Raw genomic sequence first — 111,340 nt, 5'->3', positions numbered from 1 at the left:
GGTGCACCGGCCGTACAGCGGCACGGTGGCCCGGCCTGGTCCGGGTGTGGTGGTGCGTCCGAACAACGGCGTGGTGGTCCGACCGTAGGAGGTGGCCCGTGCTCGAGGTGGCGCTCGCCCGGGGGCGGGCGATGGCCGAGCGGCTCATGGTCGACGCCTGCACCATCCAGCGCGTGACCGGTGAGGGCAGCGACGACGATGGCAACGTGGTCAAGACGTACGAGCAGCTCTACGCCGGGCGGTGCCGGGTGCAGCAGCGCAGTGGTCAGGCCGCGCAGGAGGACGTCGGGCAGGACTTTCAGCTGATGCTGCGCTTGGAGGTGCACCTGCCGATGTCGGTGGTGGGGCTGGAGGCCGGCGACGAGATGACGGTCATCGCGTCGGCGCACGATCCGGATCTGGCGGGACGGACATTCCTGGTGAGGGACCTGGCGCACAAGAGCCATGCGACCGCGCGGCGGGTCGGTGTGACGGAGCGGACGAGCTGATGGCCGAGATCGAGACCCATGAGCTGCACCTCCTGGCGGTCGACCTGACCGAGGCGGCAGCGGCAGCCCCGGCCGAGGTGCGGAAGGTTGTGCAGAAGGGCGCACTGAACATCAAGACCGATTGGCGGCGACGCTGGTCCGGGCATGCGCACGCACCCCGGCTGCCGTACGCGGTCACCTACGACACCCGGGAGACGTCGGCCGGCTCCACGGCGGAGATCGGCCCGGACAAGGACAAGCCGCAGGGCGCGCTGGGCAACCTGTTCGAGTACGGCTCGGTCAACAACGCGCCGATCCCCGGGGGCGTTCCGGCGGCGGAGGCGGAGAAGCCTCGCTTTGAGAAGGCGCTGGAAGACCTGGCCGTGCGGCTGGTGGAGGAGGGCCGGTGACGATCCGGGCTCACGCCGACGCGGTCCTCGGTCTGCTTCAGGCTGCCCCGGGGTCGATGAAGGTGCTGGATGGTGCGGCGCCCAGCGGAACTGTGCCGCCGTACGTGCTGGTGTACTTCGCCGACGCCGACCCTGAGCTGCCCGACTCCCGGCCCCTGGACGGCGTCTCGCAGCGGCACATCCTGTGGGCGTACGTGCACAGCGTCGGCGGCAACGCGGCAGCAGCGCGGGCGCTCGGCGAGCGGGTGCGTGCGGCACTGCTGGATGTGGTGCCGTCCGTTACGGGCCGGGAGTGTTTCCCGATCCGCCGTGAGGACGGGCAGCCGCCGCAGCGCGACGAGTCCACCGGTGTTCTGGTGATGGATCGCGTTGACGTGTACCGACTGGAGAGCGTGCCGGCCTAACGACGGCGGGACCGGTGCAGCAGCGTCACCAGCGCGTACGTACCACCGCCGACGACGAGCAGGATCACGAGTTGGACCGGCACGGGCAGGTCGGTGCCGCCACACAGGCACGCGATCAGGGCCCCGGCGATGACGGCCAGGAGTACCCGGTTGCCGGTGTGGGTGAGGCTCCACCGCGATTCGTTCTGCTGGCTCATGCCGGACACCGTACCGGCGGCATTCAAGAGTTCACTTCCGCCAGCCGGGCGGACCTATCCACTCAGGAGGTGCGGCGCATGGCGCTGCAAGCAGCACAGTCCGTGGTCACCACGGGCACGACGCCGGCGCCCATCACGCCGTCGGCGTCCGACACGATCGCAGCATCCAGCTTCGGCGTGAACGGCGTCTTCCTGCGGGTCATCACGACCGGGACCGCCACGAACGTCGCCGTGCAGGATCCCGGCGTCACCCCGTCGGCGAACCCGGGCACCGTCACGCCGGTAGCAGCGCCGGCCACAGGTGTGCGGATGATCCTTATTCCCCGCTCGGCGATCAATTCGGCGACCGGCGTCGCGACCCTCACCTTCTCCGGCGCGCTGACCGGCGTCACCTACGAGCTGTACCGCGCATAGGAGGCCCACGCGATGACGAAGAAGACGTACTGGATGACCAACGGCTACGGCTCGAAGGCCCTGATCGAGGGCGCCGACGAGCGGGACCGGTGGAAGCCGCTCGGCTGGTCGGTGGTTGACGGCGAGCCGGCCGCCGGCATGGTGTGGATGCGTCACGAGGTCCACGGCGGGCGGGCGGAGTTCCCGATCGAGGTGGCGAGCCTGTGGCAGCAGAAGGGCTGGCAGCCCAGTGACCCGCCGCCTCCGGCAGACCCGTTCAATGCCGCCAACCCCGCCGACGTCGCCACGCCGGTCCCGGCCACGCCCAGCGCGGCCGCCCTACCGACCGCACCGGCGCCCGCCGGGAAGCCCACCACCAGCATGAAGGAGACGCAGGCCGATGGCTGACATTCCCGGCGACGGCAAGGTGCGAGTCGACTGGCTGCCCGCCGTCGCGAACATGAACGCGGTGACCCAGGCGGAGATCGCCGCCGGCATCCGGGTCAGCCAGTGGATGACCGCGGACGGTCTGGTCGGGTTCCGGCCGGAGACCGCCGACGTGCCGACCAGTGGCATCGAGTCGACGTTCGACACGAGCGTCAACGGCCGTCGCAGCTTCAGTGGCACGCTGCTGCGGTTCAAGAAGCAGTCCGGGTCGGACATCGTCTACGGCACGCTGCTGCCGGACGTGGTCGGCTTCGTGGTGGTGCGTCGGTCCCTGGACGCGGTGACCGCTCACGTGGCCGCGCAGCCGATCCAGGTCTACCACGTGATGTGCGGCGAGACCGCGTGGATGGACCCCGAGCCCAACACCGTCGAGCGGTTCGAGATCCCGATGAAGATGCAGTCGGCGCCGGCGCTGCGCGCGGTCGTCGCCTGACCCTCCCTGATCGCGGGGGCGGACCACCTGGCCCGGTCCGTCCCCGCTCCACGTCTGGGCCAGGATGAAGGGGCCAGGACATGACCACCGACTTCAAGGCGTTGCTCGCCGCTGCCCGGTTGCCTGAGCGGGCCGTTCCGGTCTGCCTGCGCGGTGACCTCACCGCTGAGTTCGAGGACCTGGAGCGGCAGCTCGACGACGCGCTACGTACGCTCACCACGTCCATCGAGGGCGACGGGTCCGCCGCCATCGCCGAGTGCATGGAGGCGCTGCGGGAGCAGATGGCTGCGCACACCTACCAGTTCCGGCTACGGGCGATGACCCGGCCGCGCTGGCACCAGTTCATCGGTGAGCACCCGCCCCGCAAGGACGGCAACGAGATCGACGCCCGGGACCGGGTCCGGGGGGTGAACATCGAAACGTTCTTCCCGGCTCTCGTGCGGGAGTCCGTCATCGATCCCGTGCTCGACGAGCAGGAGTGGACGCTGCTGCTCGACGAGGCGCTCACTGACCGGCAGTTCGACGAGCTGGCCTCGGCGGCGTGGGACCTGAACCGGGGTGGGGTGGACATCCCTTTCTCGCCCGTCGCCTCCAGGATGACGCGGGGTTCCGGCAGCGAGTAGAGGCGGCCGACCGGCTCGGCATCCCGCCCAGCCGGTTCGACGGTCGGGAGCCGGCCGAGACGACCCGGCACTACTACAACCGGCGGGGCCGGCTGGTGCGGTCGGTGACGACCCGGGAGCCGGAGTGGACCGAGCAGGACCGGGCGGAGATGCTCGCGCTCGTCCTGTACCGGTCGCGGCTGTGCCCGCTGCACGGCGGCCCGATCGAGGACTGTACCTCGCCGGAGGAGACCGGGCCCTCGTTCCAGGTAGATCGGTCGACGTGCCGGGCGCAGCTGGCACTGATCGAGACGATGCGGGCCGCTGACGACGGCAAGAAGCCCAGTCCGTACGCGTCCGCGCGGTTGTGGCAGGTGCGCCGAAGGGGGTGACGGGATGGGGAAGCGACCGGTTCGGGTGGTGCTGACGACGAAGCAGATCGCCGAGGTGGTGGCCGAAGAACTCTGGCGGCCCATCGTGCTGCACATCGATGTGGGCCCCTACCTCAAGAAGCTCTGGCCTGCTGACCCGCCGAAGACGGAGGGCTGATCTGTGGCGTTGCGTACGGTCGGCGTGAAGCTGACCGCCGAGGTTTCCGGCTACATGGCTGGCCTGCGGCAGGCTGGGGCCGCCACGAAAAGTTTCGTCGGCGACATGGACAAGGCAGCCCGGGCCGGCCGGCTCGATCAGGTCGCCGACCAGGCGGCGCTCATGGGCGTCGGCATGCTCGGCGCGGCGGGCATGGCTGCGAAGTTCGCCATGGACTTCGAGAAGCAGATGAGCGCCGTACAGGCGGCGACGAAGGCATCCGCCGGCGACATGGAGCGGCTGCGTGAGGCTGCTCTCCAGGCCGGCAAGGACACCTCCTACTCGGCCACTGAGGCGGCGCAGGGCATCGAGGAGCTGGCCAAGGCCGGCGTCAGCACGTCGGCGATCCTGACCGGTGGCCTGCGCGGTGCCCTGGACCTGGCCGCCGCCGGGGGGCTGGACGTGGCCGAGGCGGCGGAGACGGCCGCCAGCGCCATGACCCAGTTCGGGCTTAAGGGCGCTGACGTGCCGCACATCGCGGACCTGCTCGCCGCCGCCGCAGGCAAAGCTCAGGGCAGCGTGCACGACATGGGGTACGCGCTGTCGCAGGCCGGTCTGGTGGCGCACCAGATGGGCCTCAGCGTCGAGGACACCACCGGCACGCTGGCGGCGTTCGCGTCGGCTGGCCTGCTCGGCTCCGACTCAGGCACGTCCCTGAAGACGGCGCTGCTGATGCTGGCCAAGCCGTCCGGGGATGCTGCTGACCTGATGGCTGAACTGGGCATTCAGACGTACGACGCTCAGGGCCAGTTCGTCGGCATCACCAAGCTGGCAGGTCAGCTCAAGACGCAACTCGGTGGGCTCACGCAGGAGCAGCGCAACGCCGCCCTGGCGACCATCTTCGGTCAGGATGCCATCCGGGCTGCGTCGGTGCTGTACGAGCAGGGTGCTGAGGGCATCCAAACGTGGATCGACAAGACGAACGACGCCGGCTACGCCGCTGAGACGGCGGCGATGCGCACCGACAACCTCGCCGGTGACCTTGAGCGGCTGCGAGGCAGCCTGGAAACCCTGGCCATCGAGTCGGCGTCGGGCCCCAACTCGGGGCTGAGGGTGCTCGTGCAGACCCTCGACAGCGTCGTCAACGAGCTGTCGGACCTGCCGCCGGCGGTGGGTAGCACGCTGACGGTGATGGCGGCGCTGGGCGGGGCGACGACCCTGCTCGGTGCCGGCTGGGTGAAGGCGCGTCGGGCAAACGCGGAGTTCCGGGCGGAGCTGGAGGCGACCGGTCCGGCCGGTGCCCGGGCGGCCCGGGGCCTGGAGGCGACCACGAAGTGGGCGGGCCGGGCGGCGGTTGCGTTCGCTGCGCTCCAGGTGACTGGGGCGATCGTCAACAAGGCGGTCGGGGACCTGAACCCGCAGGTTGAGGCCATGTCGAAGGGGTTGGAGTCGTGGGGTAAGTCGGGGCAGGTCGCTGGTGAGGCCGCTCGGGTGCTCGGTGCCGATATGAAGGACCTGAACGTGGGTCTGAAGTTTCTGGCGGACACCGACAACAGCCGGCGCAGGTTTGTCCGCTGGGGTCAGGACGCCTTGGAGTCCATTCCGGGTATGGAGTCGATGAACACCAGCCTGGCCCGCACCCGGGAGCGGGTGTCGGCGATGGACCAGGCGTTCGCGCAGCTCGTGTCGGGCGGCAAGACCGAGGAGGCGCAGGCCGCCTTCAACCGGCTGGCGGCCGAGGCAGGCAAGACCGGTGTGTCGGTCGACGAGCTGAAGAAGCTGTTCCCGCAGTACGCGGCGGCCCTGGAGACCACTGCGGCGGCAGCGGCGCAGACGGTGTCTCCGACCAGCTCGCTGACGGGCGTGACGAAGGAGTACAAGACCGCTGCCGACGCGGCTGCGGCTGCCGCCCGAGGTCAGCGCGACGCCCTGGTCGACCTGGCGTCGAAGATGAAGGCCGAAACGGATCCGGTGTTCGGGCTGCTCGACGCCCAGCAGAAGCTGACGGAGGCTCAAAAGGCCGCGGCGGCGGCGGTCAAGGAGCACGGCCGTAATAGCAGCGAGGCGCAGGAGGCGACCCGAAAGCTGGCGCTCGCGGCCATCGAGTTGCAGAGCAAGGCGGGCGAGCTGAGCGGCACCTTCGACGGCCAGATGACGCCGGCGCTGCGGGCGACTCTGCTCGCTGCGGGATTGACGGAGCGGCAGGTCTCCGACGTGGCCACCCAGTTCCGTACCGCGAAGGCCAACGCGGAGGAGTACGCGGGCGACTACCGCGCAAACGCGTCAGCACCGGGTGCTACTGCGGCGGATGAGCAGCTCAAGGGGGCGAAGGCCAAAGCGGACGCGTTTGACGGCTCCTACAGCGCTCTCATCTCGGTGGTCGGCTACCCGGTGACTCTTGACCGGCTGAAGCGGCTGTCGGTCTACCAGCAGGCACTCAAGAAGGGCGCGATCCCGGCGAATTTCCAGGGGCCGGTGCAGGGCCGGGACTACGCCACAGGCGGGTGGACCGGACCGGGTGACATGTACGAACCGGCGGGCATCGTGCACGCCGACGAGTTCGTGATCCGCAAGGCGTCGCGGCGGAAGCTGGAGCAGCAGGCGCCGGGGCTGCTGGACCACATGAACCGGCACGGCACGGTGCCCGAGGATGTGGTGGACACGACGCCGGGGTATGCAGGCGGCGGCCAGGTGTGGCCGTATCGGACGACTGCGGCGAAGACGCGGATTCCCTCCCGGCGTGAGGTGCTGTCGGTGGTGGCGCCGGGGATCCCGACGGGTGGGGCGACCGCGCCGGCGATCGTCGCGGCGGTGAAAGCCGCGTTTCCGCACCTGCGGGCGATCTCCACGTACCGGCCAGGTGCGACGACGCTGACGGGGAACCGCAGCTATCACGCGGACAACCGGGCGGTGGACTTCCCGCCATCGCGGGAGCTGGCCGTGTGGTGGAACCAGCACTACATGTCCCGGACCAAGGAGCTCATCAGCCCGTGGCAGGAATTCAACATCCACAACGGGCGCAGGCACACCTACACCGGCGCGGTCTGGCAGCAGCACAATTTCGCCGGTGGGAACGCGCACGACCACATCGCCATGGACCGGGGCGGGGTGATCGGCGAGCCGGTGTGGGGTGTCGGGGTCACCTCCGGCAAGACGTACAGCTTCGCCGAGCGGGGCCCGGAGTGGGTGACCACCCAACCCCCGGCGTCCGGTGGCAGCCAGCAGGCGGCCGGCGGTGTGGTCGCGGATCCGGCGGTGCTCGCCGCCGCGATTCGGGGAGCACTGCACGGGGTGTCCGTACAAATGGATGGCCACACCGTCGGCTACATCATGGGCCGCCAGGCCGACGTGTACGCCAGGTGAGGGGGGTTTGTGGCGCGGTATGACGTGCAGTTCGTCGACTCCATCGCGGCGTCGCCCACCGTCCGGCTCGACCTGCAAGGGCCGGGCTGGACGGTCCGCGACGGCACCACGTTCGGTATGCCGGAGTTGAAGCGGGCGGTTGCCGGCACGACCCTGCTGGGCGACGGGGAGAGCTACCCGGCCGTGGCGTACGGCAACCGGACGATCACGTTGGTGTTGCGCATAGACGGTGTGTCCGATGATGCGCGGGCCGGCATGCTTCAGCAGCTCATGCGGGAGTTGGACCGGCCGGCGAACATCCTGCGCTACCGGCCCGGCACGAGCAGCCCGGTGTTCTTCCGCACCTTCCGGGCAGGCCCTGACAACGTGAACTGGGACCCGTTCACCAAGGAGCCCAGGGTCACCATCCCCGCCGAGCCATTCGCCTACGGCTTGAAGGAAACCCTGTCACCGGTGACGGTATCGAACAATCCGGCCAGCACGGGCGGCTGCTACCTGGACATCACCGGGGTCAAGGGCGACGTGGAAACACCCCTTTACCTGCGGCTGGGTGCCGATTTCATGGCTGTGGCGGCTGCAACCCGGTATCCGGTGCTCGGGTTGCGGAGGCGGGGCACCCCGGGCGCGGCGCCGCTGGTATTGCAGGCCGAGTCGATGGTGACGGCCACGGCGACTGCGCTGGCGGCATCGAACGACACGGCCATGTCCGGTTCGGGGCAGAACTATGTGCGGATCACCCCGCTGAACACGGACATGGATCAGCGGATCTACGCCGACCCGTTCCCCGCAGCGGCCAGCGTGGACGTGCGCGGCCGGTACCGGGTGTTGGCCCGTGTGCGGCAGTCACAGGTGCTGGACACCTGGAACGTGCAGTTCGTGTACGGGCCGCTGGGCACGTTGCAGGTGTCCAACGACGCGGTGCCCGTCACCCAGGCACCCGGCCCCCGGTACGTGGACCTGGGCACGATTCAGTACCCGTACGGGGCAGATCCGGTCACCGATGGGGTGAGCGGGGTGGAGGTGCCCGTGCAGGGCATCCGGGTGTCGGTGTTTGCCCAGCGGGTCAGCGGTACGGGCACCCTCGACATTGACCTGCTCATGTTCGTACCGGCGGATGACGCATACGCGGCCGTGCGGGTGTCCTCCGACAGTGGTGCTGCGGCCGGGGCTATCGATGCCGCCCGGACGATGGTGTACGCGGTGGGCGCGTCGGGTGAGATTCGACCGCCGCAGGCCCCATCGCAGGTGGCGGGCCGGTTTCCGATGCTGTCACCCGGGGTGACAAACCGTGTGGTGTGGCTGGCTGACGGTGCCGCGCTGGCAGATGCGGCACTCACCTCCACCTCGACGCTCACCCCGTACTACTGGCCCCGGTACGGGTATGTGCGTCCGCCGTCGAGCTGAGGAGACCGCCGTGAGTGCTGACGAATCTGTCGAGCAGATCGCGTATCCCGAGGGTGTCACTTCCGCCGAAGTGCTGGCCGAACTGCTTACCGTCCGGTGGCGGGACAGTGACGGCACCGTGGTGTGGGAGGGGAAGCTCGAAGACCCGGAGGGCGGCTCGTGAGCCTACCGATCCCCCTGACGATCGAGTTGCGAACCTCCCGCGGTATCCGACACGTGACCGCCGAGGCGCGGGACCTGGTGTACGGGTGGGAGGACCCGGGCGGGTTCAAGTCCTGCCAGGTGCCGCTTGACCGTCCGCTGAACATCCAACCCGACGAGATCACCATGTACGGGCAGCTCACCGTGTACGACGGACGGGACCGCACGATCCTGTTCGACGGTCGGCTGGAAGACCCGTCACGGTCTGCCGGCCCAGACGGTCAGGTGTGGAATCTGACCGCGATGGGCGGGCACGCACACACCCGGGACCGCACCCTGCCGCTGATCTACATCGACAATCCGCTGGCCGGGGGGTTGGACAGGATTGGCATCAACGCCGCCGGGGGCACAGACACCCGCGGTGATGACCCGGGCGGGAGCGGCAAGGACGCCGTGATCTTGCAGTTCCCACAGGGACAGACGCTCGCGACGGGTGCCCGAGTGGCGATGCGGTACCGAGCGATCTGGGACGCCGGCCAGAAGTTGGCCCGCATCGACTACAGCTGGGACGCCGGCGTGACCGACGCCGGGTACACGATCGAGGGCTTGGCTGGCACGGGCACCGGCACCGCGCAGATCCCCCGGGCACAGACCCTGACGACCACCGGCGGCGCCAGTAGCCCTCGGGTGGTGGTGGCGGACTTCGACAACGGCCGCAACGTGTTCTACGTGCGTCTGGTCCGGGGCGGGGCTGGGGTGACCGTCGGCAACGACAACGTGTGGGTGGCGGTGACGGACATGTCGGCGGTGGCGATGCGCTATCTGGCCAACGGCAACGAGAAGACAACCGGCTACGGGCCGACCGTGCTTGCATCCGAAGTCGTCGCCGACCTGCTGGGCCGCGTGCTCACCAAGTACGACCCGGCAACCTCGACGATCGCGGCCACCAGCTACGCCATCGACCAGCTCGCCTACCCGGACGGGGTAAGCGCCGACAAGGTGCTCGACGACCTGATGGCCCTGGAGGCTGGCTACACGTGGCGGGTGTGGGAGCTGGGTCCGGGCGGCTACCGCTTCGAATGGGTGCCCCGCCCGACGACCGTCCGCTACGAGGCGGACGTGACCGACGGGTATGACTCGCAGGGCTCCGGTGGCGAGCTGTACAACCAGGTGACGGTGCGGTGGCGGGATTCAGCGGGCCGGGTGCAGGCAACGGTCCGCACGTCCAGCGTCCGGGAGTTGACTGCCGCCGCCCTGGTGCGGCAGGGCTCCATCGACCTCGGTTCCGACGTCGGCAGCCTGGCGGCGGCCCAGCGTGCCGGTGACCAGTGGCTCGCCCAACACCAGTTTGCCCCCAACGCGGGCAGGCTCAGGATCGCCCGCCCGATCCTGGACATCCAGACGGGCCGGATGGTCATGCCGTGGGAGATCAGGCCGGGCCTGATCCGGGTCCGCGGCATCCTCCCACGGGTGGACGCACTCAACGCGACCGATCGCGACGGGGTGACCGTGTTTCGCATCGTCAGCTCGGAGTACCGGACCAGCGAGGGTGCCGCCTCGCTGGCGCTCGACTCGTACGAGCGGACCACCCCGCGGATGATCGCCGGCCTGATCAAGCAGATGCCGTCGTCGCGCCGCCGCTGACCTGGAGGAACCGCGTGTTCTCGGCCCTGCAACTGCCCGACCCGCCGCCGAGCGGGATCGTCACCGACCGGGCTGGCATCGAGTGGCGTGCCAGCAGCACTGGCTGTTGGGACCCCGGGGAGTGCCCCACCTGCTCCACCCGCCTCACCGGCGGACTGTCCTGGCCGCAGTTGCTGGAGCAGCGCGGCCCCCTGACTCCTGTGACCGGAGGTTCATCGTGACCACCAGCCCGCCGACCCTGATCGCGGTCCGGCAGCTCCTGCTCGCCCATCTGGATGTCAACAAGGGCGTGAACCGCTCGGCGGACCTGGACCCGGCGGAGGTCGGGATTGTCGGAGACCCTGCCCACATCGGCGGCTACCACTGCGGCACGGACCGGGTCCGCCGGGTGTCCGGGCAGATCCGCGACTACTCCGTGACCGAGTCCCCCCGGGATCAGGCGGGGCTGACCTCCGACGCCTGTGCCCTGGACGTCGGCGACTGGTCCGTCCGCGTCGCCGGCAAGGCCCATGACCTGCGGTCGTTCTCGGCGTGGCTAGTCGCCCAGTGCAAGGCCAGCGCCCCCGACACCCGGGACATCCGCGAGGTCATCTACAGCCCGGACGGGAAGACCGTCCGCCGGTGGGACCGGCTCGGCAAGCGCACGACCGGCGACTCGTCGCACCGCTGGCACACGCACATCAGCTACTTCCGGGACGCCATCAAGGCGGGACGGGACCAGACGGCGGTGTACCGCCGGTACCTCACCACCATCGGCCTGATCAAGGCCCCCACCAGCAAGGAGAGCACCATGACCGCTGCCGAGTTCCTGGCCATCCTGAAGGACCCGAAGGTCGCCGCCGAGATGTCCCGCCTGCCCTGGGCGTTCGTTCCGGCCGGCTTCGACGGGCGGACCGCCCACGGGATCGTGCTGGTCGACCAGACGGCCGCGCTGGTCACGGCCAACAACCTGGCCACCAACGCCGACGGCCGCACGCTCCAGATCCTGGAGTTGCTCACCGGGTCGGGCGACCAGACGGCCGCCGAGGTCGCCGCCGCGCTGGTGGCCGCAGGCCAGGACCCGGCGGCGCTCGCCGCCGCGCTGACCGCGCTGGCCGGCCCGGGCCAGGCACGTGAGTGAGGCTGGAGCGACTCACCCGGGCGCTACGCGACCTCGGCTGCGTCACGGTTGGCCTGGGGGTGATAGTCCACCAGACCGTGCTGGTCCCGGCCGGCCGGGCTTCGGAGGCGCTGCTGGTCGCCGCAGTCACGCTGCTGACCGGGCCGGCGGTGGGCGGGGTGCTGGGGCTGCGACGCGAGGCGGCGACGTCGGACGGATCTGGCTCTCCGTCACCGCCATCGTCGTCGCCGCCGTCCTTATCGTCGCCGGCCCCATCATCCGGGGCGGGTGATCCGCGGTGACGGTCCGAGGCTGGCACGTCCTGGTCGTGGTGCTGCTGACGGCGGTGTTGGCGGCCGGGCTGGCGCTGGTGTCGTCAACCCGTTCGGCGGCCCTGTCCGCTGAGGCGCGGCGAGAGTCGGAGCGCCGCTGGTGCGGGGTGGTGGTGGCCCTGGATGACGCGTACCGGGAGTCCCCACCGCAGACCCCGGCCGGCCTGCGGATCGCCGCGAGCATCGCCCAGCTCCGTACCGAGTTCGGCTGTCCGGGCTAGGGTCGCCCGCGCCTTACTGCCGGCACTGGTGCCGGTCCTGCGTCACCCGGTCGCATCCGGGCCGCCGGCACCGCCACTGCCTCCCCATCACCCCGCAGCCCGGCACCGGGCACCCACCCCATCCCGGGGTGGTCTCCGGGCGCCCACGCGCGTCCCGGTGTCCGGCCGGGCACGGCTCTGGGATCTCCGCCCAGCCGGCGGGGACCCGCCTGTACCGCACCATCTCACGACCGTACCCAGGAGGTACTGATGACCCAGATCCCCTCGCCCGACTCTGCGGCCACGGAGCCGCTGGTGACTGTCGGCGTGCTCACTGCGGCGGTGACCGCCGTGCTGGCGCTGCTGGTGGCGTTCGGCCTGCCGCTGTCCGACGCGCAGCAGACGGCGATCCTCGGCCTGGTCGCCGTGCTCGCGCCGCTGGTGGTCGCCGCGATCGCCCGGGGCCGCGTGTACTCACCGGCCACCGTGCGGGCGATGCTCGCCGGCCGCCGGTAGGATGATCGGCGCGGTGCTGCCGGTGACGTCCCGGTCGGCGCCGACCAAACCTCAGCGGCCCCGCTCTCCCCTGGTGGGAGGGCGGGGCCGTTCTGTGTCCGGGGTCAGTCCTGAGGTGCGGCGAGCGCGGCGAACAGGCGCCGGCCGGCGCGGATCAGGTCCTCGTGCTCCTGCAACTTGGCGTCCCGTGCCTGACACTCGTCGCCGTGCTCGTTCAGCCGGTCGACCAGCGCCTCCAACGTGTCGGCCAGGCTGTCCACGGTCATCTCCTCTGGGGATCGGGCGCCCCGGACTCCAGCCCCGAACGGCATCCGGCCGAGGATGCGGAACAAGCGGAGGCGGTCCCGAGGGGTCAGGGCGCTGGTCGGGGTGGCGGTGGCGGGCTGGCTCATGGGATTCCTCCAGGTCGGTACGGGGTGGGGCCGACCTGGTGGTCGGCCCCGGGGGCGGTCAGCGGTCCTGGGCGGGGAGCCCGGCCCGCCAGGTGGCGGCGGCGAGGGCGGCCTCGGCGTTGAGCAGGATGCCGGTGGCGGCGGCCAGGGTGGGGGCGGTGCCGGCTTGGACCATCTGGCGGGCGGCGGTGCGGATCTCGGTGGCGGTCATCGCTGTCTCCCTCGGTACGTTGTCCTGCTGACATGGACAACGTTACGGGGGCGGCATCCGCCTTGTCAAGCCCACATGGACAACGTAAGTTGAGCAGCGTGACCGACTACCTCGACAGCGCCGCCCTCGCCGCCCGCCTCGGCATCAAGCCCGCCAGCATCCACCGCATGCGCAGCCGCGGCGACCTGCCCGAGCCCGACCGCGTGATCGGACGCTCGCCCGCATGGCTGCCCGCCACGATCGACCGGTGGCAGGCCAGCCGGCCCGGCCACGGCTGGCGCAAGGCCGACACCGGCGAGGTCCCGGCGCCCACCCCGGCCAAGCCCGTCGACGAGCTGCTCCCGCTGCCGCCGGGGGACATCCGCTTCGACGGGACCACGATCAGCGCGGGAGGGATGCCGCTCGCCCCGGGCCGGTACGCCTTCGGCAACGCTGGCGGCGTGCTGACTGTGGAGCCCCACGAGGACGACGAGCCCACGGAGTAGCCCTCCCCCGCACACGCAGCGCCCCCGCACGGCTTCCGGCCGGCGGGGGCGCTCTCGTGCGTGCAGGGGTCAGCTCGCCGCGGCGATCCGCTCCGCGCGGACTTCCCGGATCCTGCGCTTCGCCGTCGCCTCGGACACCTCGAACTCCTCCATCACGTGGCGCACGATCTCGGCGTACTGGTGGCCGCGGTCCAGCATCTTGCCGATCACGGCTTCGATCGTCTCCGGCTCGTCCTCCTCCTCCTCGTCGTCCTGGTCGAGATCCACGTCAGCCTCGCGGCCCGCCGTAGGCGCGGGCCCGTAGACCCGGATGCGGCGCCCGCCAACCTCGGCGATCCCTCCCCACCAGTCGGTGTCACGGTCGGTGTCATCGGTGTCAGACACCGTGCTGACCTGTGGTTTGACACTGACACCGGTGTCACCCTCCCCGGTGGGGGAGGGGTCCTGACGGGACCGTACGTGGTGGTGGATGGTGGCCCCGGCGATGTAGACGGCGGCGACGATGGCCAGGGCGATGGGCCCGCCCCAGCCACGGGACGGCTCCTCGGCGGCGGCCAGCAGCGTGGTGGTGGTCAGCATCAGGCAGCTCCGAACAGGAGGGCGGGCAGCGGGGCGACGACGCCGGTCACGATGTCGACCAGCGAGCGGGTGAGGTCCCCGACGACGCCGCCGGGCAGGTCGGACATCATGCCGAGGATGATCGCGACGATCCAGAGCTTCCCATTGAGCCGGTAGAGCGGGCTCTGCGGGAAGCTCAGCGTCGCGAACCGGCCGAGCTTCTTGCCGAGCTTGACGGGCAGCAGGCAGCCGATGGTGTAGATCCAGAGCAGGCCGATGATCGCGCCAAGGATCGCGTTGACGCTGGCTCCGGCGATGTATGCGCCGCCGGTGGAGTCGAGCAGGCTCTGGATCACGCCGCCGGCTGCGGCGACGGTCTTCTGGTCGGCGGGCGACCCGTTGAAGCCCTCGCGGATGGCGGGCAGGGCCATGAAGAACGCGGCCCGGTCTCGCAACGAGTTCGGCCCGATGCTCATGTAGTCGACGACGATCGCGAGCAGCAGCAGGATCGCCACCGCCGTCGGGGACATGGTGTGTTCCACGTCAGCCCCCCAGCCAGTCGAGGACCGTCGTGCCGGTCCGGGTGTCGCGGATCTCCAGCCGCGGGGAGTCCATCGGTTCGTTCTCCGCCCGCGCCGCCCGGGTGAGGGCCTGGAGCAGGCGGTCGAGCATCCCATCGACGCCGGGGCCCTCCAGGTCGAGCTGGTAGGTGATGACGCGCTTGTGCAGCACCTCGTACTGGCCGTCGAAGACGTGCACGCGGTAGATGGTCACCGGTCCATCTCCAGGTGGGCGAGCGCGGGGAACAGCAGGAGGCCGTTCACGACCATGGCGCCGGCGGCGATCCCGGCGAGCAGCTCGTGGCCCTCCAGGATCGCGATGAGCGCGGCGGCCAGGGCGCCGAGGACCGCACCGGCCAGGCCAAGGGCGATGGGCGTCCAAGGCATGGGCCGGGTCAGCCAGACGACCGGCACGGCACCGGCCTGGCATAGCTCGGCCGCCCGCCGGTTGGCGTCGTCCTGCGTGCGGGCGGGGAAGGTGATGGTGTGGCCGGCGAGGGCCCGCAGCGGCGAGTCGGCCGGCACGGTGCCGGCGACCCGGTAGGGAGCGGTCATCATGGGTGGTGCCTCTCTGTAGGTGCGGGGCCCGGCCGGGCTGTCCAGGCGTAGGCCGGGCCCCGCGTGGGTGGGTCAGCGGGCGCCGCGCCGCCACGCGTTGTACGCGGCGTCGATCTCCGCCGGGGTGGACGCCCTCGCCACCGCGTCCCGGACCGCCCGGGCGCGCCCGAACTGCGGGCTGTCGATGTCCCGGGCGGCGGCGGTGTCCTCGTCGTCGGTCGCCTTGATGAGCCGGGCGACCTGGTCCTGCCGCACGGGCGGCTCGGGCCGCTTCCTGCCGAACATGGGTCAGCCCTCCCGGTCCGGGTCGGTGTTGGCGATGCGGTCCAGCTCGGCCGCGAGGTGCGGCAGGCCGGCGGCGCGGATGTCCTGGCGGAGCTGGGTGTGCCGCTGCGGGTCGCCCTTCGCGGCGATCAGGTCCCGCTCCAGGTCGGCGATGGTCTTCTTCGGCACGGTCAGCTCTCCTTCTGGGCCTTGGCCCGGTTGCTCTTCCAGCGGTTGGCGGTGGCCTTGCTGACGCCCGTCGCCTCGGCCAGTTCCGCGCCTGACGGCTCACGGTCGAGCCGCTTGGTGAGTCGGGCGTGAGCCGTCCGGAGCTTGCGGTCGTCGGCGCGAGATGAGTCGGCCGTGAGCCGCTCGGTGAGTCGGCGCTGAGTCGGCGCGTGAGCCGCTACGGCGGTGCGCGGTGAGTCGGTGATCGACTCACGGTGCGGCTCACCCGGGGCGGCCTTGGCCGGCTCGCAGTGGGGCTCGCGCTGAGCCGCTGTCGGCGCAGCCACCGGCTCACGGCGCGGCGCAGCAGGCAGCTCGCGGTGAGCCGACGAGGCAGCCAGGTTGGTCCGCTGCGGGCGGCCGGGGATGGTCTGGTGCCGGGCGATCCAGTCGGCGGGGATCTGGTCCGGGATCTGGTCCGCGATGGCGGCCGGCATCCGGATGCCGTCGATGGTCCGAACCTGGTCCACCTGGGCACGGAGGGAAGCGGTCGCTTGCCGCATCGACAGCCGGGCCTCGTCCATGATTTCCCGCTCGCGGAGTGTCGGCTGGGTGTCGTCCCGGAACAGCTCGGTTTCGATCGACAGCACCCGGCGCAGTTGCTCCCGGGCCGCCTGGACCGTGTCGGCGTCGGCGGCCTTGGTGAGCTGCTGGAGCCGGCGCAGTGCCTCCGCGAGCGGGTCGCGCGTCCGACGACGCCACCGCCGCGCCGGCTCGGCCGGGCGCCCGCCGCCCAGCTTCGCGGCCTGCTGCTGGACGTACAGCTCCATGCCGGCGTCGACCAGGGCGACGATGCGCCGCTGAGCGAACACCTCGGTCAGGTCGTCCACGGTGCCCGGCTTGAGCAGGCCGAGGCGCACGCCGATGCGCTGCGGCGTCCAGATCCACCGGGACGGCTGCCGCTCGGCGGGCTCGACGTCGGCGTACAGGCTCATGTACCAGATGCCGGCTGCCAGCGGCGGGGTGACGAGCCGGAGCACCACCTCGGTGACGGAGTTGGAGGCGGTGGAGGCGATGACACCGGAGGCGACCGCGACGAGCCACACGAACCGCATGTGCCTGGTGATGTCCGGGGCTTGACCCTCGGCGGCGGCGGCGAGCTTGTGGGCGGCCAGGCTGCCCTGGTGCAGCATCACCACCTCGAACGTGGCGCAGAACATCAGCGACCCGGCGGTGTTGAGGCCGAGGGGCCCGTGGGCGACCTCGAACATGCCCTCCATCGCGAAGAGGGTGGCCAGGCTGACCGCGACCACGCCGAGCTTCTCGTGCACCTCACCGGTGCGCAGGAACCGCCAGATCAGGGCGAGGGCGAGCAGCGCAGCCACCACTCCGGCGCCGAAGAGCATCGGCTGGCCGTAGCCGACCAGCCAGGCGAGGACGGCGTCGATCGTGGGTCGGATCGACTCGGGGATCTGCATGCCGGCCAGCATGACACACGTTGGAAAGGTTGGAAAGCTTGGTAGGGTGTGTTGCATGCCGAGCCCACTACTTGCTCCCATGCCGGGTCTGGCCGTGCGACCATTGGCCATCTTGATAGACCTGGAAGACCTGGGAGACGACGTGGCTGAGAGCGGTTACCTGACCGTCAACCAGGTCCGCGACCGCTTGATCGCAGCCGGATTCGGCGACAGCGGCCAGACGATCCGGCGCCTGGTGGACTCCGGACACTTCGGCGCGGAGGGCGTCGACTGGTACCTCACCGAGCGGGGCCGCTACCGAAAGATCGCCATTGAAGCAGTCGACCGCCTCATCGCCCGCCGGCGACAGGCCGACCCCAGGAAGGGAGACCACGTGCCCGACGCCGCAACGAAACCCGAGCCCAGCCCGGTAGTGGCCAGCATCGTCACCAGCGAGCGCGGGGTCCTGGTCGGCCGCCGTCACGACGGCAGGCCGCTCTGGACCTTCATCGCCGGCGAGATCGAGCCGGGCGAGTCACCGGCCGACGCGGCCGTGCGCGAAGTCAAGGAGGAAACCGGGCTCCTGGTCCGCGCGGCGCAGCGTGAGATCGGGCGGCGCGTTCACCCCAAGACCGGGCGAACCATGATCTACCTCGCCTGCTACCCGCTCGGCAGGCTGGACGTGTTTGTGGGCGATGAGGACGAGCTGGCCGAGGTCCGCTGGATCACTCTGGACGAGGTCGGGGAGCTGCTGCCCGGCGTCTACGAGCCCGTCCTGCTCCACCTCCAGCGCGAGCTGCCCGACAGCGCGTAGCCCCGACGCTAAGCCGCCCCTGACCGTGCTGGTCGGGGGCGGTCGCGTACCCGGGTCAGGCCAGCCGGATCACGGCGGCCGTCGCGTTGTCGGCGGTCTCGTCCGGGTCGGCGCGCGGCTCGGTCACGGCCACGTCGACCAGCGCATCGGCGAGCGCCTGAACATTCTCGACGTGCGTCTCGGCCAGCTCGGCGATCCGGGCGGCCGGCAACGCCTTGTGCACGCCGTCGCTGGTCAGCAGGACCAGGTCGGCGACGCCGGCCGGCCCCCGCAGCGGCGTCCACGAGATCGTGCTGATGGTCGCGAAGACTAGGCCGTTGAGCACGTAGTCGGCCAGCGCGCCAACGACCTGGTCGCCGTGCTCGGCCAGCGCGGCCCGGTCCAGCTCAGTCAGGCCCGGGTTGCCAAGCATGTGGGTGACGTGCTGGCCGGCGGTCTGGTCTACGGTCCATCGGGTCAGACCGCCGGTTTTGGACCAGGTCCACACCGCGCAGTCGCCCACGTGCGCGATCTCGATGCGCCCGCCCGGCTCGACCGAGACGACCGCGCCGACCGCATTGGGGGCGCCAGGGTAGTCCGGGTAGGTGTCGGCCGCCGCCATGATCCCGGCCTGGGCGCCCCGGTGCGCGGCAACAACCGCTGCGGTGCAGGCGGCCAGTTGGGCGGCGGCCACCACGGCTGGGCTGGAGCCGATGCCGTCGATCACCGCCGCGCCGACACCGAGGGGCGTGCCGACGACCGCTGCGGCGTCGGCGTTCGCATCGCGGCCGCCGACGCGGGTCGCGCTGGCCAGCGTGACCGTACGGGTGCCGCACTGGTGGATGGTGGTCAAGGTGGTTCCTCTCGTCGGGGCGGTGTTCACAGGTCCGCTGGCGGCCCGAGGTGCCACAGTCCGGCGACGATCAGCGCGGTCCGGGCGTAGGCGCGGTCTCCGCAGCGGCGCACCCGGCACACCGGGCACCGGCCGTCGACGGGCCTGTGACGCACCATCAGCCGCCACCACACCCGGCCGGCGGTCACCGCAGCCCCAGGACGCCGGCGACGAGCAGGACCAGGACGACGGCGGCGCAGAGCCAGCCGGCCAGGTACTGGCGGCGGGTCAGCGGCGGAGCGGCCGGGGCCGGCGGTTGGGGGATCGTCTGCCCGTCGGCGACCGGGGGTCGGCCGTGCGCCACGGGGTGCGCGTGTGGGAGCGGGCCGGTGTGCTCGCGCTCGTCCATGGGGCCTCCGTCGCGGGGGAGGTGGGGGGGCCGGGCGGGACGGTACGGGCGTACCGCCCCCGCCCGGACCAGGGCAGCCCCGCCCGGCGCCAACCAGAGACGAAGTACCCGGGCCCACGCTAGGTCACAGACTGACCACAGGTCAATCACTGCTTGAGGCGGCGTGGCGGCCGTGATCTCATCGGCGAGCCAACCAGGGACGGGACACCGGAGATCTGCATGCCCATGCCAATGTCGTCGCGCCAGATCGCGGACGACCTGACCGCCCGCATCCGCGCTCGGGAGTACGCGCCCGGCAGCAAGCTGCCTACGCTCCGGGAGCTGGCCGACCTGTACTCGGTGAGCGTGAGCACGATCCAGCGCGCCTTGGAGCTGACTCGGGACCGCGGGCTCACCGTGGGCCGAGCAGGCACCGGGGTGTACGTCGTCGAATAGCGCTGTAGCAGAGAGCAGAGTATCCGCCGGGACTCGTTCCTCTGCGACCTGCGTTTACGCAGGTCGCCACAGCGCTAAGGGCGGGAGTTCTTCTAATCCCAAGGCCGCAGGTTCGAATCCTGCCGGGCGCACAGCTACTTTCCTCAGTCGACCGGACCCGTTGAGCCGTCGGTCGACCTGGATCACCAGCGCAGAATCGAGCCGAGCAGGCCGACACCCACGAGCAGCATCGCGACGGCGGCGAGCTTGAACCATCGAGCCTTGCGGCGCGACCGCCGCGCTGCGGCGGTCGCGACACCGAAGCGGAGATACCCGGCGGCGACGAACACGAAGTAGGCGAGTACGGCGCGGGAGGTGGGCTCCACGGTCCTGATCGTACCCTCGTGGCCACTCCTGACCCGACCAGCGGATCCCTGGTGCGGCCGGGCAGCCTTCCGGTCGCACCGGCGGTCGTGGTACGGCGCAGGGCGGTCACCGGAGCCGGATGTCGTCGAGGGTGGGGAAGTCGTACCAGGTCAGCTCAAAGGACGACCCGGTTTCCGGAACCACCGGGTAGACACCCCAGGTGGTCGCCTGGGTGTTCGGCGCGATGCTGAAGGACTCACCGGGGCGCGTCGTGGCGCACCAGGTGTTCTCGGGGTACACGATCCGACCGTCCGCCAGGGTGATCCATGAGGAGATCAGGTCGACGGCGGCGGTCGGGCAGCTCACCGGCCACGGGACCAGCGAGCCGTTACGGTACCTGAGGTTCAGCCGCAGCTTGCCGCCGTTGACCTCGGCGCTGACCAGGGTGACGCTCATCGACGCCTGCTCGTACATGAGCCGGTCGATCTGGTACGTCCGCCTCGTGGGCTGCTCCCTCGCCGGCGACTCGGGCGGGCTGGGGTCGGCGTTCCCGGAACCGGTCGACGTGCGGTCGGGACTCTCGGTGGCGACCGGCGTGACACGGGCGGCGTGCGTGGCACTGGCGGTGGCGGCGACGACGGGGTCCGCCGACCGGGAGGTGGTGAGGTCGGCCAGGTACCCGCCGCCGAGGGCGCCGACGACGGCGAGGCACGCCGTCGCCACCATGACGGCCAGCAGACCGACATACCTCTTCTGCACGGTTGGCTCCTGCCTGGCGAGGGCGGCGATGGCGTGAAGGTAACACCGCCGTCAAAGCCGGCGGGGCGTCCACCACACCGGTGCCCGCGCCGGCCGGCGAACTCGACGGGCCGCGCCCCGACGCGACCCCGCCGGGGCTTCCCGGTGGGCGGACCGACCACGTTCCCGGCCGGGTGGGCTCAGCCGCCGTGCGGGCCGGACGGTCCGGGCCCGGGGATCGCCGCGAGCGCCTCCCGGCCCGCCCCCGCCAGCGCCTGGGAGACGGCGGCGCAGTCCCGGGGCGCGCACCGCCCGGCAATGCGGCGGGCCAGCTCGTCGAGGTACGGGGCGAGCGCCCCGGCCGTCGAGTCACGCCCGATCTCCGAGGCCGGTACGACGACGTTGACGGTGAGCCGCCGCCGGACGGCCGAGTACCGGAGATTGTGCACCCCGCCGTCGCCCTCGGCGCTCGTGATCGATCCGCCCAGGGTGAGGAAGATGTCGACCTCGTCGAGGCCGTCGATCACGATCCGCCCGAACGACTCCTTCAGCGCCCGCCGCAGCGCGGCCGGCTCCGCCAGTGCCCGTTCGGGACCGCCGAGGCGGACTCTGACCGCGACTCTCATGGCATGATCATCCGTCATCCGGTACCGGGCCGGCCACACCGCCGCCCGGTCGGCGGGACAACGGGGCGAGGAGCCGGCCCGGGAGACCGGGCCCGGGTGCAGCTGCGGGCGATCCGGCCGGCAACCGGCTCGGCGCCGGCCGATTGTCAGGTGACGGCAAGGAACGCGGCCAGGTCCAGTTCGCCGACAGTCTGGCCGCCGCTGCGCTCTCCGTTCAAGCGGAACCCGAGCCGCAGGTAGAACTCCTCCGGCCCGTCGTCGCCCGGCTCCCACGTCGTGTGGATCCGGGTCTCCCCGCGCCGCCGCGCCTCCTCGGCCAGGGACCGGACGGCGAAGCGCCCGTACCCGCGCCCCTGCTTCTCGGCGGCGATGTTCAGCCGCCACAGCCCGGACCGCAGGTCGGTCGGGGTGTCCTCCCGCCACGGAATGCGGAAGAAGCCCATCAGGAAGCCGACCAGCTCGTCGCCGTCGTAGACGAGCCGGGGCCAGGCGACGTCCGGCCAGACGTACGCCTCGGCCAACGACCGGGCGACCGACTCGACCAGGTGTTCCTGGTCCGGCCGTACCCTCAGGTCGCATGCGGCATCGACGTTGGCCGGGGTGACCTTATCAAGGCGCAGGGACGGCATCCCGGCACCCTACCGAGCGCCCCGCCGGCCTCTTGACGCACTAATCCGGGTTCCACCACCGTCAGGGCGTCCGGGGGCCGATGCCGTCCTTCGGGGTGGGCGAGACCAGCAGTCCGACCTGGTGGCCGATGAACCGGTACCCGACCTGGGTGGCCGCCCAGAGCAGGTAGCCGCGTTCGGTCCCGGCGACGGCCCGCCCGTCGGCGTGCCCGACGCCGGTGAACAGCACCCAGTTCCCGGACACGGACACCACATCGATGGCCTCGCCGGTGATCCCGGCCTGCCCGGTGCCGTCGGGCAGCGACCCCCGGCGCTCGCGCGCCGCCGACCGGCTGGGGAAGAGGACCGCCGCGAGCCGCACCACAGCGTCGCTGTCGTCGGTGGTCCAGCTTCCCCTGACGGTACGCAGACAGCCGTCCAGCGGACCGTCGTCCTCCAGCACCCCGGCGCAGCCCCGCTGGTCAGCGGCCGACGTGCGGGTCAGGGTGTCCCCCTCGACGGTGAAGGTGCGCTCCGGGAACGCCAGGTCGGCCGTGACCGGGACCGGGTCGACCCGGGCCAGCGCCACGCCGAGCATCGCCAGGCACGCCCCGGCGGCGACGAGCGGCGTCCAGGCGGTCGGCAGGGACACCTTCCGGTTCTTCGCCAGCACCGGGACGACGAGGAGGGCGAGCACGAACAGCCCGACGCCGGCCCCGGCCCAGGTGATGCCGGTGGCCGTCGCGTACTGCCCGGGGCCGTCGACGAGTTCGTCCAGGTCGATGCGCCGGCCGGGCACGAAGAGGAGGCCGGACATGACCAGGGGCGCCCCGACCAGGATCACGACCGGCCGGGCCCGGCCGGGCAGCCGGGACCAGCATGCCCCGACGGTAGCCACGTACAGGAGGGGCAGCGCGATCAGCAGCCAGCCCGCCGTCGCCATGCCGGGACCGGTGCAGCCGGTGACCGCGCAGGCGTTCTCCTGGAGCCAGGCCCGGACCTCGTCGCCGAAGACCCCCTGCACGACGAAGAAGCCGACGATGCCGAGCACGATCAGCCCGAACAGCAGGCCGCTGCGTTCCGACGGGCGGGCCGGGGCGGCCGGGTGCGTGGCCTCGTCGGCGTGGCGGCGCCCGGCCTCGGCGCGAGCCTGCGCGACCAGGTCCACCGACCGACGTCGTCCATCCCTGACGTTCCACATGGTCGCGAGGTTAGAACAGCGCCGCACGCCGGGAGACGGCGCACGGGCGTGGCGCTACGGTGTCCGGGTGACGATTCAGCCGCCGGCCGACCCGATCGAGGCGCTGGAACGGTTCCTCGCCCGGATCGCTCCCTACGACGATCCCGCCGCCGAGCCCGTCGCGACGGTCGACCTGCGGGTGGGCCGGCTACGCGGCTCCTTCCGGCTGACCGACCGGTCGGCCCGGGCGCTGAGCGAGGCGCTGGGCCGGTGGACCGACCCGGACGACGTGGGTCGTTGCGGGGGCTGCGGCGGGCCGGTGGACCGGGACCTGGTGTGCCGCTCGTGCGGCCGGCTGGACGGCATCTTCGGCGCGACGGTGGCGCACCACGCGGAGCGGGTCGCCGGCCACCCCGACTGACCGGCGACAAGGGCTGGGCAACGGGCGCTGACCGGCGGCAGGGGCTGGACGCGCGGCAGGGGCTGGACGCCAGTGAGGGTTGGACGTGCGGCGGAGACCGCCCGGCGGGAGGCCGGGGCGGCACGGTCACCCCCGACTCGGTGCCGCCTGACTCTCGTCCGGCCGGCCGCGGGCGCGGAGCCGGCGCAGCATCCGGGCGTCGCCGAAGCCGACCGCGTGGGCGGCGGCCTCGACGGTGGCGCCGTGGCCGATCAGGTGTTCGGCGCGTTCCACCCGCAGCAACTGCTGGTAGCCGAGCGGGGTCAGCCCGGTGGCCTGCCGGAACAGCCGGGTCAGGGTGCGCTCGGCGACACCTCCGGCGGCGGCCAGGTCGGCCAGCGGCAGCTTGTCCGGGTACCGGGCGTCGATCAGGTCCTGCGCCCGGTGCACCGCGTCGGACAGGTGCGACCGGTGCCGCATCATCGCGCTGGCCTGCTGCTCGTCGCCGTTGCGCCGGGCGTACACCACCAGGGAGCGGGCGATCCGGGCGGCGGCGGACGGCCCGTGCCGGGTCGCCACCATGTGCAGCGCCACGTCGATGCCGCTGGCGATGCCGGCGGAGGTGACCACCCGGTCGTCCACCACGTACAGCACGTCGCGGACCACCCGGGCCGCCGGGAACCGGCGGGCCAGGTCGTCCTGCACCTCGTGGTGGGTGGTGCAGCGCCGGTCGTCGAGCAGGCCGGCCCGGCCGAGCGCGTACGCGCCGGCGCAGACGCTGGCGACGGTGCCGCCGGCCGCGTGGTGGCCGGCCAGCCAGCGCAGCCCCGCCGGATCGACCGGCCCCGGCGGGCCGTGGGCGCGCACCCGCCACCCGGGTACGACCAGCAGATCCTCCCGGTCCAGCTCCGGCCACCCGACGTCGGCCCGCAGCGATACGCCCTGCACGGTCGGCACCTCGGGCCGCTCGGCGACGTAGTGCAGCCGGTAGTCGAACCCGAGGTCGGCGGCGGTGGAGAAGACCTGGGCCGGGCCGGCCAGGTCCAGCAGGTGCAACTGCGGCACGAGCAGGAAGACGACCCGGGCCACCGGCGTCAGCCCCGGGCGTCGGCCAGGACGGCCCCGGACTGCTGCCCCGCCTCGTCACCGGTCAGCTCGGCGACGGTGCCGATCGTGGCGAAGCGGCCGGCGAGGGCGTACTCGGTCCGGGCGACCATCTCCTCGACCGGAAGGGTGCGCGGGTCGGCGAGGATCTCCGCCAGGGTGGCGGTCGCCGGCAGGTCCCGGTGCGGGGTGGGGAAGGTGACGGTCGCGTCGGTCACGAACGTCATCCGGTAGCCGAGGTCGCAGCCGAGCCGGGCGGTCGTCTCCACGCACTGCTCGGTGCGGATGCCGCAGACCGCCAGATCGACGATCCCGGCGAGGGTGAGCAACTGCTGGAGGTTGGTGGTGGTGAAGGCGTTGTGGGCGGTCTTGACCAGCGTCGGCTCCCCGTCCGCCGGGCAGAGGCCGTCGATCAGCCGGACGTGGCCGGACGCCGGGTCGAAGACGGTGCCGGTGCCGGGCTCGGCGTGCAGCACCCAGACGACCAGATCGCGCCGGGACCGGGCGGCGTCGACCAGCCGGGTGACCTGGCCGACGATGTCGGGCCGCGAGGCGTACGCCCAGATCGGGCGCTGCCGGAAGGACTCCTGGACGTCGATGATGAGCAGTGCGGATCTCGTCATGCGGGCAATCCTCGCCGGGCGGGCGGCGCGATGGCAGGCACCATCGCGCCCCGCCCCGGAACGATCCGGCCAGCCCGGCGCCGCGTCAGGCTGCCGGGGTACGCCGGGCGGGCCGGTCCAGCGCGGCGGCCTCCTCCGGGGTCGGCGCGGTGCCGCCGAGGTGCGCCGGCTGCCACCAGGCGTCGTCGGGGCCGGCCGGCGAGTCCGGGTACTCCCGCTGGGCCCGGTCGACGAGGGCGGTCAGCCGGGTCTTCAGCTCGGCGCTCATCGCGTTCGCGTCGGGGTGGGCGGCCGGGTCGATCGGCTCGCCGACGAGGATGGTGATCGGGGTGTGCCGGCGGGTGAGGGTGCGTGGACGGCCCTTCGTCCAGAGCCGCTGGGTGCCCCAGAGCGCGATCGGCAGCAGCGGCACGCCGGCGTCCTGCGCCATCCGGGCCGCCCCGTTCTTGAGATCCTTGACGGTGAACGACCGGCTGATGGTGGCCTCCGGGAAGACGCCCACCACCTCGCCGCCGCGCAGCGCGTCCACCGCCGCGTTGTACGAGGCGGCGCCGGCCCGCCGGTTCACCGGGATGTGCTTCATGCCGCGCATCAGCGGGCCGGAGATCTTGTGCGCGAACACCTCGTGCTTGGCCATGAACCGGACCAGCCGGCGGGACGGGTGCGCGCCGAACCCGCAGAAGATGAAGTCCAGGTAGCTCACGTGGTTGCTGGCCATGACCGCGCCGCCGGTGCGCGGCACGTGGTGGCTGCCCTCCACCTTCAGGCGCAGGTCGAGAACCCGGAACATCGTCTTGGCGGCGGTGATCACGGGCGGGTACACGAGTTCCGGCATTCGGCGACTTTACCCTGCTGACGGCGGGGCACGAAGGGCCGCGCGCCGCGCCGCGGCGCGGACGCCGGGCCGGCGAGGGACCGCTGCGCGGGCCTGTCCTCGGTGGGCGACGGCGAGCAGCGGGGCGACCAGCTCCCGGGCAGACGGCGTGGAGGTCGGGGCGGGGCGACCATGGCGCGGCGCAACGCGTCGTCGAGCACTCGACACCGGATGTCACGTGGTCGGTCGGCCCCCGGCCCGCGGGGAGCGGATCGGGGGCCGGCCGGTCAGGTGGCGAGCTTGTGCAGGTCCAGCCGGCCGCGGGCGAAGGCGTCGACCCGGCCCCAGCGGCCCGGGATGTCCAGCACCTCGATCCGCCCCATGCCGACCGGCAGTCGCGGCTCGACCGAAAGGTGCCCCTCGTGCGGCTCGATACCCAGCATGGTGCGCAGCAACAGCATCGGGGCACCGGTCGACCAGGCCTGCGGGCTGCACGCCGTCGGGTACTCCACCGGGAACTTGGTCAGCTCGCGCTGGTACCCGCCGAACGCCTCGGGCAGCCGCCCGTCGAAGTAGGAGGCGGCGGCGAGGATGCCGTCGGCGATGGTCGCGGCCTCCTCCGCGAAGCCGTACCGACGCAGCCCCCAGGCGATGAACGAGTTGTCGAACGGCCAGATCGTGCCGTTGTGGTAGCCGATCGGGTTGTACCTGACCTCGCCCTCGGCCAGCGTCCGCACCCCCCAGCCGGAGAACAGTCGCGGCCCGATCAGGTGCCCGGCGATCTTCTCGGCCCGGTCCTGGTCGACGATGCCGCTCCACAGCAGGTGACCGATGTTCGAGCTGAGCACGTCCACCTGCCGGCCGTCCGAGTCCAGGGCGAGGGCGAAGTACTGCCCGTCGTCCACCCACCAGTCGCGGTTGAACCGCTCCTTGAGCTGCGCCGCCTCCCGGTCCAACCGCTCGGCGAACGCCGGGTCTCCCCAGAACTCGCGCGCCATCCGGGCGGCCCGGACCTTCGCGTCGTACGCGTACCCCTGCACCTCGCAGGTGGCCCGGGGGAACCCCGGCAACCGCCCGTCCCGGTACGAGATGGAGTCCCAGGAGTCCTTCCAGCACTGGTTCTCCAGGCCGGTGTCGGTGTTGCGCCGCTCGTACCAGATGTAGCCGTTGCCGACCAGGTCGGCGTAGTCGTCGATCCACCTCAGCGCGGCCCGGCACTCCTGCTCCAGCTCCCGGACCAGCGCCACGTCTCCGCTCCACCGCTCGTACTCGTCGAGCAGCACCAGGAACAGCGGCGTCGCGTCCACCGAGCCGTAGTACGGCGAGTGCGGCTGCTCCTCGAACGCGGCCGTCTCGCCGTAGCGCATCTCGTGCAGGATCCGCCCCGGGTCCTCGTCCCGGAAGTCGTCGAACCGGGTGCCCTGCAACGAGGCCAGGATGCGCAGCGTGGTCCGGGACATCTCCGGGGCGAACGGCATGACCTGTAGGCAGGTCAGGATGCTGTCCCGGCCGAACATGGTCATGAACCAGGGCAGTCCGGCCGCGGGCAGCGTCTGCCCGCCGAGCGACAGCGGCGAGAAGCGCAGCGCGGCCAGGTCGACCAGGCTCCGCCGGTACGTGCGGGACAGGTGCTCGCACTCGGAGTTCACCCTCGGCGCGGCGGCGATCCACTCCTCCAGGTCGTGCTGGAGGGCCAGCCGCTCGCCGCTGTGCGCCAGCAGCCCCATCCGCAGGTCCCGGCCGCCCGGCCCGAGCGCGAACGTCTGCACCTCGATGTCCGCGTTCCACTGCTCGTTCGGCTCCAGGTGGACGCTGTACGCGAAGCCGTTGCGGTCGTACCGGGCGGTCTGCGACGAGGAGATCACCGTTTCCCGCCGGAAGTTGCCCCGCCGGTAGCCCAGCCGCAGCCGGTCCGGCTCGGCCTCGGCGTAGGTCTCGCCCTTCTTGTTCAGGATCTCGTCCTTGACCTGGAACAGGTCGGCGAAGTCGGCGCCGGCGTCCATCCTGATCTCCAGGTCGACGGCCTTCTCGTCGTGGTTCAGGATGGTCAGCTGCTCGTGGAAGCTGCCGCCGACCGTCCGCTCGCGGATGATCGACAGCTTGGCGTCGATGTAGTGCGTCGCCATCCCCGGCACCAGGAAGAACCGCGCCTCGTAGTACTGGAGGTCGTCGTAGGAGAGCGAGTTCAGCCGCTCGCCGTTGACCGTCAGCACCCAGCGGGACAGGAACCGGGTGTCGATGGAGAACAGCCCGGTCGGCTCGGTGGGCGTCGCCTCGATGTCGCCGGTGTCCTCCGACACCACGAAGGTGTTGCCGTCGAGGATCCGGACCGTGTTGGCCTGCGCCATCAGCGCACCTCCTGGTGGAAGAGCCGACGCGGCCCCCGGCTGTCCGACGGGCCGGGGAAGATCCGCTCCACCTGCACCACCAGCCGGGCGTCACCGGTCACCGTCATGTCACCACGCAGCAGCGCCGCCAGGCCGTGCTCCCGGCCGGCGGCGAGGTCCTCGAACAGCGCGGGGCTGGTCCCGATCACCGTGTCGGCCTCCCGGTCCTCCTGGCTCACCCGGAGCCGTCCCCGGTCGATCACCAGCAGCCAGTGTCTGGTCTGCGGACCCTCGTGCAGGTCGAAGCGCAGGGTTCCGGAGACCTTGGTCAGCAGTGGCTCGTAACCCCGCCGGTCCAGGTTCTCGAAGAACGTGGTGGTCGCGTCCAGCATCGGGCCCTCTCCTCCCGTCGATCCGCGTTCGACGTCGCAGGAGGGTCCCCGTCCGGTGCGCGGTCAACCTCGCCCGGATCGGGTGAGGCGGGTGGGCGGCCCGGGACGACGCGACGCCGGCCCCCGGGTGGCGGGGGCCGGCACGCCGCGGCGGACGGTCAGTTGTTGGGCTCGTCGGCGCTGATGTCCGCCAGCACCGACTGCGGCTCGCGCTCGACCGCGAGGTCACCAATCGAGATCAAACCGACCAGCCGCCCGTCGTCGATCACCGGCAGCCGGCGTACGGCGTACGTGCGCATCAGGTCGGCGGCGGCCACCGCGTCGTCGTACTGGCTCACCGTGACCACGTCCCGGCTGGTGATCTGGTTGAGCCGGGTCGAACTCGGGTCCATCTGCTCGGCGACACCCCGGACCGTGATGTCCCGGTCCGTGACGATGCCGACCACGTCGGCGCCGTTGGTCACCACCACGTCGCCGATGGCGCTGTCGCGCATCTCCCGCGCCGCGGTGGTGAGCGTCTCGTTGCCGTCCATCGTCACCAACCGGGTCGTCATGAACTCTCCGACCGTTGTCATGGTGCTCCCCTCTCGGTGTCGGCACCCGCGGTCTACCCGCCCGCCCCGAGGGGTAACGCGGACCGGCCGGCCGGTGCGTCGGGCGGGAGCCGGTGCGTCTCGGCGGACCCGCCGCGCGGCGAGGGGCGAGGGGCGGGGGCTCAGCCGCGCGGTGGCATGCCGTAGACCCGCTCGACGTGCAGGCGCAGCACCAGCCGCCCCTCGGCGACCATCGCGGCCCGGAAGTCGTCCCAGTCGGGATGCTCGCCCTGCACGGCCCGGTAGAGCCCGATCAGCTCCTCCACCGTCGCGTCGTCCGCCCGCCGCGCCACCGGGGTCAGCTCGGCCCGCGCCTCGGCCACCGCGTACGCCCAGCCGTCGTCGCTGCTGACGTGGAAGCTGGCGCGGGGGTCCCGGCGCAGGTTGGCGGTCTTGGCCCGCCCGTCGGTGACCGAGACCCGGATCAGCCCGGCCCCCCGGTCGAAGGAGTAGACCACGTTCGACAACTGCGGGCGCCCGTCCCGCTTGATGGTCGCCAGCACGCCCAGCCACCGGCCCGCGATGAGCTCGGTGAGGGCGCGCCGGGTCGTCTCGTCCGCCACGGCAGCCTCCAGGTCGTCGTACCTGGGTCCATCCAACCCGACGCGCGGCCCGCCGGCCGGCCGATGCGACGACCCGGCCGGCGGGAGCGGGGTCAGCGGCCCTCGGCGGCGACCAGTTCGGCGAGCTGCACCGCGTTCAGCGCGGCGCCCTTGCGCAGGTTGTCGTTGGAGCAGAACAGGGCCAACCCGTGCTCCACCGTCTCGTCGGCGCGGATCCGACCCACGTACGTCGGGTCCTGGCCGGCGGCGAGCAGCGGGGTCGGCACGTCGGACAGGGCCACCCCGGGCGCGCCGTCGAGCAGCTCGCGGGCCCGCTGCGGGGTGATCGGCCGGGCGAACCGGGCGTTGATCTGGAGCGAGTGGCCGGTGAAGACCGGGACCCGGACGCAGGTGCCGGAGACCTTCAACCCGGGGATCTCCAGGATCTTGCGGCTCTCGTTGCGCAGCTTCTGCTCCTCGTCGGTCTCCTCGGAGCCGTCGTCGACGATCGAGCCGGCGAGCGGGAGCACGTTGAACGCGATGGGCCGGGCGAAGGCCCGGGGCGCCGGGAACTCCACGGCCCCGCCGTCGAAGGCCAGCCCCGCGGCCTGCTCGGCCACCTTGCGGACCTGTTCCTCCAGCTCGGCCACGCCGGCCAGGCCGGCGCCGGAGACCGCCTGGTACGTCGAGACGACCAGAGCGACCAGCTCCGCCTCGGCGTGCAGCGGGCGCAGCACCGGCATCGCGGCCATCGTGGTGCAGTTCGGGTTGGCGATGATGCCCTTCGGGCGGTTCGCCGCGGCGTGCGGGTTGACCTCGGCGACCACCAGCGGCACGTCCGGGTCCGTCCGGAACGCCGACGAGTTGTCGATCACGACCGCGCCGGTCTCGGCGACCCGGGGGGCCAACTCCTTCGCGGTGCCCTTTCCGGCGGAGAAGAGCACGACGTCCAGCCCGGAGTAGTCGGCGCTGGCCGCGTCCTCGACGGTCACCTCGCCGCCCCGCCACGGCAGGGCGCGCCCCGCCGACCGGGCGGAGGCGAACAGCCGCACCTGCTCCGCCGGGAACTCGCGCTCCGCCAGCACCTGCCGCATCACGCCACCGACCTGGCCGGTGGCCCCCACAATGCCGATCCTCATGCCCGCGAGGCTACCCAGGTCGACGCCCCGGCCGGGAACGCTTTCCCACCGCCCGGCCCCGTCCCGGCCGTGATCCGACCCACCCCGACCACCCCGGCAGCCGCAACGACGACCCCGGCGTGGGGCGTCGCCCGGAAGATCGCAGGCGACCCGGCCGCCGGGCCGCAACATCCGCCGCACCCCCGGCGCCGCCGGCCCGGCAGCCACCACGGCCCGCGCGACGGGAATCACATCTCCCTTCGCCGCGCGGGCCGGTCGGCGGGCCGCCGTGGGTGGGGTCAGCGGGGCGGGTCGACGATCTCGCCGAGGTCGGTGGCGGCGAGGTCGTCGCGGATCAGCGCGGCGTCGCCCTCCACCACCAGGGTGAGCGACTCCGGGTGCAGGTGGGTCGCGGCGGCGGCCGAGACCTGGTCGACGTCGGCGGCGAGCAGCGACTCGCGCAGCCGGGCGTGGTAGTCGTCCGGCAGGTCGTGCACGACCAGGGTGGTCAGCGCCGACGCGATCGCCCGGGGGCTCTGCAACTCGACCGAGAGCTGGCCGGCCCGCCAGGACCGGGCCACGGCCAGCTCGTCGGAGGTCACCCCACCGGCCTGGGTACGGCTGATCTCGCCGACCGCCTCCACCAGCGCCGGCGCGGTCACCGCCGTCTGCACGCCCGAGCTGACCGCGAACCGGCCGAACCGGCGGGACGAGGCGAACTCGCCCCGGATGCCGTACGTGTAGCCGCGCACCTCGCGGATCAGGTGGTTGAGCCGGGAGGTGAACGCCCCGCCGAGCACCGTGCCGGCCAGCAGCGACGGCACGTGGTCGGGGTGCGCCCGGTGCGGCGACGGATGGCCCAGCCGCAGCGTGGACTGCACCGACCCGGGCCGGTCGACCAGGATGATCCGCCGCCCGGCGCGCAGCGACACGTCGATCGGGCCGCCCGGGGTGACCGGGCCGCCGCCGGTGCCGGCGAACGCCGCCGCGCCGAGCGCGTCCAGGTCGAGGCGCTCCAGGTCGCCGGCGACGATCAGGGTGCCGGGGCGGAGGAACCACTCGGAGTGGAAGACGGTGACGTCCTCGACGTCCAGGCCGGCCACCGAGTCCGGGTCGCCGTACATCGGCCGGCCCCACCGGTTCTCCGCGCCGAACAGGTCGGCCCGCAGCGCCGCCTCGGCCCGGGGGCCCGGGTTCGCCCAGTCCATCCGCAGCGCCGTCGCCTCGTCGTCGCGGACCCGCCGCACGTCGTCCGGGTCCAGTCGGGGCGTCCGGACGGCCTCGGCGAGCAGCTCCACGGCGGCGGGCAGCCGGTCCACCGGCACCTGGACGCTGACCTGGAACGAGTCCCAGTCCAGCCCGGTCACCAGCTCGGTGCCGAGCCCCTCCACGGCCAGCGCGTACGTGGTGGCGTCCCGCTGCGTGGTGCCCTCCTCCAGGGCCTTGGCCAGCACCGCGCCGAGCCCCTCCCGGCCGACCGGCTCCCGGCCGGCGCCGGCGTCGAGCAGCAGCAGCGCCACCGCCAGGTTCTGCCCGGGCAGGTGCGCGGCGACGACCTGGCCGCCGGCCACCTCACGGCGCACCACCTGCGGGAACCGGTACGGCCGGGCCAGCCCCGGCCCGGGACGGTCGGCGATCAGGCTCATCGGGACTTCCTTCCGTTCACGACTGCGGGGCCGGCGGGCAGCGGATCGTGGCGGACCACCGGGCGGCGCCGCTCGCTCGTCGCGCTCACGCGCTCTCCTCGGGCAGGTATGCCAGGGTCACCCGGTCCTCGGCGCGCAGCACCTCGGCGGCGAGCGCGGCGATCTGGTCGGCGGTCACCGCGAGCCAGGCGGGCAGCCGCTCGGCGGCGACGGCCGGGTCGCCGAACTGGGTGGCGTACCGCCCGAGGACGTCCGCGCGTCCGTCGACCGTGGACATCTGCCGCCACCATCCGGTGCTCAGCAGCGCCTTGGCCCGGTCCAGCTCGGCGGCGGTGACCGGCACGGTGGCCAGCTCGTCGACCACCTCGGCCACCCCGGCGGCCAGCCGCTCGCCGCCCACCCCGGGCCGGGCGGTGGCGGTCGCGATCAGCGGGGCGGGGGCGTGCGCCAGGTCCACCCCGTACGCGCCGACCAGGTCGGGCTGGGCGATCCGCTCGCCGTCGGCGAGGCGCTGGTAGAGCCGGCTGCCCCGGCCGCTGCCCAGCACGGTGGCGAGGACGGTGAGCACGTCGTACCCGGGGGTGCCGAAGGCGTGGGTGCGGTGCGCGACGAAGACTCGGGGCGCGGGCACGGCGCCCCGGACGGTCTCCGTCACCGGCCCGCCACCGGCCGGCACGTGCCGGCCGTCCGGCGCGGCCGGGATCGACTCCCGGGCCGGGAGGGCGCCGAAGTACTTGTCGGCCAGCGCGAACACCTCGGCCGCGGTGGCGTCCCCGACCACGGTCAGCACCGCGTTGTTCGGCGCGTAGTAGGTGCGGTGGAAGTCCTGGAAGGTGGCCAGGTCGGCGGCGTTCAGGTCGGCCATCGACCCGATCGTCGCGTGGTGGTACGGGTGCCCCGGCGGGTAGAGCAGCGGCAGCAGCCGCAGCCACGCGTCGCCGTACGGCACGTTCTCGTAGCGCTGGCGGCGCTCGTTCTTGACCACGTCCCGCTGGTTGTCCAGCGTCTCCCGGGTCAGCGCCGGCACCAGGCCGCCCATCCGGTCGGCCTCCAGCCAGAGCGCCAGCTCCAGGTGCTCGGCCGGAACCGTCTCGAAGTAGTTCGTCCGGTCCGGGTTGGTGGTGGCGTTCAAGGAGCCGCCGGCGCCCTGGACGAGCTTCATGTGCTCGGTCTTCGCCACGTTCACCGAGCCCTCGAACATCAGGTGCTCGAAGAGGTGGGCGAACCCGGTCTGCCCGTCCGGCTCGTGCCGGGAGCCCACGTCGTACCAGAGGTTGACGGCGACCGCGGGGGCGGTGCGGTCCTCGCTCACCACCACGCGCAGGCCGTTGTCCAGTCGGGTCGTTTCGATCGGCCAGGGGTAACCGCTGTCGGGCATGGCCCGACGCTATCCGATCGCGGGGACGGAGAGGTGACCCGCGCGTGGTCGGCGCGGCGACGCGTCGTCGCCCCGGCCGGGTGCGGCGGGAGCGCGGACGGGCCGCCGCGCCGGGTCGGCTCAGTCGGGGGGTTCGATCGGGGTCACGGTCTCCTCCGAGGTGCGTTGCTCCGGCACCGTGTCGGGGGCGGCGCTCTGGTCCTGCTCCCGCAGGTCCGACTCGGTGAGGATGGCGGCGGCCTGGGCCCGTGGGTCGTCGCTGCCGGCGGCGGCCTCCTCGGGCAGCAGGTGGGCCCGGGACTCGATCCGGGCCTGGTCGCTGTGGGCATTCGTCATGCCGGCCTCTGTACCCCGTGCACGGCTCAGCGGAACGGGCCACGCACCTCGTAGGTGATCCCGCCAGAGGACGAGCCGGAGGTGCCGCGCTGGGAGGAGAAGTAGAGCCGGGTGCCGTCCGGGGAGAACGCCGGCCCGGTGATCTCCGAGGACCCCTGGCCGGTGATCCGCAGGAACGGGGTGACGATCCCGTCCGGCGTGATCATGTTGATCTCCATGTTGCCGCCGTCCTCGGCCACGTACAGGTCGCCCGAGCGGGTGCCGGTGATGTTGTCCACCCCGGTCAGCGGGGCGGTGCCGCCGGTCACCAGCGAGTCGTCGTACGCCAGGTCGATCCGCTGGCCGACCGCGTCGTACGCCCAGACCCGGTTGTCGCCCTTGGTGGTGAACCAGCAGGTCCCGTCGGCGTACCAGCAGCCTTCGCCGCCGTCGAACCTCTTCGCCCCGGACACCTGCTGCCGGGTGGTCGTCGGCGAGCCGTCCGGGTCGGGCACCGGCGCCCAGCTCACCGGGCCGCTGGTGGCGGTCCCGGCGACCAGCACCTCCAGGGTGCCGGCGGACAGGTCGCCCCAGACGGTCGGCCGGAACCGGTAGAAGCAGCCGGTCGTCTCGTCCTCGGTCAGGTAGATCACCCGGCGGACCGGGTCGGCCGCCGCCGCCTCGTGCTTGAACCGGCCCAGCGCCGCTCGCCGCACCGCCGCCGTCCCGCCCTGCGGGTACGTCTCGTAGACGAACCCGCGGCTGACCTCCTCGCAGGACAGCCAGGTCCCCCACGGGGTGGCGCCCCCGGCGCAGTTCTGGTTGGTCCCGGACAGGATCCGGTACGCCGAGGCGATGGTCCCGTCGGCGTCGAACCGCACCGCAGACGCACCGCCGCCGGGGGTGATCTCGGAGTTCGAGACGTAGGTCCACCCGGTTCCGGCCGGGAAACAGGCCCCGCCGTCGGGCGCGTCGTGCCAGGTGTACGACGTGCCGGCGACCGCCTGCCGGGACCGGGCGACCACCCGGCCGGTGAACCCGGCGGGGAGTTGGAGGCCGTTGGCGTCGGCGGCGCCCAGCGGCCCGTACGGACCTACCCCGGGCTGGGCCGGGGCGGCCAGCGCGGCGGAGGACCACAGGCTGCCGGCGAAGGCGGCGGCCCCGTTCACGACGGTGGCGCGCAGCAGCGTACGACGGTCCATTCGAACCTCCCCGGAGATGGCGTGGTGCCGTCGAGGCTACCGACCAATCCATCGATGAAGGTGAACGCCAGGCGAGGCTTTGCCGACGGTCGGATGAGTCTCTCCCGCCGCGTCGGGTACGCTGGTCGCCGTGACGCGGTGGTATCGATGGTTTAGGCAGCCGGCTGGAGGAGCCGGTGACTTCACCATGATCTGACGTCACTCCTCTTCGAGCCGGCCGGGCAGGGACACGGGTTCCTGCCCTTTTGCGTACGAGCAGCCGGCTCGACCTCGGGCGCCGGCCCCGGGGCACGGTCGGCGGAAGGAACCCCACCGTGACCACCCCGGACAGCCATCGCGTCATCGACCAGCGGATCGATCGCGTCGTGCCGTTGACCACCCCGGCCCTGCTGCACCACCACCTGCCGCTGGACGCCCCGCTCACCGAGGCCGTGCTCGACGGCCGGCGCGCGGTCGGCCGGGTGCTCGACCGGGCCGACGACCGGCTGCTGGTGGTGGTCGGCCCGTGCTCGGTGCACGACCCGGCCGCCGCCCTGGACTACGCGGCCAGGCTGCGGGAGACTGCGGACCGGCTCGCCGACGACCTGCTGATCGTGATGCGGGTGTACTTCGAGAAGCCGCGCTCCACGGTCGGCTGGAAGGGCCTGATCAACGACCCCGGGCTGGACGGCTCGGGCGACGTGAACACCGGCCTGCGCACCGCCCGCGCGCTGCTGCTGGACGTGCTGCGGCTGGGCCTGCCGGTGGGCTGCGAGTTCCTCGACCCGATCACCCCGCAGTACATCGCCGACACGGTGGCCTGGGGGGCGATCGGCGCCCGCACGGTGGAGAGCCAGGTGCACCGGCAGCTCGCCTCCGGCCTGTCCATGCCGATCGGCATGAAGAACCGCCCCGACGGCAGCATCGGCACCGCCGTGGACGCCATCCGGGCGGCCGGCGTCCCGCACGTCTTCCCCGGCATCGACGTCTCCGGCACCCCGGCGATCATGCACACCCGGGGCAACGCCGACGGCCACCTCGTGCTGCGCGGCGGCAACGACGGCCCGAACTACGACGCCGCCTCGGTGGCCGGGGCGCTGGACCTGCTCCGCGCGGCCGGCCTCCCGGAGCGGGTGGTGGTCGACGCGAGCCACGCCAACAGCGGCAAGGACCACCGCCGCCAGCCGCTGGTCGCCGCCGACGTCGCGGACCAGCTCTCCGCCGGCCAGCGGGGCATCGTCGGCATCATGCTGGAGAGCTTCCTGCTCCCCGGCCGGCAGGACCTCGACCCCACCCGCGAGCTGGAGTACGGCCGCTCCGTCACCGACGCCTGCCTCGGCTGGGACACCACGGAAGAGGTCCTCGCCACCCTCGCCGCCGCCGTCCGCACCCGCCGCACCACCACGGCCCCCCTCACCACCCCGGCCTAAACCCACCCCACCCACCGCCGGCTCCCCCGCCCCCGCCCGGTTGATCAAGAGCTTTGCGTCAGGAATCGCGCCGGACCTGGCGCAAAGCTCTTGATCAACGCACGTGGGGAGGGGAGGGGGAAGGCAGTGGTGCCCCCGGCCGGAGGTCGGGGGCACCACTGGGTGTCGGTGTGCAGGTCGCCTCTCGGCGCGTGGCGCGACGCGGCTCCAGCCGGACGGTGTTCCGCGAAGGCAATTCAGGTGAGGCCCGGGGACACTGGGCACACCGACACACCCCACAACCGGCGGGGGCCCGGTTGGTGTTCCGGGCCTCGAACGTGACGGCCGTCACCACACCCGGCCGAGCCGGGGGCCGAGTCGGGCCGGGTGACGTTTGACCGTTTCCGGCTCGGGTAGCCGACCGTCGTGACCGACGACCCATCCGTGACGGACGCACCCGTGGACGACGCCGAGCTGGCCGCCGACACCGATCTGCCCGCCGACAGCGAGCCGGCCGGCGACACCGAGCCGGACACCCGGCCGCTCGACGAACTGCTCGACGAGATCTACCACGGCCAGGAGCGGATCAGCCAGGCAGACATCTACCGCCGGGCCGTCGCCGCCGAGCTGGCCGCGGCGCTGCTCACCCGGATCGCCGCCCTGCCCGAGGGCGAGTACGCGGTGGACGAGGCCGCCGACCTGCTGGGCGGGTCGCCCGCCTGACGCCTCGGATCCGGGCGGCACGAGCCCGCAGCGGCACGACGCCTCCACCCGGCCCGGCCGCCGCACCGGTCCCGCACGACCACGGAGAGGACAGCGAGGATGACCGATCGCGAGGAGCAGCGGGAGGCGCACGTCCCGGCGCTCGGCCAGCCGCCGGAGGGCGGGGACAGCACCCCCGAACCGGACTTCGCCGACGAGCACGACCGCACCGCCGTCGACCGGGACATCATCACCGGCGACGAGGACGATGAGGAGCGCGAGCCGGAGTCGCCGCACGGCTGGTCCGGCATGCAGCGCTGACGCCGGACGGGGAGGCGGCCGGGCGGCCCCGACCCCTCCCCCGTACCCGGTTCAGTCCTTGTCGTGACCGCCCTCGGCGGCCTGCTGGGCGACGGCGTAGCCCATCTGGAGGAAGTCGGAGGCCGCCACCGCGGTCAGCGCGGTGGCCACCAGCCGGGTCAGCCGGGGGGCCAGCACCAGGCCGCCGGTCAGCCCGGTGGCCACCCAGACCGCCAGGCAGAACGGGCAGCTCAGCAGCTCCCCGATGGCGTGCCGGGTGGGGCTGCCCGAGTCCCGGACCTGCTCCATCACCTCGCCGGAGCCGATCGGGCGGTCGTACCGGGTGAACGGGGCGCGCAGCGGGCTGGTCACCGCGTCCTTCGACAGCAGCCGGCTCAGCTTGTGGGTGGCGACGGAGAGCAGCAGCACGTCGGCCGGGCTGGGCCGCTCCGGCACCGGTCGGCCGGCCGCCCTGACCAGTGCGGCGAGCATCGCGGTCACCCCCGCGTAGGTGCCCATCGCCACCAGGTAGCCGCCGAGCGGGCGGTGCTCGTGCGGCGCGTACGCCTGGCGCAGCCGCGCCACCTTCTGCCTCAGGCTGCTGTCGCTCAAACCCGGTCTCCTCGTTCTGTGCGCGGGCCGCCGGCGGCGGGTCCGGCGACCGGCTCAGCCGGCGGTCAGGTTGTCGGCCACCTCGCGGGCGAGGTTGGCCAGTGTCTCGTCGGCCAGCCCCGGATCCGCCTGGCCGGACGCCCCGGCCAGGTCCAGCCGGACCAGGGCGCCCCCGGCGTCTGCGGGCTCCACCCGGATCTCGGCCGACCACTCGGGGGCGGAGGCGCTGGCCCACCGGGCCCGCAGCGGCCCGGTGCTGACGTCGGGGCGGCTCGCGCCGTCGGACCGCAGCGGCTGGGGCAGCCACGCGGCGGCCCGGTCCGGGTCGGTCGCCGTGCTGAACACCACCTCGGGCGGCGCGGACATGCCGCGCTCCGCGTGCGCCCCCATCACTCGTCCCGCAACCGGGCCGGGTCGACCTCGCGGCCCGGGTGCCGGGCCAGGTACTCGGTCTCCAGTTCCGCCGTACGGCGCAGGTGGTTCGCGAGCGCCGAGTCCGCCGCGTGCCGCAGCGTGTCGAGCCGGGTGCGGTGCAGGCTGTGCATCTCGCGGATCAGGTCCTCGTCGGCGAGTTCGGCGGGGTCGATCCCCAGCTCGCCGTCGGCGGACATGTCGTGGACGTGGTCGCCGTCCCACTCGGGCAGCCGCTGCTCCGGGCTGGCTTCGACCGGGCCGCCGGGCTGCCGCACTGATTCGGTCATCGTCGCCCCCCCCTCGTCTCGTCTGGGCTGGCGTCTAGACGGATGCCCACACCGGCCACCACCAAACCCCCGAACTACGACGCCGCGTCGGAGAACGCCCCGGCTCCCGGTACCCTCGAACCCATGAAGCGGCTCTGGACACCGGCGTGGATCGCCCGCCACGTGGCCATGGTCGTGCTGGTCGTCGGCTTTCTCGGGCTGGGCTGGTGGCAGATCACCCGGGCCGCCGACGGCAACTCCATCAGCTGGGGCTACGCCGTCGAGTGGCCGGTCTTCGCGGCGTTCGTCGTCTTCGTCTGGTGGCGTGAACTGCGACACACCCTGCGCTCCGCCGCCGACGGGCCACCGACGGCCGGCGAGCAGGCGGGCGGCGACGTCCCGGCCGGCGCGGCCCCGGGCCCGGCGGCGCCGGCCGGCGCGGCCCCGTCGTCCGGCGCCCCGACGGGGGTACGCCGACCCGTGCGGGTCGCCCGGGTGGCGGCGACGCCGACCGGCGGGCCCGAGGACGCCGACCTGGCCGCGTACAACCGCTACCTGGCCTGGTTGAACGCCAATCCGGGCGCCCGGCCCGGTGACTATCCCGGCTGACGCCGGTACGCGACTACCCGGCCGAGGCCGGTTCGGAAGGACGGACGAAGGTGGGCGGAGCCCTTACCCGGTACCGCGCGATCGCCTGGATCGTGGGCGTGGCGCTGGCCGTGCTGGTCCTGATCGGCATGCCGCTGAAATACGCGTTCGACGAGCCGACGGTGGTCGCGGTCGTCGGGACCGCGCACGGCTGGCTCTACATGCTCTACCTGGCGGCGACGTTCGACCTGTCCCGCCGGGCGGACTGGCCGCTGAAGCGGATGCTGCTGGTGATGCTCGCCGGCACGGTGCCCTTCGTGTCCTTCTACGCCGAGCGGCGGGTGAGCCACTGGGTGGCCCCCCAGCCCACCCGCACCCCGGAGCCGGTCGCCGGCTGAGGCTGACCCGGCCGGGTCAGCGGTCCGGGCGCCAGAACTCCTCGGCGGTGGCCGGCGCGGCGCCCCAGCCGCCGTACCGCACGCCCTCGCGGGCCCGGTGCACGGCGCGGCTGACCTGCCCGAACTGCCGCTGGTCGTCGCTGCTGAACAGCAGCACCTCGACGCCCCGGTGCCAGCCCCACAGCTCGTACGGCGGCGGACGCCAGCGGTCGCCGGCCAGCGCGAGCAGCACGGGCAGCAGGGCCACCGCCCCGAGGGCCAGGTACGCCCCGGCGGTCAGCCGTTGCAGGCCGCCGGTGAAGCCGAGCACCAGCCCCACCCCGGCGATCATGACGGCGGTCACCGCCACGGCCCGGACGGCGAGCCGGTCGTGCGGGCCTCGGGTGGTGTGCAGGTGGGTCAACTCGGCGATCGCGAAGCTGCTGCGGCCGACGGTGAACCGGTCCGCCGTCACGACGATCCCGGGCTGGGCGTAGAGCAGGGCAGGGGGCGCGGGGGTCACCCTCGGTGACCGGCGCTGGCGGGTGGCGGAGCCATCTCGGATCACGGCTGTCTCCCACGGCTGAGGGGCCGGGAGCGGTCCCCGCGACGCCGGTCGACGCCTACGGGATTCCCGGCTCCGCTCCATTCTCTGACCGTCGGGCCAGCCCAGGCCCGGTTTTCCGGTCCGCGACGCGGTCCCGCGATCCTCACCGCGCCGGCAAGAGGCCACCAATTCCGGCTTATCCGGCTATTACCCCTCGCGTCCGGCGTCATCCGCCCAGAACGACGAAAGCCACGGAACGCCCGTTCGGCGCATCCGGCCCCACCGGCTGCGCCGGAGCGCGGCCCACAAGTCACCGAACGTGATTGTATCTCGCGACACACCCGGGCCGTTTCGCCACTTTCGCCCCTGCTTCACCTGCGGGTAACTCCCGTCCCGGGATAGGTTGTGCGGGCCGGACCGGTCGACAGCCGTCCAACCGGACAGCCCCGGGCCGGCTCGCCGTGGCGTCCGCGACGCGCGGCGACTGGTGGGAGAGGAGCCCTCCGCTCTTGTCGTCCCTCAGGAATTCGCTGCGCGCACTGGCGGCGGCCGGCCTCGCGGCCGTGCTGATCGCCCCGGCGTCGCCGGCTCGGGCCGAGCCGTCACCCGCCGAGCTGACGCAGCGGATCGAGAAGTCCTCGACCGAGCTGGAACGGGTCGTCGAGTCCTACAACAAGCTCACCGAGGACATCAAGGCGAACAAGGCCGCCGCGGCGAGGCTGACGGCCCGGATCGGGCCGTTGGAGGCGCAGGCCGCACAGAGCCGGGCGGACGTCGGCGAGATCGCCGTCACCGCGTACAAGACGGGCCGGCTGGACACCGCCAACGCGCTGCTGAGCGCGGGCGGGCCGAGCAACCTGCTGGACCGGCTGGACACCCTCGACCAGCTCACCCGGCAGCGCCAGCAGCGGATCACCGGCTTCACCGAGAGCCAGCGCCGGCTGCTCGACCAGAAGGCCCGGCTCGACGCGACGCTGGCGAAGCAGGCCGCACAGGCCAAGCAGCTCGCCGCCGGCAAGAAGAAGATCGAAAAGGACCTCGCCGAGCTCTACGAGCTGCGCCGTCAGGCGTACGGGCGGGCCACCGAGCCGCCGGCGCCGAGGGCGAAGTCGAAGTCGGGCGGGAGTTCCGGCGAGCAGGCACCCGCCGTCTCCGGCCGGGCGGGCACCGCGGTCCGGTACGCGTACGGCGCCCTCGGCAAGCCCTACGTCTGGGCCGCCGACGGCCCGAACGGGTACGACTGCTCCGGCCTCACCTCCGCCGCCTGGCGGGCGGCCGGCAAGTCGCTGCCGCACAACACGAGGATGCAGTGGGGCGTGGTCAGCCACATCAGCCGCAGCGAACTGCGCCCGGGCGACCTGGTCTTCTACAACAGCCTCGGGCACGTCGCGCTCTACGTCGGCGGGGGCCAGGTGATCCACGCGCCCACCTTCGGCCGCAACGTGGAGAAGCGGGACGTCGACCTGATGAGGCCCTACGGGTACGGCCGGGTCCGCTGACGGCCCCGACACGAACGGCGAACGGCCGGCGTCCCCCTATCGGACGCCGGCCGTTCGCCGTCATTGTTACCAGGTCAGGCGGCCTGCAACCCCTCCGCCCGGGCCAGCTCGCGCAGCCGGCCCAGGGCCTGGATCTCCAACTGCCGGATCCGCTCCCGGGAGAGCGAGAAGCGCGAGGCGACCTCGGTCAGCGAGTGCTCCCGCCCGTCCTCCAGGCCGTAACGGGCCCGCATGATGCCGGCCGACCGGTCGTCGAGGTGGTTGAGCAGACCCTCGATGCGCTGCCGCTCCAGCCCGGTGAGGACGATGTCCTCCGGCGACGGGGCGTCGCTGTCGGCGACCAGGTCGCCGAGGTTGGTGTCGCCGTCGTCGCCGACCGGGGTGTCCAGCGACACGGTGTCCTGCGACCAGCGGACCAGCTCGTTGACCCGCTCGACGGTGACGCCGAGGGACGCGGCGATCTGCTCCGGCTCCGGGTCGCTGCCCAGCTCGCGGGTGAGCTGCCGGGCCACGTTGCGCATCCGGTTGACGTCCTCGACCAGGTGCACCGGCAGCCGCACGGTGCGCTCCTGCTGGGCGATGGCCCGGCTGATCGCCTGGCGGATCCACCAGGTCGCGTAGGTGGAGAACTTGAAGCCCCGCTCGTAGTCGAACTTCTCGACCGCCCGGACCAGGCCGGTGTTGCCCTCCTGGATCAGGTCGAGCATGGGCATGCCCGAGCGTACGTAGCGCCGGGCGATGGAGACGACCAGCCGCAGGTTGGCGCGGATGAAGAGATCCTTCGCCCGCTCCCCCTCGGCGACCACGCGCTCCAGGTCGTCCCGGTCGACACCGGCGGGAACGCGGTCGGTGTCGAGCAGGTGCTCGGCGTAGAGGCCGCCCTCGATCGCCTTGGAGAGATCGACCTCCGTGGCGGCGTCCAGCAGTGGCGTCCGGGAGATCTCGTGAAGGTAGACTCCGACCAGGTCGCGCTCCTCGGCCACCTCGTCGGTTCGCATGCCGATGTTCTTGTCCACGTTGCCCACGGTCCCCTCGCTCGCGCCGGTTGCCCGGTTCCTTGCCATCCCCACGTCCATCAGCCCTCCCCCGTAACTTCCGCTGTGCCCACCGGTGCTGACCTGACACCTGCACAACAGTCGAGACGCGTCGGGGATTCCATGTCGTGAGTCGAAAGTGTCACGAATGCCTGAGTGGTAGCTGAGAGCCCGGTCCATGTTTGCTGTCAGCACCCCGTCGGGCGGCTCGCCGTTGGCGCCACGGACGGGGTCGGCGGATCGACGGACGCCGCCACCCGTAGGCATGGCACCACTGTCGGCCCCGGGCGCGCAGCGACCCGGGTCACCACCACGCTGCGATCCTGGTCACCGACTGATACGCGGCGGCGCACCGGTCGGTTCATTCACGGACACGGAATACCCTCGCCCTGGTTGAACAATCCGGGGCGGGTGTGAAGTCCCACCCCGGCCGGATCGTGACCATCGTCACCGGGACGCGGCCCGGCGGCGCAGCCGCAGCTCAGGAGGCGAGCAGGGCGAGGGCGCCGCGGACCTGGTGGGCTGAGCGGGCCAGGGCGGCCCGGGCGGCGGACACCTCGGCCCCGGAGACCAGCGACACCAGGGCGGTCTTCAGGTCGCCGTCGGCCTCGTGCAGGGCCCGCCGGCAGGCCTCCTCGGCGCCGCCGGTGGCCTCCACCAGGATCGAGATCATCCGGCCGCGCAGCTTGGCGTTGGTGGCCACCATGTCGATCATGAGGTTCGAGTAGACCCGTCCCAGCCGGACCATCACGGCCGTGGAGAACGTGTTGAGCACCAGCTTCTGCGCGGTGCCCGCCTTCATCCGGGTCGACCCGGTCACCACCTCCGGGCCGGAGTCCACGCCGATGAAGACGTCGACCGACGAGGCGGCCTCCGCCTCCGGGTTGGCGCAGAGCAGCACGGTCGCCGCCCCCTGCGCCCGGGACGCGGCGAGCGCCCCGAGAACGTACGGGGTGCGCCCGCTGGCGGCCAGCCCGACGACCAGGTCACCGGCACCGACGCAGTCCGCGGCCTCGGCCGCCCCGCCCCGGTGGTCGTCCTCGGCGTCCTCGACGGCCCGCCAGATCGCGTCGGGGCCGCCGGCGAGATGGGCGCAGAACCAGTGCCGGGGCGAGTTGAAGGTGGGGGCCAGTTCGGCGGCGTCGAGCACGCCGAGCCGACCGGAGGTGCCGGCGCCGAAGTAGTGCACCCGGTATCCGCCGCGCAGCGCGGTGACCGCGAGGTCGACGGTGGTGGCGATCTCGTCGAGGACCGCCGCGACGGCGGCCGGCACCCGGCGGTCGGCGTCGTTGATCACGGTGAGCACGTCCCGGGTGGACATCAGGTCGAGGTCCACGCTGAGCGGGTTGCGCCGCTCGGTCGGCGCGCCCACCCGGACCACCGGGCGGGCCGGGGCCGGGGCCGCCTCGTCGGGCTCGACCCGACCGGCGGTCACCCCCGCCTCCGCGCGGACCCGACCCGGTGGGTCTGCACCGCCGCGGCGGTGACCTCCAGCGCCTTGCGGGTCCGCGCCCGGTTCCGGGCGGCCACGCCCACGAAGAGGCAGTCGACCACGGTGAGCTGCGCCAGCCGGCTGGCCATCGCGCCGGAGCGGTAGGTGGTCTCCCGGGCCGCCGTGGTGAGCACGAAGTCGGCGACGTCGGTGATCGGCGAGCGGGGGAAGTTGGTCAGCGCGACCGTCGCCGCGCCCCGGGACCGGGCCTGCTCCAGCACCTCGATCACGTCCGCGGTGGTGCCGGTGTGCGAGATGCCCACCGCGACGTCGCCCTTGCCGAGCAGGGCGGCCGAGGTGAGCGCGGTGTGCACGTCGGGGAAGGAGAACGCCGTCCGGCCGATGCGGTGCAGCTTCTGCTGGAAGTCGGAGGCGACGAAGCCGCTGGCGCCCGCCCCGTAGACCTCGATCCGGCTGGCACCCACGATCGCCTCGACGACCTGCTCGCAGACGGCCGGGTCGAGCTGCTCGGCCGTCTCCTCGACGGCCCGCGCGTCGTTGAACGCGATGGTGGCGATGATCTGGGCCAGGTCGGCGCCGGGCGGGATGTCACCGCCGACCACCCGGGCGTCCGGAGGCTCGACCCGGCGGGCCGCCTCGGCGGCGAGCCGGATCCGCAACTGTGGATAGCCGTCCATGCCGACCGAGCGGCAGAACCGGATCACGGTCGCCTCGGATGTCTCGGCGGCTGTGGCGAGGTCGGTGATGGTGCGCCGGGCGGCGTCCGCCGGATCGGCGACCACCAGCCGGGCCACCCGCTGCTCGGCGGGCGACAGCGAGGGGAGCAGGCCGCTGATATGGACGATCAGTCCACCCGGCTCGTGACTCGCAGAAATCTTCGGACTCTTCGCCACGGATGAAACTTACTTTCACGAGGCGTGAGCGTCAACCATGTCCCCGCGTATCGGGAAAAAAGTACTCCGAACGTTCATCAGTGTTGCCGAAAGACTGCCATTTCCGCAGCGTCCGGCACCTCCCCCGGCAGGCCCGGCCGCCGTGCCGGACGGGGCCGGCGTCCCGCCGTCCGGACGGGCCGGCGTGCCGGACCCGGGGCGGCCGGCGTGTCTGCCCGGGTGAGCCGCAACACGGTGCCGGCCACCAGCGGCGCGAGCGCGTCGGTCTACGGGCGGGCCTGGGCCGCCAGCCGCCGGCCCACCCCCTGGTCGGCCGCGTCGGCCCGGCCCGGCCCGACCGCCGGGCCCGCCGGTGCGGGCTCCCCGACCTTCGCAGGCCGCTCGGCCGGCAGCCAGGCGGCGAGGTGGGCCTGGATCTGCCGGGACACCTCCTCCGGCGGGCGACCGGCGTCGACCACCACGAAGGTCGGGAACTCCGGCAACGTCCGGTACGCGGTGTCCGCGGCGGTCAGCCAGCCCATGGTCTCGTGGTCGGTGCCGCGCCGCTCGATCCGCCGGTACGCCTCGGCCGGGTCGACGGCGAGCAGGAAGGTGACCTGCGGCGGCGGGAACACCCGGTACCCGGCGCGGGCCAACCGCTCCCAGCGCTGCCCGCCGTGCGCCCGGATGCTGGCGTACTGGCAGGCCGAGTAGCGGTCCATCACCGCCGTGCGGCCGGTGGCCACGCAGCTCAGCAGCGCCGCCGCGATCGCCAGCCAACGCAGCACGGACTCGACGGCGAGCAGGCCGCGCCGGCCGACCAGCCGCTCGGCGTCCGGGCGGCCGAGCCGGTGGGCGAGGCGGCCGAGCCAGCGGCGCCCGCCGGCGTTGCGGTGGTAGGTCGCCGGGCGTCCGGCGGCGGTCAGCGCCTCGGCGAGGTGGTGGGCCTGAGTGGTCTTGCCCGAACCGTCGATGCCGATCAGGGCGACGGCGCGCAGTCGGGCCTTGCCGCGCCGCTCCCGCAGTGATCTGGCCACCCTGCCCAGATTATCGGACCCGCGCTCACCTTGGCGGTTTGTCCGTTCACATCCGGTTGCCACCCCGTCGGGCCGGGCTCAGGTGTGGGCGACCTCTGTGCCGGGTACGCAAATCGAATCCGCCTGTCCACCTCACGACCGACGGGAGAGCCAGATGGCCGAGCGCGGGGACGAGACCCTGGTGCACACGCTGAAGAAGGTCGCCGCCGTGCTCAAGCAGTCCGAGATCCCGTTCGCCCTGGGCGGCAGCTTCGCGGTGTACGCCCACGGCGGGCACTCCAGCGACCACGACGTCGACTTCCTGATCCGCGGGCAGGACGTCGACCGGGCCCTGGAGGCCCTCGTCGAGGCGGGCTTCACCGCCGAGCGCCCGCCCGAGGACTGGTTGGTGAAGGTCTACGACGCCGGCCGGATGGTGGACCTGATCCACCGGCCGATCGAGACCCCGGTCACCGGGGAGACCTTCGCCGACACGATCGTTCGGCCGGTGGACGCGATCCACATGCCGGTGCTGTCGGCGAGCCAACTGATGGTGCACAAGCTGCTCAGCTTCTCCCAGCACTACTGCGACTTCGCCCGGGCGCTGCCGCTGGCCCGGTCGCTGAGGGAACAGATCGACTGGGAACGGGTACGCAAGGAGACGCAGCACTCCCCGTACGCCGAGGCGTTCCTGGTGCTGCTCGACCGGCTGGACGTGGTGCCGTACTCCGGCGCCACCGAGGAGAAGGAGATCGTGTGAGCACGCACCGCGACCGCGCCACCGGGACGCCCGCCGTCGCCGCCGGCCCGCCCGACGAGTACGTGGAGGCCGAGATCCAGCGGCTGCTCGCCGAGGACCCGGCCGTCGCCGAGCAGGGAATCACCGTGGTCCTCCGGGAGCGGGGGCTGATGCTCTACGGCGAGGTGGAGAGCCCGCACCGGCGGGAGGAGATCCTGCGCCGGGTGGCCGAGCGCTTCCCCGACGTGCCGGTCACCAGCGACATCGGGGTGATCCGCGCGCAGGCGCCCACGGAAGTCGAGGAGTTGCCGTGAGGGAGGTCGAGAGGTGATCCGGATCGCCGCCGTGGGCGATGTGCACGTGGACGAGGACGTGGTGGGCCGGTTCCGGCCCGCCCTGGACGAACTGCCCGACTGCGCCGACGTGCTGCTGCTCGCCGGTGACCTGACCCGGCACGGCACCGAGGCCGAGGCGCGCTGCGTGGCCCGCGAGTTCGGCGGGCTGGGGGTGCCGGTGGTGACGGTGCTCGGCAACCACGACCACCAGTGCGACCAGGTGCCGCAGGTGGTCAAGGTGCTCCAGGACGTGGGCATCCGGGTGCTGGAGGGCGAGGGGATGGTGCTGGAGTTCGCCGCGGGGCGGCTCGGCGTGGCCGGGGTGAAGGGCTTCGGCGGCGGCTTCGCCGGCCGGTGCGCCAGTGACTTCGGCGAGCCGGAGATGAAGTCGTTCGTCCGGACCACGAACGAGAGCGCGGAGGCGCTGGGCGCGGCGCTGCGGGGGCTGGACTGCGACCTGCTGGTCGCGCTCACCCACTACTCCCCCGTGCCGGACACCCTGGCCGGCGAGCCGCTGGAGATCTACCCGTTCCTCGGGTCGTACCAGCTCGGGCAGGCCATCGACTCGGCGCCGACCGCGCTGGCCCTGCACGGGCACGCGCACGCCGGCAGCGAGCGGGGCACCACCCCGGGCGGGGTCCGGGTCCGCAACGTCGCCCACCCGGTGATCAAGCAGGCCTACAGCATCTTCCACGTGGGAGATCATCTGGATGCTGGCCAGGTTTCCCGGATCGGCCACTCGGGTATTCGGCAGTCATGGAGCTGATTCTCTGGATTCTCGCAGTCGTTCTCGTGGTCGCCGGCATCCTGGCGCTATTCCGCCGGCAGATCCTGTGGGGCATCGTCCTCATCGTGGTCGGGCTGTTGGTCGGCCCGGGTGGTGTCAGCATCTTCAGTTGACCCCTGACTTCCGTATCCACCGCCGACCCGCCGGGGTCGTCGTGACCGGAGTTCCGTCCTCCCAGACAGGAGCCCTCCGGGCAGGGCGACCCCGGCGTCCTGCCGTCCGGCGAAGGGCCCCTGTGCCAGGTAGGGCGTGGCAGAGGGGCCCCTACCGACTTTCGCGCCTCAGCAGCGCGGGACGTTCGGGATGTAGCCGTCGTAGCCGGTGTAGACGTAGGCGTCGGCGATGAACCGGCCGCTGCCGATCCGGTCCCAGATCGAGCTGGTGCCGTACGTGCCGGTGACCGTGGTGCCGCTGGTCTGGCACTGGATCGTCACCTTCGCCCCGTCGGCGACGGTGCCGACCGAGCTGTAGCCGGTGCCCGGGCCGGAGCGGACGGTCAGCGGACTGCCGGCGGTGTTCACCGTGCCGGAGCCGGTGCCCGAGGAGCAGTTGTTGTTGCTGGTGTAGGTCTTCGTGCCCCAGTACAGCGCCAGGGTGCCGTTGAACCGGACCTGGATGTCGTTGCCGTTGAGCCGCTGCTCGTAGTGCAGGTGCGGCCCGGTGGAGCCGCCGGTGCTGCCCACCCAGCCGATCACCTTGCCGTAGCCGACGCTCTGGCCGACCGAGACGTTGAAGCCGTTGAGGTGGGCGTAGTAGGTGGTGTATCCGCCGCCGTGGTCGATCCGGACGTACTTGCCGTAGCTGGTGCCGCCGAGGTCGGTCACCCGGTCGACGGTGCCGGGAGCGCTGGCCACCACCGCGTCGCCGAGGTCGTCGGTGCGGTTGAAGTCGACCGCGTAGGCCGGGCTGTGGTCGGACCGGGTCTGGCCGGACCAGGACTGACCACAGGGGAACGGCACCTTGAAGGTCGGCGCGGCCATGGCCGGGGCCGCCGGCACCAGGGTCGCCGCGACCAGCACGCCGGCCGCCGCGAGGCTGAACCACCGCTTACGCATCTAGCACCTCCAATGTTGACATCCTTCAATCGATTGCCTTCAGCGTGACAGAAACCTCCACGCACGGAAAGGGCCGTCGCGCAGCCCGAAACCCCTATCGGTGGGAGCGCGCCCACTAGGGGTGAGCTGGTTTCGGGATTGTTACTCGTCCGTGTCCGGATGGGGCTGGACTCACTTCTATGCAAGCGCTTACATGTGGTGACGCCCATCGGACCGGCGCCGCGTCGAGCACGACCGCGCCGGCAAGGAAGGAGAACGGCATGGCGGTCTCTGCCAGACCACGCCAGGCTCTCGCGGTCGCCGGCGTACTGGGGCTGGCGCTCAGCGTCACTGCCTGTGGCACCGGCAACGACAAGAAGAGCGGCAACGCGGGCTCCGCTGAGTGCGCGGCATACGAGAAGTACTCCGGCCAGGACGGCAAGAAGGTCACGATCTACTCGTCGATCCGGGACATCGAGGCCGACCGCCTGGAGCAGTCCTGGAAGCAGTTCGAGGACTGCACCGGCATCAAGATCGACCACGAGGGCAGCGGCGAGTTCGAGGCCCAGCTCGGCGTCCGGGTCGACGGCGGCAACGCGCCGGACCTGGCGTTCATCCCGCAGCCCGGTCTGCTCAAGCGGTTCGCCGACTCCGGCAAGCTCAAGCCGGCCGGCGCCGACACCAAGGCGATGGCCGAGCAGAACTACTCGGCCGACTGGCTGAAGTACAGCACCGTGAACAGCCAGTTCTACGGCGCCCCGCTCGGCTCGAACGTCAAGTCCTTCGTGTGGTACTCGCCGAAGACGTTCAAGGAGAAGGGCTGGACCGTCCCCACCACCTGGGACGAGCTGACCAAGCTCAGCGACCAGATCGCGACGAGCGGCACCAAGCCGTGGTGCGCCGGCATCGAGTCCGGTGACGCCACCGGCTGGCCGGCCACCGACTGGATCGAAGACATGATGCTGCGGACGCAGACCCCCGAGGTCTACGACCAGTGGACCACCCACGGCATCCCGTTCAACGACCCGAAGGTCGCCGAGGCCCTCGACAAGGCCGGCACCATCCTCAAGAACGAGAAGTACGTCAACGGCGGCTTCGGCGGCGTGAAGAGCATCGCCACCACCTCCTTCCAGGAGGCGGGCACCCCGATCACCACCGGCAAGTGCGCCCTGCACCGGCAGGCGTCCTTCTACGCCAACCAGTGGCCCAAGGGCACCAAGGTCGCCGAGGACGGCGACGTCTTCGCATTCTACTTCCCGGCGATCGACCCGGCCAAGGGCAAGCCGGTCCTCGGCGGCGGCGAGTTCGTCGCTGCCTTCGCCGACCGCCCCGAGGTCCAGGCGGTGCAGACCTACCTGGCCTCCGGCGAGTACGCGAACAGCCGCGCCAAGATCGGTGACTGGGTGTCGGCCAACAACAAGCTCGAACTGGCCAACGTGCCGAACCCGGTCGACAAGCTGTCCGTCCAGATCCTCCAGGACCAGAAGACCGTCTTCCGCTTCGACGGGTCCGACCTGATGCCGGCCGCCGTCGGCGCCGGGACCTTCTGGAAGGGCATGGTCGAGTGGATCAACGGCAAGGACACCGCCACGGTGCTCAAGGGCATCGAGAGTAGCTGGCCGAAGTGATCCCCGGCGGTGGGCCGGTCCGCGTGAGCGGGCCGGCCCACCGCCCGAGCCGAGACCCTAAGGAGGGTTGATGGAGTTCGACTTCGCCGAAGAGCAGCCGAAGCTCCTCATGCTGATGTACGGGCTGATCGCGTTCGTCGCGGTCGTCGGGGGCCTGCTGGTGCTCCTCGACGCCGTGCCGTCCTGGTTCGCCCGACGCCGCGAGGCGCAGCTGGTCGCCGCCTCGGCGAGCGGGGCTCCGCTGCCCCGGCGCCCGAAGCAGCGCGAGGGCATGTTCGCGTTCTTCTTCCTGCTGCCTGCGGTACTGCTGCTCCTGATCGGCCTGGTCGTCCCGGCCATCCGCACCACGCTGCTGTCGTTCATGGACGGCGGCAGCCAGAACTGGGTGGGCCTGCGCAACTACACCTGGATGTTCTCCGAGGACTCGATCGTCCGGGTGCTGATCAACACGCTCGTCTGGGTGCTGCTGGTGCCGCTCGTGGCCACCGCGTTCGGGCTGCTCTACGCCGTGATGGTGGACAAGGCCCGGTTCGAGTCGGTGGCCAAGTCGCTGATCTTCATGCCGATGGCGATCTCGTTCGTCGGTGCCGCGATCATCTGGAAGTTCGTCTACGCCTACCGCGGCGACGGGCAGGAGCAGATCGGTCTGCTCAACCAGATCGTGGCGAGCTTCGGCGGCGAGCCGAAGCAGTGGCTGCTGGACTCGCCGCTGAACACCCTGCTGCTGATCGTGATCATGGTCTGGATCCAGGCCGGTTTCGCCATGGTGGTGCTCTCCGCCGCGATCAAGGCCATCCCGGCCGACATCGTCGAGGCCGCCCGGCTGGACGGGGTCACCCCGTGGCAGATGTTCTGGCAGATCACCATGCCGAGCATCCGCCCGGCGCTGATCGTCGTGGTGGTGACGCTGTCGATCGCCACGCTCAAGGTCTTCGACATCGTCCGGACCGCCACCAACGGCAACTACGACACCAGCGTCATCGCGAACGAGATGTACAACCAGGCGTTCCGGTACGGCCAGAACGGGCAGGGCTCGGCGCTGGCGGTCTTCCTGTTCGTCCTGGTGATCCCGCTCGTGATCTACCAGATCCGCAACCTGCGTCAGCAGCGGGAGGGCTGAGATGACCACCGCAACGCCCACGCTCCCCGCCGGGGCCCAGGCCACCGGGAAGACCTCCACGACCGCCGGTCGGGTGCGCAAGCGGTTGAACACCCGCATCGCGACCCTGATCTCGATCGTCATCGCGGTGCTCTGGACGATCCCGACCTTCGGGCTGCTCGTCTCCTCGGTCCGCCCGGAGGACCAGATCAAGTCCACCGGCTGGTGGACGTTCTTCAGCGACCCGCAGTTCACCCTGGACAACTACCAGGAGGTGCTGTTCGGCGGCTCGTCGTCGTCCGGGCAGCTCGCCGGCTACTTCATCAACTCGCTGGCGATCACCATCCCGTCGGTGCTGTTCCCGCTCGCGTTCGCGTCGCTCGCCGCGTACGCGCTGGCCTGGATCAACTTCAAGGGCCGGGACTGGATGTACATCGCGATCTTCGCGTTGCAGATCGTCCCGCTACAGATGGCCCTGGTGCCGCTGCTGAAGTTCTTCTCCACCGGGGTCAGCCTGGGCGGGATCACCATCATGCCCGCCTGGGACCTGGTCGACGAGCAGAAGTTCGCGCAGGTGTGGTTCGCGCACACCTGTTTCGCGCTCCCGTTCGCCGTCTTCCTGCTGCACAACTTCATCTCGCAGCTACCCAAGGATCTGATGGAGGCGGCCCGGGTCGACGGGGCCACCCACCCCAAGATCTTCCGCACCATCGTCCTGCCGCTGATCACCCCGGCCATCGCGGCCTTCGGCATCTTCCAGTTCCTCTGGGTCTGGAACGACCTGCTGGTCGCGCTGATCTTCGCCGGGGGCAGCAGCGAGACCGCACCGCTCACCGTCCGGCTGGCCGAGATGGCCGGCACCCGGGGCAACGAGTGGCAGCGGTTGACCGCCGGCGCGTTCGTCTCGATGGTCGTACCGCTGATCGTGTTCCTGTCGCTCCAGCGATACTTCGTGCGTGGCCTGCTCGCCGGCAGCGTCAAGGGCTGACCCGGACGACCGCCGCCGCCCGTCACCGGGCGGCGGCGGTCGGGGCACCAGAGCGGGGTAACCGTGACGAAGATCGATGATGTCGCCCGGCTGGCCGGTGTCTCCACCGCCACCGTCTCCCGCGCGCTGCGCGGCCTCCCGACCGTCTCCGCGGCCACCCGCCGCCGAGTGCTCGCCGCCGCCGAACAGCTCCAGTACGCGGTCTCACCGAACGCGTCGCGGCTGGCCGGCGGCCGGACCGCCACCGTCGCGGTGGTGGTCCCCCGGATCACCCGCTGGTTCTTCGGCACCGTGGTCGAGGCCGTCGAGGAGACCCTGCAACAGGCCGGCTACGACCTGCTGCTCTACAACCTGGGCGGCCGGGAACGCACCCGGCAGCGGGTGCTGCGCACCGCGAACCTGCACAAGCGGGTGGACGCGGTCATGCTGGTCGCCACCCCGCTGCGCCCGGCCGAGCTGGCCGCACTGGCCGCACTGGGCCTGCCCGGGGTGACCATCAGCTCCGGCAGCGAGGTGCCCGGCTGGCCCTGCGTACGCATCGACGACGTGGCCGCGGCGCGGACCGCCACCCAGCACCTGCTCGACCTGGGCCACCGCCGGATCGCCCACATCTCCGGCGACCCCGACGACGAGCTGGCCTTCACCACCCACCTGGACCGCCGCCGGGGCTACCACGAGGCGCTGCGGGCCGCCGGCATCGACCCCGACCCGAGCCTGGACATCGAGTCGCAGTTCACCGTCGACGGCGGCAACCTGGCCACCGCCGAATTGCTCGCCCGGGGCGAACCGCCGACGGCGATCTTCGCCGCCTGCGACGAGATGGCGATGGGCGCGATCAGCGCACTGCGCGACGCCGGGCTGCGGGTGCCGCAGGACGTCAGCATCATCGGCATCGACAACCACGACCTGTCCGGGGTGCTCGGACTGTCCACGATGGTCCAGCCGGCGGCGGAGCAGGGCCGGCTGGCTGCCCGCATCCTGCTCGACCCGCTCGGCGGCCGGGCCCTGCCCGCGCCGGCCCGCCGGGTCGTGCCGGGCCCGCCCGGCCCGCAGCCGGGCGACCCCGCGTCCGGGCCGGTGATCCTGCCCACCCGACTCGTCGTGCGGGATTCGACCGGCCCGCCCCGGGCAGACTGAACGGATTCGCCCGCCCGCCGAGCGGGAATTGACCGGGCGGGAACATGACCGGGCGGGAACATGACCGGCGACGGCATCGACATACGGGAGAAGGCCCTGAACACCAACGCGACCCAGCAGGCACCGTCCGCCGGCCCGGCCACCGGTTGGTGGACCGAGGCCGCCATCTACCAGATCTACCCGCGCTCGTTCGCCGACTCGGACGGCGACGGGATCGGCGACCTGCCGGGCATCACCGCCCGCCTCGACCACCTGACGGAGCTGGGGGTGGACGCGATCTGGCTGTCGCCGTTCTACCCCTCGCCGCAGGCGGACGCCGGCTACGACGTGGCCGACTACCGGGACGTGGACCCGCTCTTCGGCCGGCTCGCCGACGCCGACCGGCTGATCGCCGAGGCCCACGCCCGTGACCTGCGGGTGATCGTCGACCTGGTGCCCAACCACACCTCGTCGGCGCACCGCTGGTTCCAGGCGGCCCTGCCCGCCGCGCCCGGCAGCCCGGAGCGCGCCCGGTACGTCTTCCGCGACGGCCTCGGCCCCGACGGTGACCAGCCGCCGAACGACTGGCGCAGCGTGTTCGGCGGCCCGGCCTGGACCCGGGTCGCCGGGCCGGACGGCCGCCCCGGCCAGTGGTACCTGCACCTGTTCGACCCGGGCCAGCCCGACCTCAACTGGGACAACCCGGAGGTTCACGCCGAGTTCCTGGACGTGCTGCGGTTCTGGCTGGACCGTGGGGTGGACGGCTTCCGGGTCGACGTGGCGCACGGGCTGGTCAAGCAGGCCGACCTGGCGGACTGGCGGGAGCCGCAGGAGATCCTGTCCGGCAACGAGGTCGACAAGCCGCGCCCGCCGATGTGGGACCAGGACGGCGTGCACGAGATCTACCGGGACTGGCGGCGCCTGCTCGACGAGTACCCCGGGGGACGGATCCTGGTCGCCGAGGCGTGGGTGGAGCCGGCCGAGCGGCTGGCCCGGTACGTGCGGCCCGACGAGATGCACCAGGCGTTCAACTTCGAGTACCTGCTCGCCGCCTGGACCGCCCCCGCCCAGTACGCCGTGGTCACCCGCTCGCTGGAGGCAACCGACAAGGTGGGCGCCCCCACCACCTGGGTGCTGTCCAACCACGACGTCGTGCGGCACGCCTCCCGGCTCGGCCTGCCCGTCGGCACCCCCAAGCCGAACGGCATCGGCATCGGCGACCCGCAGCCGGACGCCGCGCTGGGCCTGCGCCGGGCCCGGGCGGCGAGCCTGCTGATGCTGGCCCTGCCCGGCTCCGCGTACCTGTTCCAGGGCGAGGAGCTGGGGCTGCCGGAGCACATGACGCTGCCCGACGAGGCCCGGCAGGACCCGACCTGGGAGCGCAGCGGGCACACCGAGCGGGGCCGCGACGGCTGCCGGGTGCCGATCCCGTGGGAGGCAGACGCCCCGTCGTACGGCTTCGGGCCGACCGACGCGAGCTGGCTGCCGCAGCCGCCGCTGTGGGCCGAGTACGCCCTGGACCGGCAGCGCGGGGTGCCCGGCTCGACGTACGAGTTGTACCGGACCGCACTGCGGCTGCGCCGCGAGCACGGGCTGGGCCGGGGCACCCTGTTCTGGCTGTCCTCGGGCGACGAGGTGCTGGCCTTCCGCAACGGCGGGGTGAGCGTGCTGACGAACTTCGGCGACGCGGCGGCGACGCTGCCGGCCGGCGCCGAGGTGCTGCACGCCAGCGCCCCACTGGACGACGATGGCGCGGTGCCGACCGACGTGACGGTCTGGTTCCGCGCCGCCTGATCAGGACACCTGGTCAGACACCTGGGTCGGGTGGGCAGCCTCGGGGGCCGGGGTACTGGCATGCGCGGCCTGTGGAGCTGATGTCGTGAACGACTCAGCGGGCGGAGCCGCCCGCCAGCCGTCGGCCCGCCGCCACGCTTCCCGGTCGGTGCTCCGGGGCGGCGGCGTGAGTCGTCTACGACATCAGCTCCACAGGGCTCACGACGTCCCAGACCGAGGCCGCAGCGGTCCACCGCCCGCCGGGGACCGGGCGCTACAGGCGTTCGGCGCGGGTGTGCAGCAGGTCACGGACGGCGTCGATGTCCCGGGGCGAGGTGCGGGAGGCGAGCCAGTACATGATCCCGGTCGGGATGAAGAAGAGTTGGAACGCGGCCAGCCCCACGGCGTAGTTCAGCGGCGGCGGGAAGGCCGCCCGCAGCCCGTGGAAGGCCACCCCGACCAGGCCGTTGCCGGCCGCCCGGCCGACCCCGTTGACCAGGTTGCCGAGACTGTAGACCGTGCCCCGGTGCTCGGGCGGGTTGACGTCGGCGATCAGGGCGAACCAGTTCGGCGAGTTCGCCGAGGTGAGCGCCAGCGCGACGACGGCGGTGAGCAGGCTCAGCCCGACGGTCGGCTCGGTGACGACGCTGGCCAGCACCGCGCCGACCACCGCCCCGGCGCTGCCGCCGTCGGGCACGTCGATGCGGATCGGCACGAAGAACAGCACCAGGTAGAACGGCAGGGCGGCGAGGACGCCGACGGCCGCGACCATCGCCCGGCCCCGGGGGGTACGCCGCTGGAGCGCGTCGCCGACGAGGCCGCCGACGATGGACAGCACCCCGCCGAGCTGGAACAGGGTGGCGAAGACGCTGCCCACCACCACGGCGGTGGCCGCCGAGTAACCCTGGGCCTCGGCCCGCTGGGCGAACAGCACGGGCAGCCAGACCAGCGACCCGAACGCGGCCTGCGCGGTCAGCCCCTGTAGGACCAGCCATCGGTTGGTCCGGCGGGCCAGGATGCGGGGCAGGTCGGCCCGGGTGATCCGGTAGTCGTACTCCGCGCCGGTGGCGAGCGCCTCGGCCAACTCCGGCTCGCTCTGCCCGCGCCGGATGTCGTACGTGAACAGGTACGCGCAGGTCGCGGCCAGCCCGACGACGGTGAGCAGCCAGAACGGCCGCCGCCAGTCGGTGGCGCCGAGCAGCCCGCCGGCGAGCGTCCCGGCCAGGGTGCCGACGCCCTGGGACAGTCCCCAGAAGCTCATCACCAGCCCGCGTCGGCGCGGCGAGATCAGGTCGGTCACCACGGAGAAGCCGACCGAGCCGACCGCGCCGAGGCCGACCGCCGCGACGAGTTGGGCCGCCAGGAACGCCGGGTAGTTCTGGGCCAGCGCGCTGCCGCCGGTGCCGGCCGCCCAGATCAGGGTGCCGACCATCAGCAGCGGCTTGCGGTCGGTCCGGTCGCCGACGTACGCCCAGCCGACGGCGGCGACCGCGCTGACCAGGAAGCTGACTGCGGTGACCAGCCCGAGCAGCCGCTGGGACACGCCGAGCGCCCCCGAGATCGGCCCGTACAGCGGCGGGACGAGGCCGATCGCCACGTTGTCCAGCGAGGCTAGCAGCACGAACACCAGGACGCTGTACGTCCGGTGCGCCGCCCCGCCGCCCCGTCGCCGCACCACCCGACCGCTCACCGCCCCAGCATGCCCCGTCGGCCGATCAAGGGGAAACCGCCGCCCGGTGCGCGGTGGCGGCGGCCTCCCCGTGGATCGGCTCGGGCGGATCAGGCGGGGCGGTCGAGCACCCGGTCGCGGGCGGCGGCGTAGCGCTCGCGGACGGCGGGGACGGGCGCGGCGGAGTGCTCCTCGGCGCCGGCCGGGGACCAGTCGGGCGGGGCGTCGCCGCCCAGGGCGAGCCAGGCCGCCTGGCGGGCCGAACCGTCGGCGACGTACTCCCCGGGTGGCGGGACGACGACCGGCCGGCCGAAGACCTGCGGCGCGATCCGGCGCACCGCCGCCGACCGGGCTCCGCCGCCGACCAGGATCACCCGGTCGACCCGGGCGCCCTGGGCGACCAGCGCGTCGAGGCCGTCGGCGAGCGCGCAGAGCATCCCCTCGACCGCCGCCCGGGCCAGGTGGGCGGGGGTCGAGGTGCGCAGGGTCAGCCCGTGCACCGCGCCGGTGGCCGACGGCCGGTCCGGAGTCCGCTCCCCCTCCAGGTAGGGCACCATGACCAGCCCGTCCGCGCCGGCCGGCGCGGACAGCGCCAGGTCGGACAGCTCGTCCAGGCCGACCCGGAGCAGGCCGGCGGCGGCGTCGAGCACCCGGGCCGCGTTGAGCGTGCAGACCAGCGGCAGGTACCGGCCGGTGGCGTCGGCGAACCCGGCGACGGCGCCGCTGGGGTCGGCGGCCGGGGCGTCGGCGACGCTGAACACGGTGCCGGAGGTGCCGATGGAGACGACCACGTCGCCGGGGCGGGCGCCGACGCCGAGCGCGGCGGCGGCGTTGTCCCCGGCCCCCGGTCCGAGCGGCGCTTCGCCGGTGGCCGGGCCGGCCCCGGATGGCAGGCCGGCCAGGGCTGCCGGGTCCAGGGTGCCGGCGGCCTCGGTCGGGCCGAGCACGACGGGGACCGTCAGCCGGCGGCCGAAGGCGCGCTCCAGCAGGTCGGGGCGGTACCGGCCGGTGGCCGGGGACCAGTAGCCGGTGCCGCTGGCGTCACTGCGGTCGGTGCGCAGGGCGGCCAGGCCCGGCGCGCCGGCCAGCCGCCAGGTCAGCCAGTCGTGCGGCAGGCAGACGGCGGCCACGCGGTCGGCGTCGGCCGGCTCGTGCCGGGCCAGCCAGCGCAGCTTGGTGGCGGTGAAGCTGGCCACCGGGACCAGCCCCACCGCGTCGGCCCAGAACCGGCGGCCGGCCTCGCCACCGCCGGCCTCCTCGATCAGCTCGGCGGCGGCCCCGGCCGACCGGGTGTCGTTCCACAGCAGCGCGGGCCGCACCACCCGGCCCGCCTCGTCGAGGCAGACCATGCCGTGCTGCTGGCCGGCGACCGAGACCGCGGCCACGTCGGCCAGCCCGCCGGCCGCCTCGACCGCCGTACCCAGGGCCTGCCACCAGGCCGCGGGGTCGACCTCGGTGCCGTCGGGGTGCCGGGCGCGGCCCTCGCGGACCAGCGCACCGGTCTCCGCGTCGCGGATCACCAGCTTGCAGGACTGGGTGGACGAGTCGAACCCGGCGACCAGGGGCATCCCGGCGGCCTCAGCGGGCGCCGAGCAGGTGCTCGACGGCGAGCTGGTTCAGCCGGACGAAGCCGAAGCCCTTCGCGGCGGCGGCGTCCACGTCGAACTCCTCGAACGCGGCGCGGTCGGCGAGCAGGTCGGCGTAGCCCTCGCCGGGGGCGAGGGTCGGGGCGGCCAGTTCGGTGACCCGGCTGGCGGCCAACGCCTCGGCCACCTCCGGGTCGGCCCGGAACGCCACGGCCCGCTCCTTGAGCAGCAGGTAGGTACGCATGTTCGCCTCGGCCGAGGCCCACACCCCGGTGAAGTCCTCGGTGCGGGAGGGCTTGTAGTCGAAGTGCCGGGGGCCGTCGTAGGCCGGCCCGCCGTCCGGGCCGCCGTGCTCCAGCAGGTCGACCAGGGCGAACGCGTTGAGCAGGTCGCCGTGGCCGAAGACCAGGTCCTGGTCGTACTTGATGCCGCGCTGGCCGTTGAGGTCGAGGTGGAACAGCTTGCCCTGCCAGAGCGCCTGGGCGATGCCGTGGGCGTAGTTCAGCCCGGCCATCTGCTCGTGGCCGACCTCGGGGTTGAGGCCGACCAGGTCCGGGCGGGCCAGAGTGGAGATGAACGCCAGCGCGTGCCCGATGGTCGGCAGCAGGATGTCGCCGCGCGGCTCGTTCGGCTTCGGCTCGATGGCGAAGCGCAGGTCGTATCCCCGGTCGACGACGTACTGGCAGAGCACGTCGACAGCCTCGCGGTAGCGGTCCAGCGCGGAACGGATGTCCTTGGCCAGGTCGTACTCGGCGCCCTCCCGGCCGCCCCACATGACGAAGGTGCGGGCGCCCAGCTCGGCGGCGAGGTCGACGTTGCGCAGCACCTTGCGTAGCGCGTACCGCCGCACGTCGCGGTCGTTGCTGGTGAAGCCGCCGTCCTTGAACACCGGGTGGGTGAAGAGGTTGGTGGTGACCATCGGGACGACCAGTCCGGTCTCGTCGAGCGCCGTGCGGAACCGGCTGATGCGGCCGTCGCGGGTGGCGGCGTCCGCGCCGAAGGGGATCAGGTCGTCGTCGTGGAAGGTGATCCCGTACGCACCCAGCTCGGCGAGCTTGTGCACCGCCTCGACGGCGTCCAGCTCGGGGCGGGTGGCGTCGCCGAACGGGTCGCGGGCCTGCCAGCCCACCGTCCAGAGGCCGAAGGAGAACTTGTCGGCGGGGGTGGGACGGGGCGCCATGGCAGACCTCCGATAGCTATTTGTTCAGTGGTTGAATTATTTGGCGGGCGTGTGGCAGTGTCAAGGGGTGACCCGTCCCGCCGCTCCCGCCGGGGCGGTCCGCCAGGGCAGCCTGCGCGAGTTGAACCTCGCCGTGGTGCTCGGCCGGATCGCCGCCGCGCCCCGCCCACCGTCGCGGGCCGACGTGGCCGCCGTGACCGGCCTGACCCGGGCCACCGTCTCGGCCGTGGTCGACGACCTCGTCGCCGGCCGGCTGGTGGGCGAGTCGGAGCCGGCCCCCCGCACCGGCGCCGGGCGCCCGGCCCGGGGCCTGGTACTGGCCGGCAACGGCCCGGCCGGGCTGGGCCTGGAGATCAACGTCGACTACCTGGCCGCCTGCGTGGTCGACCTGGCCGGCGAGGTCCGGCACCACACCGTGCGCCGGGCCGACCTGCGCCCCGTCTCCCCCGCCGACGCGCTGGCCCGGCTCGCCGAGCTGGCCGCCGTCGCCCGGGTCGACGCCGAGCGGCAGGGGCTCACCCTGGCCGGGGCCGCCCTCGCGGTGCCCGGGCTGGTCGACGCGGCCGGCCTGGTCCGGCTCGCCCCGAACCTCGGTTGGCGGGACGTGCCCGTCCCCGAGCTGCTCTCCGGCCACCCGCCGCTGGTCGATCCGGTCCCCGGCATTCCGCCACTGGTGGTGGAGAACGAGGCCAACCTGGCCGCGCTGGGCGAGCTGCACGCCGACCCCGACGGTCCGGTCAGCTTCCTGCACGTCTCCGGCGAGGTCGGCATCGGCGCCGGGATCGTCCTCGACGGCGCCCTCTTCCGGGGCGTCCGCGGCTGGAGCGGCGAGATCGGTCACATCCCCGTCCAGCCGGAGGGCCGGCCCTGCCGGTGCGGCGGCCGGGGCTGCCTCGAACGGTACGCCGGTCAGGAGGCCGTCCTCGCCGCCGCCGGGCTGGACCGGACGGACCTGCCGGCCGACACCGCCGCGGCCCGGCTGGCCGACCTCGCGTCCGCCGACCACCCCGCCGCCCGGGCGGCCCTGGCCGAGGCGGGGCAGGCGCTCGGGATCGCGGTGGCCGGCGTGGTGAACCTGCTGGACCTGGACACCGTGGTCCTCGGCGGCGGATACGCCCTGCTCACGCCCTGGCTGCGGCCACCGGTGCTGGCCGAGGTGTCCCGGCGGGTGCTCACCGCCGGCTGGTCGCCGGTGACCGTGCGTCCCTCCGCGCTCGGCCCGGAGGCCGCCGTGGTCGGCGCGGCCGGCTCCGTCGTCCGGCGGATCGTCGCCGACCCCGTCGGGTGGCTGAACCGCACCGGCTGACCCCGCCCGCTGCCGACGGGCGACCGTTGGCCCCTGCCGCGGTCAGGCCGTGCGCGACCAGCCGCCCGGGGCGGCGTCGCCGGGCCACCCGCCCGCGGCCTCGCCGGGCCACCCGCAAGGGGCCGCGTCGGTCGCCCGGCCGCGCGGCACACCGCCGCCGGGCCGGTTCCCGCTCGACCAGCCGGCCCGCGGCTCGCCCTGCGGCCGGTCAGCCGGGCCGGTCTCCGTCGTCAGCTCCCCGGACCGGGTCTCGGCGGGCGACTCCGCAGCCGGCGGCTCCGGCGGGTGCCGGTGCCGGGCCACCTCGTCGAACTCCTGCAGGCCGGCGAGCAGCGCCTGCCGCCCCTCGGGGGTCATCCCGGCCAGGATCGCGGCCAGCCGCTGCCGGCGGTCGGCCCGCAGTTCGGCGAGGAGCCGCTCGGCCTCCGCGGTGAGGTGCAGGGAGATCTCCCGGCGGTCGGACCGGCCGGGCTCGCGCTCCAGCATGCCTGCGGCCACCAGCCGGTCGCAGAGCCGGCTGGCCGAGGAGAGCAACATGTCGAGCAGCGTCGCCAGCCGGCGCAGGTTGATCCCGTCGTGCTGCTCGACCACCATCACCGCGCGCAGTTGCGCCCCCGAGAGTCGGCTGGTGGTCCGCTCACGCGCCGCCTCGAAGACCGTGAGCAGGGTGCCGGCAGCCGCGTCGAGGGCGGCGGCCATACTCGCTTCTGGTCCGCGTGGACCGTGTTCTTCGGACATGGTGGGCACGAGACTACCCGGCGTCCCTGGTCGCCGGCCCCTCCGAACAGAGGACAGACGATGAGCGGTGCGGAAGACCGGGCCCGCCGGACGCTGACCGGGGCACCGGCCGACCTGCTGGTCGACCGACTCGCCGTGGACCTTGAACGGTCGTACGGGATCACGGACGTCGAACTGCTCCAGGTCGACTACCGGCTCTCGGCGCTGCTTCCGCTCACGGAAGGTGAGCCGGTGACCGAGCCGGGCCACCCGGCCTGGCGGTGCTTCGACCACCAGGAGCCGGTCCTGGCCGGCCGGACCGGGTACCTCCCGGTGAGCATGCGGGGGGAACGGCGCGGCGTGCTTCGGGTCACCCCGGTCCCCGAGGACCGGGCCGCCCTCGACGAGCTGCTCGGCATCGCCACCGCCCTCGGCCACGAGCTGGTGGCGGTGAACGACGGCACCGACGTGTACCGGGCCGCCCGCCGCACCCGCCGGCTCACCCTGGCCGCCGAGATGCAGTGGGAGCTGTTGCCCGGACGGAGCCGGATCCGGCCCTCGTTCAGCCTGGCCGGGCAGCTCGAACCGGCGTACGCGGTGCGCGGTGACAGCTTCGACTGGTCCGACGACGGGCACCGGCTGTGGCTGTCGACGATCAACGGGATGGGTGAGGGGGTCACCGCGTCGGTGCTGACCGCGCTGGCCACCCACGCCCTGCGCAACGCCCGGCGGGCCGGGCTCTGCCTGGCCGACCAGGCGGCGCTGGCCGACCAGGCGGTGTACGCCCTGCACCGGGGCGAGCAGCACGTCTCGACGTTGCTGCTGGAGCTGGACCTGGCCAGCGGGTCGATGACGGTGGTCGACGCCGGCTCGCCCCGGCTGGTGCTGCTGCGCGACGGCGAGGTGGTCGAGCAGCCGGTGGAGGCACAGTTCCCGCTGGGCATGTTCGACGGGACCGACTACCGGGAGCAGCAGTTCACGCTGCGCCGCGGGGACCGGCTCTTCGTCCTCAGCGACGGCGTGGTCGAGGCGACCGGTCAGAACGTCCGGTACGGCGAGACGGCGCTGGACCGGTTCCTGCGCCGGACCGGCCCGATGGAGCCGCTGGACGCGGTCCGGTCGCTGCTCGGCGACCTGCGGGCGTTCGTCGCCGGCGACCTCGTCGACGACGCGGTGGTGGTCTGCCTCGACTGGACCGGCCCACAGCCGTGACCGGGGCCACGGCCGGGGCGGGATGGCTGCCGACGCCGGGGCCGGTGGCGCCCCGGCCGCACCACGCCGGAGTGTTCAGTAGGCGCCCCGGCTGCGCATGACCGCGCCGAAGGTCTTCCACAGGATGGTCAGGTCGGCGGCCAGCGACCAGTTCTCCACGTAGTAGAGGTCCAGCCGGATGCCGTCCTCCCAGCTCAGGTCGGACCGGCCGCTGACCTGCCAGAGGCCGGTCATGCCGGGCTTGACCAGCAGCCGCCGGGCCACGTCGCCGTCGTAGCGGGCCACCTCGGAGGGCAGCGGCGGGCGCGGGCCGACCAGGCTCATCTGGCCGAGCAGCACGTTCGCCAACTGGGGCAACTCGTCCAGCGACCACTTGCGCAGCACCCGGCCGACCCGGGTCACCCGGGGGTCGTCGCGCATCTTGAACATCAGGCCGTCGGTCTCGTTGCGGGTGGCCAACTCGGCGAGCAGGGCGTCGGCGTTGACCACCATGGTGCGGAACTTGAACACCCCGAACTCCCGGCCGCCCTGGCCGACCCGGGTCTGCCGGAACAGCACCGGTCCCCGGCTGTCGAGCTTGACGGCCAGCGCGATCACCGCCAGCAGCGGCAGGAGCAGCGCCACCGCCACGGTGGCGGCGGACCGGTCGACGAAGCCCTTGACCAGCTTGCGGGCCCCCCGGAACTCGGGGGCCTCGACGTGGATCAGGGGCAGGCCGGCGACCGGCCGGGTGTGGATGCGGGGGCCCGCCACGTCGGTCAGCGCGGGCGCGACGACCAGGTCCACCCCGGTCCCCTCCAGCTGCCAGCCGAGCCGCCGCAGCCGGGTCGCGGTCAGCTCGCCGGAGGCGGTGACCGCCACGGTGTCGGCGCCGATCGCGGCGACCGCCTGCGGGATGCCCCGGAACGAGCCGACCACCGGGACGTCGCCGAGCCGCTGCGGCACCGGCGCCAGCAGCGCGTCCGGGATGCAGGCGCCGACCACGTGGTAGCCGGCGTACGGCTCCCGGCGGAGCTGGTGCACCAGCTCCAGCACGTGCGCGGTGTCGCCGACCACCAGGACCTTGCGCGACCAGCCCCGGCCCCGGGACCGGGCCCGGTGCAGCCGCTTGCGGGCGGCGAACCGGGCCACCTCCAGGCCCACCATGCCCACCGCGAACGAGATGGCCAGGAAGCCCCGGGAGACGCCGACGTCGGCGATGTAGCCCGCGATCGCGGTGCCCCCGGCGAGCCGCAGGCTGGCGGTGCCCACCCGGCGGTACTCGTCGGCGCCGTAGCCCAGCACCCGGTCGTCGTAGCAGCGCAGCACCTTGAGCGAGACCAGCCAGGTGAGCACGAGCGCGGGCGCGACCACGACGTACGGGATCTTCGAGCCCACCGGCTCCTCGCCGCCGAAGCGGGTGACGTAGCCGATCAGCACGGCGACGGCCAGCACGGCGGTGTCCAGCACCACGAGCATGCGGACGTACGCCCGCTCGTCGACGCGGGCCACCGGCCTGGCCCGGCCGTCACCAGGACGCGACGGCGTACTGGTGGGGGTCAACAGCGTCGCCGATGTCACCGGCCCTCCCCAATTCTGCTGAGGCCGGCCCCGGTCGGCGGTCGGTCCTTCCCACGGGACCGGCACCGCCGGAGCACCTCGACATCTTGCCTGAAAACCATGGCCACCGATCGCCTCGGACGTATTGCCGTCATTTGCTTCGGCGGCCCATTCCCGGGAATACGTTCCGCCGCACCGGGTTTCACCGGCGCGGCGGTCCGACCTGCGCTGATCGGTGACTCAGCGTGGAGCGTTCGGGCGCAGCGCGATCGCCTTGAGGAAGATGTCACCGATCTTGGTCGGGTCCTCGGTGACGAAGCTCCCCCCACCGGTGACCTTGGTGATCGACTCCAGCTCGGCCTTGCTGACGTCGGCGCCGATGCCGATGATGACGACCTGGACCGGCCGCTCGGGGTCGGCGATCCGCTTCAGCTCGGCGAGCAGCTTCTGCTGGGAGATGCCGTCGTCGTCCTCGTTCTTGCCGTCGGTGAACAGCACGACCGAGTTGACCCGGCCCGGCTCCCAGTCGTCCTGGACCGCCTGGTACGCCGCCAGCGTCGTGTCGTACAGGCCGGTGTCGCCGTTCGAGGGCCGGATCGTGGCCAGCCCCTGCCCCAGCCGGGCGCGGTTGCTCGACAGCGGGTTGATCGGCACCAGCTCCCGGTAGTCCCGGGCACCCACCAGCCTGGTGGAGAAGGTCCACAGCCCGATCGACCAGGAGTCGTCGAACAGGTTCAGGCCCCGGCTGGCCGCCGCCACGGTGACCTGCGCCCGGGTGGCGTTGTTGGCGCTGGGCACCGGCTGCTTCATCGAACCGGAGACGTCGATGACACACAGCATCCGGCCGGACTGGGTGGCGATCGACCAGCTGGAGACGGCGCGCTCTACCGCCATCGGGTCGAGGCCGCCGGCCCCGTTGCCGCCCGGCGCGGGTGCGCCGCCCGCGCCGCCGGCCGAACTCGACGCGCCCCGCGGCGCCGTGAAGCCCTCGCCCCAGTTGCCGTCCGGCCCACGCAGCGACCGCTCGGCCAGCCGGTCACGGAAGCCGGGGGTGGTGAGCACCTCGAACAGGAGCCGGGCGGCGGACTGTTTCGCCGGCTCGACGCCGGGCAGCACCGCGTACGGGTAGTTCAGCGGCATCGGCGACGGTTCGAGGTAGAGCGCCGCCAGCGGGATCGGCGGCTTCCGCTCGTTGTACGCCATCACGTCCTCCTCCGACAGCACCGCGGCGCCGAGGCCGCTGGCGATCGCCGTCGGGTCGGAGGAGCGCGGGAACCGGGCGAGCAGGTCCTCGCGCAACGCAGACCGGCCGGTGGCCAGCGCCCGCAGCGCGCCGGTGGTCGTCTCCTGCGCGGCGTCGCCGCCGGCGGCGCTGGCCGCCGTGGTCAGCGACAGCAGCCCGGACAGGCCGGCCGCGTCCTGGGTCGGCTCCACGATCCCGGCGCGCAGCGGCTTGCTGCTGCTCACCTGCCGCAACAGGTCGGACCAGGTCAGCTTCTTCTCCGGCCAGCCGAGCCGGGAGGAGGCCACCGGCTCGGGCACCGCCACCACGATCGGGCTGCGGGCGATGGAACGGCCGTTGCCCGGGGCGAACGCGGTGGCCCCGGCGGCCTTCAGCCGCAGCAGCCAGGTCGAGGAGTCCGGCACCCACACGTCCGGGGTGACGGCGGTGCCGCTGGCCTGGCCCACCCCGGAGAGCTGCACGCCGTGCTTGCTGGCCACGGCCGCGGCGACGTCCACCGACTCGGCCGCGGACACGTCGACCGCGATGCAGGTGCCACCGACCGCCGCGCCGTCGGCCACCCACCCGGCCGCCGCGGCCTGCACCGCGGGCGCCAGCTCGGGGGACGCCGCCACGGTGAGCTGGATCTGCCCCGAGCATGCCGGCTGCACCAGTTGGCGGTACCCGAACCAGGCGCCCGCCACGACGACGACCAGCGCGGTCGCCGAGGCGACAGCACCTGCTCCGGGGAGACTTGAACGCATGCGATGGCGGCCCGACACGGTCACCATCTTGCGTACCCGCTGCGGGCACTGCCACGTCCGTTCGGGCGAAAGTTACGCAGCATACACAGCCAACGGCCGCTTCACGACACTAAGTAACCGAGCCGTTTCCGGCTGTCGCCGGACCGCCCCTGAACAGGGACGGAGCGCGGCGCCTGCCGATCGCCCGGTCAGGGCAGGACGCAGGTCGGGCTGGGCGCCAGGACGGGCTCGCCGACCGGCGTCGGCACCCCCGACTCCGGGTCCACCCGGAGCACCCGGACCATGTCGGCGCGCTCGTCGGCGACGTAGAGGTACCCGCCGGCCAGCGCGAGGTGCCGGGGCCACTCCCCGCCGGTCTCCACCTCGGCGACCAGCTCGGGCAGCTCCCCCGCCAGCGCGAAGACCGACACCGTGCCGACGCCCCGGTTGCCGACGTAGAGGAAGCGGCCGTCCGCGCCCACCGTGATCTCGGAGGGCTGGACGTGGCCGGCGCGGCTGCTGGCGTCCACCCGGCCACGCTGGTGCAACGCCCCGTCCGGGGTCAGCTCGTACGCCGTCACCGTGCCGTCCAGCTCCCCCGCCAGCCAGCAGCGCCGGCCGTCGGGGTGCCGGGCCAGGTGCCGGGGGCCCGTGCCCGCCCCCGTGTGCACCCGAGGGGCCCGGGGCACCAGCCGGCCGGTGGCGGCGTCGAGGTCGTACCGGTAGACGGAGTCGGTGCCGAGGTCGACGGCGAGCAGCGGCCCGGCGTCCGGCGCGGGGGACACCATGTGGCAGTGCGCCTTCTCCTGGCGCTGCGGGTCCGGTCCGTGCCCGGAGTGCACCACCAGGTCGCTGCGCTCGCCCGGGACGCCCTGCGGGTCGAGCGGGAGGACGGCGACGCTGCCGCCGCCGTAGTTGGCGACGACCAGGTGCCCGCCGTCGGGGGTGACCGCCAGGTGACAGGGCTCCGCGCCGCCGGTGCCCCGCACGCCCAGCGGGGTCAGTTCGCCGTCCGGGCCGGTGCGGAACGCGCTGACCTTCCCCTCGGCCAGCTCGTTCACGGCGTAGAGCACCGGCAGGACGGGATGCCGGACGAGGAAGGACGGCGACGGGGTGACCGCGACGGTGCCGAGCGGGGTCAACGCGCCGGTCCCCGGGTCCCGCCGGGCGGCGACGATCCCGTCGCCCCGGCCGCCGCTGGCCGCCGTGTAGCCCCCGAGGTGGACGATCGTCTGCTGCCCGGTCACCCGATCCGCCTTCCGCCGCTGCCTGTGTCGATCCCACCAGAGCTTTCCCCGCGACCCACCGCGTCAGCCCTCATTCCCACCTCAATCCCGCGAATCGCCCCGGACCGCCCCGGACCGCCGCGAACCGCGCCGGGGCCCGGGCGGGTCGGGCCGGGGCCGGCTCAGGCCACCGGCACCGGCTCGCCGCGCTGCCGGGCGACGTGCTCGACCAGGGAGATCAGCACCAGCTTGCCGGACTGTCGGTCCCGGGCGTCGCAGAACACCAACGGCACCTGCGGGTCCAGGTCCAGGGCCTGGCGTACGGAGTCCAGGCCGAACCGCCGGCCGTCGTCGAAGCAGTTGACCCCGACCACGAACGGGATGCCCCGCTGCTCGAAGTAGTCGATCGACGGGAAGCAGTCGGCCAGCCGGCGGGTGTCGGCGAGCACCACCGCGCCGAGGGCCCCGAAGGCCAGTTCGTCCCAGAGGAACCAGAACCGGTCCTGCCCGGGCGTGCCGAAGAGGTAGACCTGGAGGTCCTCGTTGATGGTGATCCGGCCGAAGTCCATCGCCACCGTGGTGGTCGACTTCCCCTCCACGCCGGAGAGGTCGTCGACGCCGATCCCGGCCCCGGTCAGGACCTCCTCGGTCTGCAACGGCCGGACCTCGCTCAACGCGCTCACCAGCGTCGTCTTGCCGGCGCCGAAGCCACCGGCGACCAGGATCTTCAGGGCCAGCGGGATTCGCACCCCGGATCCGTCACGGTCATAGCGCACGGAGTCCACTGACCACCGCCTTGAGGATGTTGTCGTCGGGTAGGAACGCGGTGCCGGCCGGCCCGTGCACGGAGACCAGACCGCGGGCGAGCAGGTCGCCGACCAGCACCCGGACCACGCCGACCGCGAGGTCCAGTTCGGCGGCGAGCTCGGCGACCGGCACCGGGCGGCGGGCCAGCTCGACCAGGCGCCGGTGCTCCGGGTGCAGTCGCGGGTGGGCGGCGGGGTCGACGGCCCGGTCGGCGAGCACGAACGCGACCAGGTCGAGACCGACCGTCGGCCGGACCCGGCCCCCGGTCAGGGTGTACGGGCGGATCACCGGCCCGGCGTCGGCGTCCAGCCACTCGTGCTGCGGCCCGGGGGACTCAGCCCGCATCGGCGGTACCCAACCCGGTCCGGGCCGGCGCGGTCAGGTTCTCGCCGACCCGGGTCACCAGCATCGCCATCTCGTACGCCACCAGGCCGATGTCCGCGTCGGCCTCGGCGACCACCGCCAGGCACGCGCCCTGACCGGCGGCGGTGACGAAGAGGTACGCCGACTCCATCTCCACCACGGTCTGCCGGACTCCCCCGGCGTCGAGGTGCCGGCTGGCGCCCTTGGCGAGGCTGGAGAAGCCGGAGGCCAGGGCGCAGAGGTGCTCGGCGTCGCTGCGGTCGGAGTCGGCCGAGGCGCCGAGCAGCAGCCCGTCCGCCGACAGCACCACCGCCTGGCGGGCGGCCGGTACCCGGTCCACCAGCTCGTCGAGCAACCAGTCGAGATCGACGTTCGACTTCGTCGTGTGCACCACTAGACGTCCCTCTCAGTTGCGGTCGGGGGTTGTGGAAGCGCCGCCGGGGCGTCCGGATCCGGTGGCCTACCGGCGGCGGTGGTGGTGGTGGGGGGCGGTACGGGAGCGCCGCCGGCGGCGGCGTCGCGGCGGCCCCGGGCGGTGCCGGACTGGAGGGCGGACATCAGCCGGCGGGCCTCCTCCGGGGCGCGCGGGGCCGGGGCGTCCTGGGCGGTCGGCCGGGGGCGGGCGGCGGGACCACGCCGGCGCACCCGCCGGGGCAGGCCGTCGCCCTCGCCGGACGGGTCGGCCGGCACGGCGCGGCTGGGGACCAGCGGCACCACGGCGGTCGGGGCGTCCACCCGCTCCCGGGTGATCCGGGGCGAGCGCGTCCGGGGCAGGGTGCTGAGCCGGGTCACCTTGGCCATCCGCTGGTCGTCGGCCGAGCCGTCCCGCATGGTGGCGGACGGCCCGGGCGGCGGCTCGGTGGTCACCAGGTCCGGCGGGATCAGCACCACGGCGGTGACCCCGCCCTGGGCGGCCCGGCGAAGCTGCACCCGGACCCCGTGCCGGGCGGCGAGCCGGGCCACCACGAACAGCCCGAGCCGGGCGCTGTCGGCCGGGTCGAACTCCGGCGGCGTCGACAGCCGCTCGTTGGCCTCCTCCATCGCCGGGGCGGACATGCCCAGCCCCTGGTCGGTGATCTCCAGCGCGTACCCGTTGGGCAGGCTCTGCCCGCGTACCGCGACGCGGGTGCCCGGCGGGGAGAACGCGGTGGCGTTCTCCATGAGTTCGGCGAGCAGGTGGATGATGTCGCCGACCGCCCGGCCCACCGTGGCGGCGGGCTGCATGTCGGCGATGTCGACCCGGTCGTACGACTCGACCTCGGAGATCGCGCCCCGGACCAGGTCGACCATCGCAACCGGGTTGCGCCAGCCCCGGCCGGGGGCGGCGCCGGCCAGGATGACCAGGTCCTCGGCGTGCCGGCGCAGCCGGGTGGCCAGATGGTCCACCCGGAACAGCTCGGCCAGCTCGTCCGGGTCCTCGACGCGGCGCTCCATCCGGTCCAGCAGGGCGAGCTGCCGGTGCACCAGGCCCTGGCTGCGCCGGGCGATGTTGAGGAAGACCTCGTTGAGCCCCCGGCGCAGGCTGACCTCGTCGACGGCGGCGCGCACGGCCGTGCGGCCCACCTCGTTGAAGGCGTGGCCGACCTGGCCGATCTCGTCGCGGCCGTACTCCAGCGACGGCGCCTCCCGGGCCACGTCCACGTCCTCGCCGCGGCGCAGCCGGGTCACCACGTCCGGCAGCCGCTGCTCGGCCATCTCCAGCGCGGCGGTACGCACCCCGGAGAGCCGCTGCGCCAGCGACCGGCCCACCCGCAGGGACACCACCACCGACACCACCACGGCGGCGAGCCCGAGCACACCGGCGGCCCCGAGGCGGACGAGGATGCCGACCGCCACCGGGACCGTCCGCTCGGCCAGCCCGTCGGCCTGGGTCAGCTCGAAGTCGCGCAGGCGCCGCTGGACGGCGTCCTGGCTGGCCTGCCAGGCCCGGACGTCCACGGCGGGCGCCCGAACGGGATCGGCCCGGACCAGGGTGTCCTGGAGGGCCCGCAGCCGGGCGAAGTCGTCGCTCTCGGCCAGCCGCTGGTACGCGGCCCGGTCGTCGGCCGGCAGGTCGGCCACCGCCGACTCGACCAGGAACCGCTGGTTGCCGATGGTCTGCACGAGTTGGGCGTGCTCGCCCTCGGCGAAGCGCCCGGTGACCAGCACCCCGGCGAGCAGCGCGTCGGCCTGCCCGAGCAGCTCCCGGGAGCGGCCGAGCGCGGTCAGCGCCAGGACCTGCCGGTTGAGGTCGTCGGCGGGCAGCGTGGCCATCGCCGAGAACGCCTGGAACGCCGCGCCCACCATGCCGCTGTAGAGCCCGATCGCGCCGGTCCGGTCGACCGCGCGGCGGTCGATGAAGCCCCGGCCGGCGGGCAGCGCGTCCAGCGCGCCGAGCAGCCGGTCGACGCGGGCGTCGAGCAGGTCGTCGGCGGCGTCGCGCAGCCGTTCGCCGGAGACCCGGTCGCGTAGCTCGGCGACCGCGACGTCGGTGCGCCGCCGCTGTTCGGCCAGCGCCGGCAACGCGCCGTCGCCGGCGAGCTGCACCACGCTGAGCCGGCGCTCCCGTTGCAACTCGGCGACGACCGTCTCGCCCGGCCGGCCGAGGTCGTACAGGAGGGTGCGGGCGGAGAGCAGGTCCAGGGCCGGGCCGAAGGTGAGGGTGGTCGCGAAGATCCAGAGCGCCAGCAGCGCGCTCACCGGCGCGATGACCAGCGCAGTCAACTTCGAGCGGATCGGCCAGTCGCGGGTGTTCATCAGACCTCGCCCGGAAGGTGTGGCAGCGGGTGGCGCCGGCGCCGGCGCGGGCTTCGCCCGCCGTGGCACCGGGGCACCGGCACGGGCGCCTTGGGCAGGATACGTAATCGCCGGCCGTTGCGGTACCGGGCCTGACGCCCCGCGCGCTCACCCCGGCACGCTCCGCTGTGGACGACGCACGCGCGAACGCCCCGCCCGGTTTCGGGGGGCGGGGCGCTCGCGCGTGCCGGTCAGGCCGGTTGGATCAGGCTTCGCCGGAGCTGCCGAGACCCTCGGCGACCCGGCGGCCGTACTCCTCGTCGCACTGGTCGAAGTGCCACACCATCTTCTCCTGGATGTGCTTGTCGCACCGGCCCAGCAGATCGATCATGTTCTGCACCAGGTCGTCGCGCTCCCACCCGGGCATGGTGCGGAACCGCTCGCCGGCCTGGGCGTAGTTGTTCTGCCGCTCGATCGGGGCCCGCACGATCTGGCCGGAGACGAACGGGCGGTACTCCCGGTACGACTCGTCGGCCTCCCGGAGCCCGGCGACGGAGGACGGCTCGAAGTTGATGTGCGGACTGCCGCCCCGGTTGTCCACCCCGTACGACATCTGGCCACCGTCCTGGTTGGTGCTGACCTGGACGTCCTCGCGCGGCGCGTTGACCGGGAGCTGGAGATAGTTCGGGCCGACCCGGTAGCGCTGGGTGTCCGAGTAGGAGAACGTCCGGCCGATCAGCATCTTGTCGTCGGAGAAGTCCAGGCCGTCGACCAGCACGCCGGTGCCGAAGGCGATCTGCTCGTTCTCGTTGTGGAAGTTGGTGACGTTGCGGTTGAGCGTCATCACCCCGACCGGGCGCAGCGGGAAGGCGTCCTCCGGCCAGGTCTTGGTGTCGTCGAGCGGGTCGAAGTCCAGCTCCGGGTGCTCGTCGTCGCTCATGATCTGGACGTTGAGCTCCCACTGCGGGTACTCGCCGCGTTCGATCGCCTCGTAGAGGTCCTTCGAGGCGTGGCCCAGCTCGGTGGCCTGGATCGCCGCTGCCTGCTCCTCGGTCAGCGACTCGACGCCCTGCCGCGACTTCCAGTGGTACTTGACCAGCACGCCCTCACCGGCGGCGTTGACCATCCGGTAGGTGTTCACCCCGAAGCCGTCCTGGGTGCGGTAGTTGGCCGGGATGCCCCGGGGGCTGAACAGCCAGGTCAGCATGTGCATCGACTCGGGCGTGTTCGACATGAAGTCGAAGATCCGGTTCGGCTCCTGGCGGAACGTCACCGGGTCCGGCTTCAGCGAGTGGATCACGTCCGGGAACTTGATCGCGTCCCGGATGAAGAAGACCGGCAGGTTGTTGCCGACCAGGTCCCAGTTGCCGTCCTCGGTGCGGAACTTCACCGCGAAGCCGCGCGGGTCGCGCGCCGCCTCCGAGGAGTCCCGACCGCCGATGACGGTGGAGAAGCGGATGGAGACCGGGGTCTTCTTGCCCTTGGTCTGGAACAGCTTGGCCCGCGTGTAGGTCGACGCCGGCTCGTCGCCGATCGTCCCGTACGCCTCGAACTCGCCGTGCGCGACGAAGCCGCGGGCGTGCACCACCCGCTCCGGGATGCGCTCCCGGTCGAAGTGGCTGATCTTCTCCAGGAAGTGGTAGTTCTCCAGCGTCGCCGGACCGCGCGAGCCGACCGTCCGCTGCTGCTGGTTGTTGTGCACGGGGTGACCCTGACGGGTGGTGAGGGTCGGCTTGCTCGCCTGCGGGTCGCTCATCGCTCTCCTCCGGAATCTGTCGATGCCGGCAGCGTGCCGCCGCGAGTCACCGCGAGGCGGGGCTGCGTGACCCGCAGCCCGGCCGCCCCGGAGGCGTTCGACGTCGGACTCGACCGGCATCACCCACCCTGGCCCGTTTTCTGGAACGAGTCAAGTTTCGGGCCGGGGTCGGTTCTGTGCGCCGGGTCATTGCGGGCCGCCGGGAACCGGACGCCGGGGCGGAGCGGGGCCGGAACCGCCCGTGCCGCAGCCCGTACCCGGGACCACCCAGGAAATTCCCTCGGATCGGGATTGGCGATCAGTGGCCTGAGGGAATACCGGGGGTACGAAGGAGGAGCCATGTCGCCCACGCAGGTAGTCGTCACAGTTCTCGTCGTGCTGGTGGTCGTCGCGGCGCTGGTCGTGGTCGGCCGGCAGGCCGCCCGCCGCCGCGCCCTGCGGTCCCGGTTCGGCCCCGAGTACGACCGGATGGTCACGGAGCGGGACAGCCGCTCGGCCGCCGAGCGGGAGCTGCGGGACCGGGAGCGCCGGCACGCCGAGCTGACCCTCACCCCGCTCACCCCCGAGTCCCGGGCCCGCTACGCCGCCGCGTGGGAGGAGCTCCAGATCCGCTTCGTCGACTCCCCCGCCGAGACGGTGAGTGACGCGGACGAGCTGGTCGGCCGGCTCGTCGCCGAGCGTGGATACCCGTCCGGGGAGTTCTCCGACCAGGTGGCCCACCTGTCCGTCGAGCACGCCCGGACGCTGTCGCACTACCGGGACGCGCACGAGATCCGGCTGCGCAACGAGCGCGGCGAGGCGGGCACCGAGGAGCTGCGGCAGGCCGTCGTCCACTACCGGGCGCTCTTCGCCGACCTGCTCGGCGAGGACCCGGTGGGCGGCCGGGCACCGGAGCAGCGCCGGCCGGACGCCACGCCCGAGCACCGGGCGGACGCCGGGCCCGACCATCGGCCGGACGCCGGGCCCGACCATCAGCCGGACGCCGGGCCCGCCGACCGTCCGCACGACGTCACGAGCCGTTGAGGAGAGCCACGATGCGCCAGGAGCAGCAGGCCAGCAGCGACCACCCGGAGGCCGTCCGGTCCGCGCCGGTGCCGGTCCCGCCCCCGGGCGACCGGCCCACCGAGGCCGGCCACCACCGGGACCGCGACGCCGACGGCCGGGTCGACCTGCCCGAGGACGTGCTGGACGACCGGGGCACCTTCGACGACCCGGCGGTGGCCGGGGAACGGGACGGCGGGCACGGGACGGACCGGCGGGGCGAGCGCCGCCGGGAGGCCGACGACCTGGACGACACCCGCCCGTACGACGTGCGGGACGCCGACTCCGACGGGGCGCCCGAGTTCCACGATCCGGCGCCCCTACCGAGCGCGTTCGGGGCGACCACGGTGGGCGACGCGGTGGCGGCCTCGGCCATGGCCAGCGGCCGGCCGGCCGACAAACGGGACCCGCGTGGCGAGGACACCGCCCAACCGGGCGACGGCGCGCCGGGGCGCACCGACGCGTTCGACGCCGAGCGGGCCGACCCGACCGCCGGGGACCGGCTGCACGACCGGGACCGCTGGGCGGCGGCCGAGGCGGACCGCAGCCGCGAGGACGCGGTAGTCGCCGGCGCTGCCGGGTACGGCCGGCCCGAGCCGGGCATGACCGACCCGGACGCCGCCGCCCCGGACACCGCCCTCGGCGCAGCCACGGCCCGGCCGACGGGCGGCGCGGTGCACGGGGACGCCACCGACCTCTTCGAGCCGGACGCCGCCCAGGCCTTCCGGGACCGCTGGCGCGACGTCCAGCTCCGCTTCGTCGACGACCCGAAGGCCGCCGCCGGGCAGGCCCAGTCGCTGGTGGAGGAGGCCATCAAGGCGCTCGCCGCCGCGCTCGCCGAGCAGAAGAACAAGCTTGGCGACTGGCAGCAGACCGGCGACGACACCGAGCAGCTTCGGATCGCGGTACGCCGGTACCGCGACTTCCTGGACCGGGTGCTCGGCCGCTGACCGCCCTTCCGACGCTAGCTATCCGCACGCCCCGGCCACAGACGGCCGGGGCGTGCGGCACATCCCGGGAACCGCGGTCCAGGTTTCGATCACGATGACGGCTGCGGAGACTGCCGGGCCGAGTGGGATGCGCCACTCACCCTGCCGCGTGATGTGAGCCGGTTGACCGTGCGGTCGGTGGCGACGCCGACAGCAGCCGTACCAGAAGGTCTTTTGCGAACGCTCTACGTAACCGCGACGTACCCGGTCGGTGTACCGTCCGAAGTGGTGGCCCACCCGGTACAGCCGGCGGTGCCGCCACCGAGCCCGCCACCTGGGGAGCGACGCCATGAGCGATGCCGAGACGTTTGGCGCACGTCTACGTGCCCACCGCGAGCGAGCCGGCAAGACGAGAGCAGTCCTCGGCGGACTCGTCGGGCGCAGCGGCGAGTGGGTGAAGGCACTGGAAGCGGGCCGTCTGCTCGTCCCTCGGCTGCCGATGCTGCTTCGTCTCGCCGAAGTGCTCGGTATCTCCGACCTGGCCGATCTGACCGGCGAACAGTCTCTTCCGGTCGCTTCGGTCACGAAGGCCGGGCACCCCGACATCAGTCGGATCGCTGCTGTCATGCAGCGCTCCGCCGTCCCGGCCGGCGTTCCGACCCCGGTAGAGACGTTGACCAGCCTGGTTGACCAGGCGTGGCGCATCTGGCATGGATCCTCCACGGAGCGGACCGCCATTGCCGGGGTGCTACCCGGCCTGCTCAACGATGCGCGCCGTAGCGCCTGGCGACTGGAGGGTGTCGAGCGGCGACACGCCCTGGTCGAGTTGGCCCGCGCCTACCACCTTGCCCAGTTGTACCTTGCCCACCAGCCGCACCCCGAGTTGGTGTGGCTGGCAGCCGACCGTGCCATGGCCGCCGCGCAGGAAGCTGACGACCCGGGCGCCATCGCCGCTGCCGCTTGGTACTACGCACACGTATACCGCTCGTCGAACATGATCGAGGAGGCGGAGCAGGTACTGATGGAGGCGCTGGCCGTCCTCGACTCCGACGCTGGCGTTGACCCGCTTGCCCGCTGGGGGCAACTGCACCTGGGAGTGGCACTCGGGCACAGCAAAGCCGGCCGGGCTGGACAGGCGTGGCGGGCTTGGGACCTCGCCGAGGGGGCCACCAGGCGACTCGGCAGTGGCTACGTACATCCCTGGTTGATGTTCGGAGAGACCGTATGCGCGGTTTCCGCAGCAACGATGGAGTCGGACCTGTGCCGGCCGGGCGAGGCCATCCGCCGTGCGGCCACAATCGACTACCCGGCGCTGCCATCCCGGACCCGTCGCGCTGCGGCTCTGATCGATGCGGCCCGGGCACATCTGGCGCGTCGCGAGGAGATCGCCGCCGTGCACCTGCTCGGGCGAGGCCTCCGCGAGAGCGTGGACACCGTCCGGTACAACCCCTTCGCGCGAGCAGCCACGCTGGAACTGGCGGGCCGGCGCGGGACGACCGGTGAGGACGCCCGAGAGTTGGCGCTCGCAATGGGTATCAACTGATAGTAGTCGCAGAGGTACAAACCATCACCGTCATGCCTGATCAACGCTCGTAACGTGCGGTTACGGGCGCGATCGGCAGGTAGCTGTCAGTACCGGTTCTGCCACGAACCGCGCCCCTCATCTGGCGCGGCGGCGGTCGGTCCTTCCAAGAGCACCGCCGCCGCGCCCCTCGCGGGAGGACGCAGGTGGACGGTACCCAAGGCGACCCAGCACAGAGCCGTGGCGAGCAGATCCAGGAGGCGGAGCGAGAAGCGGCGAAGCAACGCCTCCTCGCGCAGGCCGAGGCGGATCGGATACCGGTCGAGGAGACCACCCGGGCGGTGCCGGATCGGCGGTGGCGGCGTGGACAGCGGTGACCGCCTGCCGATCGGTCGGCGGGTGGCGTACTGGCGGGCGCGGCGGAAGCTGTCGCAGCAGGTGTTCGCCGACCGGCTCGGCAAGTCGAAGAGCTGGGTGGACAAGGTCGAACGCGGCGTCCGCGCCCTCGACAAGGTGTCGACCCTCCAGGCCATCGCCGCCGTGCTGCGGATCGACACGGCCGTGCTGCTCGGCCGGGACGCCCGGCCCGCCGACGTGACCCGGTGCGCCGAGGGCGTGGACCGGATCCGGGCGGCCCTTTCGACGTACGACATCGCCCTGTGCCGGTCGGCGGCACGCGGGCCCGGGTTGCCGGCGGATCGGGTGGCGGGGGACGTCGCGCACGCATGGACCACCTTCCAGCACGCCCGGTATCCGCAGGTGATCGCGCTGGTGCCGGGCGTGTTGGCCAATGCGCAGCGCTGCCACGCCGACGACCCGGGGGCGGGCCGCGCGTTGTTGGTCGAGGCGTACCGGGTGACCGCATCGCTGCTGGTGAAGCTCGGTGAGGCCGACCTGGCGTGGTTGGCCGCCGACCGGGCCGTGGCCGTGGCGACCGGCGATCCGGTGCTGGTCGCCGCCGCCGCCGTGCAACTCGGCGAGGTGCTGCGCGCCTCGGGGCGGGCGCGGGCGGCCATGTCGACGGCGCTGGCCGCCGCGTACCGGATCGCCCCGCCCGACCCGGACGACGGCACCCCGGCCGAACTGTCGCTGTGCGGGGCGCTGCTCGTCCAGGCCGCCCTGGCGGCGGCCCGCCACGGCGACGACCACGCCGCCGACGAACTGATCGGCGAGGCCGCCGACATGGCGCTGCGGGTGGGCGAGGGTCACGACCATCACCGAACCGCGTTCGGGCCGACAGCGGTCGACCTGGCCCGGGTCGCCGCAGCCCTCGAACTGGGCGACGCAGGCGAGGCGGTCGCCTGGCACGAGAAGACGACCAGCCGGGACGCCTGGCGGTGGCTGCCCGCCGAACACCGCGCCGCTCACCTGCTCGACGCCGCCCGCGCCTACCTCCAGGCCGACGACCCGGCCAACGCCGGCCGCGTCCTGGTCGACGCCGACCGCATCGCACCAGCGGAGCCGCGCTACCGGCCGGCCGGGCGGGACGTGGTCGCCCGGGTGGCGCGCGACCCGCACGCCCCGGCCACGATCATTCAGCTCGCCATCACCCTCGGGGTGACCTGAGGATGACCGCGCCGTTCCTGTCCCTGGCGCAGATCCGTAACCGGCTGGCCCTCACCGCCCGAGCGATCCTCCGCGCCCACCGACCCAACCCCGACGGCCGCTGCCCGATCTGCCGGACTCCGGGTTGTCCGCTGGCGACCACCGCCCGCAACGTCCTACGCGCCGCCGAAGACGTACAGCGGCGAAACACGGCAACCCCGCCGGCCCCACTCGACCCGGACGACCCTCCGCAGGCCGGATGATCTCGAACGGCACCCGATCCGACCCACTCGCCCGGCCGAGCCGACCCGGGACCACGGCCGGGGATGACGGGCCCCTCCCCCACGGCGTCGGGCCCCGGTCCGCGCCGTCGGCATGCCCGGGGCCCAGCGGGGTACGCCGGGGGGATCAGGCAGACACCCGGGACACGGGAGGGCAGCAGCATGACCGATCGCGAGCCGAACGCCGGCCGACCGCTGGAGGAGAGCCCCGAGGTGGCCGCGGCGGTGGACGACGAGAGCACGGTCCCGCAGTTGGCGACCGGTGGCGGGGCCGACCGGGACACCCCGCCCTTCGGCGGGCCGGGGGACGTGCCGGAGGGTGCCGGCTCGACCGAGGACCTGCTCGGCGACCCGTACGGCGCGGGCGCCGGGGCCGGCGGGGACAACATCCGCACCGGCGCCGAGCAGCCGTGGGAGCCGGAGGACCTGGTGCTGGCCCGAGGTCAGGACCCGACCCCCGAGAACGTCGAGCGGGCCCGCCGCGACCTGGCCGAGCAGGGCCGGGCGGCGGTGGAACGGACGGTTCCCTGACCCCGCCCGCTCCGCACGAGGCGGGGGCCCCTGACCCGACCGTCACCGGTCGGGCCAGGGGCCCGGGGGAAACCTGCCGCTGAGAGTGCCTCACTCCTCGCCAGCGGCCGGCAGGCGTGCCTGGTGGAGTGTCAGAGCGCCGGGTAGGCGTTCTGCATGAGCTGGGCGAACTGCGCCGCGAACCAGGCACCCGAGATCGGGGCGTCCGGCAGGGCGCCGCTCATGCTGTTGCCGTTGCGGGCGTTACCGGTGTAGGTCGGGTCACACATCCGGTCGAAGCCCTTGCCCTCGTTGTTCGGGATCTCCTTGCTGGAGCCGTCCGACTCGCCCGGGGGCTTCACCCAGACGTAGGCGTCGATGCCGGGCTCCGGCGCGGCCTTGGGACGCTCACCGAGGCCCGCACCGGACTGGTTGCACCAGTTGCCGGCGTGGATCCGCCGGTCGACACGGCCACCGTTGACGTAGGTGTCGACGCTGGTCAGCGGGCCGGGGCCGGCGGGCCGGGCGGTGCCGCCCCAACCGTTGCGGGAGGTGTCGATCAGCATGCCGATCTTCGAGTCGAAGCCCTTGGAGATCAGCTCGTTGCGGAACGCCTGGGCGAAGGACAGCTCGTCGACGTAGAAGTTCCAGTCGACCCACTTGGACTGGCGGACGGTCTGGCCGTTCACCGTGTCGGTCACCTTGAAGTTCGGCTCCCGAAGGGCCGAGTAGTTCGCGGTGTTGACGATGAAGCCGTGCACGTTGGCCGGGGTGCTGCCGGAGGCGCCGGCGGCCTCGCGCAGGATCGTGGCGCTCGGGCTGAAGTTGCTGTCCCAGCCCAGCCAGCCGTGGTGGCCGGCGTCGATGTAGTTGTAGACGTTGCCGATCGCGCCCAGCTTCGCCAGGGCGTAGCCGACGCCGTTGACGTAGGCGCCGTTGGCCTTGACCGTGTCGCACATCGCGGTGCCGCCGGGCTGGCCGGAGGTGTTGGTCACCAGGTTCGGCAGCGAGTCGATCTCGATGACGTTGATGATCCGGAGGTTCTTGTACTTCGCGTCGCCCTGGATCGCGGCGATCGGGTCGATGTACTCGGCCTTGTAGCGGGGCAGCTCGTTCGGGCCCAGCTCACCGTTCGAGGCGAGGGCGGCGCAGTCCCGGCCGGGCAGGTTGTAGATCACGAACTGGATGTAGTTCGCACCCTGGGCCAGCGCGGCGTCCAGGTGGTCACGCACGCCCATCGAGCCGTTCGAGCTGCTGCCCGACGTGCCGTTGATGGCGGCGATCCGGTCGATCCAGACGGCGGTCGGGTTGTTGGACACCCGGTTGCCGCCGGCCACCGACTCGGCCTTGGCCTTCCACTCGGGGTTCACGTACCCCTTGGCGTTCAGGTACGGGTTGTCCACCTTCTGCCCCGGCGGGGTCGTGGTGGGCGGCGTCGTCGTCGGCGGGGTGGTCGTCGGCGGCGTCGTGGTCGGCGGAGTGGTGGTGGGCGGGGTGGTCGTCGGCGGAGTGGTGCCGTTGCAGACCACGCCGTTCAGGGTGAACGAGGTGGGCTTCGGGTTGCTGCCGCTCCACGAGCCGTTGAAGCCGAACGTCACGCTGCCACCGCTGGCGATCGAGCCGTTGTAGGACTCGTTCGCGGCGGTCACGTTCTGCCCGGTCTGGCTGAACTTCGCCGACCAGCCCTGCACGACCTGCTGGCTGCTGTTCGGGAAGGTGAATCCGAGGCTCCAGGAGGTGACCGCGTCACCCAGGTTCTTGAGGGTGACGTTGCCGGTGAACCCGCCGGCCCAGTCGTTGGTGGTGTAGTCGACGCTGCACTGGGTCGCGGCCTGGGCCGCGGTGACCGGGATGGTCACCAGGCCGCCGGCAACCAGGACACCCGCACCGGACAGTGCGAGCGCCCGGCGGTGGCCGGACAGTCTCTTCCTCATACTCATGCCACAGATCTCCTTGGGCGAGACCGGACTCGCAGCCCGGCGGAACGGCGCCCGTCGTCCGGCACGGACGATCGACGGCGCCACGGGGGGATTTCGGGTTGCCCGACCCGGACGGGCGGTGTGGTGGTGGTGCACGACCGGCACACGAACGGCCGGTCGGGCGGCGGACGTCGTCCGGTGACACCGGTGCCCTCGACATCTGCCTTGCGCGGTGTGGCTCCCCGTACCGCGTGAGGGAATTCTTGCATGGGAGCGCTTCCATGGCAATGGTTCGATACTCGTTCGACAGGGCCGAACAGGACGTCCAGGGCGCCGGGTCGAGATGATGCCGCTGGTGACAGCCCGGGGCGCGGGTGCCCCTGTCCCCCGAAAGGGGGCGTCACGCGCAGCCGGCCCGCAACCCTCTTCATGGTCGACAACCCCCGACAGGCACCGACGAAGCGCTCTTGTGACACCTTCCACTCGATTACCTAGGAATGCGTAAAACACGAATCTTTCCCCTTATAGCTCGCGAACCGGGCTAACGTCTTGAGTAGCCCGGCTGACGTCGGGCTCAGGACGAAAAGGGATGGAGTGACGCAGGTCATGGCAAACAAGATGCTCGGGAAGGTCGTTGCGGGTGCCGCTCTCGGTGGCGCGTCCCTGCTGGTGTTCGCGCCGGGGATCGCGTTCGCGGACGGCCACCACGACGGCGAGTCCCGCGACGGCAAGGTCTACGCCAAGCCGCACGTCGTCAAGGCGGGCGAGAAGGTCGAGTTGCTGGAGGTCTGCTCGGAGCGGCAGGAGCACGCCTTCGTCTGGTCCAAGGTCACTGGCAAGGTCAAGCTGCGCGCGGCCGAGAAGGACCACGGGCAGCCGGGCGAGGAGCACGGCAAGCCGGGCGAGGAGCAGGGCAAGGACGAGGGCAAGCCCGGCGAGGAACACGGCAAGCCGGGCGAGGAACACGGCAAGCCGGGCGAGGAACACGGCAAGCCGGGCGAGGAGCAGGGCAAGGACGAGGGCAAGCCCGGCGAGGAACACGGCAAGCCCGGCGAGGAGCAGGGCAAGGACGAGGGCAAGCCCGGCGAGGAACACGGCAAGCCCGGCGAGGAGCAGGGCAAGGACCAGGGCAAGCCCGGCGAGGAGCAGGGTGGCAAGGGCGGCGGCGCCGCCGCCGACTCCTACGGCGAGGACGACTGGGGCGGCTACCAGCACGACCAGAAGGCCGAGAAGGACCACGGCAAGGAGTCCGAGAAGGACCACGGCAAGGAGTCCGGGAAGGACCACGGCAAGGAGTACGGCAAGGACTCCGGGTACGGCAAGGACTCGGAGCACGGCAAGGACTCGGAGCACGGCAAGGATTCCGGGTACGGCAACGACTCGGAGTACGGCAACGACTCCGGGTACGGCAACGACTCGGGTAAGGGCGAGGACGAGCGGTCCTGGGAGCACAAGAAGGACTTCGTCTACTTCGGCGAGGCCGAGGTCGCCGAGGACGCCGAGCCGGGCCGCTACGAGCTCCACGGCTCCTGCGGCGAGGGCGAGCTGGTCGTGCTGCCGCGCGGCCACGTCGAGGGCGGTGACGGCGGCGCGACCACCGGCACCGACCGCGGGATGGCCACCACCGGGGCGGGCATGCTGGGCGCCGCGGCGCTCGGCGGCATCGTGCTGATTCGGCGGCGTCGGGCCAATGGGTCCCTCGTCTGACGTGACGGCGACACCGGCCGGCGGCCGTCACGGGAGACCGTGGCGCGCCGCCGGCGCGGCCGTCGTCGTCATGCTCGCGATGGTCGGCGCCGGCCTGGTGGGTGCCTCCCTGCGCAGCGCCCCCGCGCCCCACCCGCCCCAACCGCTGTCGCAGGCCGGCCCGGACGTCCGCGCCACCGCCGGCCCCACCGACACCGGCGTCGACCAGAACTCCGTCGACCCCGACACCGGGCCGGCCGGCGAGGGACAGCCGGCGGCCGGGCTGGGCCGAGCCACGCCGACCACCATCGCCATCCCCCGGATCGGGGTGGACGCCCCGATCATGACGCTGGGCACCAACCCCGACGGCACCGTCCAGGTCCCGCCGCTGGAGCAGGCCCTGAGCGCTGGCTGGTACTCCCCGGGGGCGAGCCCCGGCGAGACCGGCAACGCGGTGATCGTCGGGCACGTCGACTCGGCGAAGGTCGGCGGTCCCGCCGTCTTCTTCGAACTCGGCTCGCTCCGGCCGGGCGACGCCATCACGGTGTCGCGGGACGACGGCAGCCAGGTCGCCTTCACCGTCGAGGAGGTCAAGGCGTACCCGAAGACCGCCTTTCCCACCGAACTGGTGTACGGACCGAACGACCGGGCCGGCCTGCGGGTCGTCACCTGCGGCGGGCAGTTCGACGAGAAGGCGGGCAGCTACCGGGACAACGTCGTCGCCTTCGCGACGATGACCGGCTGAGAAGTGGGCACGGCCGACCCACGGGGAGCGCCGCGGCCGATCGGGGACACCGACCGGCCGCGGCGCTTTCCGGGCGGCTCAGGCCGCCGAGGTCCGCACCAGGGTACGGATCTGGCGCAGCAGCACCGACAGGGCGGCGAGGTCCGCCCGGGACTCGTCGAACTCCCCCATCGCCCGCTGGGCGCGGTGGATCGAGGTGGCGTTCGACTGCTCCCACTGCAACACCCGCTCCAGCGGCGGCAGGCTGTCCGGGGTGGAGCCGAGGACCTCCGCGGTGAGCGCGGCCAGCGCGGCGTACAGGTCGTAACGCAGCGCCATCCGGGCCAGCGTCTGCCAGCGGTCCTCCCGCGGCAGCAGGGAGATCTTCGACAGCAGGGAGTCGACCCGGAACCGGTCGGACAGGACGAAGTAGACCGAGGCCACCTCGCCGACGTCCCGCCCGGTGCTCGCCGCGGTCTCCACCACGTCGAGCAGGCCGAAGCTGTACATCAGCCGGGTCGCCTGCTCGGCCAGGTCGCGCGGCAGCCCCCGGGAGGTCATCTCGTCGATGTGCGCGGCGATGGCCTCCCGCTCGCTGCCGTAGAAGAGGTTCTCCAGGCCGGGCAGCAGCCGGGCCACCCCGTCGCGCAGCCGGGCGGTCTCGGCCGGCACGTCGATCGGCGAGCGCCGGTTGGTCACCAGCCAGCGCACCGCCCGGTCGAGCAACCGCCGGGTGTCCAGGTAGACGGCGGTCTGCAACTCCGGGTCGACCTTGTTGTCCAGCGACTCGACCGCGTCCCAGAGCTCGCGCAACCCGAACACCTCGCGGACCACCACGTACGCCCGGATCACGTCCGCCGCGGACGCCGCGGTCTCCTCGACCACCCGGAACACGAACGAGATGCCGCCCCGGTTGATCGCCTCGTTCACCAGCACGGTGGTCACGATGTCCCGGCGCAGCCGGTGCTGGCCCATCCGGTCGGCGAACCGTTCCCGCATCGGGGTCGGGAAGTAGTTGACCAGCACGTCGGTCGTCCACTCCTCGTCCGCGAGGCCCTCGGTCAGGATCTCCCGCTCCAGCACGATCTTCACGTACGCCAGCAGCACCGCGAACTCCGGCGCGGTCAGCCCGGACTCGGTGCGCACCGCCAGCTCGTCGTCCGGCGGCAGCGCCTCCAGCGCGCGGTCCAACGCCCCCGAGCGCTCCAGCTCGCTGATCATCCGGCGGTGCACCGGCAGCAGCGAGGCGGCCTGGGCCTGCGAGTTGTTGATCGCCCGGGCCTGGTCGTAGTTGTCCCGCAGCACCAGCTCGGCGACCTCGTCGGTCATCCCGGCCAGCAGCTCGTCACGCTCGGGCCGGGTCAGCGCCTCGTCCGCGACCGCCGTGTTGAGCAGGATCTTGATGTTCACCTCGTGGTCGGAGCAGTCCACCCCGGCCGCGTTGTCGATGAAGTCGGTGTAGATCCGCCCGCCGGCCAGGGCGTACTCGATCCGCCCGAGCTGGGTGCAGCCGAGGTTGCCGCCCTCGCCGACCACCCGGCAGCGCAGCGCCTTGCCGTCCACCCGGATGGCGTCGTTGGACTTGTCGCCCACCTCCACGTTGGTCTGGCTGGACGCCTTGATGTACGTGCCGATGCCGCCGTTCCAGAACAGGTCCACCGGCGCGGTGAGGATCGCCTTCATCAGCTCCTGCGGGGAGAGCTGGCTGACGTCGTCGTCCAGCCCGAGCACCGCCCGGACCTGCGGCGACACCGGCACCGACTTCGCCCCGCGCGGGTACACCCCGCCCCCTTCGGAGATCAGCGACCGGTCGTAGTCCTCCCAGGACGACCGGGGCAGCCCGAACAGCCGCTTGCGCTCGGCGTACGAGGTGGCGGCGTCCGGATCCGGGTCGAGGATGATGTTCCGGTGGTCGAACGCGGCCACCAGCCGGATGTGCTCGGACAGCAGCATCCCGTTGCCGAACACGTCGCCGGACATGTCGCCGACGCCGACCACGGTGAAGTCCTGGGTCTGGGTGTCGTGCCCCAGCTCCCGGAAGTGCCGCTTCACCGACTCCCAGGCGCCCCGGGCGGTGATGCCCATCTTCTTGTGGTCGTACCCGGCCGAGCCGCCGGAGGCGAACGCGTCGCCGAGCCAGAAGTTGTGCGCCGCCGAGATCTCGTTGGCGATGTCGGAGAACGTCGCGGTGCCCTTGTCCGCCGCCACCACCAGGTACGGGTCGTCCGGGTCGTGGCGGACCACGTCCTCGGGCGGCACGATCTCGCCGGCGACGATGTTGTCGGTGACGTCGAGCATCGCGCCCACGAACTCCTGGTAGCAGGCGACCGCCTCGTCCCGGTCCCCCGGCTTCTGCTTGAGCACGAAGCCGCCCTTGGCGCCCACCGGCACGATCACGGCGTTCTTCACCATCTGCGCCTTGACCAGGCCGAGCACCTCGGTCCGGAAGTCCTCCCGCCGGTCGGACCAGCGCAGCCCGCCCCGGGCCACCGGCCCGTACCGCAGGTGCACGCCCTCGAACCGGGGCGAGTAGACGAAGATCTCGAACTTCGGCCGCGGGGCCGGCAGGTCCGGGATGGCCTGCGGGTCCAGCTTGAACGCCACGTACGCCTTCGGCCGCCCGCCGATCGGCTTCTGGTAGAAGCTGGTGCGCAGGGTGGCCTGGATCAGCGTCAGGTACGACCGCAGGATCCGGTCCTGGTCGAGGCTGGCCACGTCGTCCAGCGCGGCGCCGATCGCCGTCACCAGTTCGCCGCTGCGCTCGCGGCGCTGCTCGATGGTCGACTCCCCGGGCGCGAAGCGGGCCTCGAAGAGTTCCACCAGCAGCGTGGTGATCCGCGGGTACGCGATGAAGGTCTGCTCCATGTACTCCTGGGAGAAGACCGCCCCGGTCTGCCGCAGGTACTTCGCGTACGCCCGCAGCACCACCACCTGCCGCCAGGTGAGCCCGCCGCGCAGCACCAGCTCGTTGAAGCCGTCGACCTCGGCCTCGCCCCGCCACGCCGCCGCGAAGGCGTTCTCCACGTGCGGGCGCACCTCGGCCAGGTCCTGGTGCTCCTCGGGCAGCCGCAGGCCGAAGTCGTACAGGTAGACCCGGCCGTCGACCCGGTCCACCTCGTACGGGTGCTCGTCGACCACCCGGACGCCGAGGGAGTGCAGCACCGGCAGCACCGCGGAGAGCACCATCGGCTCGCCGTACCGGTAGACCTTGAACCGGACGTCCATCGCCTCGTCGAGGTCCGCGCCCCGGCCGGCGCCGTTGCCGCGCGGGGCGAGCTGCTTGCGGAACAGGTGCATCTCGAGCTGGCCGGGTTCCTCCAGCAGCTCCAGCTTCGCCAGGTCCTTCATCGCCTCGTACGGCGTGTGCCCGTCCTTGTAGCCCTCCGGGAAGGCGTCGGCGTACCGGCTGAACAGGTGTTTGGCCTGCTCGTCGCCGAGCTTGCGCTCCAGCACCAGCCGGTAGTCGTCGTCCCACAGCCGGGTGGCGTCGGCCAGTTCCTCGGCGAGCAGGTCCGCGTCGATGTCGCCCGGCGGCCGGGTCGGGTCGGTGCGGACGATGAAGTGCACCCGGGCCAGCATCGACTCGGTGACCCGGGTGGTGTAGTCCACCCCGACGCCGTTCAGCTCGCGCAGCAGGATGTCCTGCATGCGCAGCCGGTTCTGCGTGGTGAACCGGTCCCGGGGCAGGTAGATCAGGCAGGAGATGAACCGCCCGTAGGCGTCCCGGCGCAGGAAGACCCGTAGCTGCCGGCGGCCGGCCATCCGCAACACGCCGATCACCGCGTGGTACAGGTCCTCGGTCTTGATCTGGAACAGCTCGTCGCGCGGATACGTCTCCAGGATCTGGAGCAGGTCCTTGCCGGAGTGGCTGCGTCGGCTCAGGCCGGAGCGGTCCAGCACCTCGGCCACCTTGCGGCGGACCACCGGCAGCTCCCGGACGCTGGTCCGGTACGCCGCCGTGGAGAACAGCCCCAGGAAGCGCCGCTCGCCGACCACCTGACCGGCCTCGTCGAAGATCTTGAAGCCGATGTAGTCCAGGTACGCCGAGCGGTGCACGGTGGCCCGGGAGTTCGCCTTAGTGATGATCAGCAGGCGCTTCTCCAGCACCTTCTCGTGCGCCTCGGACGTCATCGAGGACAGCGCCCGCGCCTCCGGGGAGTCCGAGCGCAGGATGCCCAGGCCGGTGCCGAGCACCGCCTCCAGCGCCGAGCCCTCGCCGCCGGGGGCGTCCACCAGCCGGTACTCACGGTAACCGAGGAAGGTGAAGTGGTCGTGGGCCAGCCAGCGCAGCAGCTCCACCGAGTCGGTGATGTCCTTCTCCGGCACTGGCGGACGGTTGTCGGCGGTCCGGGCGGCGGCCAGCTCGTCGGCCAGCGCCAGGGCGCGCTGGCGCATCTTGGGCCAGTCCTCGACCGCCTCGCGCACGTCGGTCAGCACCCGTTGCAGCTCGCGGCGCAGCTTCTCCCGCTCGCCGGCGTCGCGGACCGGGTCGATCTCGATCCGCATCCAGCTCTCGACCAGGTCCCCGGCGACCGCGTCGTCGGGCTCCACGTCGGCCGAGACCTCGGTCAACCGGCCCAGCGGCTCCCGGCGGACCACCACCAGCGGGTGCACCAGCAGGTGCACGTCGAGGTGGTGGGCGTTGAGCAGTGCGGTCACCGAGTCGACCAGGAACGGCATGTCGTCGGTGACGATCTCGATCACCGTGTGGTGCTGGTCGGCGTCCGGTTCGTGGATCCGTAGTTTCAGCTCGCCCGGCACCCGTTGGCGGGCGAGGTCCCAGTGCGCCCGGGCTGCGTCGAGCATCTCCTCGGCGGTGAACCCGATCAGTTCCTCGTCCGGGGCGAACCGCCAGAAGCGGCCCACCAGCGTAGCCGCGTCGTGGTCGTCGCCGGCGAGCGCGACCGCCTGGGCGACCAGGCGTTCCGCGTTCGGCACCGGCTCGTCGAGCTCGGCGTCCTCCACGTCGTCGGTCAGCGCCTCCGCGGGCAGCCCGAGATCATAGATGGTGTCGATGCTCGAACCGGTCACCCCGGTCACTCCTGTGTCAAGCCGGCCGAAGCCGTCCCCGTCGGTCGCCGAATCGAAGTTGTCGTCCCGGCCGGTGTCATCCTGCCGGAGGTCGGGTCCCGGTTTGATCGCCGGACGCCGGTCCATCGGTGCCACTCCCCTCGACCCACCGCGTTGTGGGTCACTCTGCCGCCCAGCCTAGGCCCTGTCGGTCCGTGCCTCCGTCGGCGGACCACCAGCCGGACTTCCGGTTCGGGACTCTGTCCTTTCACCCGTTGCAGATACGTGGTCGGCCGGCTGGGGAGTACCCCGGCTCGGGATGTTCATCACACCTTCGCCGAGCCCTCTTTGCGCACGTGGCGGGCCGGGCGGGACAGTGGGTCGGACGGGGCCGTACTACCGTGGCGGGAGCCCGAGATCCGAAAGGACGGCTCCATGCGTCTGTCGTATCCCCTCGGTGGGCCCCGCCACCCGCGTTCCCGCCGGCTCGTCGCGGCGCTCGCGGCCACCGCGCTGGCCGCCGGCGCGCTGGCCGGCTGCTCGACCGAGGACGGCCCGGAACGCGCCGTGGACGCCTTCCTGGCCGGTTGGGGCAAGGGCGACCTCCAGGCGGTCGGCTTCGTCGACCCGGCCGGGAGGAAGCTGCCCGCCGCCGACGTGACGCGGGAGATCCGGGAGCTGTCCGGCGAGCTGGCGGCCACCCCACCGGCGCTGCGCCGCACCGAGGACCCGAAGGTCGACGCGAACATCGCGACCGCCGGCGTCCGGGTGGACTGGACGCTGCCGGGCGGGACCCGCTGGGGGTACGACCGGCAGGTGCGGCTCACCCGGGGCGGCGACGACCAGTGGCAGGTGATCTGGGAGCCGCGGGTGGTGCACGAGCAGCTCACCCCGGGCGACCGTCTCGCGGTGCGCCGCGTCGCCGCGCCCCGGGCCGGGGTGCTCGACGGCGCGGGCCAGCCGATCGTGGCACCCCGGGCGGTGGTCCGGGTCGGGCTGCAACCGAGCGAGGTTACCGACGTGAAGGCCGTGACCCGGCAGCTCGACGCCGCGTTCCGGGCGATCCGGCCGGCGATCACCCCGCCGGTCGACCTCGCCGACCTCTCCAAGCGCCTCGCCGAGGCCGCCCCGGACGCGTTCGTCGAGGTGGTGACGCTGCGCGACGAGGCGTACCGGCAGATCCGCTCACGCGTCTACGACCTGCCCGGCACCAAGTTCCGGGCGGAGAAGCTCGACCTCGCCCCCACCCGCGAGTTCGCCCGGGCGCTGCTCGGCTCGGTGGACCAGGCCCAGGCCGACGACCTGGCCGCCCACCCGGACCGGTACCGCAAGGGCGACCTGGTCGGCCACGGCGGCCTCCAGGGCCGGTACGACGAGCGGCTGCGCGGCGCGCCGGGGCTCACCGTGATCAGCGAGCGGCCGGGACCGGACGGCACCGTCGTGCCGACGGGCACCGAGCTGTTCCGCCAGGAGCCGACGCCCGGCCAGGCGGTGCGGACCACCCTCGACGTGGCCACCCAGAACGCCGCCGACGCCGCGCTGCGCGCCGAGAAGCGCCGGTCCGCCCTGGTGGCCGTACGGATCAGCGACGGCGCGGTGCTGGCCGCCGCGAACGGGCCGGGCGCGGCCGGGGAGAACCTGGCCTTCACCGCCCAGGTGCCGCCCGGCTCGACGTTCAAGATGGTCAGCGCCCTCGGCCTGCTGGACCGGGGGGCGATCACCCTCGACGGCCCCGTCGCCTGCCCGAAGACCTTCACCGTGGACGGCCGGTCGTTCAAGAACTCCGACAACTTCGCCCTCGGCTCGGTGCCGTTCCGCACCGACTTCGCGAAGTCCTGCAACACGGCTTTCGCCGCGCTCGCCCCGAAGCTGGGCGCGGACGGCCTCGCCCAGGCCGGGCGGGCGCTCGGCCTGGAGGCCGAGTGGGACCTCGGCGTGGACGCGTTCACCGGCAAGGTCTCCGCCAACGGAACGCCGGCCGAGCAGGCCGCCGCCTCGTTCGGGCAGGGCACCACCGTGGTCAGCCCGCTGGCCATGGCCGCCGCCACCGCCGCCGTCGCCCGGGGCCGCTGGGAGCAGCCGAAGCTGGTCGGAGACCCGGCCCCGGCCAAGGCCGCGCCCGCCGGGCCGGAGCTGAAGCCGGAGTCGGTGCAGCCGCTGCGGACCATGATGCGCGAGGTGGTCACCGCCGGCACGGCCACCGCCCTCAAGGACGTCCCCGGCGGCCCGGTGCACGGCAAGACCGGCACGGCCGAGTACGACGACAACCCCGCGCACACCCACTCCTGGTTCGTCGGCTGGCAGGGCGACGTGGCGTTCGCGGTCTTCGTGGAGCAGGGCGGGTCCAGCGCGGCCAGCGCGGTGCCGGTCAGCGAGCGCTTCCTGCGCGCCCTCGCCGCCTCCTGACCGCCCACCGGCACTGCACCGACGACGCCCACCAGCCGCGCGCCCACTCCTTGATCAACTCCAGGTCACTGACAACGGGGCATCCGGCGCGCTTGGGCCCCCGTTGTCAGTGACCTGGTGACGATCAAGGTGGATGGGGTGCCGGATCGCGGCGTCGACCGCGACGGACGAATGGCGGTGGACCGGGAGCGCGTCAGGCGATCCCGGCGGTGGACTGCGCGTCGTCCTCCGTCCCGGGGAGGCTGTCGCCCGGCGCCAGCGCCGGCACACGGCGCAGCAGGCCCGGCCCGACCGAGGCCGGCGGCCCGACGGGCTCCAGCACCGGCCCCGCGCCGCCATCGGTAGAGCCGACGGGATCCCCCGCCCCGTCCGGTTCGTCCGGTTCGGCGACGGGATCGACGGGGTCGGTCGGTCCGTCCGCTTCGTCCGGCCCGGCGACGGGGTCGGCCACTCCGGCGACGGGGTCGGCCGGTCCGGCAAGGGTGCCCGGATCGGCGGGGCCTGCGGGGGCGACCGACCCGGCGGCCACACCGGATGCGACCGGGTACGGCGCCTCGGCCCGGTGTGACACCTCGGCCCGGTACGGCGACTCGGCCCGGTGCGGCAATTCGGCCCGGTGCGGCGCCTCGGCCCGGTACGGCGCCTCGGCCCGGTGCGGCGCCTCGGCCGGGAAGGCGGCCGACCCGGGGAAGGCGCCGGACGCGGAAAGGACCGCCGACCCGGGGAAGGCGGCGGACCGGAGGGGACGGTTGGCCGAGGGGCGGCGCGGGCCGGGGGCCGCCGGCAGCAGCCGGGGCGGCACCGCGCTCGGGGCGGTGACCGGGGCCAGCCCGGCCACCACCGTGTTGACGATCTCGGCGGCGTACGCGCCGTCGGCGTCGTAGTCGGGGTCGAAGACGGTCAGCTCGACGCCGAGGCAGTGCGGGGTGTCCACCAGCCCGGCGAGCAGGATCTCCAGCTCGGCGAAGGCGATTCCGCCCGGGTCCGGGGCGTCGACCGCCGGCATCACCGCCGGGTCGAGCACGTCCACGTCGACGTGCACCCAGTAACCGGCGCAGTCGGCCAGTTCCTCGTGCGCCCACTGGGCGGTGCGGGCCGCGCCCTCGGCGCGCAGCGCCGGCACCGGCCGGGTGGTGATCCCGGCGGCCTGGAGGTCGAGGCGGTACTCGTCCTGCGCCCGGATGCCGAGGACCACCACGTCGATGTCCCGGAAGTACGGCCTGCGCCCCTCGATCGCCGCCAGGTCGGCCTGCCCCCGCCCGGTGACCAGGGCCAGGTCCTCCCCCGCCGCGGCCCCGACGTAGGAGGCGTTGCCGGGGTGCCGGAAGTCGGAGTGGCCGTCGACGAAGACGAGCCCGATCCGCCCGCCGACCGCCTCGCCGAGCCGGTGCATGGCCAGCGCCGAGCCGAGCAGGATCGAGCAGTCCCCGCCGAGCACCAGCGGGAACTCCCCCCGGTCGATGATCGAGCCGATCCGGTCGGCCAGCGCGGCCGAGTACGCGGCGATCTCCGGGGCGTGGCAGACGCCGTCGCCGGGGCGCCAGTCGCCCGGGTCGTACCGGGGCGGGGTGAGGCAGCCGGCGTCGCGGGCCCGCAGCCGGGCCAGCAGGCCCTGGTCGCGCAGCGCCCCCGGGGCCTTGCCGCAGCCGGGGACGGCGGTGGGGGTGGGCGGGCGCAGCCCGAGGTTGGACGGCGCGTCGAGGACGGCGATCCGGCGCATCTTGGGCTCCCGTCCTCGTGGGTCGGGCGGGCCGGCGAACGCCGGCCCGCGCTGGCGTGCGGCGGAACTCAGAACAGGGCGCTGGCCAGGGCCCGGCGGGCGGAGGCGACGGCGGGGTCGTCCGGCCCGGCGACGGTGAACAGGCCCACCAGGTGCTGGCGTACCTTCTCCCGGTCGTCGCCCGCGGTGCGCCGGACCAGGCCGACCAGGCGCTGGTATGCCTGCTCCGCCATGCCGCTGAGCACCTCGACGTCGGCGGCGAGGAGCTGTGCCGCGACGTCGTCGGGGTCGGCCTGGGCGGCGGCGAGCGCCGCGCCCGGGTCGGCACCGGCGACCCGGCGGGCCAGCCCGACCTGGGCCAGCCCGGCCTCGGCCGCGGCGTCCGCCGGCGACTCGGCGAGGATCTTCCGGTACGCCTGCTCGGCGGCGTCCAGGTCGCCGCTCATGAGGGCGTCGTCGGCCTCGTCGAGGCGCGGGTCCTCCGGCTCGGCGACGGTGACCCCGCCGGCCTTGAGCACTGCGCCGATCCACTGGCGTAGCTGGGCCTCGGGGACCACCCCGGAGAACGCGTCGACCGGCCGGCCGCCGACGACCGCGTAGACGGTGGGGATCCCCTGGACCTGGAACATCTGGGCGATGCGCGGGTTGTCCTGGACGTCGACCCGGGCCAGCACCCACGCGCCGCCATCCTCGGCCGCCAGCCGCTCCAGCACCGGCGCGAACTGGTCGCTCTCCGGGTAGCCGGCCGCGCCGAAGAAGACCACGACGGGCAGGGCCACGGAGCGTTCGAGCACCTCGGACTGGAGGGTGGCCTCGGTCACGTCGATCACGGCGGCCCCGCCGCCGGTGGCGACGCCGCCCGGCAGACCGGGGGGCGGGCCGGCCTGGGCCGGTGTGCTGGAACGGGTGGGGGCCGGTGCGGTGCCGCGCAGTGCGCTGAGGTCGACCGCGCCGCGGGTGAAGATCGACGAGGTGATCCGTGGGTCGCTCATGGTTACCTAGTCTCGCACGACCGCCGCCCAACTCAGATCAACCGCGACGGCGACAACTGTGACTCTCGCGGCTGGTCACCGGTGGTGTCGCCGCACCCGGCCAGGGTGCGGCGACGCCCGGTCAGAAGCGGGCTGGTTCGCGGTAGATGCCCCATTCGGCGCGCAGCGCGTCGCAGATCTCGCCGAGGGTGGCCTCGGCGCGGACGGCGTCGAGCATCGCCGGGATCATGTTCTCCCCGGTACGGCTCACCTCGACCATCCGGGTCACCGCCGCGGCGACCGCCGCGTCGTCCCTCGCGGTCTTGCGCTCGGCCAGCACCCGGCGCTGCTCCAGCTCCACCTCGTGCGAGATGCGCAGGATCTCCAGGTCCTTGGCGATCGTGCCGGTGTGGCAGTTGACCCCGACGATCCTCTTGTCGCCCTTCTCCAGCGCCTGCTGGTAGACGAAGGCCGACTCGGCGATGTGGCCGGTGAACCAGCCGTCCTCGATGCCGCGCAGGATGCCGGAGGTCATCGGGCCGATCTGGTGCGGCCCCTCGCCACCGAGCTGCCGGATCCGGGCGAAGATCTCCTCCGCCTCGGCCTCGATCCGGTCGGTCAGCGCCTCGACGTACCAGGAGCCGCCGAGCGGGTCGGCCACGTTGGTCACCCCGGTCTCCTCCATCAGCACCTGCTGGGTACGCAGGGCGATCTCGGCAGACTCGTCGGTGGGCAGGGCCAGGGTCTCGTCGAGGGCGTTGGTGTGCAGCGAGTTCGTCCCGCCGAGCACCGCGGCGAGCGCCTCCACGGCGGTGCGGACGACGTTGTTGACCGGCTGCTGGGCGGTCAGCGACACCCCGGCGGTCTGGGTGTGGAACCGCAGCCACAGCGCCTTCTCGCTGGTCGCCCCGTACACCTCGCGCAGCCAGCGGGCCCAGATCCGGCGGGCGGCGCGGAACTTGGCGATCTCCTCGAAGAAGTCCACGTGCGAGTCGAAGAAGAAGCTCAGGCCGGGGGCGAAGACGTTCACGTCCAGCCCGCGCGACAGCCCCAGCTCGACGTAGCCGAACCCGTCGGCGAGGGTGTACGCCAGCTCCTGAGCGGCGGTCGAGCCGGCCTCGCGGATGTGGTACCCGGAGACCGACAGCGGTTTGTACCGGGGGATCTCGCGGGCGCAGTACTCCATCAGGTCGCCGATCAGGCGCAGGTGCGGCTCCGGGTCGAACAGCCACTCCTTCTGCGCGATGTACTCCTTGAAGATGTCCGTCTGGAGCGTGCCGTCGAGGGTGGACAGGTCGGCGCCCTGCCGCTCGGCGGCGACCAGGTACATGCAGAACACCGGCACCGCCGGGCCGGAGATGGTCAACGAGGTGGTGACGCCGGCCAGGTCGATGCCGTCGAAGAGCACCTCCATGTCGGCGGCCGAGTCGACCGCCACCCCGCAGTGCCCGACCTCGCCGAGCGCCTGCGGGTCGTCGGAGTCGCGGCCCATCAGCGTCGGCATGTCGAACGCGACGGAGAGGCCGCCGCCGCCCGCGCCGAGGATCATCTTGTAGCGCTCGTTGGTCTGCCGGGCGTTGCCGAAGCCGGCGAACTGCCGGATCGTCCAGGCCCGCCCCCGGTAGCCGGTCGGGTGCAGCCCCCGGGTGTACGGGAACTCGCCCGGCCAGCCGATCCGCTCGAAGCCCGGGTACGCGACCCCCTCGGGTGGGCCGTAGACCGGGTCGACGGGCATCCCGGACAGCGTGGTGAAGTCGGCGTCCCGCTTGCGCGCGGCGTCGTAGCGGGCCTGCCAGCGCGCCCGTCCGGCAGCGATCTCGTCGGCGTTCATGCGCGGGGCTCCTCCTCGGGTCCTCGTCCGGACACCGAGTGTAGAACCCCCACTGAACGATCGCTAAGGAAGCTCGTACCGACCGGTAACCCGACTCAGGCCGGGGGCGCGGCCGGCTCGCCCAGGGCCACGTCGTCGACCCGGATGTTGATCTCGTCAACCCGCAGCCCGTACGCCTCGACGGCCTGGGTGACCGCCGCCCGCACCCCTTCGGTCACCTGGGGCACCGGCCGGCCGGCGTCGATCACGATGACCAGGTTGACCACCGCCGCGCCGTTCGTGACGTGCGCCGAGCAGCCGCGCCGGGCGTCGCCCACCTGGTCCAGCCCGACCCGGTCGAGGACGGAGTTGAAGAACCGGGCCACGTCGCCGCCCAGCTCCGCCACCCCGGGGACCGACCGGGCGGCGGCCACCGCGATCTTCTCCACCACCTCGTCGGAGACCTGGGTGGTCCCGCCCGCCACCGCGTCCGGGGTCACCGACAGTTCCTGCGTCGCCTCGTCGCCCATGCTTCTCCCCCAGTACGCGCGCACCGCCCCACGGTGCCGTGGGGCGGTGCGAGCGTACTCGTTCGGCGGGGTCCGCAGTGGACGGCTCAGGAGCCGAGCTGGGCCAGCAACTCGTCGGCCGCGGCGTACGGGTCGAGCGCCCCCTGCGCCACCTTCGCGGCGAGCGTCGACAGCTCCGTACCGTCGCGCAGCGAGCCGATCCGGGCGCGCAGCACGCCCAGCGCGATCGCCTCGATCTCGGCGGCGGCCCGCGCCTCCCGGCGGCGGCGCAGCTCGTCGTGGCGCTCCAGCCAGTCGCGGTGCTTGTCGATCGCGGCGGCGACGTCGTCGATCCCCTCGCCGCGCACGGCGATCGCCCGGACCACCTGCGGTCGCCACTCGCCGGGCCCCCGCTCGCCCAGGGCGATCATGCCCTGGATGTCGCGGACGGTGGCGTCGGCGCCGTCCCGGTCGGCCTTGTTGACCACGAAGACGTCGGCGATCTCCAGGATGCCGGCCTTGACCGCCTGGATGGCGTCGCCCATGCCCGGAGCGAGCAGCACCAGCGTGGTGTCGGCCAGCGAGGCGACCTCCACCTCGGCCTGCCCGACGCCGACGGTCTCCACCAGCACCACGTCGCAGCCGGCGCCCTCCAGCACCCGGACCGCCTGCGGGGTGGCCGCCGAGAGCCCGCCGAGGTGGCCCCGGCTGGACATCGACCGGATGTAGACGCCCGGGTCGGTGGCATGGTCCTGCATCCGCACCCGGTCGCCGAGGATCGCCCCGCCGGTGAACGGGCTGGACGGGTCGATGGCCAGCACCCCGACCCGGTGGCCGCGCGCCCGCAGCGCCCGGACCAGCTCGTTGGTGGTGGTCGACTTGCCCACCCCGGGCGACCCGGTCAGCCCGACCACCTGGGCCTGGCCGGCGTACGGGGCGAGGGCCGCCGCCACCTGCGGCAGCACCTCGTCGCCGGACTCCACCAGGGTGATCAGCCGGGCCACCGCCCGGGGGTCACCGGCGCGGGCCCGCTCCACCAGCATCGGCACGTCCCGGCTGCGGCGCACCGACGGCACGCCGGCGGCCGGGAGCTGCTCGACCGCATCGCTCACCGTGCCGCCTTCGTTCGCGACTGCGGGGCTCGCACACCCCGCTCACTCCTCGCGCTCACACTGCCGCCTTCGTTCGCGACTGCGGGGCTCGCACACCCCGCTCACTCCTCGCGCTCACACTGCCGCCTTCGTTCGCGACTGCGGGGCTCGCACACCCCGCTCACTCCTCGCGCTCACACTGCCGCCTTCGTTCGCGACTGCGGGGCTCGCACACCCCGCTCACTCCTCGCGCTCACACTGCCGCCTTCGTTCGCGACTGCGGGGCTCGCACACCCCGCTCACTCCTCACACTCACACTGCCTCGCTGGGGCTGGGGACGTGGATGATCAGCGCGTCGCCCTGGCCGCCGCCGCCGCACAGCGCCGCCGCGCCGGTGCCGCCGCCACGCCGCTTCAGCTCAAGCGCGAGGGTGAGCACCAGCCGGGCGCCGGACATGCCGATCGGGTGGCCGAGCGCGATGGCGCCGCCGTTGACGTTCACCTTGTCCGGGCTGATCCCCAGGTCACGGGTGGACTGGACGCCGACGGCGGCGAACGCCTCGTTGATCTCGACGAGGTCGAGATCCTCGATGCCCAGGCCGCCCTTCTTCAGCGCGTGGTTGATCGCGTTGGAGGGCTGCGAGTGCAGCGAGTTGTCGGGGCCGGCCACGTTGCCGTGCGCGCCGATCTCGGCCAGCCAGGTCAGCCCGAGCTCCTTGGCCTTGGCCTTGCTCATCACCACCACGGCGGCGGCGCCGTCGGAGATCGGCGAGGAGCTGCCGGCGGTGATCGTGCCGTCCTTGGCGAACGCGGGACGCAGCTTGGCCAGCGACTCGGCGGTGGTGTCCGGCCGGATCCCCTCGTCCTCGCTGATCACCACCGGGTCGCCCTTGCGCTGCGGGATGATCACCGGGGTGATCTCGTCGGCGAAGTGGCCGTTCTTCTGCGCGGCGGCGGACCGCTGGTGGCTGGCCGCGGCGAACGCGTCCTGCTCCTCGCGGGTGATGCCGTGCTTCGCGCCGTGCCGCTCGGTGGACTCGCCCATCGAGCAGCAGTCCCAGGCGTCGGTGAGCCCGTCGAGCGCCATGTGGTCCTTGATCGTGACGTCGCCGTACTTGTAGCCGGCGCGCTGGCCGAGCAGCAGGTGCGGGGCGTTGGTCATCGACTCCATGCCGCCGGCCACCACGATGTCGAACTCGCCGGCCCGGATGAGCTGGTCGGCCAGGGCGATCGCGTCCAGGCCGGAGAGGCAGACCTTGTTGATGGTCAGCGCCGGCACCGACATCGGGACGCCCGCCTCGACGGCGGCCTGCCGGGCCGGGATCTGGCCCGCGCCGGCCTGGAGCACCTGGCCCATGATCACGTACTGCACCTGCTCGGGGGCCACCCCGGCGCGCTCCAACGCGGCCTTGATCGCGACGCCACCGAGCTTCGTCGCCGGGAGATCCTTGAGGTTGCCGAGCAGGCGGCCCATCGGGGTCCGCGCGCCGCTGACGATCACCGAAGCCATTGCCTGCCTCCGAGGGGGATGCCGAGCCGTACACCTTAACGATTGTTTGGTTACACCGGTGTTCGGTCAGACTAGCGCCATGGCTGAGAACTCCCCCGCCGAGCCCGCTGCCGACTTCGTCACAGACATCGGCCTGCGCCGCATCGACCACGTCGGGATCGCCGTCGCCGACCTGGACGCCGCGATCGACTTCTACCAGCGAACCTTCGGGATGCGCTGCGTACACACCGAGACCAACACCGAACAGGGCGTCCGCGAGGCGATGCTGGCCGTCGGCCCGAGCGCCGAGGGCGGCTACGTGCAACTGCTCGCCCCGCTGACGCCGGAGTCGACCATCGCCAGGTTCCTGGACCGCAAGGGCCCGGGGATCCAGCAGGTGGCGTACACCGTGGCCGACGTCGACGCGGCCTGCGCGGCGCTGCGGGCGCGGGGGATGCGGCTGCTCTACGAGGCCCCCCGCCGGGGCACCGCGAACTCCCGGATCAACTTCGTCCACCCCAAGGACGCCGGCGGCGTCCTCGTCGAGCTGGTCGAGCCCGCCGAGCACTGAGAGCAGGGGTCCCCTGATTGCGGTCGCCGGCTCGGCAGGGGACCCCTGTCCACACCCCGCCCAATCCCCGCGGCGCCGGGCCCGCACCACGCGCGCCGAGCGCGCCGATGCGCGGTTGAGCAGCCGTCCGGGCAGCTCCACGCATCGGCCGATGCAGTTTTTCACAGAGCCCTTCCCACCCTAACTACCGTTCAGTAGCGTCCTGCCCCAACAGGAGTGCGGCCGGTGCCGGATGTGTCGGATGCCGACATGGTGGTCGGCGCGCACCGACGCCGACCATGGCAGCACCGGGCCGGACCGACGGCCACCATGTGGATCCGCCGGGCCCGACGCAGGTGCGGACCGAACGGGAGGTCACCATGCAGGACATCCTCGAAGCGATCATGGCGGCGGAGGGCTCCGACGAGTCCGGGCGGCAACTCGCCGGCCTCGCCGGCCTGCCCGTGCCGAAGAGCTACCGGGGCGTGGTGGTGCGCGCCGACGAGACCCGGATGTTCGAGGGACTATCCACCCGGGACAAGGACCCGCGCGCGTCCCTGCACGTCCAGGAGGTGCCGACCCCCGAGCTGGCCCCCGGCGAGGCGCTGGTCGCGGTGATGGCCAGCGCGATCAACTACAACACCGTCTGGACCAGCATCTTCGAGCCGGTCCCCACCTTCCGGTTCCTCCAGCGGTACGGCCGGATCTCCGCGCTGACCGCCGGGCACGACCTGCCGTACCACGTGGTGGGGTCGGACGCGGCGGGCGTGGTGCTGCGCACCGGTCCCGGGGTGACGAAGTGGTCGGTCGGCGACGAGGTGGTGGCGCACTGCCTGTCGGTGGAGCTGGAGGACGCCGCCGGCCACGACGACACCATGCTCGACCCGCAGCAGCGGATCTGGGGCTTCGAGACCAACTTCGGCGGCCTGGCCGAGCTGGCCGTGGTCAAGGCCAACCAGCTCATGCCCAAGCCCCGCCACCTGACCTGGGAGGAGGCGGCCAGCCCCGGGCTGGTCAACTCGACCGCGTACCGGCAGCTCGTCTCGCACCACGGCGCGAACATGAAGCAGGGCGACGTCGTGCTGATCTGGGGCGCCTCCGGCGGCCTCGGCGGGTACGCCACCCAGCTCGCGCTCAACGGCGGCGCGATCCCGGTCTGTGTGGTGTCCTCCCCGGACAAGGCCGAGCTGTGCCGGCGGATGGGCGCCGGACTGGTGATCGACCGGGCCGCCGAGGGGTTCCGGTTCTGGTCCGACGAGCACACCCAGAACCCGGACGAGTGGCGGCGCTTCGGCGAACGGATCCGGGAGCTGACCGGCGGCGAGGACCCGGACATCGTCTTCGAGCACCCGGGCCGGGAGACCTTCGGCGCGAGCGTCTACGTGGCCAGGCGCGGCGGCACCATCGTCACCTGCGCCTCGACCAGCGGCTACCAGCACCAGTTCGACAACCGCTACCTGTGGATGAACCTGAAGCGGATAGTCGGCAGCCACTTCGCCAACTACCACGAGGCATGGCAGGCCAACCGGCTCGTGACGCTCGGCCAGATCCATCCGACGGTGTCCCGGACGTACCCGCTGGAGCAGACCGGCCAGGCCGCGTACGAGGTGCACCGCAACCAGCACCAGGGCAAGGTGGGGGTGCGTTGCCTCGCCCCGACCGACGGCCTCGGCGTGCGGGACCCGGAGTTGCGCTCCCGGCACGAGGTCGCGATCAACCGGTTCCGCGGTCGCTGAACCGTCCGGCCGGCCCCCGGGCCGTCCGGGGACGCCCGGGCGGCCATTGCGGTGATCGCGCATTGCCTTTCGCCAGGGGTCGTCGACCCCCCTTTCGCGTCATAGCGCCCCGAGTCGACAAAGGCCCGCGGGGCGCTCCCGCGACCCCTTTTCCCGCCCGTCCGACCGGCCGCCCGACCCGGCCGGGAGCTGCCAAGATCGCCAGTCCGCGCGGGCCGGGTGACGGCGGCAAGTTGACCATGTAAAGAGGACACGAAAGCCCCGCACCGCTCTTGCGAAGCACCCCGGGGCGTCTGCGAGTATGTCCCAATGCCCCAGCAGCAGTCCTCCCCTCTTGCGTTCTTCGATAACGCGAACTCGCAGCCAGATTTCACCGTTGGCCTGCGCGGATACAACGTCGGGCAGGTCGATGACTTCATCGGTCGACTCACCGCCGCGCTGACCCAGTCCGAGCAGGCCCGCGCCGAGGCAGAGCAGCGGATGAACGACGCCCAGCGTCGGCTCCGCCAGGCCGAGCAGCGCCAGAGCGCGCTGGAGCAGAAGCTCACCGAGACCAACAAGCAGCTCGAGGAGAACAGCCGGCCGACCCTCTCCGGCCTGGGCACCCGCGTCGAGCAGATCCTGCGGCTGGCCGAGGAGCAGGCCAACGACCACCGCAACGAGGCCAAGCGCGAGTCCGAGGGGATCCTCTCCGCTGCCCGCCTGGAGGCCCGCGAGATCACCGACAAGGCCCGCGCCGAGGCCGCCGCGATGAAGGCCACCGCCGAGCGCGAGGCCGGCAGCGTCCGCACCGCCGCCGAGCGGGAGGCCGCCGAGGTCCGCGTGCAGGCCCGCCGGGAGGCGGACACCCTGCGCGCCGACGCCGAGCGGGAGACCAAGCAGCTGCGCACCGTCACCGCGCACGAGGTGGCCGAGCTGAAGTCGACCGTCGAGCGGGAGGTCGCCACGCTGCGCGCCACCGCCGAGCGGGAGATCACCCAGCAGCGGGCGAAGGCCGCGCGGGAGGCCGAGGAGAAGCGCGCCGAGGCGACCAAGCTGCTCACCGACGCCCGCGACAAGCGCGACAAGGACCTGCAGGCCCTGGAACTCCAGCTCGCCGAGCGGCGCGAGAAGTCCGAGCGCGAGGAGTCCGAGCGGCACGCCGCCCAGGTCGCGCAGACCCAGAAGCTGGTCGGCGAGGCCGAGCAGCGGGCCCGGGCCGCCCAGGAGCGCGCCAAGGAGATCGAGCAGCGCGCCGAGGCCCGCCGGGTCGAGTCCGAGCGCACCGCCAACGAGACGGTCGAGAAGGCCAAGTCGCTCTCGGAGAAGACCCTCAACGAGGCCAAGGCGGAGGCGAAGCGGCTGCTCACCGAGGCCCGCACCGAGGCCGACCTGACCACCCAGGCCGCCCGCCGCGAGGTCGAGGACCTCACCCGCCAGAAGGACGCCGTCACCTCGCAGCTCGGCCAGATGCTCTCCGGCCTCGCCGGCATCGTGCCGGGCGTTCCGTCGGCGCCGGCGCAGGCCAAGCCGGAGGCCGCCAAGGCGGACACCAAGGACGAGCGGGCGACGGCGGAGCCCGCCGGCTGACCGACCGTACGGCCGGGGCATGACACGGCGCGGGGTGACACCGGGTGACCGGTTCAACCCCGCGCCGTATCCGTTTCCCGCCCCTTGACACCGCTGCCGGTGGCGGCAGTGAAGTAGCTCCCATCCGGGCCGTCCGTATCGCCCCAGCCGGGCGTGATGCGTGTGAGGATGGGAGCATGTCGCACGGCGAGGAACTGTTTGCGCTCGGCGGGGATGTGACCACGGAGCCCAGCTTCGAGTCCGCCCTGCGGGGGTACGAAAAACGACAGGTGGACCGGTACGTCGCTCGTGCGGAGCACGAGATCGCGACACTGGCGGCCGAGCGGGAACAGGCGTACACACAGATCCACAAGCTGGCCGGGCAGGTCGAGGTGCTGCAACGCGACCTCGCCCAGGTGCGCAAGCAGGTGGGGGTGGTGGACCGGGCCTCGTTCCGGCACCTCGGCCCCCGGGTCGAGCAGATCCTCGCCCTCGCCGAGGAGCAGGCCGACGACATCCTGGCCGCCGCGAACGAGGAGATCGAGGCCCGGCGGGCCGCCGCCGAGCACATCGTCTCCGAGGCCAAGGAGCAGGCCGCCCAGGCGCTCAAGGACTTCGAGATCGCCCTCGCCGCCCGGCGGGCCGAGGAGGAGCGGCACAGCGCCGCCCGCCGCGCCGAGGCGGACGCCACGCTCAGGGCCGCCCAGGAGGAGTCCACCCGGCTCGGCAGGGCCGCCCAGGAGGCCCTGGCGAAGGCCCAGCAGGAGGCCACCCAGCTCCGGGACACCGCCAAGGAGATCCACACCCGGGCCCAGCAGGAGGCGACCAAGCTCCGCGAGGCGGCCAAGGAGGCCCTGACCAAGGCCCAGCAGGAGGCCACCCAGCTCCGCGAGGCGGCCAAGGAGGTGCACGCCAAGGCCCAGCAGGAGGCCAAGCGGCTCACCGATTCCGCCACCGAGGCCGGCCGGGCCACCCACGCGAAGGCGTTGCAGGAGGCCAAGCGGATCACCGACGACGCCGAGGAGGCGGCGAAGGGCACCCGCGACCGGGCCCGGCAGGAGACCGAGCGGCTCACCACCCAGGCCAACGAGGCCACCAAGCGCCAGCGCGCGGAGACCGAGGCGTACGTGCAGCGGATGCGCACGGAGACCGAGGCGTACGTGCAGCAGTCGCGCGCCCAGACCCAGCAGGAGCTGGGCGCCTGGCGGGCCGGGGTGGAGAAGGAGGTCAACGACCGGCGGGAGGCAGCCGACCGCGAGCTGGCCGGGCGCAAGGCGACCGTCGAGCGGGAGTACGCCGAGCGCCGCGACGAGTTGGACAAGCAGCACGCCACCCGGCAGGGCGAGCTGGAGCAGCAGTACGCCGCCCGGCGCGCGGAGATCGAGGACGGCGCCGCCGAGGTCCGGCGCGCCGCCGAGCAGGACGCCCTGACGATGCGCCGGCAGGCCGAGGAGGAGGCCGCCACCCTGCTGGGCCGGGCCGAGGCCGACGCGACCGACAAGCGGCGCAAGGCCGACGAGCACGTGGCCGCCTCCCGCCGCCAGTTCGAGGAGTACGCGGCCACCACCCAGCAACACCTGGCCACCACCCAGCAACACCTGGCGGCCACCCAGCAGGAGGTGGCCGCCGGCCGCCAGCAGTTGGCCCAGGTGATGCTGGAGATCGCCCAGGCCCAGCAGCAGCTCGCCGACCTGCGGCAGGAGACCTGGCAGTCCCGGCAGGAGTCCGACGAGCTCCAGCGGGAGATGCTCGACCTGCGCCAGCGGTTGGCCGGCGCGCGGCTGTCCGGCGACGGCACCGGCCCGGCCCTGGTCGCGCCGAGCCTGGACGGAGCCGGACCGGCCGGGACCGGCGACGGCGCGGCGTCGGCGGCCCGCAACGGCATCGCCCCGGCGAAGGCCGCCGACGGCGCCGCCACGGCCACGCCCGACCCCGTGCCCGCCAAGGGCGAGCCCGTCAAGGCGACCGCCGACGCGGGTGCGGCGAAGGTCGCCCCGGCCGACGGTGCCGGGCCGGCCAAGGCCCGGCCGGTGGCCGAGCCGGTCACCACCGTGGACGGCGGTACGGCCAACGCGGGGGTCGACGGCGAGCCGACGGTGGCCGCGGTGCCTGGCGAGGGCGGCCGGAAGGCCACCCCCACGAAGATCACCAGCACCGGCGAGAACGGCAAGCGGCCGACCAAGCCGACCACCGACGAGCGCAGCGCCAAGCCGAGCAAGGTGACCGTCGAGTCCGAGTGAGCCGGCGGGGCTCCCCGGACGACCGGACCGGCCGACCCCGGGGCGACCGGGGCGGCCCCGGGGAGCACCGCGCACTACCCTCCCGGGCAGGAGCCCGCGCGACCGACCACGCCCGCGGGCCTGGGAGAGGGTCTCCGGTCGGGCACCCGGAGCGCGGAGGAGGGTCCGGTGACGCAGGACGTGCCGGCAGGCGGCAACCCACCGGACGACGGGACCGCCGTCGGCCCGGCCGACGACGGCCCAGCACGCGGGGCCCCGGCCGACGGGCGGGGCGGACGGGCGACGGCGGGCGACGCCCCGACGACCGGACGGGCACCGACGGGCGCCGACGCGAGTGACTTCGACGCGCCCGGCGCGATCGCCACCGGCTCCGGCCGGTTCGGGCCGCCGGGGCGGCCGTTGCGCCGCAACAGCTTCCTGGTCGGCTTCACCGGGGCACTCGGCGTGCTGCTGGCGTACGCCGTCTTCCTCGGCATCCGCAACGCGGCCGGCATCCTCGTGCTGGTGGTCATCGCGCTCTTCCTGGCCGTGGGGCTGAACCCGGCGGTGGTCCGGCTGCGCTCGTGGGGCCTGCCGAACGGGCTGGCGGTGGCGACGGTGGCGCTGACCATGCTGCTGCTGATCGTCGGCGGCCTGGTGGCGCTGGTGCCACCCGTGGTCACCCAGTCCGGCCAGTTCGTCGAGCAGCTCCCCAGCTACGTGGAGGAGCTGCGCCGCAACGAGGCCGTGAACGACTTCGTCGTGCGGTTCGACGTGATGAAGAAGGTTCAGGCGGCGGCGAACGCGGACACCATCGGGCGGGCCCTGGGCGGGGTACTCGGCGGCGCGCAACTGATCTTCGGCACGCTCTTCCGGGCGCTCACCGTACTGGTGCTGACGATCTACTTCCTCGCCTGGTTCGACCGGCTGCGCCACCTCGGGTACTCGCTGGTGCCCCGCTCGCGCCGCCGCCGGGTACAGCTCATTGGCGACGAGATCCTCGCCAAGGTGGGCTCGTACATGGTCGGCGCGCTGAGCATCGCCGTGCTGGCCGGCGTGACCACCTTCGTGTTCGCGCTGATCGTCGGGCTGCCGTACCCGTTCGCGCTGGCGGTGGTGGTCGCGGTGACCGACCTGATCCCGCAGATCGGCGCGACGCTGGGCGCGGTGGTGGTGAGCCTGGTCGGCTTCGCCACCGGCCTGCCGGTCGGGATCGCCTGCGTCGTGTTCTTCGTGGTGTACCAGCAGGTGGAGAACTACCTGATCTACCCGAAGATCATGCGCCGGTCGGTCGAGGTCAACGAGGTCGCCGCCCTGCTCGGCGCGCTGTTCGGGGTGTCCCTGTTGGGCGTGGTCGGCGCGCTGGTCGCGATCCCGCTGGTGGCCGCCCTCCAGTTGATCCTGCGGGAGGTGGTCCTGCCCCGCCAGGACACCCGCTGACGCCCGCTGAAGCCCGCTGGCGGGCGTGCGCGGGCACCGCCGGCCCGACAAAGGGGCACCGAACGCCGGGCGGGTGGCCCGGCGGCACCCTCGCGGGTCAGTCCGCGCGCGGGCCGGGGACCGGGGTGTCGGCGAAGGAGGCGACCGTCCGGTCGGCGTACGCGCTGGCGTCGCCGGTCTCCATCGGGCCGTCCCAGGTGCGTGGCAGGGGCAGCGGGGCGGCCGGGTTGACCCGGCGGACGATCTCGTCGAGCACGGTCTCGGCGTCGCCGACCCACAGGTGCTTCGCGCCGGGCACCCCGACCACCTCGGCCTGCGGCACCGCCGCGAAGCGCTCGCGGGCCTCGTCGGGGCGCAGGTAGTCGTCGAACTCGGGCACCAGGGCGGTCAGCGGCTTGCCGGTCCCGGCCCAGTGGGTGAGGTCGTCGGCGGTGGAGAAGCGCAGCGGCGGGGAGAGCAGGATGGCCCCGGCCACCGCCGGGTCGCAGCCGTACCTCAGCGTCAGGTCGGTGCCGAACGACCAGCCGACCAGCCAGATGTTCGGCAACTCGGCGAACTCGGCGTACTCGATGGCGGCGGCGACGTCGAAGCGCTCGCCGACCGCGTTGTCGAACGAGCCCTCACTGGTGCCGCGCAGGCTGCTGGTCCCCCGGGTGTTGAACCGGAGCACGGCCAGGTCGGCCAGCGCCGGCAGCCGCCAGGCCGCCTTGCGGAACACGTGGCTGTCCATCATCCCGCCATGGGTGGGCAGCGGGTGCAGGCAGACGAGGGTGCCGACCGGCTCCCGGTCGACCGGTCGGGCCAGCTCGCCGACGAGGCACAGACCGTCGGCGGTGTGCAGCTCGATGTCCTCGCGGTGCCCGGGCAGGATCGACGACGCACGGATCGGTGTGCTCACCGTCCCAGTCTCCCGCGCCGCCGCCGCCGTCGCCCAGCGGGGCGGAAACGGGGTGATCCAGATCGCTCAGCCGTACCGGGGGGCGCCCCGGCCGCGCTGCACCGCCGGACCGCGCCGGTCCCGCGCCCGCCAGCAGCCGCTGTGCCAGTGCCGGCGATCGGTCAGGTCGCCCCGGTCGTCCGCCGGCCAGGCCACCAGGTGCGGCACCCCCGGGCGGATCTCCTGGTCGCAGCCGGGGCAGCGGTACGTCTTGGCCGACGCCCCGCCGCTGATCCCGCGCACCTGCCAGTCGCCGTCGCGCCACTGCTGCACGGTGGGCACGCCGTGGCGGGCCTGGTCGGCGTCCAGGTGGGCGTGCTCGTCCCGGCGGGGACGGTTGCGGCGGGGGCTCACAGTCACCAAGCGTACGGTCCGCCGGCCGGACCGGCCCGGGTCGGGCGGTCCGACCGGCGGACCCCCGCTCAGTCCCAGGTCTCCGGATCGCCCAGGTCCTTCGCCACCTGCACCCCGGCCAACACCGTCGTCGCGTCCGCCTCGGTGAAGCCCTTCTCGGGCCAGCCGAAATCGGCGGTCAGGTGTGCCTTCGGGAACCCGAGCAGCTCCAGTTTCGTGCCATCCGGGTAGAGGTAGCCGGGTCGGCCACCCACCACACGGTTGCTCTCGGTAGTGCTCTCCCCAATCTGCACCCCGTACAGCAGCTTCACCCACATGGTCGCCGACGGCTCCCGGTAGAGGGTGAGCTCGGCCCTGAGACCCCCGGGGAAGGCGGCGACGTCAACGGAGCAGGCGCTCACCGCCGCGCCCTCCGGCAATGTGCTCAGCCGCAATGGCGCCACGCACCGGCGTGCCTCATCCCAGCGGATGGCATCCACGGCCTTGACCAGCACGCTCCGGTCGCCGACGAGCATGCTCGCCCGGGCGTACAGGCCGGGGGCGGGCTGCCAGGCCGTGACCAGACCGTGGCCCGTACGGCCGAACTGCCGGACGGCGCCGTCGAAGGTGAGCCGGACCACGGCCTCCTGTAGGGGGACACCATCGATCAGGAGTTCGTTGATCATCTGCGCGGAGCGGCTCACCTCGACCAGGACCGGCTGTCCGCCGCCGATGTTGAACCGGATCGACTCGAGCTGGTTCGAGCGGTAGACGGCCCAGCCCAGGTAACGAGCCTGGCTGGTGTCCACGCCCAGGTGCAGCACCTGCGGGTCGGTGCCGACCAGGTCGGGCCGCTGGGCGGCACCCGACACCCCGTCAGCCCGGGGCGGCACGGGCGCGGCGACGGCCGGTGTGGCGGCGGCCGGTGTGGCGGCGGCCCACGGCAGCCGGCCGGAAAGCCCGGCGACGTCCGTCCCGGTCGCCCCGACGAAGCCAAGGACCCCGACCAGGGCCAGGGCGGTGCCGGTGGCGGCCCGACGGCGCAGTTTGCGGCGGCGGCCCCGGGCCTGCGCGGCCCGCAGCAGCCGGTGGGTATCAATCTCGCCCTCGGCGCGCTCCCGCAGCGCCGAGGCGATTCGCTGGTCCAGATCGGTCACGACCGGCTCCCGTTGGTCGTCGGGGCGCCGCAGCGCACCCGGAGGTGGGCGAGCGCCCGCATTGCGTGGCTACGGACGGTGACCGGCGAGCAGTCGAGGATCTGGGCGATGGTGGCGTCGTCCAGGTCCTCGTAGTAGCGCAGCACCAGCACGGCGCGCTGACGGTCGGGCAGCGCCCGGATCAGCCGCCACATCTCGTCCCGGTCGGCCGCCTCCCCGCCGAGGTCGCCCCGCTGGGCCTGCTCGGCGAAGGTGTCCACGGCCAGCTCCCGGCTGGACCGCCGGCGCCACCACGAGTTGTTGGCGTTGACCAGCATCCGGCGCACGTACACGTCGGGCCGGTCGGCGCCGGCGATCTTCCGCCAGTGCACGTACGCGCGAGCCAGGACGTCCTGGGTCAGGTCCTCGGCGCGGTGCTCGTCGCCGGTCAGTAGCCGGGCCAGGCGCAACAGGGCCGGGCCACGGCTGCCGACGTACTCCTCGAAGGTCACACCCTCAAGACGCCGTCACCGACGCCCGGTGTTGACCCGGATCAGCGATTTGTGTGGTCGCGGAAACCGCGACCGCTCTTGCGGCCCAGGTAGCCGGCGGTGACCAGGTGCTCCAGCAGCGGCGCCGGGGCGAAGCCGGGCTCGCGCAGCTCCAGGTACAGCTCGCGCTGGATGGCCAGCGAGACGTCGAGGCCGACCACGTCGAGCAGCTCGAACGGGCCCATCGGGTAGCCGCAGCCGAGCTTCATCGCGTGGTCGATGTCGTCGGCGGTGGAGTAGCTGGCCTCCAGCATCCGCACCGCGTCGTTCAGGTACGGGAAGAGCAGCGCGTTGACGACGAAGCCGGACCGGTCGGCGCAGACCACGCCGGTCTTGCCCAGCACCGCGCAGACCGCGCGGGCGGTGGCGGCGGTCTCCTCGGAGGTGCGGATGGTCCGCACGATCTCCACCAGCGGCATGACCGGCGCCGGGTTGAAGAAGTGCAGCCCCACCACGTCGGCCGGCCGGTGGGTGGCCATCGCGACGTCGATCACCGGCAGCGAGGAGGTGGTCGTGGCGAGCAGCACGCCCGGCTTGCAGATCTCGTCGAGGCTGGCGAACAGCGCCTTCTTGACGCTCAACTCCTCGACCACGGCCTCGACGACGAGGTCGACGTCGGCGAGGTGGTCCAGGGTCGCCGACCAGGTGACCCGGCCGAGCGCCGCGTCCCGGTCGCGCTCGCTGAGTTTGCCCCGCACCACGCCCTTGTTCAGCGAGGTCTTGACCGCCTCGCACACCTTCGCGGACTTCTCCGCGCCCCGGGTCACCGAGACGACCTCGTAGCCGGCCTTGGCGAAGACCTCGATGATCCCGGTGGCCATCGTCCCGGAACCGACCACGCCGACCTTCGCGATGGCCCGCGCGCCGTCGGCCAGCCCCGGCCCCGTCGCCGCCGGGGTCCGCTCGTCCGGTACGACCTTCGGCGAGCCCGGCCGCTCGTAGGTGTAGAAGCCCCGGCCGGACTTGCGGCCGAGCAGCCCCGCGGTGACCATCTGCTTGAGCAGCGGCACCGGCGCGTGCCGGCGGTCCCGCCCGCCCCGCCGGTACATGGTGTCCAGGATCTCGTACGCGGTGTCGAGGCCGATCAGGTCCATCAGGGCGAGGGGGCCCATCGGCAGGCCGCAGCCGAGCTTCATGGCGGCGTCGATGTCCTCGCGGGTGGCGTAGTGCGACTCGTACATCGCCACGGCGTGGTTGAGGTAGCCGAACAGCAGCGCGTTGGCGATGAAGCCGGCCCGGTCGTTGATGGTGACGTCGACCTTGCCGAGCCGAGCGCAGAGGGCTTCCACGTCGGCGACCACCTCGGCGGAGGTGACCACCGTGCGGACCACCTCGACCAGCTTCATGACCGGGGCGGGATTGAAGAAGTGGATGCCGATGACCTGGTTGGGCCGTCCGGTGGCGACCGAGATCTCGGTGACCGACAGCGAGGAGGTGTTGGTCGCCAGGATCGCCTCGGGCCGGCAG

General features: G+C 72.9%; 115 protein-coding genes and 1 pseudogene (2 of these 116 cut by a window edge). 53 read left to right on the top strand and 63 right to left on the bottom strand.

All coding sequences use genetic code 11. From position 1 onward, the window contains the following. The 4 genes in view from OOK41_RS09065 to OOK41_RS09050 are tightly spaced (at most 10 nt apart) and all read left to right on the top strand, a layout consistent with a single transcriptional unit that may run on beyond the window. On the top strand, window positions 1–88 hold the 3' portion of the coding sequence (locus OOK41_RS09065; RefSeq protein WP_266263907.1) for a hypothetical protein. It extends 668 nt beyond the left edge of the window; 88 of the gene's 756 nt are visible here — the last part of the coding sequence; its start codon lies off the left edge, out of view; it ends in the stop codon at window positions 86–88. A 10-nt stretch (window positions 89–98) separates the two neighbouring features. Further along, window positions 99–488 carry a DUF6093 family protein gene (locus tag OOK41_RS09060; protein WP_266263905.1) on the top strand — a complete coding sequence of 130 codons (390 nt, stop codon included), beginning with the start codon at window positions 99–101 and terminating at the stop codon, window positions 486–488. Continuing rightward, window positions 488–877 (top strand): hypothetical protein, encoded by a 390-nt coding sequence (locus tag OOK41_RS09055; RefSeq protein ID WP_266263903.1) that lies wholly within the window; start codon window positions 488–490, stop codon window positions 875–877. Before OOK41_RS09060 ends, OOK41_RS09055 begins: the two co-directional genes overlap by 1 nt. Then, entirely contained in the window at window positions 874–1,281 is a 408-nt protein-coding gene (locus tag OOK41_RS09050) for a hypothetical protein (RefSeq protein WP_266263901.1), read from the top strand. Before OOK41_RS09055 ends, OOK41_RS09050 begins: the two co-directional genes overlap by 4 nt. On the opposite strand, the gene OOK41_RS09045 is transcribed toward OOK41_RS09050, so the two are convergent. Continuing rightward, the gene (locus tag OOK41_RS09045; RefSeq protein ID WP_266263899.1) at window positions 1,278–1,478 is read right to left on the bottom strand and encodes a hypothetical protein; all 201 of its coding nucleotides are present in this window, start codon (window positions 1,476–1,478) and stop codon (window positions 1,278–1,280) included. The two genes, OOK41_RS09050 and OOK41_RS09045, sit on opposite strands and share 4 nt — an antisense overlap. A 78-nt stretch (window positions 1,479–1,556) precedes the next feature. On the opposite strand from OOK41_RS09045, the gene OOK41_RS09040 reads away from it, so the two are divergent. The 13 genes from OOK41_RS09040 (at window position 1,557) to OOK41_RS08980 (ending at window position 12,580) form a co-directional block, all read left to right on the top strand. Further along, complete coding sequence (locus OOK41_RS09040; protein WP_266263897.1) at window positions 1,557–1,892, top strand: hypothetical protein; 336 nt, start codon at window positions 1,557–1,559, stop codon at window positions 1,890–1,892. A gap of 12 nt (window positions 1,893–1,904) precedes the next feature. Further along, the gene (locus OOK41_RS09035) at window positions 1,905–2,279 is read left to right on the top strand and encodes a hypothetical protein (protein ID WP_266263895.1); all 375 of its coding nucleotides are present in this window, start codon (window positions 1,905–1,907) and stop codon (window positions 2,277–2,279) included. After that, complete coding sequence (locus OOK41_RS09030; RefSeq protein WP_266263893.1) at window positions 2,272–2,751, top strand: hypothetical protein; 480 nt, start codon at window positions 2,272–2,274, stop codon at window positions 2,749–2,751. The genes OOK41_RS09035 and OOK41_RS09030 overlap by 8 nt, the downstream gene beginning before the upstream one ends. 80 nt (window positions 2,752–2,831) lie before the next feature. Beyond that, window positions 2,832–3,374 carry a hypothetical protein gene (locus OOK41_RS09025; protein ID WP_266263891.1) on the top strand — a complete coding sequence of 181 codons (543 nt, stop codon included), beginning with the start codon at window positions 2,832–2,834 and terminating at the stop codon, window positions 3,372–3,374. Continuing rightward, window positions 3,293–3,745 (top strand): hypothetical protein, encoded by a 453-nt coding sequence (locus OOK41_RS09020; protein WP_266263889.1) that lies wholly within the window; start codon window positions 3,293–3,295, stop codon window positions 3,743–3,745. Before OOK41_RS09025 ends, OOK41_RS09020 begins: the two co-directional genes overlap by 82 nt. A gap of 4 nt (window positions 3,746–3,749) precedes the next feature. After that, the gene (locus tag OOK41_RS09015) at window positions 3,750–3,902 is read left to right on the top strand and encodes a hypothetical protein (RefSeq protein ID WP_266263887.1); all 153 of its coding nucleotides are present in this window, start codon (window positions 3,750–3,752) and stop codon (window positions 3,900–3,902) included. Between the two features lie 3 nt (window positions 3,903–3,905). Next, complete coding sequence (locus OOK41_RS09010) at window positions 3,906–7,244, top strand: phage tail tape measure protein (protein WP_266263885.1); 3,339 nt, start codon at window positions 3,906–3,908, stop codon at window positions 7,242–7,244. A gap of 24 nt (window positions 7,245–7,268) precedes the next feature. Continuing rightward, window positions 7,269–8,648 carry a hypothetical protein gene (locus OOK41_RS09005; RefSeq protein ID WP_266263883.1) on the top strand — a complete coding sequence of 460 codons (1,380 nt, stop codon included), beginning with the start codon at window positions 7,269–7,271 and terminating at the stop codon, window positions 8,646–8,648. 10 nt (window positions 8,649–8,658) lie between these two features. After that, on the top strand, window positions 8,659–8,811 hold the full coding sequence (locus tag OOK41_RS09000) for a hypothetical protein (protein WP_266263881.1): 153 nt from the start codon (window positions 8,659–8,661) through the stop codon (window positions 8,809–8,811). Window positions 8,812–8,864: 53 nt separating this feature from the next. Further along, entirely contained in the window at window positions 8,865–10,433 is a 1,569-nt protein-coding gene (locus tag OOK41_RS08995) for a hypothetical protein (protein WP_266263879.1), read from the top strand. A 217-nt stretch (window positions 10,434–10,650) separates the two neighbouring features. Further along, a complete protein-coding gene (locus OOK41_RS08990) occupies window positions 10,651–11,553 on the top strand; it encodes a hypothetical protein (RefSeq protein WP_266263877.1) in 903 nt (300 codons plus the stop codon). A 277-nt stretch (window positions 11,554–11,830) separates the two neighbouring features. Next, window positions 11,831–12,085, top strand: coding sequence for a hypothetical protein (locus OOK41_RS08985; RefSeq protein WP_266263875.1), 255 nt, complete (start codon window positions 11,831–11,833; stop codon window positions 12,083–12,085). A 249-nt stretch (window positions 12,086–12,334) separates the two neighbouring features. Beyond that, window positions 12,335–12,580 carry a hypothetical protein gene (locus OOK41_RS08980; protein WP_266263873.1) on the top strand — a complete coding sequence of 82 codons (246 nt, stop codon included), beginning with the start codon at window positions 12,335–12,337 and terminating at the stop codon, window positions 12,578–12,580. Between the two features lie 104 nt (window positions 12,581–12,684). Here OOK41_RS08980 and OOK41_RS08975 read toward each other — a convergent pair whose 3' ends face one another. Both OOK41_RS08975 and OOK41_RS08970 read right to left on the bottom strand, forming a co-directional pair. After that, window positions 12,685–12,972, bottom strand: a complete 288-nt coding sequence (locus OOK41_RS08975) for a hypothetical protein (protein WP_266263871.1) — start codon at window positions 12,970–12,972, stop codon at window positions 12,685–12,687. A 58-nt stretch (window positions 12,973–13,030) separates the two neighbouring features. Beyond that, window positions 13,031–13,183, bottom strand: coding sequence for a hypothetical protein (locus OOK41_RS08970; protein ID WP_266263869.1), 153 nt, complete (start codon window positions 13,181–13,183; stop codon window positions 13,031–13,033). Window positions 13,184–13,281: 98 nt separating this feature from the next. Between OOK41_RS08970 and OOK41_RS08965 the strand changes: the two genes are divergently transcribed. Further along, the gene (locus tag OOK41_RS08965) at window positions 13,282–13,668 is read left to right on the top strand and encodes an AlpA family transcriptional regulator (RefSeq protein WP_266263867.1); all 387 of its coding nucleotides are present in this window, start codon (window positions 13,282–13,284) and stop codon (window positions 13,666–13,668) included. A gap of 69 nt (window positions 13,669–13,737) precedes the next feature. On the opposite strand, the gene OOK41_RS08960 is transcribed toward OOK41_RS08965, so the two are convergent. From OOK41_RS08960 to OOK41_RS08930, 7 genes are all read right to left on the bottom strand, one after another. Further along, window positions 13,738–14,247 carry a hypothetical protein gene (locus OOK41_RS08960; RefSeq protein WP_266263865.1) on the bottom strand — a complete coding sequence of 170 codons (510 nt, stop codon included), beginning with the start codon at window positions 14,245–14,247 and terminating at the stop codon, window positions 13,738–13,740. Continuing rightward, a complete protein-coding gene (locus tag OOK41_RS08955) occupies window positions 14,247–14,768 on the bottom strand; it encodes a hypothetical protein (protein WP_266263863.1) in 522 nt (173 codons plus the stop codon). The genes OOK41_RS08960 and OOK41_RS08955 overlap by 1 nt, the downstream gene beginning before the upstream one ends. A 1-nt stretch (window position 14,769) precedes the next feature. Further along, window positions 14,770–15,000, bottom strand: a complete 231-nt coding sequence (locus tag OOK41_RS08950) for a hypothetical protein (protein WP_266263861.1) — start codon at window positions 14,998–15,000, stop codon at window positions 14,770–14,772. Then, window positions 14,997–15,341 carry a hypothetical protein gene (locus tag OOK41_RS08945; RefSeq protein ID WP_266263859.1) on the bottom strand — a complete coding sequence of 115 codons (345 nt, stop codon included), beginning with the start codon at window positions 15,339–15,341 and terminating at the stop codon, window positions 14,997–14,999. Before OOK41_RS08945 ends, OOK41_RS08950 begins: the two co-directional genes overlap by 4 nt. A 75-nt stretch (window positions 15,342–15,416) precedes the next feature. Further along, entirely contained in the window at window positions 15,417–15,629 is a 213-nt protein-coding gene (locus tag OOK41_RS08940) for a hypothetical protein (RefSeq protein WP_266263857.1), read from the bottom strand. 3 nt (window positions 15,630–15,632) lie between these two features. Further along, window positions 15,633–15,797, bottom strand: a complete 165-nt coding sequence (locus OOK41_RS08935) for a hypothetical protein (RefSeq protein ID WP_266263855.1) — start codon at window positions 15,795–15,797, stop codon at window positions 15,633–15,635. 2 nt (window positions 15,798–15,799) lie between these two features. Continuing rightward, window positions 15,800–17,254, bottom strand: a complete 1,455-nt coding sequence (locus OOK41_RS08930; protein WP_266263853.1) for a hypothetical protein — start codon at window positions 17,252–17,254, stop codon at window positions 15,800–15,802. A 112-nt stretch (window positions 17,255–17,366) separates the two neighbouring features. On the opposite strand from OOK41_RS08930, the gene OOK41_RS08925 reads away from it, so the two are divergent. Beyond that, window positions 17,367–18,047 (top strand): NUDIX hydrolase, encoded by a 681-nt coding sequence (locus tag OOK41_RS08925; RefSeq protein WP_266263851.1) that lies wholly within the window; start codon window positions 17,367–17,369, stop codon window positions 18,045–18,047. A gap of 55 nt (window positions 18,048–18,102) precedes the next feature. Here OOK41_RS08925 and OOK41_RS08920 read toward each other — a convergent pair whose 3' ends face one another. Next, complete coding sequence (locus OOK41_RS08920; protein WP_266263849.1) at window positions 18,103–18,879, bottom strand: hypothetical protein; 777 nt, start codon at window positions 18,877–18,879, stop codon at window positions 18,103–18,105. Window positions 18,880–19,063: 184 nt separating this feature from the next. Beyond that, the gene (locus tag OOK41_RS08915) at window positions 19,064–19,267 is read right to left on the bottom strand and encodes a hypothetical protein (protein WP_266263848.1); all 204 of its coding nucleotides are present in this window, start codon (window positions 19,265–19,267) and stop codon (window positions 19,064–19,066) included. 219 nt (window positions 19,268–19,486) lie between these two features. On the opposite strand from OOK41_RS08915, the gene OOK41_RS08910 reads away from it, so the two are divergent. Then, window positions 19,487–19,702, top strand: a complete 216-nt coding sequence (locus tag OOK41_RS08910) for a winged helix-turn-helix domain-containing protein (protein WP_266263847.1) — start codon at window positions 19,487–19,489, stop codon at window positions 19,700–19,702. Window positions 19,703–19,884: 182 nt separating this feature from the next. Here OOK41_RS08910 and OOK41_RS08905 read toward each other — a convergent pair whose 3' ends face one another. The 5 genes from OOK41_RS08905 to OOK41_RS08885 all read right to left on the bottom strand — a co-directional run bounded on the left by OOK41_RS08905 (window position 19,885) and on the right by OOK41_RS08885 (window position 23,220). Continuing rightward, entirely contained in the window at window positions 19,885–20,067 is a 183-nt protein-coding gene (locus OOK41_RS08905) for a hypothetical protein (RefSeq protein WP_117670838.1), read from the bottom strand. A 106-nt stretch (window positions 20,068–20,173) separates the two neighbouring features. Beyond that, window positions 20,174–20,806, bottom strand: coding sequence for a hypothetical protein (locus tag OOK41_RS08900; protein WP_266263845.1), 633 nt, complete (start codon window positions 20,804–20,806; stop codon window positions 20,174–20,176). A 179-nt stretch (window positions 20,807–20,985) separates the two neighbouring features. Further along, a complete protein-coding gene (locus OOK41_RS08895) occupies window positions 20,986–21,411 on the bottom strand; it encodes a hypothetical protein (protein WP_266263843.1) in 426 nt (141 codons plus the stop codon). Between the two features lie 146 nt (window positions 21,412–21,557). After that, on the bottom strand, window positions 21,558–22,040 hold the full coding sequence (locus OOK41_RS08890) for a GNAT family N-acetyltransferase (protein ID WP_266263842.1): 483 nt from the start codon (window positions 22,038–22,040) through the stop codon (window positions 21,558–21,560). 61 nt (window positions 22,041–22,101) lie between these two features. Beyond that, window positions 22,102–23,220 carry a hypothetical protein gene (locus OOK41_RS08885; protein WP_266263841.1) on the bottom strand — a complete coding sequence of 373 codons (1,119 nt, stop codon included), beginning with the start codon at window positions 23,218–23,220 and terminating at the stop codon, window positions 22,102–22,104. 67 nt (window positions 23,221–23,287) lie between these two features. Between OOK41_RS08885 and OOK41_RS08880 the strand changes: the two genes are divergently transcribed. After that, window positions 23,288–23,620 carry a hypothetical protein gene (locus OOK41_RS08880; protein ID WP_128763650.1) on the top strand — a complete coding sequence of 111 codons (333 nt, stop codon included), beginning with the start codon at window positions 23,288–23,290 and terminating at the stop codon, window positions 23,618–23,620. Between the two features lie 126 nt (window positions 23,621–23,746). Here the strand turns inward: OOK41_RS08880 and OOK41_RS08875 are convergent, their stop codons facing one another. The 12 genes from OOK41_RS08875 to OOK41_RS08820 form a co-directional block, all read right to left on the bottom strand. Beyond that, entirely contained in the window at window positions 23,747–24,688 is a 942-nt protein-coding gene (locus OOK41_RS08875; protein ID WP_266263839.1) for a GlxA family transcriptional regulator, read from the bottom strand. A gap of 5 nt (window positions 24,689–24,693) precedes the next feature. Further along, a complete protein-coding gene (locus OOK41_RS08870) occupies window positions 24,694–25,326 on the bottom strand; it encodes a cysteine hydrolase family protein (RefSeq protein WP_266263837.1) in 633 nt (210 codons plus the stop codon). An 85-nt stretch (window positions 25,327–25,411) separates the two neighbouring features. Beyond that, entirely contained in the window at window positions 25,412–26,161 is a 750-nt protein-coding gene (locus OOK41_RS08865; RefSeq protein WP_266263835.1) for a 1-acyl-sn-glycerol-3-phosphate acyltransferase, read from the bottom strand. A 266-nt stretch (window positions 26,162–26,427) separates the two neighbouring features. Further along, on the bottom strand, window positions 26,428–28,488 hold the full coding sequence (locus tag OOK41_RS08860; protein WP_117670825.1) for a glycogen debranching N-terminal domain-containing protein: 2,061 nt from the start codon (window positions 28,486–28,488) through the stop codon (window positions 26,428–26,430). Continuing rightward, the gene (locus tag OOK41_RS08855) at window positions 28,488–28,859 is read right to left on the bottom strand and encodes an SCP2 sterol-binding domain-containing protein (protein ID WP_266263832.1); all 372 of its coding nucleotides are present in this window, start codon (window positions 28,857–28,859) and stop codon (window positions 28,488–28,490) included. Before OOK41_RS08855 ends, OOK41_RS08860 begins: the two co-directional genes overlap by 1 nt. 158 nt (window positions 28,860–29,017) lie before the next feature. Then, window positions 29,018–29,434 carry a CBS domain-containing protein gene (locus OOK41_RS08850; protein WP_266263830.1) on the bottom strand — a complete coding sequence of 139 codons (417 nt, stop codon included), beginning with the start codon at window positions 29,432–29,434 and terminating at the stop codon, window positions 29,018–29,020. A gap of 140 nt (window positions 29,435–29,574) precedes the next feature. After that, the gene (locus tag OOK41_RS08845) at window positions 29,575–30,015 is read right to left on the bottom strand and encodes a PPOX class F420-dependent oxidoreductase (protein ID WP_117670817.1); all 441 of its coding nucleotides are present in this window, start codon (window positions 30,013–30,015) and stop codon (window positions 29,575–29,577) included. A gap of 92 nt (window positions 30,016–30,107) precedes the next feature. Then, the gene (locus OOK41_RS08840) at window positions 30,108–31,133 is read right to left on the bottom strand and encodes an aspartate-semialdehyde dehydrogenase (protein WP_117670815.1); all 1,026 of its coding nucleotides are present in this window, start codon (window positions 31,131–31,133) and stop codon (window positions 30,108–30,110) included. A 278-nt stretch (window positions 31,134–31,411) separates the two neighbouring features. After that, the gene (locus OOK41_RS08835; RefSeq protein ID WP_266263827.1) at window positions 31,412–32,758 is read right to left on the bottom strand and encodes a pitrilysin family protein; all 1,347 of its coding nucleotides are present in this window, start codon (window positions 32,756–32,758) and stop codon (window positions 31,412–31,414) included. An 85-nt stretch (window positions 32,759–32,843) separates the two neighbouring features. Further along, window positions 32,844–34,136, bottom strand: coding sequence for a pitrilysin family protein (locus OOK41_RS08830; RefSeq protein ID WP_117670811.1), 1,293 nt, complete (start codon window positions 34,134–34,136; stop codon window positions 32,844–32,846). Window positions 34,137–34,256: 120 nt separating this feature from the next. Beyond that, entirely contained in the window at window positions 34,257–34,472 is a 216-nt protein-coding gene (locus tag OOK41_RS08825; protein ID WP_117670810.1) for a hypothetical protein, read from the bottom strand. 26 nt (window positions 34,473–34,498) lie between these two features. Next, window positions 34,499–35,653: an alkaline phosphatase PhoX gene (locus tag OOK41_RS08820; protein WP_266263825.1), complete on the bottom strand. Its 1,155-nt coding sequence runs from the start codon at window positions 35,651–35,653 to the stop codon at window positions 34,499–34,501. A gap of 314 nt (window positions 35,654–35,967) precedes the next feature. On the opposite strand from OOK41_RS08820, the gene OOK41_RS08815 reads away from it, so the two are divergent. From OOK41_RS08815 to OOK41_RS08805, 3 genes are all read left to right on the top strand, one after another. Beyond that, on the top strand, window positions 35,968–37,062 hold the full coding sequence (locus OOK41_RS08815) for a 3-deoxy-7-phosphoheptulonate synthase (RefSeq protein WP_117670806.1): 1,095 nt from the start codon (window positions 35,968–35,970) through the stop codon (window positions 37,060–37,062). 471 nt (window positions 37,063–37,533) lie between these two features. Beyond that, window positions 37,534–37,764 (top strand): hypothetical protein, encoded by a 231-nt coding sequence (locus OOK41_RS08810; protein WP_266267759.1) that lies wholly within the window; start codon window positions 37,534–37,536, stop codon window positions 37,762–37,764. A gap of 99 nt (window positions 37,765–37,863) precedes the next feature. Next, window positions 37,864–38,064: a hypothetical protein gene (locus OOK41_RS08805; protein ID WP_266263823.1), complete on the top strand. Its 201-nt coding sequence runs from the start codon at window positions 37,864–37,866 to the stop codon at window positions 38,062–38,064. A gap of 51 nt (window positions 38,065–38,115) precedes the next feature. On the opposite strand, the gene OOK41_RS08800 is transcribed toward OOK41_RS08805, so the two are convergent. From OOK41_RS08800 to OOK41_RS08790, 3 genes are read right to left on the bottom strand one after another with little or no spacing between them, the layout of a single operon-like run. After that, entirely contained in the window at window positions 38,116–38,655 is a 540-nt protein-coding gene (locus tag OOK41_RS08800; RefSeq protein ID WP_266263822.1) for a DUF1360 domain-containing protein, read from the bottom strand. A gap of 54 nt (window positions 38,656–38,709) precedes the next feature. Further along, complete coding sequence (locus tag OOK41_RS08795; RefSeq protein WP_117670800.1) at window positions 38,710–39,045, bottom strand: hypothetical protein; 336 nt, start codon at window positions 39,043–39,045, stop codon at window positions 38,710–38,712. Next, window positions 39,045–39,356, bottom strand: coding sequence for a DUF6158 family protein (locus OOK41_RS08790; protein ID WP_117670798.1), 312 nt, complete (start codon window positions 39,354–39,356; stop codon window positions 39,045–39,047). Before OOK41_RS08790 ends, OOK41_RS08795 begins: the two co-directional genes overlap by 1 nt. 123 nt (window positions 39,357–39,479) lie before the next feature. On the opposite strand from OOK41_RS08790, the gene OOK41_RS08785 reads away from it, so the two are divergent. Then, the gene (locus OOK41_RS08785) at window positions 39,480–39,944 is read left to right on the top strand and encodes a hypothetical protein (RefSeq protein ID WP_266267758.1); all 465 of its coding nucleotides are present in this window, start codon (window positions 39,480–39,482) and stop codon (window positions 39,942–39,944) included. 50 nt (window positions 39,945–39,994) lie between these two features. Beyond that, on the top strand, window positions 39,995–40,321 hold the full coding sequence (locus OOK41_RS08780) for a DUF3817 domain-containing protein (protein ID WP_266263819.1): 327 nt from the start codon (window positions 39,995–39,997) through the stop codon (window positions 40,319–40,321). Window positions 40,322–40,337: 16 nt separating this feature from the next. On the opposite strand, the gene OOK41_RS08775 is transcribed toward OOK41_RS08780, so the two are convergent. Next, the gene (locus OOK41_RS08775) at window positions 40,338–40,868 is read right to left on the bottom strand and encodes a DUF6232 family protein (protein ID WP_266263817.1); all 531 of its coding nucleotides are present in this window, start codon (window positions 40,866–40,868) and stop codon (window positions 40,338–40,340) included. Window positions 40,869–41,356: 488 nt separating this feature from the next. Here OOK41_RS08775 and OOK41_RS08770 point away from each other — a divergent pair, with 488 nt between their 5' ends. Beyond that, a complete protein-coding gene (locus OOK41_RS08770; protein WP_266263815.1) occupies window positions 41,357–42,346 on the top strand; it encodes a C40 family peptidase in 990 nt (329 codons plus the stop codon). Between the two features lie 74 nt (window positions 42,347–42,420). Here the strand turns inward: OOK41_RS08770 and OOK41_RS08765 are convergent, their stop codons facing one another. From OOK41_RS08765 to OOK41_RS08750, 4 genes are all read right to left on the bottom strand, one after another. After that, window positions 42,421–43,410, bottom strand: coding sequence for an RNA polymerase sigma factor RpoD/SigA (locus OOK41_RS08765; RefSeq protein ID WP_207892852.1), 990 nt, complete (start codon window positions 43,408–43,410; stop codon window positions 42,421–42,423). A gap of 451 nt (window positions 43,411–43,861) precedes the next feature. Beyond that, complete coding sequence (locus OOK41_RS08760) at window positions 43,862–44,815, bottom strand: N-acetylmuramic acid 6-phosphate etherase (protein WP_117670788.1); 954 nt, start codon at window positions 44,813–44,815, stop codon at window positions 43,862–43,864. Then, window positions 44,812–45,726 (bottom strand): MurR/RpiR family transcriptional regulator, encoded by a 915-nt coding sequence (locus OOK41_RS08755; RefSeq protein ID WP_117670786.1) that lies wholly within the window; start codon window positions 45,724–45,726, stop codon window positions 44,812–44,814. The genes OOK41_RS08760 and OOK41_RS08755 overlap by 4 nt, the downstream gene beginning before the upstream one ends. Before the next feature lie 266 nt (window positions 45,727–45,992). Then, window positions 45,993–46,742 (bottom strand): dTMP kinase, encoded by a 750-nt coding sequence (locus OOK41_RS08750; protein WP_243639978.1) that lies wholly within the window; start codon window positions 46,740–46,742, stop codon window positions 45,993–45,995. Here OOK41_RS08750 and OOK41_RS08745 point away from each other — a divergent pair. From OOK41_RS08745 to OOK41_RS08730, 4 genes are read left to right on the top strand one after another with little or no spacing between them, the layout of a single operon-like run. After that, complete coding sequence (locus OOK41_RS08745) at window positions 46,678–47,481, top strand: nucleotidyltransferase family protein (protein ID WP_323136156.1); 804 nt, start codon at window positions 46,678–46,680, stop codon at window positions 47,479–47,481. The genes OOK41_RS08750 and OOK41_RS08745 overlap by 65 nt on opposite strands. After that, a complete protein-coding gene (locus OOK41_RS08740) occupies window positions 47,478–47,774 on the top strand; it encodes a hypothetical protein (protein ID WP_117670782.1) in 297 nt (98 codons plus the stop codon). The genes OOK41_RS08745 and OOK41_RS08740 overlap by 4 nt, the downstream gene beginning before the upstream one ends. Before the next feature lie 13 nt (window positions 47,775–47,787). Then, window positions 47,788–48,561, top strand: a complete 774-nt coding sequence (locus OOK41_RS08735; protein WP_117670780.1) for a metallophosphoesterase — start codon at window positions 47,788–47,790, stop codon at window positions 48,559–48,561. Next, window positions 48,552–48,695 carry a GPGG-motif small membrane protein gene (locus OOK41_RS08730; RefSeq protein WP_018786997.1) on the top strand — a complete coding sequence of 48 codons (144 nt, stop codon included), beginning with the start codon at window positions 48,552–48,554 and terminating at the stop codon, window positions 48,693–48,695. Before OOK41_RS08735 ends, OOK41_RS08730 begins: the two co-directional genes overlap by 10 nt. Window positions 48,696–48,863: 168 nt before the next feature. Here the strand turns inward: OOK41_RS08730 and OOK41_RS08725 are convergent, their stop codons facing one another. Beyond that, window positions 48,864–49,637, bottom strand: a complete 774-nt coding sequence (locus tag OOK41_RS08725) for a M23 family metallopeptidase (RefSeq protein WP_117670778.1) — start codon at window positions 49,635–49,637, stop codon at window positions 48,864–48,866. Between the two features lie 260 nt (window positions 49,638–49,897). On the opposite strand from OOK41_RS08725, the gene OOK41_RS08720 reads away from it, so the two are divergent. From OOK41_RS08720 to OOK41_RS08700, 5 genes are all read left to right on the top strand, one after another. Beyond that, a complete protein-coding gene (locus tag OOK41_RS08720; protein WP_117670776.1) occupies window positions 49,898–51,244 on the top strand; it encodes an ABC transporter substrate-binding protein in 1,347 nt (448 codons plus the stop codon). A gap of 70 nt (window positions 51,245–51,314) precedes the next feature. After that, entirely contained in the window at window positions 51,315–52,364 is a 1,050-nt protein-coding gene (locus tag OOK41_RS08715; protein WP_117670774.1) for a carbohydrate ABC transporter permease, read from the top strand. Between the two features lies 1 nt (window position 52,365). Next, on the top strand, window positions 52,366–53,331 hold the full coding sequence (locus tag OOK41_RS08710; RefSeq protein WP_266263803.1) for a carbohydrate ABC transporter permease: 966 nt from the start codon (window positions 52,366–52,368) through the stop codon (window positions 53,329–53,331). 63 nt (window positions 53,332–53,394) lie between these two features. After that, on the top strand, window positions 53,395–54,468 hold the full coding sequence (locus OOK41_RS08705; RefSeq protein WP_266263801.1) for a LacI family DNA-binding transcriptional regulator: 1,074 nt from the start codon (window positions 53,395–53,397) through the stop codon (window positions 54,466–54,468). Between the two features lie 96 nt (window positions 54,469–54,564). Next, the gene (locus OOK41_RS08700; protein ID WP_266267757.1) at window positions 54,565–56,241 is read left to right on the top strand and encodes a glycoside hydrolase family 13 protein; all 1,677 of its coding nucleotides are present in this window, start codon (window positions 54,565–54,567) and stop codon (window positions 56,239–56,241) included. Between the two features lie 253 nt (window positions 56,242–56,494). Here OOK41_RS08700 and OOK41_RS08695 read toward each other — a convergent pair whose 3' ends face one another. The 3 genes from OOK41_RS08695 to xylA all read right to left on the bottom strand — a co-directional run bounded on the left by OOK41_RS08695 (window position 56,495) and on the right by xylA (window position 60,655). Then, the gene (locus OOK41_RS08695; RefSeq protein WP_266263798.1) at window positions 56,495–57,910 is read right to left on the bottom strand and encodes an MFS transporter; all 1,416 of its coding nucleotides are present in this window, start codon (window positions 57,908–57,910) and stop codon (window positions 56,495–56,497) included. A gap of 89 nt (window positions 57,911–57,999) precedes the next feature. After that, window positions 58,000–59,457, bottom strand: coding sequence for a xylulokinase (gene xylB, locus OOK41_RS08690; RefSeq protein WP_266263796.1), 1,458 nt, complete (start codon window positions 59,455–59,457; stop codon window positions 58,000–58,002). 10 nt (window positions 59,458–59,467) lie between these two features. Then, window positions 59,468–60,655: a xylose isomerase gene (xylA, locus tag OOK41_RS08685; RefSeq protein ID WP_117670767.1), complete on the bottom strand. Its 1,188-nt coding sequence runs from the start codon at window positions 60,653–60,655 to the stop codon at window positions 59,468–59,470. Between the two features lie 67 nt (window positions 60,656–60,722). Between xylA and OOK41_RS08680 the strand changes: the two genes are divergently transcribed. After that, window positions 60,723–61,961 carry an ROK family transcriptional regulator gene (locus OOK41_RS08680; protein ID WP_266263795.1) on the top strand — a complete coding sequence of 413 codons (1,239 nt, stop codon included), beginning with the start codon at window positions 60,723–60,725 and terminating at the stop codon, window positions 61,959–61,961. 42 nt (window positions 61,962–62,003) lie between these two features. Here the strand turns inward: OOK41_RS08680 and OOK41_RS08675 are convergent, their stop codons facing one another. Then, window positions 62,004–62,660 carry a MarR family winged helix-turn-helix transcriptional regulator gene (locus OOK41_RS08675; RefSeq protein ID WP_266263793.1) on the bottom strand — a complete coding sequence of 219 codons (657 nt, stop codon included), beginning with the start codon at window positions 62,658–62,660 and terminating at the stop codon, window positions 62,004–62,006. Window positions 62,661–62,759: 99 nt separating this feature from the next. On the opposite strand from OOK41_RS08675, the gene OOK41_RS08670 reads away from it, so the two are divergent. Next, window positions 62,760–63,890 (top strand): PP2C family protein-serine/threonine phosphatase, encoded by a 1,131-nt coding sequence (locus OOK41_RS08670; protein ID WP_266263792.1) that lies wholly within the window; start codon window positions 62,760–62,762, stop codon window positions 63,888–63,890. Window positions 63,891–63,965: 75 nt separating this feature from the next. Here the strand turns inward: OOK41_RS08670 and OOK41_RS08665 are convergent, their stop codons facing one another. From OOK41_RS08665 to OOK41_RS08630, 8 genes are all read right to left on the bottom strand, one after another. Then, window positions 63,966–65,381: a sugar transferase gene (locus tag OOK41_RS08665; RefSeq protein ID WP_243639993.1), complete on the bottom strand. Its 1,416-nt coding sequence runs from the start codon at window positions 65,379–65,381 to the stop codon at window positions 63,966–63,968. A gap of 288 nt (window positions 65,382–65,669) precedes the next feature. Further along, on the bottom strand, window positions 65,670–67,415 hold the full coding sequence (locus OOK41_RS08660) for a substrate-binding domain-containing protein (protein WP_266263790.1): 1,746 nt from the start codon (window positions 67,413–67,415) through the stop codon (window positions 65,670–65,672). Window positions 67,416–67,603: 188 nt separating this feature from the next. Then, window positions 67,604–68,641: a lactonase family protein gene (locus OOK41_RS08655; protein WP_266263788.1), complete on the bottom strand. Its 1,038-nt coding sequence runs from the start codon at window positions 68,639–68,641 to the stop codon at window positions 67,604–67,606. 161 nt (window positions 68,642–68,802) lie between these two features. Further along, window positions 68,803–69,405 (bottom strand): ATP/GTP-binding protein, encoded by a 603-nt coding sequence (locus OOK41_RS08650; RefSeq protein ID WP_117670756.1) that lies wholly within the window; start codon window positions 69,403–69,405, stop codon window positions 68,803–68,805. Beyond that, window positions 69,386–69,772 carry a DUF742 domain-containing protein gene (locus OOK41_RS08645; protein WP_117670754.1) on the bottom strand — a complete coding sequence of 129 codons (387 nt, stop codon included), beginning with the start codon at window positions 69,770–69,772 and terminating at the stop codon, window positions 69,386–69,388. Before OOK41_RS08645 ends, OOK41_RS08650 begins: the two co-directional genes overlap by 20 nt. After that, window positions 69,762–70,184 carry a roadblock/LC7 domain-containing protein gene (locus tag OOK41_RS08640; protein WP_266263784.1) on the bottom strand — a complete coding sequence of 141 codons (423 nt, stop codon included), beginning with the start codon at window positions 70,182–70,184 and terminating at the stop codon, window positions 69,762–69,764. The genes OOK41_RS08645 and OOK41_RS08640 overlap by 11 nt, the downstream gene beginning before the upstream one ends. Beyond that, window positions 70,184–72,526, bottom strand: coding sequence for a nitrate- and nitrite sensing domain-containing protein (locus OOK41_RS08635; RefSeq protein ID WP_266263782.1), 2,343 nt, complete (start codon window positions 72,524–72,526; stop codon window positions 70,184–70,186). The genes OOK41_RS08640 and OOK41_RS08635 overlap by 1 nt, the downstream gene beginning before the upstream one ends. A 244-nt stretch (window positions 72,527–72,770) precedes the next feature. Continuing rightward, window positions 72,771–74,261: a catalase gene (locus OOK41_RS08630; protein WP_266263780.1), complete on the bottom strand. Its 1,491-nt coding sequence runs from the start codon at window positions 74,259–74,261 to the stop codon at window positions 72,771–72,773. A 339-nt stretch (window positions 74,262–74,600) separates the two neighbouring features. On the opposite strand from OOK41_RS08630, the gene OOK41_RS08625 reads away from it, so the two are divergent. The 7 genes from OOK41_RS08625 to OOK41_RS08595 all read left to right on the top strand — a co-directional run bounded on the left by OOK41_RS08625 (window position 74,601) and on the right by OOK41_RS08595 (window position 80,110). Continuing rightward, on the top strand, window positions 74,601–75,284 hold the full coding sequence (locus OOK41_RS08625; protein ID WP_266263779.1) for a hypothetical protein: 684 nt from the start codon (window positions 74,601–74,603) through the stop codon (window positions 75,282–75,284). Between the two features lie 11 nt (window positions 75,285–75,295). After that, entirely contained in the window at window positions 75,296–76,252 is a 957-nt protein-coding gene (locus OOK41_RS08620) for a hypothetical protein (RefSeq protein ID WP_266263778.1), read from the top strand. A gap of 328 nt (window positions 76,253–76,580) precedes the next feature. Beyond that, window positions 76,581–77,774, top strand: coding sequence for a helix-turn-helix transcriptional regulator (locus OOK41_RS08615; protein ID WP_266263777.1), 1,194 nt, complete (start codon window positions 76,581–76,583; stop codon window positions 77,772–77,774). A 185-nt stretch (window positions 77,775–77,959) separates the two neighbouring features. Beyond that, window positions 77,960–78,130, top strand: a complete 171-nt coding sequence (locus tag OOK41_RS08610) for a hypothetical protein (protein ID WP_165878205.1) — start codon at window positions 77,960–77,962, stop codon at window positions 78,128–78,130. Next, entirely contained in the window at window positions 78,117–79,319 is a 1,203-nt protein-coding gene (locus OOK41_RS08605) for a helix-turn-helix domain-containing protein (protein WP_266263775.1), read from the top strand. Before OOK41_RS08610 ends, OOK41_RS08605 begins: the two co-directional genes overlap by 14 nt. 2 nt (window positions 79,320–79,321) lie before the next feature. Further along, window positions 79,322–79,561, top strand: a complete 240-nt coding sequence (locus OOK41_RS08600) for a hypothetical protein (RefSeq protein WP_266263774.1) — start codon at window positions 79,322–79,324, stop codon at window positions 79,559–79,561. 180 nt (window positions 79,562–79,741) lie between these two features. Beyond that, complete coding sequence (locus tag OOK41_RS08595) at window positions 79,742–80,110, top strand: hypothetical protein (protein ID WP_117670736.1); 369 nt, start codon at window positions 79,742–79,744, stop codon at window positions 80,108–80,110. Between the two features lie 131 nt (window positions 80,111–80,241). Here OOK41_RS08595 and OOK41_RS08590 read toward each other — a convergent pair whose 3' ends face one another. Then, a complete protein-coding gene (locus tag OOK41_RS08590) occupies window positions 80,242–82,029 on the bottom strand; it encodes a glycoside hydrolase family 6 protein (RefSeq protein ID WP_266263771.1) in 1,788 nt (595 codons plus the stop codon). A 585-nt stretch (window positions 82,030–82,614) separates the two neighbouring features. Here OOK41_RS08590 and OOK41_RS08585 point away from each other — a divergent pair. Continuing rightward, the gene (locus OOK41_RS08585) at window positions 82,615–83,715 is read left to right on the top strand and encodes a hypothetical protein (RefSeq protein ID WP_266263769.1); all 1,101 of its coding nucleotides are present in this window, start codon (window positions 82,615–82,617) and stop codon (window positions 83,713–83,715) included. A 1-nt stretch (window position 83,716) separates the two neighbouring features. Further along, a complete protein-coding gene (locus tag OOK41_RS08580) occupies window positions 83,717–84,439 on the top strand; it encodes a class F sortase (protein ID WP_266263767.1) in 723 nt (240 codons plus the stop codon). A gap of 78 nt (window positions 84,440–84,517) precedes the next feature. Here OOK41_RS08580 and OOK41_RS08575 read toward each other — a convergent pair whose 3' ends face one another. Beyond that, on the bottom strand, window positions 84,518–89,575 hold the full coding sequence (locus OOK41_RS08575) for an NAD-glutamate dehydrogenase (protein ID WP_266263765.1): 5,058 nt from the start codon (window positions 89,573–89,575) through the stop codon (window positions 84,518–84,520). A 288-nt stretch (window positions 89,576–89,863) separates the two neighbouring features. Here OOK41_RS08575 and OOK41_RS08570 point away from each other — a divergent pair, with 288 nt between their 5' ends. Continuing rightward, on the top strand, window positions 89,864–91,834 hold the full coding sequence (locus tag OOK41_RS08570) for a penicillin-binding transpeptidase domain-containing protein (protein ID WP_266263763.1): 1,971 nt from the start codon (window positions 89,864–89,866) through the stop codon (window positions 91,832–91,834). A gap of 763 nt (window positions 91,835–92,597) precedes the next feature. Here the strand turns inward: OOK41_RS08570 and OOK41_RS08565 are convergent. The 6 genes and pseudogenes from OOK41_RS08565 to OOK41_RS08540 form a co-directional block, all read right to left on the bottom strand. Next, window positions 92,598–93,554, bottom strand: a pseudogene (locus OOK41_RS08565) (arginase family protein); the annotation flags it as partial. 68 nt (window positions 93,555–93,622) lie between these two features. Continuing rightward, complete coding sequence (locus tag OOK41_RS08560) at window positions 93,623–94,546, bottom strand: tetratricopeptide repeat protein (RefSeq protein ID WP_266263761.1); 924 nt, start codon at window positions 94,544–94,546, stop codon at window positions 93,623–93,625. Between the two features lie 121 nt (window positions 94,547–94,667). Continuing rightward, the gene (locus OOK41_RS08555) at window positions 94,668–96,356 is read right to left on the bottom strand and encodes a methylmalonyl-CoA mutase (RefSeq protein WP_266263759.1); all 1,689 of its coding nucleotides are present in this window, start codon (window positions 96,354–96,356) and stop codon (window positions 94,668–94,670) included. A gap of 95 nt (window positions 96,357–96,451) precedes the next feature. Continuing rightward, window positions 96,452–96,865: an Asp23/Gls24 family envelope stress response protein gene (locus OOK41_RS08550; protein ID WP_117670722.1), complete on the bottom strand. Its 414-nt coding sequence runs from the start codon at window positions 96,863–96,865 to the stop codon at window positions 96,452–96,454. An 86-nt stretch (window positions 96,866–96,951) separates the two neighbouring features. After that, on the bottom strand, window positions 96,952–97,956 hold the full coding sequence (gene meaB / locus OOK41_RS08545; RefSeq protein WP_117670720.1) for a methylmalonyl Co-A mutase-associated GTPase MeaB: 1,005 nt from the start codon (window positions 97,954–97,956) through the stop codon (window positions 96,952–96,954). A gap of 291 nt (window positions 97,957–98,247) precedes the next feature. Then, window positions 98,248–99,444, bottom strand: a complete 1,197-nt coding sequence (locus tag OOK41_RS08540; protein ID WP_117670715.1) for an acetyl-CoA C-acetyltransferase — start codon at window positions 99,442–99,444, stop codon at window positions 98,248–98,250. A gap of 79 nt (window positions 99,445–99,523) precedes the next feature. Here OOK41_RS08540 and mce point away from each other — a divergent pair, with 79 nt between their 5' ends. The 5 genes from mce to OOK41_RS08515 all read left to right on the top strand — a co-directional run bounded on the left by mce (window position 99,524) and on the right by OOK41_RS08515 (window position 106,916). Continuing rightward, window positions 99,524–99,994: a methylmalonyl-CoA epimerase gene (mce, locus tag OOK41_RS08535; protein WP_266263756.1), complete on the top strand. Its 471-nt coding sequence runs from the start codon at window positions 99,524–99,526 to the stop codon at window positions 99,992–99,994. Between the two features lie 359 nt (window positions 99,995–100,353). Next, window positions 100,354–101,709 carry a crotonyl-CoA carboxylase/reductase gene (gene ccrA, locus OOK41_RS08530; protein ID WP_266267756.1) on the top strand — a complete coding sequence of 452 codons (1,356 nt, stop codon included), beginning with the start codon at window positions 100,354–100,356 and terminating at the stop codon, window positions 101,707–101,709. A gap of 309 nt (window positions 101,710–102,018) precedes the next feature. Beyond that, window positions 102,019–103,278 carry a cell division protein DivIVA gene (locus tag OOK41_RS08525; RefSeq protein ID WP_266263754.1) on the top strand — a complete coding sequence of 420 codons (1,260 nt, stop codon included), beginning with the start codon at window positions 102,019–102,021 and terminating at the stop codon, window positions 103,276–103,278. 176 nt (window positions 103,279–103,454) lie between these two features. Continuing rightward, on the top strand, window positions 103,455–105,497 hold the full coding sequence (locus OOK41_RS08520) for a hypothetical protein (RefSeq protein ID WP_117670708.1): 2,043 nt from the start codon (window positions 103,455–103,457) through the stop codon (window positions 105,495–105,497). A gap of 357 nt (window positions 105,498–105,854) precedes the next feature. Beyond that, window positions 105,855–106,916 (top strand): AI-2E family transporter, encoded by a 1,062-nt coding sequence (locus OOK41_RS08515; RefSeq protein WP_266267755.1) that lies wholly within the window; start codon window positions 105,855–105,857, stop codon window positions 106,914–106,916. Window positions 106,917–107,013: 97 nt separating this feature from the next. Here OOK41_RS08515 and OOK41_RS08510 read toward each other — a convergent pair whose 3' ends face one another. The 5 genes from OOK41_RS08510 to OOK41_RS08490 form a co-directional block, all read right to left on the bottom strand. Beyond that, window positions 107,014–107,814, bottom strand: a complete 801-nt coding sequence (locus OOK41_RS08510) for an alpha/beta hydrolase (protein ID WP_117670706.1) — start codon at window positions 107,812–107,814, stop codon at window positions 107,014–107,016. Between the two features lie 66 nt (window positions 107,815–107,880). Next, complete coding sequence (locus OOK41_RS08505; protein ID WP_266263751.1) at window positions 107,881–108,213, bottom strand: hypothetical protein; 333 nt, start codon at window positions 108,211–108,213, stop codon at window positions 107,881–107,883. Between the two features lie 62 nt (window positions 108,214–108,275). Beyond that, a complete protein-coding gene (locus OOK41_RS08500) occupies window positions 108,276–109,343 on the bottom strand; it encodes a hypothetical protein (protein WP_266263749.1) in 1,068 nt (355 codons plus the stop codon). Further along, window positions 109,340–109,834, bottom strand: coding sequence for a SigE family RNA polymerase sigma factor (locus OOK41_RS08495; RefSeq protein WP_266263747.1), 495 nt, complete (start codon window positions 109,832–109,834; stop codon window positions 109,340–109,342). Before OOK41_RS08495 ends, OOK41_RS08500 begins: the two co-directional genes overlap by 4 nt. A gap of 41 nt (window positions 109,835–109,875) precedes the next feature. Then, window positions 109,876–111,340: the 3' portion of a 3-hydroxyacyl-CoA dehydrogenase family protein gene (locus OOK41_RS08490; protein WP_266263745.1), read on the bottom strand. The gene runs 326 nt beyond the window's last position; 1,465 of the gene's 1,791 nt are visible here — the last part of the coding sequence; the start codon falls outside the window, past its right edge; it ends in the stop codon at window positions 109,876–109,878.

The sequence above is a fragment of the Micromonospora sp. NBC_01655 genome (genome assembly GCF_026339755.1).
In the GTDB taxonomy this organism is placed as follows: domain Bacteria; phylum Actinomycetota; class Actinomycetes; order Mycobacteriales; family Micromonosporaceae; genus Micromonospora.
Note: the sequence above shows the minus strand (reverse complement) of the source record. Positions and strands in the feature narration are given on the sequence as shown.

Excerpts from the sequence above, each read along its gene's own strand:
- OOK41_RS08840 (WP_117670815.1), bottom strand. The coding sequence starts at position 31,133 with ATGAGGATCGGCATTGTGGGGGCCACCGGCCAGGTCGGTGGCGTGATG.
- OOK41_RS08715 (WP_117670774.1), top strand. The coding sequence starts at position 51,315 with ATGGAGTTCGACTTCGCCGAAGAGCAGCCGAAGCTCCTCATGCTGATG.
- OOK41_RS08785 (WP_266267758.1), top strand. The coding sequence starts at position 39,480 with ATGAAGCGGCTCTGGACACCGGCGTGGATCGCCCGCCACGTGGCCATG.
- OOK41_RS08795 (WP_117670800.1), bottom strand. The coding sequence starts at position 39,045 with ATGGGGGCGCACGCGGAGCGCGGCATGTCCGCGCCGCCCGAGGTGGTG.
- OOK41_RS08825 (WP_117670810.1), bottom strand. The coding sequence starts at position 34,472 with ATGACGAATGCCCACAGCGACCAGGCCCGGATCGAGTCCCGGGCCCAC.
- OOK41_RS08745 (WP_323136156.1), top strand. The coding sequence starts at position 46,678 with ATGCCGATCAGGGCGACGGCGCGCAGTCGGGCCTTGCCGCGCCGCTCC.
- OOK41_RS08630 (WP_266263780.1), bottom strand. The coding sequence starts at position 74,261 with ATGAGCGACCCGCAGGCGAGCAAGCCGACCCTCACCACCCGTCAGGGT.
- OOK41_RS08540 (WP_117670715.1), bottom strand. The coding sequence starts at position 99,444 with ATGGCTTCGGTGATCGTCAGCGGCGCGCGGACCCCGATGGGCCGCCTG.
- OOK41_RS08730 (WP_018786997.1), top strand. The coding sequence starts at position 48,552 with ATGGAGCTGATTCTCTGGATTCTCGCAGTCGTTCTCGTGGTCGCCGGC.
- OOK41_RS08710 (WP_266263803.1), top strand. The coding sequence starts at position 52,366 with ATGACCACCGCAACGCCCACGCTCCCCGCCGGGGCCCAGGCCACCGGG.
- mce (WP_266263756.1), top strand. The coding sequence starts at position 99,524 with ATGGCTGAGAACTCCCCCGCCGAGCCCGCTGCCGACTTCGTCACAGAC.
- OOK41_RS08805 (WP_266263823.1), top strand. The coding sequence starts at position 37,864 with ATGACCGATCGCGAGGAGCAGCGGGAGGCGCACGTCCCGGCGCTCGGC.
- OOK41_RS08600 (WP_266263774.1), top strand. The coding sequence starts at position 79,322 with ATGACCGCGCCGTTCCTGTCCCTGGCGCAGATCCGTAACCGGCTGGCC.
- OOK41_RS08620 (WP_266263778.1), top strand. The coding sequence starts at position 75,296 with ATGCGCCAGGAGCAGCAGGCCAGCAGCGACCACCCGGAGGCCGTCCGG.
- OOK41_RS08890 (WP_266263842.1), bottom strand. The coding sequence starts at position 22,040 with ATGCCGTCCCTGCGCCTTGATAAGGTCACCCCGGCCAACGTCGATGCC.
- OOK41_RS08595 (WP_117670736.1), top strand. The coding sequence starts at position 79,742 with ATGACCGATCGCGAGCCGAACGCCGGCCGACCGCTGGAGGAGAGCCCC.
- OOK41_RS08675 (WP_266263793.1), bottom strand. The coding sequence starts at position 62,660 with ATGGCCGCCGCCCTCGACGCGGCTGCCGGCACCCTGCTCACGGTCTTC.
- OOK41_RS08830 (WP_117670811.1), bottom strand. The coding sequence starts at position 34,136 with ATGCCCGACAGCGGTTACCCCTGGCCGATCGAAACGACCCGACTGGAC.
- OOK41_RS08895 (WP_266263843.1), bottom strand. The coding sequence starts at position 21,411 with ATGAGAGTCGCGGTCAGAGTCCGCCTCGGCGGTCCCGAACGGGCACTG.
- OOK41_RS08835 (WP_266263827.1), bottom strand. The coding sequence starts at position 32,758 with ATGAGCCTGATCGCCGACCGTCCCGGGCCGGGGCTGGCCCGGCCGTAC.
- OOK41_RS08720 (WP_117670776.1), top strand. The coding sequence starts at position 49,898 with ATGGCGGTCTCTGCCAGACCACGCCAGGCTCTCGCGGTCGCCGGCGTA.
- OOK41_RS09030 (WP_266263893.1), top strand. The coding sequence starts at position 2,272 with ATGGCTGACATTCCCGGCGACGGCAAGGTGCGAGTCGACTGGCTGCCC.
- OOK41_RS08960 (WP_266263865.1), bottom strand. The coding sequence starts at position 14,247 with ATGCTGACCACCACCACGCTGCTGGCCGCCGCCGAGGAGCCGTCCCGT.
- OOK41_RS08625 (WP_266263779.1), top strand. The coding sequence starts at position 74,601 with ATGTCGCCCACGCAGGTAGTCGTCACAGTTCTCGTCGTGCTGGTGGTC.
- OOK41_RS08525 (WP_266263754.1), top strand. The coding sequence starts at position 102,019 with ATGCCCCAGCAGCAGTCCTCCCCTCTTGCGTTCTTCGATAACGCGAAC.
- OOK41_RS08615 (WP_266263777.1), top strand. The coding sequence starts at position 76,581 with ATGAGCGATGCCGAGACGTTTGGCGCACGTCTACGTGCCCACCGCGAG.
- OOK41_RS09040 (WP_266263897.1), top strand. The coding sequence starts at position 1,557 with ATGGCGCTGCAAGCAGCACAGTCCGTGGTCACCACGGGCACGACGCCG.
- OOK41_RS09055 (WP_266263903.1), top strand. The coding sequence starts at position 488 with ATGGCCGAGATCGAGACCCATGAGCTGCACCTCCTGGCGGTCGACCTG.
- OOK41_RS08550 (WP_117670722.1), bottom strand. The coding sequence starts at position 96,865 with ATGGGCGACGAGGCGACGCAGGAACTGTCGGTGACCCCGGACGCGGTG.
- OOK41_RS08885 (WP_266263841.1), bottom strand. The coding sequence starts at position 23,220 with ATGTGGAACGTCAGGGATGGACGACGTCGGTCGGTGGACCTGGTCGCG.
- OOK41_RS08865 (WP_266263835.1), bottom strand. The coding sequence starts at position 26,161 with ATGCCGGAACTCGTGTACCCGCCCGTGATCACCGCCGCCAAGACGATG.
- OOK41_RS08560 (WP_266263761.1), bottom strand. The coding sequence starts at position 94,546 with ATGAGCGACCCACGGATCACCTCGTCGATCTTCACCCGCGGCGCGGTC.
- OOK41_RS08980 (WP_266263873.1), top strand. The coding sequence starts at position 12,335 with ATGACCCAGATCCCCTCGCCCGACTCTGCGGCCACGGAGCCGCTGGTG.
- ccrA (WP_266267756.1), top strand. The coding sequence starts at position 100,354 with ATGCAGGACATCCTCGAAGCGATCATGGCGGCGGAGGGCTCCGACGAG.
- OOK41_RS09015 (WP_266263887.1), top strand. The coding sequence starts at position 3,750 with ATGGGGAAGCGACCGGTTCGGGTGGTGCTGACGACGAAGCAGATCGCC.
- OOK41_RS08930 (WP_266263853.1), bottom strand. The coding sequence starts at position 17,254 with ATGCAGATCCCCGAGTCGATCCGACCCACGATCGACGCCGTCCTCGCC.
- OOK41_RS08635 (WP_266263782.1), bottom strand. The coding sequence starts at position 72,526 with ATGAACACCCGCGACTGGCCGATCCGCTCGAAGTTGACTGCGCTGGTC.
- OOK41_RS08870 (WP_266263837.1), bottom strand. The coding sequence starts at position 25,326 with ATGACGAGATCCGCACTGCTCATCATCGACGTCCAGGAGTCCTTCCGG.
- xylB (WP_266263796.1), bottom strand. The coding sequence starts at position 59,457 with ATGCCCCTGGTCGCCGGGTTCGACTCGTCCACCCAGTCCTGCAAGCTG.
- OOK41_RS08765 (WP_207892852.1), bottom strand. The coding sequence starts at position 43,410 with ATGGCAAGGAACCGGGCAACCGGCGCGAGCGAGGGGACCGTGGGCAAC.
- OOK41_RS08860 (WP_117670825.1), bottom strand. The coding sequence starts at position 28,488 with ATGGCGCAGGCCAACACGGTCCGGATCCTCGACGGCAACACCTTCGTG.
- OOK41_RS08790 (WP_117670798.1), bottom strand. The coding sequence starts at position 39,356 with ATGACCGAATCAGTGCGGCAGCCCGGCGGCCCGGTCGAAGCCAGCCCG.
- OOK41_RS08555 (WP_266263759.1), bottom strand. The coding sequence starts at position 96,356 with ATGAACGCCGACGAGATCGCTGCCGGACGGGCGCGCTGGCAGGCCCGC.
- OOK41_RS08570 (WP_266263763.1), top strand. The coding sequence starts at position 89,864 with ATGCGTCTGTCGTATCCCCTCGGTGGGCCCCGCCACCCGCGTTCCCGC.
- OOK41_RS08910 (WP_266263847.1), top strand. The coding sequence starts at position 19,487 with ATGCCCATGCCAATGTCGTCGCGCCAGATCGCGGACGACCTGACCGCC.
- OOK41_RS08940 (WP_266263857.1), bottom strand. The coding sequence starts at position 15,629 with ATGTTCGGCAGGAAGCGGCCCGAGCCGCCCGTGCGGCAGGACCAGGTC.
- OOK41_RS08670 (WP_266263792.1), top strand. The coding sequence starts at position 62,760 with ATGAGCGGTGCGGAAGACCGGGCCCGCCGGACGCTGACCGGGGCACCG.
- OOK41_RS08945 (WP_266263859.1), bottom strand. The coding sequence starts at position 15,341 with ATGACCGCTCCCTACCGGGTCGCCGGCACCGTGCCGGCCGACTCGCCG.
- OOK41_RS09045 (WP_266263899.1), bottom strand. The coding sequence starts at position 1,478 with ATGAGCCAGCAGAACGAATCGCGGTGGAGCCTCACCCACACCGGCAAC.
- OOK41_RS08645 (WP_117670754.1), bottom strand. The coding sequence starts at position 69,772 with ATGCGGGCTGAGTCCCCCGGGCCGCAGCACGAGTGGCTGGACGCCGAC.
- OOK41_RS08975 (WP_266263871.1), bottom strand. The coding sequence starts at position 12,972 with ATGAGCCAGCCCGCCACCGCCACCCCGACCAGCGCCCTGACCCCTCGG.
- OOK41_RS08590 (WP_266263771.1), bottom strand. The coding sequence starts at position 82,029 with ATGAGTATGAGGAAGAGACTGTCCGGCCACCGCCGGGCGCTCGCACTG.
- OOK41_RS08820 (WP_266263825.1), bottom strand. The coding sequence starts at position 35,653 with ATGGACCGTCGTACGCTGCTGCGCGCCACCGTCGTGAACGGGGCCGCC.
- OOK41_RS08855 (WP_266263832.1), bottom strand. The coding sequence starts at position 28,859 with ATGCTGGACGCGACCACCACGTTCTTCGAGAACCTGGACCGGCGGGGT.
- OOK41_RS08660 (WP_266263790.1), bottom strand. The coding sequence starts at position 67,415 with ATGCGTTCAAGTCTCCCCGGAGCAGGTGCTGTCGCCTCGGCGACCGCG.
- OOK41_RS08725 (WP_117670778.1), bottom strand. The coding sequence starts at position 49,637 with ATGCGTAAGCGGTGGTTCAGCCTCGCGGCGGCCGGCGTGCTGGTCGCG.
- OOK41_RS08585 (WP_266263769.1), top strand. The coding sequence starts at position 82,615 with ATGGCAAACAAGATGCTCGGGAAGGTCGTTGCGGGTGCCGCTCTCGGT.
- OOK41_RS09035 (WP_266263895.1), top strand. The coding sequence starts at position 1,905 with ATGACGAAGAAGACGTACTGGATGACCAACGGCTACGGCTCGAAGGCC.
- OOK41_RS08915 (WP_266263848.1), bottom strand. The coding sequence starts at position 19,267 with ATGGACGAGCGCGAGCACACCGGCCCGCTCCCACACGCGCACCCCGTG.
- OOK41_RS08520 (WP_117670708.1), top strand. The coding sequence starts at position 103,455 with ATGTCGCACGGCGAGGAACTGTTTGCGCTCGGCGGGGATGTGACCACG.
- OOK41_RS09025 (WP_266263891.1), top strand. The coding sequence starts at position 2,832 with ATGACCACCGACTTCAAGGCGTTGCTCGCCGCTGCCCGGTTGCCTGAG.
- OOK41_RS08575 (WP_266263765.1), bottom strand. The coding sequence starts at position 89,575 with ATGGACCGGCGTCCGGCGATCAAACCGGGACCCGACCTCCGGCAGGAT.
- OOK41_RS08970 (WP_266263869.1), bottom strand. The coding sequence starts at position 13,183 with ATGACCGCCACCGAGATCCGCACCGCCGCCCGCCAGATGGTCCAAGCC.
- xylA (WP_117670767.1), bottom strand. The coding sequence starts at position 60,655 with ATGGCGCCCCGTCCCACCCCCGCCGACAAGTTCTCCTTCGGCCTCTGG.
- OOK41_RS08850 (WP_266263830.1), bottom strand. The coding sequence starts at position 29,434 with ATGACAACGGTCGGAGAGTTCATGACGACCCGGTTGGTGACGATGGAC.